Here is a 113,019-nt window from a genome sequence, read left to right as displayed (position 1 = left end):
GGAGCGGGCCATCGAGGTCGAGGACATTGGCGGCGAAGTCCCGGATCAACCGCCCCATGAGCGAAACCTTCTCGACCTGCGCCTCGAACACGGAGAGGCCGTGAACGTCGCGCTTGGCGACCAGTCCCTTTTCCGTCATGCGCGCGAGTAGCGTGCGGGTCGTGGAATAGGACCAGCCTGTCGCCGGCTCGAGTGCAGTCTGGACCTCACGCGCACTTTGCGCGCCGGCACGCCAGAGATGCTTGAGGACGGCGAGTTCGGACTGGGAGGGTGACGAGGCAGTTGTCATGACGAGACCCGTAACACTTGTGCTACACACGAAATGTTACGCTACACTTGTAGCGCGCCCTGTCAATCCCTTCCCGCCGATCGCGCTCAATGCTCGGGAGACGATGTCCCACGTCACTCCCGGCTTGGGCGGTCGCGACCGCCCAAGAACGGTTGACGCTCGGCACCGCCCGGCTTCTAACTCCTGTCATGTCCGTTCCGGCCGCCACATCCACCGCCCTGACCTGCTGGGTCGTCTCCGACGGCCGCCGCGGGATCGAGAACCAGGCACTCGGGCTCGCCGAGGCCGTCAGGGGTCGTCTAGACGCACCACTCGTCACAGAGCGTATCACCGTACGCAAGGACGGCTTCATCACACTGCCCGCGGCAAGCCGGCCGGACCTCTGGATCGGATGCGGCCGCGCCGCGATACCGCTCGCACGCAAACACCGCGGCATCTTTCCGAAGGGTTATTTCGTCTACGTCCAGGATCCGCGCGGGCATTACGATGATTTCGACCTGATCGCCGCCCCCAGGCACGACCGGCTGGTCCGCGCCAATGCCCTTCCCATGATCGGTTCGCCCAATCGCGTCACCGACGCCCAGCTGGATGCGGGCGCAAAGGCGTTCAAGGCGAAACTGGATACCCTCCCCGGACCGCGTGCCGCCGTCCTGATCGGCGGTCATTCAAAGCGTTTCCGTCTGACGCCGCGGATCGCGGACTATCTGGAAGCCCGCATGCAGGGCTGGCTGGAGCAGGATATCAGCCTGATGGTCACGGTGTCCCGGCGCACGCCGGACCCGATCCGAAACCGCCTGAAAGCCCGCTTCGCCGATACGGAGCGCGTCTGGTTCTTCGACGGTGAAGGCGAGAATCCCTATTTCGCCTTCCTAGCGGCCGCCGACTGGATTTTCGTCACCGAGGAATCGACCAACATGCTGGTGGAAGCCTGCGTGACCGGGAGTCCGGTCTATGCCCTGCCGATGGAAGGCACGCCCGGGAAGTTCTCGCGTCTGCACGCCGAACTGGAAGGCGCCGGTGCGGTACGCCCCTATCTGGGCGAGCTGGAGCGCTGGACCTATCCGCCTTTGCGCGAGACGGCGCGGATCGCCGAGGCGCTTGTCGAGCGCTGGCAGGCAGCGCAAACCGGAAACCGCGAGGGTAATGCCGCATGAAATCGATATTGATCAGCCTCTTGAGTGCATTGGGACTTTCCATGACAGCCGACGACAACGCCTCCATCGTGACCCGCCATGACAATGTCTGGCTCGCCTCCCAGCCGAGCGAAGCCGATCTCGATGCCTGGGCCGAGGCCGGCGCCCGGATCGTGATCAATTCACGCACGCCGGAAGAGACGGCCTCCCTGCCCTTCGACATGGCCGCCGCCGTCGAAGCTCGCGGCATGCGCTATGTCGAGATGCCGATCGGTGGTCCCTACGGCGCCGACCCGCGACATACCGAAGCGCTGGCCGGGCTGCTGGCCGACGCAGACGGACCGGTTGTCATGCATTGCCGGTCCGGGACGCGTTCGGCCCATCTTTATGCGGCGTACCTGATGATCCGGGACCCGTCCGAAGCCGCGCCGTTCGACGCCATGTCATGGCCAGGAGGTCGCGATATGGGCATGGTCCAGGCCCTCACCCCCGCCACGTCCGACTAGGGCTGCAACACAGGTCGTGCAGTCCGCGCCGAAGTCTCTATATAAGGGCGAAACGACTCGGGGGCTGCAGGCCCCGCCCGCCGATCCAAGAGGTCCATCATGTCCGAGACGCGTCATTCGCGCCTGATCATCATCGGTTCCGGTGCCGCCGGCTATACCGCCGCCATCTATGCCGCGCGCGCCATGCTGGACCCGGTCATCATCGCCGGCCTGGAACCGGGCGGACAGCTCACCATCACCACGGATGTCGAGAACTATCCCGGCTTTGCAGACGTCATCCAGGGCCCCTGGCTTATGGAACAGATGCGCGAGCAGGCCGAAAAGGTCGGCACGGAAATGATCTCCGACGTGATCGTCGAGGCGGATCTGAATGTGCGTCCCTTCGTCCTCAAGGGCGATAGCGGAACGACCTACACCGCTGACAGCGTCATCATCGCGACCGGCGCGAAGGCGAAATGGCTCGGCATCCCGTCGGAAGAGAAATTCCAGGGCTTCGGCGTATCGGCGTGTGCGACCTGCGACGGTTTCTTCTACCGCGGCAAGGAAGTCGTGGTCGTGGGCGGCGGCAATACGGCCGTCGAGGAAGCCCTCTTCCTCACCAATTTCGCCTCCAAGGTCACGCTGGTGCACCGCCGCGACAGCCTGCGCGCCGAAAAGGTCCTGCAGGAGCGCCTGCTGGCTCACGAGAAGGTCGAAATGGTCTGGGACAGCGTCGTCGAGGAAGTACTCGGCGACGACAATCCGCCGGGCGTCACCGCGGTTCGCGTGAAGAATGTGAAAACCGGCGAGACGACCGACATCCCGGCGCACGGCTTCTTCGTCGCGATCGGACACGCGCCGGCGACCGAATTGTTCAAGGACCAGCTCGAGACCAAGGACGGCGGTTATCTCGTCACCGAGCCGGGCACGCCCAAAACCTCCATCCCGGGTGTGTTCGCAGCGGGAGACGTCACCGACGACATTTACCGCCAGGCGGTGACCGCAGCTGGAATGGGCTGCCAAGCGGCACTCGACGCCGAGCGTTTCCTCGCCGCGCAGGAGTAGCCGCTCCGGCCCTGAGGCATCCGAGCATCACACTGGGACTCAACTTCAAGCAGTCCCCCTTACAGACTGCTCATGTCGGGGTAATCTGCCACCAAACAAATGCCGTATAGGCATGGTCAGGTCGATATCGATTAGGGGTCGTCATGTACGCCAGAAATACAGCAATCGCCGCAGCCTTGCTCGGCGCTGTCTTTACGCACAGCGCCGCTGCCCAGAACGCCAATCCGTTTCCGGCGTTCTCGCATGCAAGCGAAGCCTCGCGCATGCACATCGACTACTCCGTCTGGAGCGACCTGCTGCACGACATGGTCCTCAACGTCCCGCAGATGGACCGCGAGCCCGAGCGCATGCGCACGGTGAACACCGGCACGCGGATTTCGACGGCCAATGAGTCGCGCTATCGTTTCGAAGCCAACCGCGTCGCCTATCATCTCATGTCAGACGAGTACCGGAATGCGGTGACGACCTATCGCGCCGAGCTCGAAGCCCTGCCCTCCCAGATCGATTTCAGCCGCCTGAACCGGAACGAGCAGCTGGCCTACTGGATGAACCTGCACAATGTGGCGATCGTCGAGCAGGTCATGTTGAACTACCCGGTGACCTATATTCACCGCATGAACGCGCACGGCACGCGCGAGAATGTGTTCGAAGCCAAGATCCTGAACGTTGCCGGCCAGCCGCTGAGCCTCAACGACATCCGGCTGCGGATCGTCTTCCAGCAATGGGATGACCCGCGCGTGATGTACGGCTTCTTCAACGGTGCCATCGGCGGGCCGGAACTGCCCCGCAACGCCTTTGACGCGACCCGTATCTGGTCGCAGCTCGACGACAATGCCGAGGAGTTCGTCAACTCCCTGCGTGGCGTCGAGGTCGCCCGCCGCGAGCTTCGGGTTTCGCACCTCTACCGGGATGCCGCACCGCTGTTCCCGGACTTCGAGTCCGATCTCCGCGCGCATCTGCGCCAGTACGCCAATGAAGAAACGCAGGCGCAGCTGAGCGGCAACCGCCCGCTCGCCCCGAGCGTCGAGGACTGGCACGTCGCCGACCTGATCAACGGCTCGACCCGCTGCACCGGACCGGCCGGTCCGGCCACCATGTATTCGTCACGCCCCGAGACGGCCGGCCGTGGGGAGCCCATGCCGGTCGCGACGAGCTGTGCAAGCCTTCCCCCCAATGCGCTCGTCCTTCTCGACGCCGTGTTCGATCGCCGCATCGAGCTGATCGGAGAAGGCCGCTACGGCAATGTCCGCACGATCGATCTGCCGACGGTCGATCCCGATGCCCAAAACGAAGGCTCCGCGGACGAGGATAGCGGCGCTTCGCCGGAATAAGCCGCATTTTACAATCAAGACAATGGAGCCCGGACCGGCAACGGTCCGGGCTTCGCGTATCGCGCTTTCAATTCCGTACTCGCGATTTGTGCGTATCCAGATAGACTGCCCGCGAGTCGACTCAGATCGGGGGAGCGCCTGCGCCGATGGATTGGGACAAGCTGAAGACCTTTCATGCCGCAGCGCAGGCAGGGTCGCTGACGCGCGCTGCCGACTTGCTCGGCCTCTCGCAATCGGCGGTCAGCCGTCAGATTGCAGCGCTGGAGGACGATCTCGGCGTCACGCTCTTCCATCGCCATGCGCGCGGCCTCATCCCGACCGAACCAGGCAATCTTCTCTTCGAGGCGGCCAAGGAAATTCACGGCAAGGTCGCGATCGCTGAGGCACGTGTCCATGACGCCCGCGACGAGCCCTCCGGGGAGCTCAAGGTCACGGCCCCCACCGCACTCGGTTCGATCTGGCTGGCGCCGCGGCTCAAGGAATTCCGGGAGGAATATCCCGGCATCAATATCCGTCTCATGCTGGACGATCACGAGCTCGATCTGGCCGGGCTCGAGGCAGAGGTCGGCATTCGCCCTTGGCCCTCCACACAGAATGATCTCGTCCAGCGCAAGCTCCTCAGCGTTCACCAGCACCTCTATGCCAGTCACGCCTATGTCGAAAGTCGAGGCCGGCCCGAAAGCGCCGAGGCGCTCGACGATCACGACATCATCTATTACGGCCCTCCCCAGATGGCGCCCATCCCGGGTCTCGACTGGGCGGCCAAGGCCGGTCGTCCCGAGGGTGCTCCGCCACGTCCTGCCGTGGTCGAAGTGAATACGATCTACGGCGTCATGAAAGCGGTCGAGGCCGGCATGGGCATCGCGGCCCTGCCGGATTATGTCGCCCGCGAAAATGTGAAACTCGAGCGGATCCTTCCGGACCTCGATGGTCCGGATTTCGAGACCTATTTCGTCTATCCTAGCGAGCTGCGCGGCTCCCGCCGCATCATCGCCTTCCGGGACTTCCTGATCGAACAGGCCCGCCGCTGGGAAAGCTGATTTCGCGCCGGATCAGCGATCGAGCAGGCGATCAAGCAATTTGATGACCTGATCAGACGCGACTTCCATCCGCTCCACGGCCGCTTCGGCGCCAGCCTTGTCGCCCAGCGCGCACAGACGGGCCGCCTCACGCCCTTCATGGTGGACCTGCGCGTGCGGCGCCTCGAGATCGCGGAAGGCCGGCAGCCCCCTCATCATCTCGTCGTCGACGCTGTCATACCAGCGCCCCAGCCGGCAGGCATGGTGATCGCTGAGTTCGGCTTCGGTAAGATTGGTCCGCCCCACCAGCATTTCCGCAAGTCGCTTCTTCCAGAGGAAGTGGTCCGATTTGGCGCGATGCAGGACGTAATCGGGCAGATGAGTGCCATCGATTTCGGAGAATGCCTGCTTCACGATCACATCGCTGTCCGCGACCGCACGAATGACGGCTTCTGCCCGTTCATGGACGCGCGCAGCGGTCTGGGCAACTTCGGATACTCCGCCCGACAATTCGTGCGTCGCACGGGTCTGTTCCTCGATCAGTCGCGCGATATCGGTAACGAGCGTATCACCCTCGCCGACTTTCTCGCGCACGGCGCCGACCTGGTCGGAGGCGCGCGATGCGGCCGCCTTGCCGTCGGCAACAGCCGTCGTGGATTCACGCACCGCACCGATAATGCCGGAGACCTCCGACTGCAGATTCTCGATCCGCTCGCGAATATCGCCTGTCGCGGCCTCGGTCTGCCCGGAAAGGGCCTTGACCTCCTGGGCCACAACGGAGAATCCACGCCCGGCCTCGCCTGCCCGGGCAGCCTCGATCGTCGCATTGAGGGCAAGCAGATTGGTCTGGCCCGCGATCGCGGCGATGGTGTCGAGAATCTCGGTGATCTGACCTGATGCAGCCTCCAGTGCCGCGGCTCGCGCGACGATGCGCTCATAGGCGAGATCGATCTTGTCCATCTGACCGGCGGACTGGGCGACCTCGTCCAGACCCTTGCCGGTGGCCTCGACGCAGTCGCGCAGGACCCCGCTCGCCGAGGCCGAAACCTCGGATATTTCGCGGATCGCGGCATCAATGCCGTCGATCGATCCGGCCATGAGCTGGCTGCTGGTGTCGAGCGACGCGATGTCGCCTGTTGCTTTTGCAACGGCGGCCATCGCTTCGCTGGAACTCATCGAAAAACCGACGACCCGGTCGAGCGCCTGCTCTTCGCGACGGATCATGACGGCTTCCAGGCATTCCAGCGCTTCCTTGACCGGAGCGGGCAGATCGGCGCGGGCCTCGGCTGCGGCCTCGCCGGTGCCCAGCGTACCGATGGCCTGCGCAACGGCCTCGGCCCATTGCGGTTGCGCCTCAGCGTCGGACAGGGTCGAATCCGGCGTGCTCGCAAACGGTTCGTCCGCGCGTCGGCGCTGGAATCCAATCTTCATGAAAAATCCCCCGATTTCCGTCCCCGGATGCCGCAATTGCGGTTAACAAGAGGTTGCCGGAACGGAGATCGGTGAAATGTGTCCGAAACCGGCCCGATTGCATGGCGGGCATACGGCTTTACGGCAAATGTGCATAGCCAACATGACGCAACGTCTCTGGTGGGCCGAAGGCAAATGCATCATATACACACCCGACGCGGCGGCGACGCCGCTCCTCAGAACCCCCCTTCTGAGTTCTGCATACCCGTCTCCTCCCCATACGGTATGCACATCGCGCCGGACCCTCTCCTCCCCCTTTCGGGTCCGGCGCCGTCTTTTTCGGGCTACCCCGCCCGCTTTCACTTTCAGCCCCGGCCTTTTGGCCGGGGCTTTTTTCTGTCCGGACACAAGTCGCACGCAAAAACGCCCCGGTCGCAGGACCGGGGCGTCAATGATCGAAAATCAGTCGCGTGATCTAGGCGATCGTGGAACGCAGCATCCACGCCGTCTTTTCATGCTCGGTCAGGCGCGGAGTCAGAATATCGGCGGTCGCCTCATCGCCATGCTCGCTCGCCAGGGCCAGAGCCTTGCGGATCGTCGCCACGACCGTCTCGTGCCCCTTGAGTAGATCGAGCAGCATGTCATTGGCGTCCTTGGCGTCGCCGCCGGACTTGATCGAGGACGCATCCTGCATCTCGCCGTAGGAACGCGGGGCAACCACGTCGAGTGCACGAATCCGCTCGGCGATCACGTCCGTCGCCGCCCAGAGCTCGTTGTACTGGAGCTCGAAAAGCGCGTGGAGATCATGGAAGCGCGGTCCCGTAACGTTCCAGTGATAGACGTGCGTCTTGAAATAGAGCGCATAGGTATCCGCCAGGACAGCCGTCACCGCTTTCGCCATAGTCTCGCGTTGCACGTCGGACAGACCCATATTGATGCTCATTTCATCCTCCAGTTCGGTTCACATGCGGCCTCGCCGCGGCGTTGGCCTGTGTATGCACCGCCCAACTTCATAACACAAATCAGGAATAACTAGCCCAGCCATAGAGGATGCCAATAACTACCTGAGCGATGCGCAGAAGCGCTGGATACGGCGACCAGCTTCCTCCAGCGAGGCATCGTCGGTCGCATAGGAAATCCGGAAACCCGGCTCCAGACCGAAGGCGACGCCGGGCACAACCGCGACGGCCTCAGCCTCGAGCAGGGCAGCGCAAAAATCCGTATCATTCCGGATTTCGGTTCCGTCCGGCGCCCTCTTCCCGATACACCCGGAGCAGTCCGCGAACACATAGAACGCACCTTCCGGCTTCGGGGCCACAAGCCCCTCGGCGCCGTTCACAGCTTCAAGAACCAGATCGCGACGGCGCAGGAAGGCATCATTACGCGCTTTCAGAAAGCCGTGATCGCCATTAAGGGCGGCAACCGAAGCCCACTGGCTGACCGAGCTCGGATTGGACGTGGTCTGGCTGATGATCTTGCGCATTGCCGCGATCAATTCGACCGGCCCGCCGGCATAGCCGATCCGCCAGCCGGTCATGGAATAGGCCTTGGAAACGCCGTTCATGGTCAGCGTGCGGTCGTACAGCTTCGGTTCGACCTGGGCGATGGTGGCGAATTCGAAGCCCTCGTAGACGATGTGCTCGTACATGTCGTCGGTCATGACCCAGACATGCGGGTGCCGCAGCAGCACGTCGGCAAGCGCCTTCAGCTCGTCCGCCGTATAGCCCATACCGGTCGGATTCGAGGGCGAGTTGAGGATCAGCCAGCGCGTCTTCGGCGTAATGGCGGCTTCCAGCGCGTCCGGCGTAATCTTGTAGCCGCTCTCTATCCGGGTCGCGACACAGACAGGGCTTCCGCCGACAAGACGCACCACTTCCGGATAGGTCACCCAGTAGGGCGCCGGAATGATGACTTCGTCGCCCTCGTTGAGCGTGGCTGCAAAGGCATTGAAGATCACGGGCTTGCCGCCCGGCGCCACATGAATCTGATCGGCTGCGTAGTCGAGGCCGTTATCGCGCTTGAACTTGGCGATGATGGCGTCCTTGAGTTCCGGGATGCCGTCGACCGCCGTGTATTTGGTATGCCCCGCCCGTATGGCTGCGATACCGGCGTCGGCGATGTGCTCGGGCGTCTGGAAATCCGGTTCGCCGGCGCCCAGGGAAATCACGTCCACGCCCTTCGCCTTGAGATCGCGCGCCTTCTGGGTCACGGCGAGAGTGGCAGAGGGTTTCACGCGCTGAAGCGCGGCGGACGGCGTGAAGGTCATGGGAGCATTCCTGATTCAGGCGACTGGACGAGCGAAACCTAAACCTGACACACGAATGCTCCAATAGGGCAAAAACGCCGCTTCCACGGGGGCACACTCAGTGCACGGCGTCCGAGCCGCCCTTCAGGCCTTCGATCAAGGGCAAATCCACATTGCGGCAATACTGCTGAAGCATGGTGAGAACCCGCTCGAACTTCAGCCCGGCTCGCGCTTTGAGGACATAACCGGCGACATTACGCTCATAGGCTGCCATCTTGTCGCTCTCCGCATTCGATGTCGTCAGGACGAAAACAACGGAGCGGCTGAGGGCTTCATCCCGACGGATCTCGGAAAGGCACTCGATCCCGTTCATGCGGGGCATGTTGAGATCGAGGAGCATAACGAAGGGGCCCTCTATCCGCTTTTCGGCATGCTCGCCGCGCAGGATTTCTAGCGCTTCGACGCCATCGCGCGCGCGCACCGTCGGATTGACGATGTCCAGCGCGGCCAGACCACGCTCGATCATTTCCACGTCAACTTCGTCGTCATCCACGACGAAAAGAGTGACTTCGTCCGGACGTATCTGGGCATTGGGGATCATGGGTCTGTTTCTTTCTTCTTGTTCTCAAAAGCCTTAACCGCCTCCAGCCCCTCGGCATCCGTGTCGCCGAAGGGCCAGTTTATCACGAACCGGGTACCGCGCCCGCGCGGCGGATCCGACTGGACACGTATTTCGGCTTTCACCGAAGCCAGCGCCTTCTGCACGATAGCGAGGCCCATACCCGCCGCTTCGAGTTCGTCGCGGGGACGAAGCGTCTGGAAAACATCGAAAATCCGGTCATGAAAGCGTGGATCGATACCCTCACCATCGTCTTCAACGCTTATCTCATAACGGTTCCCACGGGCACGGACAGTGACCGTGATCACACCGCCGTCGCGGTCATGATGCTTCACCGCATTCCCGACCAGATTCACCAGAACGAGTTCGAACACCGCTTTGTCGACCCTGATTGTTTCAGGCCTGGCATCGACCCGGACACTGAAACGATCCGGCATGTCGATAATCTCAGTCAGGGCCTCCACGGCTTCGGCCACGGAAACCGGCTCGACGGCGTGGGAAAGGCGACTGATCCGGGCATAGCTGAGCATGGCATCGAGCAGTCGCTGCATCCGCTCAATGCGCTGGCTTAGCTGGCGCAGATGACGCTCCGAGCGCCCGGAGACTTCACCGCCCAGATCCTCGTGGAGCCAGTCCGTCAGCGCCGCAATGCCTCGCAGGGGGGATCGCAAGTCATGGGAGGCAGCATAGGCGAATTGGTCTAGCTCGCGGTTGAGGGCCAGCAATTCGCGATTGATTTGCTCGACGCGCAGAAGACGCTGGTTGCGGTGCATGAGATGAATCGCGAGACCGATGACGCCGGTGAGCAGCAAGCCTATCCCCAGCACGACTTCCGGAAGGGCCGAGCGCGGGACAACCGGCCCGCTCTGGGCATACGCGGCCAACCTCTCCTGCTCATAATGGTTCAGTCCGATCCAGAGCCCGATCTGGACGGAAACGAGCAGGACGATCGCCGGTGCAATATAGGTCAATGATCGCGAACGGCCCGACTGCCTTTCCATGACGAGCGTCAACGCGAACGCGCCCGCGCCGAGCAAGACGAATCCGACCGAGGTGTGGAGTGCCATACGGGTCAGCCGGCTCCAGCCGAGCAGGTCCTCAATCCCCGTGGCATAACCGAGAAGCGAAATGCCGCCGAGGCCCACGAGAACCGGCGCTAGCAGAAGGCCGGCTGTGACGTCCCTGTCCGGCCGGCGGAGCGACGCCATCATGACCCCCGCCAGACCGGCCGTAATGAAGCCGGCTGCAGTATTGGGCGCCATACGTCCCGGATGGCTCGTTTGATCGGTCAGGAAATGCTCGACGGCGAACTCGTCGATGCCGAAACTCAGCCCGGTCAGGTATTGCAGAAGGGTCAGGAAGGACAGCGCCAATACGAATGCCGCCACGCCACCCGCCGCCCGTTTGCGTCCGTACTCGAGCAGAAGAAAGGCCAGGGCCGACATAGAGAAGCACAGAGCGGTATTGAATTGCATCGGCGTGAAGCCGGGCACGAGTTGAACCAGGAAAGCGCTCTTCACCACCCAGCCGCTCATTACGAGGAGGCCGAGCACCAGCACCGTCAGAAGACAGAGCGTACTCGGCGTCGCGCGGCGAATACCTCGCGGCACCCACGACCCGGATTTCAGTGAAAAATGTGCCGTCGCACTACTGGGCATTCCGAACTCCCGTCGAGCGGAGGGACGGAGGTTAGCGTAACGCCGCACCTAACCACTAGTGAGATATTAGTTCCACATTGAAAGCGTTCAAGTTGTAAATCGGCCGGTTCCGTGCACGACCTTACAGGCCTGACGTGCCATGATTTCGCCCCACAATACCACGCAATCGCCCCAAACTCGCCCCGCCTCATCCCTGTTCCGGGTTCAGCGTCGTTTTCGGGACAGGACCGCCGGGCGCCTCGTCTTTCACCCTCGCAGGCGAGGCGTCCGGCACTCCCGGGGAGGACGATATGAAAGCCACGCAATCGACTGCCGCCGCCGGAGGCCAGGGATGGTTTGCCATCCTGCTGGCATTGATGGTCTTCAGCGCAAGCCTCGTGCTCTGGGCGGATGCCCGGGCCGATAGCGGCTTTCCTGAAATCCGGTCGTCCGAGACGGCCCCCGCCACCCCAAGCGCTCCGGGAGCAAAGCAATGACTCTCGGCCTGCTGATCATGCCGATCGCGCTGCTCTGGCTTGCTGCCAGCGGAGAACAGCGGATCTGGTAACCCGTTTGCGCCGGTCCGCCTTGCCAATACCGGGCTCGCGCAATCGACGGAGAGCGGCGTCATTTCCATGGCCCTGGGCCGCGCTAGCGGTTCGTGATGCTGCTCTCCGTCACCCTCTCCCGGCCCGGTATCATTGCGGTCCCGTAACGCGACCCTCCCTGTTCAAACCAGACCGTGTCCGGTACTCAGGTCTTGTCGGGGACGTTGTGGAGGTCTGATTGGGCGAGGAGTTCAGGACGCGCCTGAGATCCGTCGGGAGGCGCCTGGAAGCGCTCGGAGCGAAGCTTGCCGCGCACCTTCCCATGTCGGAAGACACGCGCCGCCGGCTGATCGCACTGACCGGGACAAGTATCGTCAACAGCGTGATCGTCTGGATCCTGCTGGCCCTGTCGGTACGGATCGAAATCGCACCCCCCGTCGACTATGTCAGCGTCAGCTTCGTCATGCCGGCCCCTGTCGAGACTGAACCGCTCCCCGAAGCGCCAGCCGAGATCGAACACGTCGCAGAACCGGAACCCGCTCCGCCTCCTGAGCCCGAGCCCGCCCCTGCTCCGGAGCCCGAACCTGCCCAGGAATCCCAGCCCATCCCCGAAGCCATGCCGGAACCAGCACCGGAAACAGCGCCCTTGCACGACCCCGTTGAGGTATCCCCGGAGCCGACCGAACGGGCTATTGCTTCGAGTCAGGGCGAAGATGACGATGACGAGGAAGATACCGCCGGCGACTCAGCGGAGACAGAGACCGAGGACAGCTTTCCGGCCTACGATCTCAACGCCGTACCGATTCCGCTTCCAAACGGAGGCCACGGGACGACGGAATATGCCGTGCGAGAAATCTTCTGCCTGTCCACGTCGGACGGGAATCGCGATGCCCTGAACTGCCCCCCGAGCGACGGCAGCGAGGGTCTGCCCCTGCTGCGCTATGCCAGCGAGGCCAATATTGCGGCGGGCGAAGCGGCTTTTGCCGAGATGTCCGAGGAGGAAATTCGTGCGCTCTACGAGGCGGCGGGGCTGCCGGTCAACGACCTAGATGGACAGCCTACGCTGGACAATCCGGCCGACCGACCGACCAGCGGAGCGGACCAGATGCGCGAATCGCTACCGCCCCAGCACCCCGATCCCGCATTCGGGAATTGACCTCGCCGCGGCAGCCCGCTCCATTGCGGCCATGAATTTCCTGTCCGACACCACTGCCCCCGCCCATCCCGCTCTCATCGAGGCGATTTCGACAGCCAATACCGGCTATGCGGCCAGCTACGGCGCCGACGCGATATCCGCGCGCGTGAAAGCCAAGCTGAGCGAGATTTTCGAAACCGATCTCGAAATACTGTTCGCGGTGTCCGGTACAGCTTCGAACGCGCTGGCGCTCTCGATCCTCTGTCCGAACCATGGCGCCATCCTGTGCCATGACGAGGCTCACATTCACCGCGACGAACGGGGTGCGCCTGAATTCTTCACCGGCGGCGGCAAGCTGATCCCGCTGCGCGGCAATCACGCCAAAATCGCGCTCGACGAACTCGACCGCGCGCTGACCGAAATCCCCGAGGGCTTCGTGCATACCAGCCCGGCCCGCGTCCTTTCCCTGTCCAATCTGACGGAAAGCGGTACAGCCTACTCTGTCGACGAAGTTCGCGAGCGGACCGCGCGGCTTCGCGATCGGCCGGCGCTCATCCACATGGATGGCGCGCGCTTCGCCAATGCCCTAGTGACGCTGGGCTGTTCGCCTGCGGATCTGACCTGGAAGTCCGGCGTGGACGTACTCTGCCTCGGCGCAACCAAGAACGGCGCACTCGGCGCTGAGGCTGTCATTCTCTTCCCGTCGGTCGCCGACCGGATCGAGGAGCTTCAGGCACGCCAGAAGCGAGCGGGTCACATGGCACCCAAAATGCGCTTCCTGGCTGCCCAGTTCGAAGCCTGGCTGGCCGAAGACCTCTGGCTCGAGCTTGCGCGGACCGCCAATGCCCGGGCGAAACGCCTGGCGGACGGCCTCTCCACCCTGCCTGGCGTCGAAATCCATCACGCGGTGGACGGCAATGAAGTCTTTGTGCGCCTGCCCGAGACGCTTGCTGCCGGCTTGCGCGAGGCCGGTGCCGGTTTCTATGGCTGGCCGGACGGATCGGCCCGTTTCGTGACCAGCTGGTGCACCAGTGATGCGGAAATCGACTCACTCCTCGCCGAGGCTGGATCCGGCACTGGCTGATTGCGCCTTGTGATAGTGGAACAAATCAAGTACAACCTCCGCATGCAAAACGGAGGATGAGATGCCGAGCGATTGGGGAATTCTCTTCAAACTCGATGCGGTCGGGTATGATGGGTGTGGACGGGTCGTCCTGTCGGACGCCGATGCCGCGGCACGGCTTGCAACACTGTTCAGACATGCGGACGCGCTGTCCTGCAGATCGGGATGCGGATTGCCGCTCAGTTGCGACACGGCGATGATCACGCGCGAGGAAGTGACCGGTATCGGTCCCGACCTCCTGATCAACAATCCCGACTTCGGTACGATCATGCGCAAGCGAAAAGCGGTTGGAGCACGGGAAGCCGTGATTGTCTTTTCGATCTACCGACGGCTCGACGTCCCCCTGGATGCGGAGAACGCGCAAGCGCCAGCAGCATGATCCGGTCTTGAGCCAATCGGGAAGTCGGTACCGGCATGCCCCGTCCATAAAACGAAAGCCGGCGTGTGGGCGAGGTTATTCGGCGCCGCCGCCATCATCGTCCGTCGACCGGCGCCAGGGACCGTTATAGCGCGGATCCTGACGCCGGCGGCGATCCGGACCGAAATAGGTCGGCGCCTTGATGAATCGGCGGGGCCGCTCGATCAGGGCGGAAATCCGGTGGAAGAGATCGACGGGTCGAACCGGCTTGGCCAGGTATTCGTTCACGCCCGCATTGATCGCCTCGATCACCTTGGACCGGTCGGTGTGTCCGGTGACCATGATGATGGGGAGGTATTTGTTCGCACTGTCCGAAGCCGTCCGGACGAGGCGCGTGAATTCGAGCCCGTTCAGATCGCCCAGCATGTAGTCGACGAGCGCGAAATCCGGGTTCACATCGCGCATCGTCTCGAAGGCGTCGGCCGCATCGCGCACCTCGACGATCGTCCTCACGCCGAACCCCTGGAGGATCGTACGCAGAATGGTCGACATGTGCGCATTGTCCTCGACGATCAGGACTCGAATGCGTTCGAAGCTGCCGGACATAAGCTCTCGTGGAAGCCGGAATGAATCAGTTGAGGGGCCACTCTGCCCCGGCTGACCTTAACCAAGTCTTGATCCGGGCGACAGGTCTGCATTGTCCGCGCCGCCATGTCGCACCCCCGGATATTGGTCACTTACCCGCTTCCCTATGCTAGAGTGCTATTTGTCACGCGTCCGCTGCATCGAGCTTGAAAGGACGATGCCATGAACATCTCGGAACAAACCGTCCGGAAGCTGATCCTTCGGGCTCGGGCCTACGACAGCAAGGAACAGATCGAGGACTTCGAGCGCGATCCCGACAGCGAGGAGACCGATGCGGTCGAAACGCTGCAGACCGGCGATACGGATCCGATACGCACGGAAATCGAGGACTGGGTCGATTCCCTCGACGAGGAAGCCCAGTCGGAACTCGTTGCGCTCTACTGGATCGGCCGCGGCGATTATGATGGCCCGGACTTCGCGAGCGCCGTGAAAGCCGCCGACGACCGTCACAGCGGCTCGACATCGACCTATCTGCTCGGCGTTCCCATGCTGGGCGACTATCTCGAGCTCGGCCTCGACGCGGTGATCGAAGCGGAGGTGTTCGACGACGCCTGAACCATTCACGTCCCACAATAACCGGACGTAAAACCTTAGTTGTACAAAAAAACTTTTCTTGCTGAGCCCCAGCCCCTCTTATAAGGTGTTGGTTAACGGCGGGGCAATTTTTGCTCCCCGTCAGTAATGGGGACAGTCATGAAAACATTTGTAATGGGTGCCGCTGCGACATTGCTTGCAGCACCACTGGCGCTCGCCCAATCAGGCGACATCTATATCGAAGGCGCCGCGGGATACGCCTTCGAAGGCGATTACGGTTATAACGGGCTCGATTTCACGGTCGAAGGCGACTGGAGCGGCGGCGTTGCTCTGGGCATCACCGACCTGATCGGCGATTTCGACGTCGAGCTCGACATCTACTCGACCAGCCGCGGCTATGAAGGCTATTCGACAAGCCTCGACTCGCTGAGCGTGATGGTAAATGGCCTCTATGATTTCGATATGGGTGACAGCCCGATCACGCCCTATGTCGGCCTCGGCATCGGTCAGGTGAAAGTCGAATATGATGGTGCCAACCAGTTTCCGGCTTTTTCAGACGAAGAATGGGTCTTCGGATGGCAGGCCATGGCTGGTGGCCGCTGGCAGGCTAATGAGCAGTTCAGCCTGTTCGCCGAGTGGCGCTACCAGTCGGCCGAAGATGCTGACCTCGCCGGCCTTCCCGTCGAATATGGAAGCCACAACCTTCTGCTTGGCGGTCGTCTGACTTTCGGACAGTAACCCTGCGGAGCCCTTGCCATAAGCGCCCGCCCTGCGCCCGCAGGGCGGGCGTTTGCGTAACTTGTTCCAACGCAAAGCCAGTGAAAAATCAGAAGCCCTGGGCCGGGCGCTGACTGTCCAGCCAGACGACGTCGCCGACATTCTTTCCGGCATGCGCACGGGTATCGAGTACAGCAATAATCCGTTCGGCCATGACGTCCGGGGGAACCGGCTTGACGAGATAGCCGTCACATCCGGCGCGAACCGCATCCGTCACGATCAACATTTCATTGCTGGCAGTCAGCAGGATGATCGGAACGTCCTGATTGATACAGGCGTCCGAGGCACGAACCATGTGGATGAGGTCGATACCCGTCCGCCGGCAGCGCAGATCGTGGTCGAGCAGGACGATATCGTAGACATCCGCATTCAGCGCTTCCCAGGCGGAGGCAATATCGGCGGCCATGGACACATTTTCGCAGCCGCAAGTGTTCAGCAGCCGGCAGACGAGGCTGCGGATGGACGGCATGTCCTCGACGACGAGAATGCTGAGGCCTTGGAGACAATCACTCGGCATAGCCTGCTCCGAACAGGAAGTTCGAATCCGTTATATTTCATGAATGCATTGCCGCCGGGTTAACAGGCTTGGCTAACTCGCACGAGCGGTGACAGTGGAAAGACCGCTTTCGGCCGTCGGGCCGAGGGCGGCCAGAGCCGCGATGCGCTCGCCCAGCATGCGGGCGGTCACCGGTTTGGGCAGGACCGCATCCGCACCGGCTTCGCGCGCGCCTTCGGCAAGATGCGGCTGCCAGGTCGGCGCCAGCAGGATGAGCGGCATGGACGGAGCCGGACCGGACTTCTGGGTGCGGAAGTCCTGAATCAACTCGACCCCGGTCATGCAACCGAGGTCGTAATCGATCAGGGCGATGTCGGGGCGGACCGTGAACGCCATGGCGCGGGCCGATTCCGGATCGGCCGCCTCGTAGATCCGCGTCACGCCAAGCCCCTTGAGGAGCGTCTTGAGCACCGTTCGCACCGGACGGCTGTCGTCGACGAGGAGGACGGTAATCGCATCAAGACGGGCGGCGGACATCGGGCTTCTCCCTGTTTTCAGGCCTTTAGTCTGCCCCCGCTTCCTTAACACCGCCCTACGTGTGGTTAATCTCATATGAGCGCTGCTGACACCGCGCTGTCACGAGGCGCAACAGCGCGGGACTCGCTCCGCTCGCTTGTGCCGCCTATATCTGGCGACATGACCAGACTGACCGTCGACGACACGCTTACCGCTCCGGAAGACTTCGTGCTGGACCAGCTCCCGCGCCAGGCGCCGGAGGGCTGGACCCCGCACCGTCCGGACCGACCGGAGAAGTCCGAGGGCGGCGAACGCTTCAAATGCGTCTCCGAATACACCCCGATGGGCGACCAGCCCGCGGCGATCAAGGAGCTCGTCGAGGGGCTCGAAACCGAGGAGCGCGACCAGGTCCTTTTGGGCGCGACCGGTACCGGCAAGACCTTCACCATGGCCAAGATCATCGAGGCGGTGCAGCGCCCGGCCCTGATCCTGGCCCCCAACAAGACCCTCGCCGCCCAGCTCTATGGCGAGTTCAAGTCGTTTTTTCCTGAGAATTCTGTCGAGTATTTCGTCTCCTACTACGACTACTACATGCCCGAGGCCTATGTGCCGCGGACGGATACCTATATCGAGAAGGAATCCTCCATCAACGAGGCCATCGACCGGATGCGCCACGCGGCCACGCGGGCCATTCTCGAGCGCGACGATGTTATCATTGTCGCCTCGGTGTCGTGTATCTACGGCATCGGCTCGGTCGAGACCTATACCGCGATGACCTTCGAGCTGAAGCCCGGCGACGAGGTCGATCCGCGTGCGGTGATGCGGCAACTCGTCGATCTGCAATACACGCGAAACGACGCCGCCTTCATCCGCGGAACCTTCCGCCTGCGCGGGGACAGCCTGGAGGTTTTCCCGGCCCACTATGACGACCGCGCCTGGCGCATCGCCTTCTTCGGCGACGAGGTCGAGGCCATCACCGAATTCGACCCGCTCACCGGCAAGACCATCGCCGACCTCAAGAGCGTGAAATTCTACGCCAACTCCCACTACGTCACGCCGCGCCCGACGCTCAACCAGGCCATCGTGCAGATCAAGCGCGAGCTCAAACAGCGCCTCGCCTGGATGGAGGAGAACGGCCAGCTCCTTGAGGCCCAGCGGCTGCAGCAGCGCACCGAGTTCGATCTGGAAATGCTCGAGGCCACCGGCTCCTGCGCCGGCATCGAGAATTATTCCCGCTACCTCACCGGCCGCAAGCCGGGCGAGCCGCCCCCCACACTGTTCGAATACCTGCCCGAGGACGCCCTCGTCTTCGCGGACGAGAGCCATGTCTCCATCCCGCAGCTCGGCGCGATGTACAAGGGCGACTATAACCGCAAGAAAACCCTGGCGGATCACGGCTTCCGCCTGCCCTCCTGCCTCGACAACCGCCCGCTCAAATTCGAGGAATGGGACGCCATGCGCCCGCAGACGGTCTGCGTCTCGGCCACGCCCGGCCCCTGGGAGCTCAACCAGACGGGCGGCGTGTTCACCGAGCAGGTCATCCGCCCCACCGGCCTGATCGACCCGCCGGTCGAGGTCCGCCCCGTCGCCGCCGACGGCGCCTCACAGGTCGACGACGTCATCGCCGAGGCCCGCGCTACCGCCGAGGCCGGCTATCGCACCCTGGTCACCACGCTCACCAAGCGCATGGCCGAGGACCTCACCGAGTACATGCACGAGCAGGGCCTGCGCGTGCGCTACATGCACTCCGACGTCGACACGGTGGAGCGCATCGAACTGATCCGCGATCTGCGCCTGGGCGAGTACGACATCCTCGTAGGCATCAACCTCCTGCGCGAAGGCCTCGACATTCCGGAGTGCGGCCTCGTCGCCATTCTCGACGCCGACAAGGAAGGCTTCCTGCGCTCGGAAACGAGCCTCATCCAGACCATCGGCCGCGCCGCGCGCAATGCGGACAGCAAGGTCATCCTCTATGCCGACCGCGTCACCGGCTCCATGCAACGCGCCATGGACGAAACCAGCCGCCGCCGCACCAAGCAGATCGCCTATAACGAAGAACACGGCATCACCCCGACCACCATCACCCGCGGCATCAGCGACATCCTCGAAGAGGTGATGGAGTCCCAGGCCAAAGGCCGCGGCGTCGCCGCCAAGGGCCGCAAGAAGGGCGACGGCAAGCCGAAAGGGCTGTCGGATCGCGGCCAGGCTGGTTTTGCCGGCGGGGAGAATATCACCGCGGTGGTGGCCGATCTGGAGAAGCGCATGCGCGAGGCTGCTGCGGATCTGGAGTTTGAAGAGGCGGCGCGGTTGCGGGACGAGATTATGAAGCTCAAAGCCGACTGAGCGGCTGGACGGTCCGGTCAGGGCGATGCACGCGCCACAACCTTAACAAACATGATTGATTTCACCCGTTTTACGTGTATATTGTCTCGCAACACTGCCCATTGACGACCCAATCCATCGGGGCCTATACACCGGTTAACTCCCCCGGCGTGCTTCGTCCGTCGGGCGCAAGGCTCCTTCGGGAGCCTTTGCTTTATGCGCACCCATGTCTATGTCGACGGCTTCAACCTGTATTACGGCGCCCTGAAGGGCACGCCGCATAAATGGCTGGACTTGGAACGCCTGATGACCGGCCTCCTGCCGCGGAACGACGTACAAGCCATCAAGCTGTTCACCGCACGGATCAAATCGCGGCCGGACGATCCGACCGTGGCCCAGAGGCAGAACGCCTATCTGCGGGCTTTGACCGCACATTGCCCCCGCGTCGAACTCGTCTTCGGTCACTTCCTCTCGCACACGACGCGGATGCCCCTCGCGTCGCCCGCCGCAAACGGCGCACGCACCGTGGACGTGATCAAGACCGAAGAAAAAGGCTCCGACGTCAATCTGGCCGTCCACATGGTCGACGACGCCTGGCGCGACCTCTATGACGCCGCGGTCATCGTCTCGAATGACAGCGATCTGGCCGAGGCCATGAAACGCGTCCGGGCTCTGGGCAAGACGACCGGCCTCGTCACTCCGGCCGCGCGCCGCGCGTCGCAACAGCTTGCACGCCACGCCAATTTCAGAAAGCAATTGCGCTCCAGGCACCTCGCCAAGGCGCAATTACCGGAACAAATTCCGGGGACCAATATTTCCAGACCGGACGAATGGTAAGGCCATTCAAGAATGGCCGTTACACCCCCTCCATCGCACCAGCATAATGCGCCACCACATCCTTAATCCGCGCCTTGTGCCGATAGAGATCATCCGGCCCATCAACATAGACGCGATCCTCGTTCTTCCCAGCATCGAAGAAGATCACCGACTTGGTCTTGCCTTCGAGGAAGAGCCGGCAGATCGGTTTGCGGTTATTGTCGTCGAACAGGATGGCGCAATACGCCTTGGCATCACGGATCGCGATGTTTGAAGCGTCGGTCACTTCAGCGGCGATCGCCTGGATGATGTAGAAGGCGCGCCATTCCTCCTCAGTCGTATGAATATCGCTCTTGGGGGCCACCGGCGTCACGGCCGAGGCCTCTTCCGAAGGATCATTCCCATCATCATCCCCCAGCGCGACTTCCAGGCGCTGACGAACGCGTTGGCGGATGATGTCATCAAAAGCGCGACGGATATTCGGCTTCAGACCTTCCACGACTTTGGCGGTCAAATTGCCCTCGTAAAAGCTGCGCCCGACCAGCTTCACGAACTCGTCGTCCGGGCTCTGAATCTGCTCGGTGATATAGGCGGCGGCCAGGCGAGAGTATTTCAGGCCGGCAGCGGTCTCCTGAACGAGATCGATGTTGAAGGCCGACTTGGAGAACTTCTCCAGCTCGCGCAGGTCGGCGTCATCATAAGCCTCCAGCGAGAATTTGAAGAAGGGTCGCTCATCCATCCTGTTGGGCGCGTCGATATCGGTGAAGAACCAATAGTCCGCGCCATTGGTGAGGATAGCAATCCGCCCTTCGGTCACGCCGAAATAGCGATAGAGCTGACTGTACTGGACATTGCCGAGATTGGCATTGAGCGGTTTGGCCTCGATAATGAATTCGATCCTGTCGCCGATTGCGACCGCATAATCGACCTTTTCGCCTTTCTTGATGCCAACGTCCGCCGTGTATTCGGGGATGACTTCTGTCGTATCGAAGACGTCGAAGCCGAGCTCCTTGAGGAAGGGCAGGACAACTGCCTGCTTGGTCGCCTCCTCGGAAATATCCGCCTGAGACTTTGCCTTCGCCAGTCGGGTGGCAAGTCCACCCACAGCTTCCTTAAAGCTCATTATCGCCTCCCCTGAAGATCGATCAGTAACCCAGCTATAGATTATGCTAGAATTGCCGGCAACTTTGGCGCGAGATCGTGCGCGTCGATACAGGGAGCGGAAAAACGGGAACACGGAAAACAGGGACACACACCATTTCCCCCACCCCACCTTGTTATCCCGGACGGATATCCGGCCGCGGAGCGATCCGGGTGTAGATCCGGGACCTATACGCGTGGAGCCGGCCGGAAGCCGGCTCGAAACCGACATCGCACTCGCTATCGACAAACTCCAGTGTTTATGGGTCCCGGCTCTACGCCCCGCTTTCGCGGGGCATTCGGCCGGGATGACAAGTAGGGTGATGGCATGAGGTGGTGAAAGCGCCCCACCCCACTAACCACTTGATCTCCCGCCCCTACCAACCAAGAGTGCCGATATGAGAGACGCACTCCTAAGTTGGCTCACCACCTACCCCGCCGACCGCGCTGCAAAGCCGCGCCTAAAGCGGGGAACAGCATCACATCAGGCAGTTATTTATGATGTTCCGGAAGCGCTGACGGCACACATCGTTCATCGCGACCGGTTCCAGCCGAAGGGAAGTACGGGGCCATCCTCTTGGGCGGAAATATCGTGGGTTGCCGTGGTGGATCAATTGATTAGCACGACGACACAAGATGGATTTTATGTCACCTATCTACTCAGCGCAGACGGAGAGAGACTCGCTCTTTCCATTCAGCAGGGCTGTGCGCTCCTTGAGAAGAAGGTGGGAAGAGAGAATGCCCTCGCCGAATTGAAGCGGCGCGCCCAGCTTATGAGGACTCGAGGACCAGACACTCCCAGTCGGCTCAATACGGACGACATCGATTTAGGAGCATATTCGAAAGGTCATAAGTTTGGCCCACTCTATGAAGCCGGCCATGTGCTCGGCCGGACCTATCAGGCGGATGCGCTGCCGTCCGACGAAGAACTGATCGGAGATTTCAAAGCCATCCTCCACGCCCATATCACCATTGCAGCGAATGGCGGCCCGACATCCTTGGAGAGCATGGTCGAAGCCGCCAAGGCTGATGGGCTGGGCAAAGCGGACCTTTCCTATGTGAAGCGCTATAATCTTCACCGCGTCGCCGAGCGGAATGCCGCCCACGCCAAAGCCGTCAAAGCGCACTATCCCGATATCTGTATGGGCTGTTTCACCGATATGACAGCCGTCTATGGCGAGACTGGCGCAGAGATGCTGGACGCCCACCACCTCACCGCGATTGGTCACCTCGCCGAAAACGAGATGGCCCGCTTCACCGTTGAAGACTTCGCCGTCCTCTGCCCCAATTGCCACCGCATCATCCACCGCCTGGTGGACTCGTCGGACTTGGAGAAGTTGCAGGCGATCGTTCGGCGCGAATGGGCGGAGTGAGGCTTAAATCTCTTGCCAGCCAGTGCGCCGGATAGGCTTCGGGTGGTCAAGGGCGGCCCGGCGGGCCGCCGCTGCGCGGTTTCACCCTTGAGCACCCGAAGTCTATCCGGCCTTGTCCCGGCATGGGATTTAAGAACGGGTGCGCCCGGGCGGGCGGCCTCCGCAACTACCACCTTCGCCTTGTCATCCCGGGCGAAGATCCGGGACCTCCCCACCCCGCATTTCCTTGCCGCACTCCCCCGTAACGCGTAGCGTCGGGCAGGTTTAAACCCTGGGGGGGAAATATCATGAGAACGGTTTTTGTGGCGCTGGGTGCGCTGATGCTGGCGTCCTGTTCCGGCGGCGGCGACGATCTGGCGGAGACGCAGGCTGAGAATGTGGCGACGGTCGAGGCGCTCTATGCGTCCTTTGCGGCGGGCGATGTGCCGGCCTTCGTGGGGATTCTGTCGGAAGACATCGTCTGGAACGAAGCGGAGAATTTCCCCTATGCCGACGGCAATCCTTATATCGGCCCGGATGCGGTGCTCGAGGGCGTCATCGGCCCCGTCGTGGCGGAGTGGGACTACTGGAATGTCGTGGTCGAGGACATCATGCCGAGCGGTGATGACCGCGTGATCGCCACCGGCCGCTACGAGGCGCGCAATACGGCCAATGGTGCCGAGATCAGCGCCCAGGTCGCCCATTTCTTCACCGTGGAAGACGGCCGGATCACCGAATTCCAGCAATATGCGGACACTTACCAGGTGCGCATGGCGGTCGGGGCCGAGGCCGAAGCCGAAGAGCCGGAAGCGTTGATGTCTGACGACCCGACCGAATAAACTTATCCCCACCCTCCAGACGTCCCGCATAATCACCCCCGTTCTCGCACCGCTCGAGGCCCGGACCGGTTATCCGGGGGTGTGGGAAGAACGGAGCTTGCCCGCTCCGGTCGGGTTGACCACGACCGGATCCGGTGAGGCCATCGGCTCGGAACGGCAGCAAAAGCGCTGACTGTCTGTCCAGGCCGGTTTCGAGAGGGCACCCGTGAGGGGGCCAGCAAATCTCCGTGTGCGGGATGTCCCTGATGTCACTCACACCTACACACAATCCGGCATCAGCCGGCATTCCGCACCCCTCATATCGCCAAGCCGTCAGGTCGTGGCGCTATCGGTGCTGAGCAGCCGGGCATTCATCAATCGTGATCGGCCTCGCCCCTGACTTTCTGGCGGGAAAGGCGCATGCTGCCGCCAGCCGGTACGGAGACCTTTACGCGTACGCAGTCCGGCTCCGTCCCGGTCCATTTACGTCCCCACCACACCCCATTTCCGGGAGGAAACCGACATGTCCGACATTCGGGCCCATGCACATTTCAGTATTCACGACGGCAAGCTGGAGGCCTTTCGCAAGGCTGTGGACGAATGCATCCGCATCGTCGACCAGCTCGACACCGGCACGCTCCTGTATGACTGGTTCATCAATGAGGCCGGCCATGAGGCCGTGCTGATCGAGCAATTCCGCGACAGCGAGGCGGTGATCGAGCATATCGATCATCTCGGCAATCGCCCTGACGCCGTGCTCGCCGTGTCCGATATGAGCGTCCAGGGCTTTGGCGAACCGACCCCCGAGCTCCGCGAGCGTCTGGCGAAGTATGATGTGACGATCTTCACGCCGCTGGCGAAGGCGAAGCTCGGCCAGACGGGCAAGACGAAAGCCAAGGCGACCGTCTGACCCAAAGGTCCGGCCGGGCGCGGGGTGCCGTCCGGCGACCGGACATACGGGGGATGTTCGCTTACCATATTATTTCGCTAATACGTAGAAACCGGGGAGCTACCCGCTCATTCATATCCGGTTTTCAACGAATATTGCGACTTTGTCATATTCTCGGCACTTTTCGCGCCATAAAGCGCTCACTTCCTGGAGGCACTGCCGGAGACCGGCGGCAAGGGGCATGGATTGAGGCGAGCTTTTTCGATCGATGGCGTCGATATTTGCATCGACGGACGGATTCTCGAGCTGAGGACCGAGGGGACCCGTACGCCGGAGACGGCGGCGCAAGTCCAGCGTTCCTTTCTGCCCCTGCTCGACAGCTATCCGATCGACGGCATCCTGGTCGATCTGCGCAATGCCCATTACGATATCGAGGGCGTGGCCTGGCAGGAGGTGCTTCACCGCCTGACCCGTCTGGCGAGCGAGAAACATGTCGCCGTCGTCGGCCGACGCGAACAGGCGAACACTGTGCGGAGCCTGGTCGACACCCATGCCGCGAATGGCGGGCGGAACCGTTGCTTCCAGTCCGTGAACGCGGCACGGCATTGGCTGGCAGAGCACCTGCCCGGCTAGAGCACAGGCTTACTGGAGCGGGCCGTCGGCACTGCCGGCGAGGCGCTCGGCCAGGGTCTCTTCCATCACAAGCAGACGCGTCTCGGCGTCCTCGGCCTCCAGCATGGCCTGACGCTCGGATGCCGAGAACGGTGCACCGACGGCGAGCTGATCGACGATGTCGGCCAGCGGCGCCCGGGTCAGGGCAGCCCAGTCGGTGGAAATATGCTCAGCGCTGAACCAGGCCTGGAGCAGGGCGACGAGCCGTTTGCGATCGCCCCCCAACTCGGCCGGCGGCTGGAGATCGGCACGGTAGGGCGCATAGTCCGGCCGCGCGATGCGATAGGGCGCGGCGCTGTCCTCCTCGGCGGCGAGGCGGAAGCGGCTCACTCCGACGAGATTGATCAGATAGCGCCCGTCGCGGGTTTCCTCGAACTGTTCGAGACGACCGGCGCAGCCGACCGGTGCGAGATGCGGACGCTCGGGCGTGCCTCCGTCGCGGATCTGGATGATGCCGATATGCCCGCCCTCGCGGCGGACATCGTCGACCATGTTGAGATAGCGCGGTTCGAAGACATTCAGCGGCAATTGCGCGCCGGGCAGGAGTATCGCACCGCCCAGCGGGAAGAGCGGCAGGGTTTCGGGAAGAAGTCGGGTCTCACGCATGGGTTTGAAATAGGGCCTGGCCAGCCGGTCGCCAAGGGCCGCCTATTCCGCCTCTCCGCTCGCCGTCTCGAATGCCGCACACGGCGCCTCGGGCTCTAGATGGCAACCGCCCTCGACCCAGGGCTTCAGCCGAGCTCCGATGAAATGCACCCAGACCGAGCGCACCACGCCCGCCATTTCGGCATCGATGTCGCCGGCCATGTTGAGATCGACGCGGAAGCTGGTCGCGCCGTTGGACGTTCCGTCCGCGCTCTCTGCGGGCTCCAGCGTCCAGCTGGTGACGAGGTCGAAGGCCCGCCCGGACAGACCCAGCGGGCCGTGCAGGCGTAACTGATGCGGCGCGCGCACGAAAATCACCTCGGCATGCAGGGCACCGTCATCGCTGCCCGCCGCAGGCCGCTCGTAGAAGCGTCCACCCATACGCGGTTCGATGACGAGTTCGCCGGGATCGGGCCAGAAACTGTGGTCCCACCAGCCGCCGACCTCGCCGGTGGCCGCGCCGAATACGGTCTCCACAGGCGCATCGATGAGGACTTCGATCGTGGTCCGGAAACCCTGGACTTCGAAAGCCTCGACAACGGGAGTGTCGAGAGCGGGTGAGGACGCCTCGCCGGGTTCGCCTGCGGGCAGCTGCAGATGGGCTGCGGCCAGGATGATAAGGGCCGGTATCGTCGTCATCGCAATGTCCTCCCGCCTGCTTTGGCAAGGAGGAAAGCACTGCGGTCAGGACTCTTCAAGCCGTGAGGGGACGAAACTGACGCCGGGCTCGAAGGGCTCGCCCTGCCCCGCCGCCTCGCCCTCTGCAATGATGATCTCGGCTTGCAGGATGCAGACGCCGTCCGGACCATGAAAGGGCGTGAACCCGATCACGACCGGAAGGGCCTTGCCGTCGCGCTCGGCGATGACCTGCATCTTCGCCGAAGCCAGTCGCCCCTCGAACAAGCCCGCCTTCAGCAGCTCCGAGGCGTATTGATCGACTTCGGAGCCGAAACGGCCGCGCACCGATTCGCCCACATCGTCGACCTTGACCAGCTGACCGTTGTTGCGCGTGCCTTCACTGATCAGGTCAATCACGACACCGGAATCCTGATAACGCAGGAGAACAAATAAATTCGGGCTGTTGCGAACGCTGGTACGCAGGGACTCAAGGAAGCGTTCAAGCGGCGAGTCGCGAAGACGCGCATCGATATACGCCCGAATGGTCTCGGGCGGCTCGGTGACACCGCGCTCCCACTGGCTCACGCTCGCCTGGCTGACACCGAGCTGCTTGGCCAATGCATCCTGTTTCAGATCCTCAAGGAACCTGAGTTCCTTGATTTTTCTTGCCCAACACATCGATACGAACACTTACTTTTTTTGCGGCTTTTAACGGTCGTATTTGCCCTGATATGCAAGTTATTGCCAGCTATAATTTACTAGGATGCAGCTCAGAGCGGACCCAGGGTCTGGAACAGGGAATTGCCGGACAGCATGCGCTCGGCATTCACCTGAAACGCCTTGAAGGGCGTCACTTCAGGACTGCGGAGCCAGGGCGCGCATTTGGGACGTCCCGGCCAGCGCCGGACCACGACATTCCAGTCATCATACCGGCGCGCGGAAATTTCAGCCATGCCAGCCAGTACGATATCGGTATGCCGGGGGTCGTTGGCGATCCGCCGGAAGGTCGCGGTCAGCGTGGATCGGGGCCCTTCCATGACCTGTACCAGGAGGGCGTCGTCGACAATCAGGACGCCCGTCAGCCCGTCACGCGGATTGTTCCGTTGCCCCGCCTCCAGGATAGCGGACAGAACGCGATCGTCCGCTTCCCCCTGCCCCGCCTTCCAGCTGCGCGTGCTGTAGAAAACCAACCGCGAAAGGATCATCAGGCAGCACCGGTTTTCCGCGTCCGTTCCAGAAATTCGCCGACCCGTGCCCGCAACAGATCCACTTCACCGCGAACGGCCTTGGCCTCGTCACGTACCGAGCCGGAGGATGCCTCGCAGTCGCGGACGCTTCCCTCGAGCGTCGAGGTCGCCTTGACGCTGCTCTCATTGCCGCTGGCCGCCTCGTTGGCGTTTCGAACGATCTCCCGGATAGCGCTCGACTGCTCTTCGATCGCCGCATTGATGCTCACGGAAGCCTCGTTCACCGCATCGATCGTGGACTGGATCCCTCCGATCGCGTCATTGGCAGTCTGCGTCGCCGCCTGGACTTCCGCTATCTGCTGCGCGATGCGGTCCGTGGCCGTGGCGGTCTGGTCCGCAAGCGCCTTCACCTCGCCGGCCACGACCGCGAAGCCGCTTCCGGCCTCGCCAGCCCTGGCCGCCTCGATCGTGGCATTGAGCGCGAGGAGATTCGTCTGCTTCGCAATATTCTGGATCAGACCGATGATATTTCCGATCTCCTGCGCCGCGCCGTCGAGCGTGCCCATGACGACACCGGCTTCGGCGACCTGTTCGACTGCGGTTCCGGCCTGAGTGGAGGTCCGGCTTACCTGACCGGAAATCTCGTCGACGGCGCCCTGCATCTGCTCTGCTGCGACAGCGACCGACTGGACATTGCCAGCCACCGTCCTTGCTTCGGTCGCAGCGACAGAGGCCTCGCCCAGCGTCGACTCCACCGACCTGGCCACTTCGGCGGCCACTGTGTCGAGACGGTCCGACGAATGGACGAGATTGTCGACGATGGCGGCCACGCCTTCCTCCAGATCGAGCGCCATGGCCTGACGCATGTCTTCCTCCCGGGCCTCATTGGCGGAAAGATAGGTAGACAAAGCCCGTTCCATGTCGAGGAAGATGGCACGCAGCAGCGCGTCAATTCGCGCATCGGGATTGCCCTTGCCCTCGCGGACGGCGGCCTTCACCAGCGATGACGCGATACCGGCATAGCCGGCAATATAGAAGCGCGGTTCCAGTCCGATGTCGCAATGCACCTCTCCGATGCGCTGCACATTGTTGAAATAGGTGCTCGAATACTCCGCGTCGAAAATGGTCTCCCAGTGAATCATCTGGTGCTTGCGGGCATGTTCGCGATGCTGGTCGTCGCGGAAGTAGACCGCAATGTCCGGGTCCCGCGACATGGTGGCGTAGAATTCGCGCAGCGCCCGGTCGATAGCTGGCACCATCCCCTGTTTCATGCCCGACAGCGTTTTTCGCGCGTCGGGCGTCAGGCCGAACAGGTCCAGACAGGCATTGTGTTCGTCGGAAGTCATGGCGTCCCCTCATAACGTCAAGTTCGCCATGACCCTCAACGCGAAGTGGTTAATCGGGTCCTAATGAGGTCTATTTCTTTTTATTTATCAGTTAGTTGCTTATTATATACTATTAGCCTTATTATTTTTGTGAAATTGGACGACCCGGTTGAGCCGCCCCGGTTTCCCGCGGATATCTACAGGCGCACGCCCATCATGTCGGCCTTGCCGAGCGGCACGCCGACACTGCGAAGGATGTTGTAGGTCGTCGCGGCGTGGAACAGCACATTCGCAAAGACGAAATTCTGGAGATAGGACTGGCGCGGCAGGGTCAGCTCACGATCCGGGCCGGCAGGAAACGTAATCATCGCCTCAGGCTGGTCGTCGATCCTGTCCGCGTCGAAAGCCTGGACCACATCCCGGGCTTTCGCGAGCCGGTCGCGAAGCGCCTGGAAATCGGCTTCGTCATCGGCCATGGCAGGCGGCTCCTCACCGGCGAGGCGGGCCATTCCCCTAACCGAAAAATCGCTGACCAGCTGGACCTGACGGGACAGGGGAAGCATGTCGGGTGCGAGACGCCAGCCGAGATAGACGCTTTCATCGGCACCGGTCTGCGAGGCATGGGCCGCGCCTTTCTCGAGGATGCCGTCGAGGGCCCGGTAGACCTGGTCGAGTTGAGTCTGTGCTATGGAAGAGAGCGTGAGTGACATGGAATTCCCCTTTGCATGTACCGCTCGCAAGTGGGGAGCCGGCTCCAGGAACGCAAGCGGGGACCGGAAAACGGTCCCCGCTGGCATTGCGTCCATAGCGTGAAAGTCAGGCCTGGCCGCCGAAATCGCATATAACAGCACCGCCCGCGGCGCGTGTCGTCAGCCGGGCGGAGAAGTCCGTTCCCGGGTTCATGAGGATATCCGAGACGATCACGACCGGCTCGCCGTCCGAATAGATGTCGCCTTCCTGGACGATATCGAACCCGCCGCCACCCGTACGCTGCGTGACCACCATGCGCCAGTTTTCGGCCTCGGTCTCCGGCAGGCTCCAGGCCGTCAGGAGCAGGCCGTCCGCGGTGGAATCGACATCGATTCCGCAGGTTTCCGGAGCGAGTCCGGAAGCGGATTCCGCTCCGCTCTCAAACGTATCCGCGGCTGCTGTAACCGCTGCGCCGCCCAGAGCGAGCAAAGCGGCAAGACTGACAAGCTTCATACCCATGACAACCTCCTTCGGTTCGGAATGAAAGCGTGCGCCCGGGGTCCGGAGGCCAAGCGGCAACTCCGGACCCGCACGCATGTCCGGGGCTAGTGCTCGCCCTGGATAACCAGCGTCACATTGCCGTTTCCGGTCTGCTTGACGTCCGCATATTGGCCATTGCCGACCTGGATGACGCCGACGCCATTGTTCGAGCCGTACTGGTCGGTATACGCCGTGTTGTTGCGGCCGATCTGGGCGATACCCGAAAGATTGCGGCTGCCCGTCTGGACGCTCGAGCCGTAATTATTGTAGCCCTGCTGACCGATCACCGCGTCATTGCGGCGACCATACTGATCGACATGGGCCTCGTTGTAGCGGCCGCGCTGACCGACAGTCGTACCGTTACGGGCACCGTCCTGGATGACGGTGACATACTGACGGTCGCCACGCTGGTTGATCACCATACGCTGACGATAGCCGTTCTGACGGCCCGCGATCTCGTTGTGGTAGCCCTGCTGGTTGACGCTGACGCGGTTACGCGATTGGGCGTCGGCGGCACCGACCGTACCGACGACCGAAACAGCTGCGAGCACGCCGGCGGCGAGAAGACGAAGTTTCATGAAACACTCCATTTGCTGACGGCTTGACGCCCTGTGCATCGAAGCCTGTCCTCTTTCTAACGGGTGCCTGATGAGCCCATTCTGAGGCGTGTATTCATAATCGGATCAGTTAGATGAACAGGCTGGCAGCCAGCATGAAAAAGCCCGGACCGAATGGTCCGGGCTCTCTCTCAACGATCACGGGGTGCTTAGTCATCATAGCGGCACTGTGCCGGACGGGCGGCGCGCAAGCGCTCGCACTGCGCGCGGGTGAGCCTGTAATTGCGCGCAGGCTGGGCTTGCCGTTGCGCGAGACGCTCTTGCGCGAGGCGGGCCTGTTCGGGCTGGCGCGCCCGCATGCCCGGACGCGTCGGCTGGGCCGGACGAGCCCGCCCGACCGTCAGAAGCGCGTGCGGCATGATGTGAACCTGGTCTGTCGAGCAGATGAGACGCCCGCGTCGGTCATAAACCTGGAGGGAACCGACGAGATGGGCGTCCTGTCCGATTTCCGCATCCCGAAGCTCGTCCATGCCCCGGAATGCGCCCGGCGCGACAAAGCCCAGTTGAAACAGATTGCGGGCCAGTATGGTGGAATCGCCCGGCGCGCCGCTGCCGGAGAACCGGCCGCCGAGACGGATATCGACATCGCTGCTGGGGATCGCCTGATAGAGATGGAAACGGTACGAGCCGGAAAGGTTTCCAGCAGCCTTGGGCATGACGACGCCCGCGGAGTTCGACAGATAAACCTGGATTCCGCAATCAGTGCCCGGCCGCAGCGGTATTCCGGCCGGCCCACTGGCGCTGGCCGCCGGGGCCGCGACACTGAGGACAGCGGCGGCGATCGCGAGTGCAGAACCGGCGGATTTGATTTTACCGTAAAGGCGACGCATGACGGGCTCCCTGGCTCCATGACGGACATATGGTCACGGGTCTAGCTGGAGCTGGATGAGCCTGTACTGACGATGCGGTTCAGACCGGGTTCATGCTGGAGCTCAGACAGCGACCTGGCGCGCGCCTTCCGGTTCGGCCGGTTGGGTGAGGATAATCGTCGCCTCCACCGTATTGCCGACACCCATATAGGACAGCTGGGTGAAGCCCATCGACCTGGCGAGCTTGATACCCTTGCCGCGATAGCCGGCGGCACTCGGATTGGCCATCTCGGCGGTTTCCGCGTCTATGCCCTCGCCATCGTCCTGGACGATGAGCGAGAGTGCCCGGGGGCCGCGATGGACGCTGAGACGGACGCGGCGATCACGATAGGCCGGTTCCTCCAGGCGGCGGGCGAGCTTGCGCTTCCAGTTGCCGTCGGCAAGTCCCTTGGCCTTCTCCGTCGCGTCGAAACCCAGATTGCCGTGCTCGATGGCATTGGCCAGCAAGACATAGAGGCCGACCGAGACCGGTTCGGGCCGCGGACAGGAGCGGCCGACCATCATGGCGAGATCGCGGGCCTCCTCCAGCGTGCGGACGAGGAATTCCCCGTCATGCATGCAGCGCAGCGCCTTGGCGCCGGCATCGCTTTCTTCCGGATTGCCCAGCTCGTAATCGCGCAGGGCGCGCAGGCCCTCGATCGCATTGCACAGCGTGCCGGCATCGCAATCATGGTCGAGATAGATATCCGCGCCGGAGCGCTTCGCATTACCCGTGACGAAGAGCGATTTCTGGTTCTCCGCCGCATTGGTGCGCGCTTCGGCTATCCGCTTGACATGGGCATCATCGGCGACGACGAGCGCGACCGGCCCCTCATCATCCATGGTGGGGCCCATATAGACCGTCATGCCCAATCCCTTGGCGAGCGCACGCGAGACCACCCGCGTGCGGTTGCTGTCGGTCATGCAGAGCCAGAGGCGCTCGGGCGTTTGGTCTGTCGTCGCAGACGCCATGATGTCTCCGCGAAGGCGAATTCCGGTCGGTTCAAGTCAAAGCATTTTCTACGCAAGACCTTAACAATGATTGTGCGCGCGCACCACGTTGCAGATTGCGACGCGATGCTGGTCAAGTTCTTGCGGGAGAAAATCGGACGCCAGGCCCTAGGCGTCGCGCTGGCGCACAATGCCTGCGGCGCGCTCGCGGCGCGTCGGGAAACGGTAGAAGATATGCGTGCCGATGCGGCGCGTGCGGACCAGGCCGTCATTCCAGTGCGGATCGACCGCCACCGTGTGGTAGTGCGTGGCCCGGCGGGTCACGTCACGGCCGAAGCCCATGAAGGCGTGCTGGGCGACCAGCTGGGAGCGGCGCCAGGAGCGGCCGCGCGGTTCGCGCACCGTGGACCCGTCGCAGGTGAAGGTGAACTGGCAGCCCGTCGTGCGCTCCGAGCCCTGATAGACCACGCCGCAGATCGAGTCCGGATAGAGCGAGCTGTCGACCCGGTTCAGGATGACCTGGGCCACGGCCAGCTGACCGACGAAGCTTTCGCTGCGCGCCTCGTAATAGATCGCCTGGGACAGGCAATCGACTTCCGAATTGATGTCGGCGGCATTCTGGAAATGGCTGCTGTCGAAAGTCCGCAGATCGTCCAGCGAACGCGCCGACAGGATGGCGCCGACCTCGCGGTCGGACTCAAGCATGATCGAGGCAATGCGCACGCTTTCCGGCGCCTGCCAGCGATCGTCGACATCGCCGCGCTGGAGATAGTGCAGGGCCAGCGAGGTGTAGACGAGGTTTTCGTCCTGCTCGCGGGCGCGGGCAGACGCCAGATTGAGGACGGCCAGCGTGACAGCGCACAGCAGCAGGGTCGCCAGCATGTGCAATGCCGTCGCCACCTGTTTTTGCTGGCTGCGTGCCGCGTCCAGATCCATCAACCGACTTCTTTCGTCCATGCGCGTAACCGAATCGCTCCCGCTTTCTGCGAAGAGCTTACCATGGGGGCCAACACTGAATCCCTCATGAAAAAGTAGCGCGCCTCTCTATTGAAACAGACCCACCGGGTCAAGCGCGCGACCCGATTACAAATAAGACATGACTCCCGTTACGCAAGAACGGGGCCATTTCGTCTTGTGATTTCAGGACTCTGCTACTGACGACGCAAACGGGCCTGGGCCGCCGCCAGGCGCGCGATCGGCACGCGGTATGGCGAACAGGACACATAATCGAGCCCGGTTTCCTCGCAGAAATCGATAGATGCCGGGTCCCCGCCATGCTCGCCGCAAATCCCCAGCTTGAGGGTTTCGCGGGCCGCACGACCACGCTCGGCGGCGATGGAGACGAGGTCGCCCACGCCCTCCTTGTCGAGCGAAACGAAGGGATCCTTCTCGAAGATTCCCGCTTCGAGATAATCGCCGAGGAATTTGCCTGCATCATCGCGGGACAGGCCGAACGTGGTCTGGGTCAGATCGTTCGTGCCGAAGGAGAAGAATTGCGCATCGCGGGCGATATCGCCGGCGCGCAGGGCGGCGCGCGGCAATTCGATCATGGTGCCGATGAGATATTTCGGCCTGGCGCCGCTTTCCTCGGCGACGGCCTTGGCCACGCCGGCGACGCGCGCCTTGAGGATGGAGAGCTCGGCCGCCGTAGCGACGAGCGGGATCATGACCTCGGCGAGCGGCTGGAAGCCGGTCTCCTTCTCGACCGCCACCTGGGCCTCGAAAATGGCCCGGGCCTGCATCTCGTAGATTTCCGGATAGGTGATGCCCAGACGGCAGCCGCGATGGCCCAGCATCGGGTTGGTCTCGGCCAGGTCGCGGGCGCGCGCCATGAGCTGGTCGGCCGGCAGGCCGGTGGCGCGGGCGACGTCCTCGACGTCCTCTTCCGTGTGCGGCAGGAATTCGTGCAGCGGCGGATCGAGCAGGCGGATCGTGCAGGGGCGCTCGCCCATGATGCGGAAGATCTGCGCGAAGTCGTCGCGCTGCATGGGGAGGATCTTGTCGAGCGCGGTGACGCGGCCGTCCTGGTCGTTGGACAGGATCATCTCGCGCACGGCGGCGATCCGGTCGGCTTCGAAGAACATGTGCTCGGTGCGGCAAAGCCCGATGCCCTCGGCGCCGAACTCGACCGCCGTCTGGCAGTCGGCCGGCGTCTCGGCATTGGTCCGCACCTTCATGCGACGCGCCTTGTCGGCCCATTCCATGAGATTGGCGAAATCGCCGGTCAGTTCCGGCTTGATCATCTTGGCTTCGCCGAACAGGACCTGGCCGGACGCGCCGTCAATGGTCAGCATCTCGCCGTCCTTGATGATGCGCTTGCCGACCGCGAACTGCTTCCTGGCATAGTCGATCTTGATCGAGCCGGCGCCGGAGACGCAGGGACGGCCCATGCCGCGCGCGACGACGGCGGCGTGCGAGGTCATGCCGCCGCGGGCGGTGATGATGCCCTCGGCCGCGTGCATGCCGTGAATATCCTCCGGCGAGGTCTCGACGCGGACCAGGATGACCTTCTCGCCGGCCTTGCGGCGTTCCTCGGCTTCGTCCGAGTCGAAGACGACCTTGCCCGAGGCCGCGCCCGGAGAGGCCGGCAGGCCCGTCGCGATCACGTCGCGCTCGGCTTCCGGATCGAGGGTCGGGTGCAGCAGCTGGTCGAGCTGGGCCGGATCGACGCGCATCACGGCCTCGTCGGTCGTGATCAGGCCTTCATTGGCCATGTCGACAGCGATCTTCAGCGCCGCCTTGGCGGTACGCTTGCCGTTCCGGGTCTGCAGCATCCAGAGCCGGCCGCGTTCGACCGTGAACTCGATGTCCTGCATGTCGCGATAATGGCGCTCCAGCTTGTCGAAGACGGCGGCGAGCTCGGCGAAGCTCTCCGGCATGGCGGCTTCCATGGACGGGGCCTCGTCGCCCATCTTCTCGCGCATGGCCTCGGTCAGGCATTGCGGCGTGCGGATGCCGGCCACCACGTCCTCGCCCTGGGCATTGACCAGGAATTCGCCGTAATAGCCCGTATCGCCGGTCGAAGGGTCGCGCGTAAAGGCAACGCCCGTCGCGGAGGTCTCGCCCATATTGCCGAACACCATGGCCTGGACGTTCACGGCCGTGCCCCAGCTGGCCGGGATGTCGTGCAGGCGGCGATAGGTCTTGGCCCGCTCGGTCATCCAGGAGCCGAAGACGGCGCCGATCGCGCCCCAGAGCTGTTCCCGCGGATCGGACGGGAAGTCCCGGCCGAGTTCCTGCGCGGCGGCGGCCTTGTACTCGCCGACAATGCTTTCCCAGTCGTCCGCCGAAAGCTCGGTATCGAGCTGGTAGTCGTTATCGTCCTTGAAGGCGTCCAGGATGTCCTCGAAGATCGCGTGGTCCACGCCCAGCACGACGTCCGAATACATCTGGATGAAGCGGCGATAGCTGTCATAGGCGAAACGGCGGTCGCCGGAGAGCTTGGCGAGGCCCTCGGCGGTCTCGTCATTGAGACCCAGATTGAGCACCGTATCCATCATGCCCGGCATGGATGCACGGGCGCCGGACCGTACGGACACCAGGAGCGGGTTTGACGGATCGCCGAACGACTTGCCGACGGCGGCTTCCAGCTTGGCCAGCGCGTCCTCGACCTGCGGGGTCAGGCTGTCCGGATATTGCTGGGCGTTCTCGTAGAAGGCCGTGCAGACCTCGGTCGTGATGGTGAAACCGGGCGGTACGGGCAGGCCGAGCTTGGCCATCTCGGCCAGATTGGCGCCCTTGCCGCCGAGCAGTTCGCGCATGCCGGCTTCGCCTTCGCTGTCGCCGCCGCCAAACGCATAGACCCACTTGGTTCCGGTCATCCCATCAGCGCTCATGGTCATTCGTCCCTAACCTGAAATCCGGTCGAAGTCCGCAACGGCGCCCACGGCCGTGCGGATCGAAGACAATAGAAGAAGCCGGTTGCGGCGCAACGCGGCGTCGTCTGCATTCACAGTCACATCGTCGAAGAAGCTGTCGATCGGCAGGCGCAGGCGCGCCAGGGCCGACATGGCGGCGGTGAAGTCCTCGCGCTCCAGCGCGGCTTTCGCCTCCGGTCCCACCTGGTCGAGCGCGCCGATCAGCGCCTTCTCGGCCGCATGCGGCGCATCGTCGAGATAAGCCGCGTCCGGAGACCCGGCATAGGCGCCCTCGCCGTCCTTCTTCTCTTCTGCCTTGAGGATATTCGCCGCCCGCTTGAACCCGGCCAAGAGCGCCGCGCCGTCCTCGGTATTCAGGAAGGCCTGCAGGGCACGCGCCTTGGCGGTCACACGGACGAGGTCGTCATCACCCAGCGCGAAGACGGCGTCGATCACGTCGTGGCGGATACCCTCATCGCGGAGGTGGACTTTGAGGCGGTCGGCGAAGAAGGCGAGGAGGTCCCGAATGGTACGCTCTTGTGCTTCCCAGATCTTCTTCAGCTCAACCTGTTCGGTGGGCTCAACCGTGACGTGATCGAACGAGCCCGTCTCTAGCAGTCTATCGATCGAGGCCATCTCCAACTTCCAGCGGGCCTCTCCCATCGCTTCCATGATTTCACCATGATGGGATAGCAAGTTGGGCAACAAGCGAAGCCGAGCCTCACCCTCCAACAAAACCCGGATCACCCCCAGCGCCGCGCGTCTCAGGGCGAACGGATCCTTCGAGCCTGTCGGTTTTTCGTCGATCGCCCAGAAGCCGACCAGCGTGTCCAGCTTGTCGGCCAGCGCGACAGCGGCGGAGACCGGCGCGGTCGGCACTTCGTCGGACGGGCCCTGCGGCTTGTAGTGATCCCGGCAAGCGTCGGCGATTGCGTTGGCTTCCGCCTCGCTCAGCGTAGCCCAGTCGAAGTCCCCCTTCGAGCCGGGCTCTGCCCGGCCCACTTCCCCCTCGGGGGGAAGACGAAGCGCAGCCTCATTTCGTCCTCCCCCATCGGGGGAGGTGCCGCCGGAGGCGGCGGAGGGGGTCTGCGCGGCAAGCCACTGGTCGAGGGCATAATAGCGGCCCATCGCGCCCTGGAGCTCGGGGAATTCATAGACCATCTCGGAGACGAGATCGGCCTTGGCCAGACGCGCGGCCTTTTCGGCAAGGTCCGCATCGGCGCCGACCACCGGCGCCAGTTCGCGGGCCAGCGCGGCGACGCGCTCGACCTTGTCGGCCACCGTGCCCAGCTTTTCGTGGAAGGTGACCTTTGACAGCTGGGCTGCCATCTCGGACAGCGGCGTCTTGCGGTCATTGTCCCAGAAGTGGCGGGCGTCGGAGAGACGGGCCGAGAGCACGCGGGCATTGCCCGCGGCAATCGCTTTGCCGCCATCGGGGGCGACCTGATTGGCCACGACGACGAATTTCGACGTCACGCCGTCCTCGCCCGGCTTTCGCACGGCGAAGTATTTCTGGTGGGTCTTCATGGTCAGCGTGATGACTTCCGGCGGCAGGTCCAGGAAGTCCGGGTCCATATCGCCCAGAAGCGGCACCGGCCATTCGACCAGTCCCGCGACCTCGCTGAGAAGTCCCTTGTCCTCGACCAGCTCCAGACCGGCATCGCTGCAGACCTTGCGCGCGCCTTCCAGAATGATCGCCTCGCGCTCGGCGCGCGACTGGATCACACGCCCCTCTTCGCGCAGCACCTTCGTGTATTGCGCGTAATCGCTGATCTCGAACGGCCCGCGGCCCATGCGGCGATGGCCTTCGGTGAGATTGCCGGACTTGATGCCGAACACTTCGAAATCCACGACCTGGCCGTCGAACAGGCAGAGCAGGCGCTGGATCGGACGCACCCAGCGCTGGGCTTTCTCGCCCTCGCCGATCTTCATCGATTTGGCCCAGGGGAAAGAGTGCATCACCTCCGGAATCACCTCGGCGATAACATCCGTCATCAATCGGCCCGGCTTTTCGATGATGGCGACCCAGTATTCGCCCTTCTTGTCTTCGCGCGTCTCGCACTGGCCGAGACTGTCCAGGCCAGCACCGCGGAGGAAGCCGGCCACGGCCTGTTCCGGCGCGCCGACACGGGGGCCCTTGCGCTCTTCGCGCACATCTTCGGTCCGAACCGGGAGACCATTGATCATAATTCCGAGGCGCCTCGGACCAGCAAAGGTCACCCACTCCTCAGCATCGGCCCAGGTGACGCCTCTTTTCTTGAGAGCCCCCTCAAGAAGAGTCGTCAAATCCTGCTCGGCGCGCGGCTGCATGCCGGCCGGGATTTCCTCGCAGAAGATTTCAAACAGCAGTTCGGACATCACACATGTTCCTGGGCGGCCCAGCGCTCCATGAGCGCGAAATAGCCGTCATCGGGCGCTTCTTCGTAGATCAGCGCGTCTTCGTCGAAAATCATCCAGTCGAGGGCCGACTTGACCCAGATATGACCGACCGGGTTCAGCTTGGCCCTGTCGTCCAGCGACCCCGCCTTGAGCGAAAGGGAGGGCTTGCCCTCGGTATCGTTGGCGATGCGTGTTCCGCATTTCGAGCAGAACATGCCCAGCTTCCTGTTCTTGCCCTCGGTCTTGATCTCGAAAGCCGCGACCGCGCCCTTGAGAAAGCGGAACCCGTCCCGCTCGACCAGCATGGACAGGCCGAAAGCCGAGGAAGATTGCTGCTGGCAGGCCGGACAATGGCAGGCATAGAGCGTCAGCGGCTGCTTCGTCACCTCATAGCGGACCTCGCCGCACTGACATCCACCGCGCAGGGGAAGTTTCATGAGGAGGCCTCCCAGCTTTCACAATCCACCTGATCAGCCAGGCGGCTGGCATCGCCCACCGTAGCGTTCGCCGTCACCATGACTCGCCAGACTTGGCCATCGTCGCAAAGGTCGCCAATGACGAATTCTCCGCGCGCCATATTGATGGCTTCCTTGCCATAAATCATCGCTGCGGCAGTAGGCGGCGGGACCAGACGAAGACGCCCGGCGAGTGACTGCCCGTCATTTCCGGACAACTCGAACGCGACAAAGTTCACCCTGCCGTCCGCGTCCCTACCCGATCGCTGGATGACCGCACTGTCCGGGAGAAACTCGGGTTGAGCGGCATTGCCCGCGGCCTGAGACCAAACTGCAGGAGAGAGAAACGCAGCGACTGCGATACCCGCCATGATGTGGCCGCTTCCCATCACGCTTCGGTCTCCAGCGCCTTGCGTTCGCACTCGACCCAGGCTTCCGCGCAGCCCCTGGCCAGTTCGCGGACGCGGGCGATCCAGCTGGCGCGCTCCGCCACGGAAATGGCGCCGCGGGCATCGACCAGGTTGAAGAGGTGTGAGGCCTTCAGGGCGAAATCATAGGCCGGCAGGGGCAGCGGCTTTTCCAGCGCCAGCAGCGCCTTGCACTGCTCGGCGGCTTCCTCGAACCAGCGCGTCAGGATGTCGACATTGGCGTGTTCGAAATTGAAGGCGGAGAATTGCCGCTCGGCTTCCTGAAAGACCTCGCCGTATTTCAGGCCGGCGCCGTTGAAGTCGAGGTCGTAGACGTTCTCGACGCCCTGCACATACATCGCCAGGCGTTCCAGCCCGTAGGTCAGCTCGCCGGAGACGAGGTCCACATCGAGACCGCCGACCTGCTGGAAATAGGTGAACTGGGAAACTTCCATCCCGTCGCACCAGACTTCCCAGCCCAGCCCCCAGGCGCCCACGGTCGGGTTTTCCCAGTCGTCCTCGACGAAGCGGATATCGTGCAGGTCGCGATCAATGCCGATGGCGTCCAGCGAGCCCAAGTAGAGGTCCTGGATGTCGGCCGGGCACGGCTTCAAGAGGACCTGGAACTGGTAATAGTGCTGCAGCCGGTTCGGGTTCTCGCCATAGCGCCCGTCGCCCGGACGGCGCGAGGGCTGGACATAGGCGGCATTCCAGGGACGCGGCCCCAGCGAGCGCAGCGTGGTTGCCGGGTTCAGCGTGCCGGCGCCGACCTCGACGTCGTAGGGCTGGAGAATGGCACAGCCCTTCGACGCCCAGTAAGCCTGCAGACGGAGGATCAGGTCCTGGAAGGACGGCGCTTTGTCGACAGCCATGTCACGGATTCCCGGCGAAAACTCAGAAGGGCCCAAAAGTGGGCGGACACTAGGCAAGCGCGCCCGCGTAATCAAGCACGCGAGTCCTCGCCTTTGTGCGACGCAGCATCGCGGTCGGGACCGGTATCGGACCGGTCTTCCGGCGGCGCTTCGAACTGCGCCTCCACCGCCCGACGCGCCGCTTCCACAGCCCCGTCCCGCTTATCCCGCCGCTTGCCGCGCAGCGCGAAGAAGAGAATGAGCGCGAGGAGGAGTATGAGAATGGTGGGGATCATGGGTGAGGTTTAGCGCGGTTTCAGCATGAAGCGCCAGCTACCCCATCTCCACCAGCGCATCACCCTTGAGGATCGCATCCGCCTCCGCCGAATGCCCCTCCCCCTCATGCAGCACCAGGGGCGCGAGCAGGACCAGCGGGGCGCGGCCGCCGATGGTGGCGCGGACGATGATGCGCTTGGCCGGCTCGCCCGCGCGTGGCTGGACGGGCTTGACGACGAGCGAACCGAAGGAGCGGTCGAGCGCCTTGATGATGTCGGCCAGCCGGTCGGCGCGGTGGATCAGGGTGAGCCGGCCCTTGGCTTTCAGCGACCGCGCCGCACAGCGCACCCAGTCCTCGAGCGGGACGTCGCCGGACAACCAGGCCTCGCGCTTCGTTTCCTTCGGTGCGCGCAGGCTGGACGGGTCGTCGAAAAAGGGCGGATTGAAGAAGACCTGGTCGACTTTCAGCGTATTGCCCAGCTGGGTGATATCCGCATGGCGCACGGTCACGCGCCGGCCCATGCCGTTGGTCTCGGCATTGTCCTTGGCGAGGAAGGCCGCTTTCGGGTCGCGCTCGACGCCGACCAGCATGGTGTCGGTCAGGCGCTGGGCAACGGAGAGCAGAGCCGCGCCCGGCCCGCATCCGAACTCGGCCAGCGTTTCGCCCGGCTTTGCCGAGATCGCAGCGGCGAGCAGGACGGCGTCCATGCCCGCGCGATAGCCGTTGGCGGACTGCTTGATCGTGACCCGGCCGCCAAGCAGCTTGTCGGTCGTGACATTGCTCACGCGCCGGCCTCTCTGAAGGCCTCTTCGAGCAGGGATGCAGCCCGGCTCGCGTCTTCGTCGACCACCATCAGGCGGCGCTTGATAAAGGGCAGTCCGCCGCCATAAAGGCTCGACATACCCTCATCCAGCGTGACGGACTCGATACCGGCATCGCCCAGAACCGATTCCGCGAAGGACAGCTTCACCGGATCGTTGGTTCTCAAAACCTCTTTCACGCCGCACCCTCCGACCGGCATGACGTGCCCCGCCCCGCCGGATCACGTCCCTGTGCTGTTTCGTCACCGCCTAGACTGCTTGCCGGGGGGTGTCGGGATTTCTATTGTCCGGGGGATTGGCACTGGCATCAAGAGGACCGCTGGCGTGGACAGCATGGTGAACGTCGAAGCGGCGACGGCGCAAACTCGCACGGAGAATGCAGCCGAACGTCTGGCCTCCCTGGCCTATGACGACATGCGCCGGGTCGATGCCCTCATCCTCGAGCGCCTGGACAGCCATGTCGAGCTGATCCCGGAACTTGCCCGCTATCTCATCGAGGCCGGCGGCAAGCGCGTGCGCCCGATGATCACCGTCGCCGCCGCCAACATGCTGAACTATCGCGAGGATGCGCCGATCCGGCTCGCCGCAGCCGTCGAATTCATCCACACCGCAACCCTGCTGCACGACGACGTGGTCGACGAAAGCGGCATGCGGCGCGGGAAGATCGCGGCCAATCTGGTCTGGGGCAATGCCTCTTCCGTCCTGGTCGGCGATTTCCTGTTCGCACGCTCCTTCTCATTGATGGTGGAAGCCGGGTCGATGAAGGCGCTGGGCGTGCTCTCGGCTGCCGCCTCGACGATCGCCGAGGGCGAGGTCCGCCAGCTCTCCGCGGTGAAGGATACCGGCATCACCGTCGATACCTACATGCAGATCATCGACGCCAAGACGGCCGCGCTCTTCGCGGCGGCCTCGGAAGTCGCAGGCATCGTGGCTGGCCGCCCGGACGCCGAGCAGCGTGCGCTGGAGACCTATGGCCGCGAACTCGGCCTCGCCTTCCAGCTGGTCGACGACGCGCTCGACTATGACGGCGCCGCCGCCAAGCTGGGCAAGTCCACGGGCGACGACTTCCGCGAAGGCAAGGTCACCCTGCCCGTCGCCCTGTCGATCCAGGCCGGACGGGCCAACGGCTCGACCGACGAGCAGGACTTCTGGCAGCGTGTGATCGGCGAGACCGACCAGCGCGAGGGCGATTTCGAGCGGGCGCTGGACTATATGCGCACTCATGGCGCGCTCGCCGCCACGGTCGATGCCGCGCGCGACCATGCACGCCGCGCCCGAGAGGCGCTCTCCGTCTTCGAGGACAATCAGTGGCGCCGCGCCCTGGAAGACCTCGCCGACTTCGTGGTCGAACGCGCCTACTAGTCCAGGATATTGAGGCCCGCCTGCCCGGCCCGGCGGCGGATCTGCCGGTGCAGCCAGGTGAAGGCCGATGCGCCGACCGCCAGCATGAGCAGCTTGAACAAGGCCGGTCCCGCCGCGCCGATCAGCGCCAGCACCCCGCTCACCAGCGCAAGCCCGCCCCAGAACACCGCGACTTCGCGATGCGTGTATCCCATGCGCAGCATGAGCTGGTAGGCGTGCGCCCTGTGAGCCACGAAAAGCGGCCGCCGCGCCTTGGCACGAGCCGCCAGGGTCAGCAGGACATCGCCCAGCAGCGGCATGACCAGAAGCGGTGCGAGGAAGACCGTCCCCGGGGCGGCGCCGGACGCCCAGGCGAGCGCCAGACCGGCGAAAATGGTTGCCGTGCCCAGCGAACCGGTATCGCCCGCGAAAAGATGGCCACGGCGCGAAAGAAGCGGCGCGTTCCAGACCGCGAAACCGGCCAGGGCTGCCGCCAGCGCGATGGCGGCGATCGCGACAGGCCCCTCGCCCATCACGCCGATCGCCAACGCTGCCGGGATCAGCGTCGCGGCCATGAAGCCGTCTGCGCCATCCATGAAGTTCACCGCATTGACGAGCGTGAAGACCCAGAGCGCCGAGCCCAGAAGCCCGATCAGCCAGGGCAGCGGCAGGCCGAGATCCGTCACCGGCCCCGCCATGCCGGCGAGCAGGAGCGAAATCGCGCTGAGGGCGGCAAATTTCAGCTTCTCCGACAAGGTGAAAAGGTCGTCGAACAGGCCCAGCACGCCGGCAAGACCGGCCGAGAGCGCGATGCCCGCCAGCACCGCCATGTCGGAGGGGCGCTCCATTTCGATCAGAAAGAATGCCGCCAGGAAACCGGCGAGAATACCCACCCCGCCCGCACGCGGCGTCGGTTTCTTGTGACTGGAGCGCAGATTGGGGTGATCCATGATGCCGACGCGGATCATCAGCCAGGACACGAGCATGGCAGCGCCGAAGGCGGGCAGGATCACGCGCATCAGTGTGGGCAGGAGGTCGGCGGCATCAAACGGCATTCTATCGGCATCCTCTGGCGCTTTGGTATGGACGCTTCAGGAGACGCCCGTCAGGCCGCCTCCCCGGCGCTGCTGCGCAGGGTCACCGCACGCGCGAAACCGGGGTAGGCCCTCGCCACCGTTTCGGCCAGTTCGGCGCTGTCTGCAAGACCGAAGCAGCTGGCACCGGAACCCGACATGCGCGCAAGCGATATGCCGGGCTGGGCATCCAGCCAGGTCAGCGCTTCGCCGACCTCCGGCGCGATCTCGCGTGCGGACGGTTCGAGATCATTGGGCTCGCCGCGCAGCCAGTCGAGAACGGCTTCGCCGGGCGGCCCGGACAGCTCCAGCGGCGGCGGTCCCGACTCATCAAAGCGCCGAAAGACTGGTCCCGTCGGCACGGCGACGCCCGGATTGAGAATGATGGCGTGAAAGGCCGGCCAGTCCGGCAGCATTTCGATCCACTCGCCGATCCCGCGCATCCGCAAGGGCCTGGAATAGATGCAAGCCGGCACGTCGGCACCGAGATCGAGCCCCAGTTCGGCCAGCCGGTCGAGCGGCCAGCCGAGCCCCCAGAGCCTGTTCAGTGCGCGCAGCGTGGCCGCCGCATCGGCCGATCCCCCGCCGAGCCCGGCCTCGACCGGTATCTCCTTGTGCAAGTGGATCATCGCGCCCTGTTCGATACCGGCCGCCGACTGCAGCGCCATGGCAGCCCGCAGGACGAGATTGTCGCCGCCGGGCGAGAGCTGGCGCGAGGGGTCGCCGGACATGGACAGGAGAAAGGCCGGCGAAGGACGCACGCGGACCTCGTCGCCCCAGTCTGCGAAGACGACCAGGCTGTCGAGCGGGTGATAGCCGTCGGCACGGGGAGCACCGACGCGGAGCGTCAGATTGACCTTGGCCGGTGCAGTTTCGCGTAACTCGTTCGCGCTCACGGCTGGCCCGCTCCGTCCTCCCCGCCTCCGCTCGCGGTCGCCGCTTCATAGCGCTCGGAGGCTTCCGGACGGCGCTGGAACAGGGAGAGATCCTCGGCCGGCGGGTGGCCGTGCTCCAGCCGGTATTCCAGGCCTTCGCGCTGGTCCGGGCGCGGATCGAGATCGAGCGCCCGGCGCCACTGGAAACCGGCTTCCAGCTGGCGGCCGACCTGCCAGTAGGCATCGCCAAGATGGTAGTTCGCCGTCACATTTCCGGGATCGAGCTCGGCTGCGCGCTCAAGCTCGATCACCGCCGCCTCGTAATTGCCGAGCTGGTAATGCGCCCAACCGAGACTGTCGATGACATTCCCGTCCTCCGGCTGGAGTTCCGCAGCGCGGACGACCATATCGAAGGCCTCGTCGACATTTTCGTCGCGCTCGATCCAGAGATAGCCGAGATCGTTGAGCAGGGTCGGCTGGTCCGGCGCGATCTCCAGTGCAGCAAGAAAAGCCGCTTCGGCCTCATCCCAGCGATCCAGTTCGACCAGGCAGCTCGCGCGGAAATATTCATAGGCCCAGTTCGGCGCAACGCCGCGCGCTCGGCTGGTCTCGATCAGCTCGCCATAGAGCGGCAGCGCTCCGGCGCAATCACCCCGGATGCGCGACATTTCAGCATGGACCAGGGTCGCTTCCAGCGCATCCGAACGCGCATCGAGCGCCACGGCCTCCTCATAAGCGCGCTGCGTTTCCCCGAGCGAGGAGAGCAGCGCGATACGGTCGAGTTCCGCCGGCGCCTTGAACAGCCCCTCCGGCACGCGCGCATATTCCTCCAGAGCAAGCTCGGGCAGGCCGATGCGCTGAAGACTGCCGCCCAGCTGAAGACGGACCGGCGCAAAGCGCGGATCGAGCCGCTGGACCATGCGCAGATAGGCAATGGAAAGGTCGAAATCGGCCTGGGACGCCAGGTCTGCCGTCGGGCCATAGAGCGCTCGCGCCGTCAGCTCTGCCACATTGAGCCGGCCCGGGGCACGCTGCCCGGCCTCCACCGCATCGAGCGCGCTGGTGACGAGACGGTATTCCGGCACGCCGCCAACGGAACCCTGGCTTTCATTGAGATAATGTCCGTACAGTTCCAGCGCGTCCTCCCGGCGGCCCTGACGGCGCAGGAATTCGCCATAGCGGTCGACGGCGAGGCCGCGATGCGTGGATGTGTAGACGGCAGTCCGGTAGGCCGTGTCCGCGCGTTCGTATTCGCCCGCGAATTCGGCCAGCATGCCCCTGTGGAGATTGAGATGACCGGCAAGGAAGCCCGGTGCCGAGGTTTCGTCGGCCAGCGCCAGCGCTTCGTTGGCGCGCCCCGACCCGGCCAGGGCCCATTGCTCCAGCAGATCGCTCATGAAGGCGTTGTAGGGTCCGAAAGCCGGCGCCTGCTCGATGAGGGTACGGGTTTCACGATAATCGCGGGCGGCGATACGGTCGGCCGCGCTGTAGAGCGTGGCAAGCCGGCTGGGATCGCCGGCGGCCAGCGTCTGCCGCGCCAGACCGGCGGCCTCGTCGAGATCGCCGGCGATGACGGCGGTGATGAAGGCCCGGTCGGTGAGAACCGCATTGCCCGGTTCAAGATCGAGGGCACGGGCGTAGTAATCCGCAGCGCCGTGAGCGTCGCGGTTCACGCCGGCATAACGGGCCGCCAGGAAGGCGCCGTAGGCGGAGGGTTCGTCCTCCGCCGTTACCGACACGCAGGAGGCAAGGCCGGTCACGGCCGCAAGCACGAACAGGGTACGGGTCACGGATGTCATACAGCCATGCTCGCGCCGCCGATGCCGCGTTGCAAGTGCGAAGCGCGGCACCGGGGAGAAATTCGCGCTACATATTGGCGTACATCGGACCGCCGCCGCCTTCCGGCGTCGTCCAGTTGATGTTCTGGTTCGGGTCCTTGATGTCGCAGGTCTTGCAGTGGACGCAGTTCTGGGCGTTGATCTGGAAACGCTGCTCGCCCGTCTCCTCGTCCTCGACCCATTCATAGACGCCCGCGGGGCAGTACCGGGTCGACGGACCGGCGAACTCGCCCAGCTCGGACGCCTTCTGCAGCGCCTCGTCTGAGAGTTTGAGGTGTACCGGCTGGTCTTCCTCGTGATTGGTGTTGGAGATGAACACCGAGGACAGGCGGTCGAAGGTCAGGACGCCATCGGGCTTGGGATAGTCGATCGGCTTGTGCTTCGCGGCCGGCTCGAGGCTTTCCGCATCGCTCTTGCCGTGCCCCATCGTGCCGAAGGGCGACCAGCCGCCGGTCAGCGTGTTGATCCACATGTCGAGACCGCCCAGGGCAATACCGAGCACGGTGCCGAATTTCGACCAGAGCGGTTTGGCATTGCGGACGCGCTTGAGGTCCTTGGCGACCCAGGAGCTATCATAGGCTTTCTGGTATTCGCTCAGCGTGTCGTGCGCACGGCCGTCGGCGAGCGCTGCGAACACGCTTTCCGCCGCCAGCATGCCCGTCTTCATGGCGTTATGGCTGCCCTTGATGCGCGGCACGTTCACGAAGCCCGCGGAACAGCCGATCAGCGCACCGCCCGGGAAGGCAAGGTCCGGAACGGACTGGTATCCACCCTCGGTAATGGCGCGCGCGCCGTAGGAAATACGCTCGCCGCCTTCCAGGACCGAAGCGATCGCCGGATGGGTCTTGAGACGCTGGAATTCCTCGAAGGGCGAGAGATACGGATTCTTGTAGTTCAGGTGAACGACGAACCCGATCGAGACCAGATTGTCGCCGAAATGGTACATGAAGGAACCGCCGCCGGTGGAATTGTCGAGCGGCCAGCCCATGGTGTGCTTGACCATGCCCGGCTTGTGGTTCTCCGGCTTTACGCGCCACAGCTCCTTCAGGCCGATGCCGAATTTCTGCGGCTCCTTGCCCTCTGACAGCTCGAACCGGCTGATCAGCTTCTTGGCCAGCGAGCCGCGGGCACCCTCGGCGATCAGCGTGTACTTGCCGCGCAGCTCCATGCCCGGCTGATAGCCGTCCTTGTGACCGCCATCGCGGGCCAGACCGAAATCTCCGGTGATCACCCCCTTGATGACGCCGTCTTCCTCGATCAGCTCGGCTGCCGGGAAGCCCGGATAAACCTCGACGCCCAGCGCTTCGGCCTGCTCGCCCAGCCAGCGGCAGACATTGGCCAGCGAGACGATATAGCAGCCGTGATTGCTCATCAGCGGCGGGAAGAAGATGGTCGGAAGGCTGATCGAACCGGCTTCGCCGAGCACCTCGAAAATATCGCTCTTGACCGGATCCTCGAGCGGCGCGCCCTTTTCCTTCCAGTCCGGGATCAGTTCGTTGAGGGCTTTCGGATCCACGACGGCGCCAGAAAGAATATGCGCCCCGACTTCCGCGCCCTTCTCGAGGACGGCAATGGACAGGTCATTGCCCGCATCCGCCGCCAGTTGCTTGAGCCGGATCGCCGCGGAAAGGCCGGCCGGGCCGCCTCCCACGATGACGACGTCATACTCCATGGACTCGCGTTCGATTGCGGCGTCGGTCATGCGGAAGCCCCTCCTTCTCGTGTCGCATCCGGCCCCGGGCCCTGATAGAGGACTGGCCGGCTTGTTCGGCGTCGGTCATACCTTAGGATCGAAACTCCATCTAGCGTGACCCGCCGCCCGGATCAAAGATTTTACGTTAACGTACACGTCAAGAAGCACTCCATCGCCCGATGACCCAGCCTTCCCGGACCCTTTCGCAACAGGACGAACGTGCGCTCAAAGCCCTGATCGCGTGGTGGGAAGAGGCCGGAATTCCGCTGGACGAGCCGATCATCCGGCCCCGGCAGGCGGCGGCGCGGCCAGCGTCGGAGGTTCGTGAGGCGGCACCGCGGGTCCAGCCTGGCCCGGCTGGCATGGCGGCCCATTCCCGGCCGCCCGTTCCCGAAGCGCCGGCTCCGCGTACCGCGACCGCCGCGGCTGCGCGTGCAGCCGGGTTCGGAGAGGCAGGCGATGACGGCCCCGGCGCGGCAGAACTCGCCGCCGGCGCCGACACACTGGACGCGCTGCACCAGGCGATCGCGCGCTTCGAGGGCTGCCCGCTCAAACGGACGGCCCGCAACACCGTCTTCGCGCGCGGCAATCCCGAGGCCCGGATCATGCTGGTCGGCGAAGCGCCCGGCCGCGAGGAAGACGAACAAGGCAAGCCTTTCGTCGGACGCGCCGGGCAGCTGCTCGATCGCATGCTGGCGGCAGCCGGCCTCGGCCCCGAGGACGTCTATATCTCCAACATCCTGAACTGGCGCCCGCCGGGCAATCGCGCCCCGACCCAGGAGGAGATCGCGCTCTGCCTGCCCTTTATCGAGCGCCATATCGCACTGAAAAAGCCGGACCTGCTGATCCTCGCCGGCGGCATATCGGCGCAGACCCTGCTTCGGGAATCCGCCGGTATTACCCGGATCCGGGGCCGCTGGACGGATTATGCCGTCCGCGATGCAGCAGGCGAACCGACCGGCAGCACGATTCCGGCACTGCCGCTCTTCCACCCGGCCTATTTGCTGCGTCGGCCGCCGGAGAAACGTCTGGCCTGGGCGGACCTGCTCTCCCTGAGCGCGCGAATTCGGGATTTGGGGTAGCGTCCAGGAATGCAATCCAGAGCTGTAATAGTTTATTATTAGTGCCGCTGCGGCAAGGAAGGATTAACCGCCTGAAGCGAGATGATTTCGGCCTCCCCGCGCGCTCGAAAACAGCGCGTCAAGAAGCCGCTCATGGAGATGGCCGATGGCCCGGCCCGACACTTATCTCACCGGTGTGGAACGCACCTTCAATGAAGGCGAAGTGATCGTCACCAAAACCAATCTCAAGGGACAGATCACCTACGCCAATGACGTATTCCAGCGCGCGTCCAATGTGACCGAGCGACAGGCACTCGGCCAGCCGCACAATTTCATCCGTCACCCGGACATGCCGCGCAGCATCTTCAAACTGCTCTGGGATACGATCCGGGACGGGCGGGAAATCTTCGCCTATGTGGTCAACCGCGCCACCAATGGCGACCATTACTGGGTCTATGCCCACGTCACGCCGAGCTTCGACGGGAAGGGCGACATCGTCGGCTTCCACTCCAACCGTCGCGAGCCAGACAGGCGCATCCTCCAGCAGCATGTCGAGCCCTTCTACAAGGCGCTTCGCGACGCGGAATCCGCTGCAGGCAGTCCGAAACAGGGTTTGGCCGCCGGTGAAGCCCTGATCAGCAAGACCCTCGCCGATGCCGGCAAGGAGTACGATGAATTCATTTGCACGCTGGGTCAGCAGGACCGGCACGGCTATCGTTGAGGACGCCGATCATGTTCAGAAACAAGCATCGCGATGCGGTCCGCCGCGCAGCCCGTATCGTCTCCGCCGTTGCCGAGGGTGACTTCGAGCAACGCATTATCGGCGTCTCCGGCGACCCCGAGATCGCCGAGATGGAACTGGCCATAAACCGCCTCATCGACCGGACGGATTCCTATCTCCGGGAATCCCAGACCTGCGTGGAATACGTGCAGAAGAACAAGCACTTCCGCATGATCCCGGAAACCGGAATGGTTGGCGCCTACCAGCAGGCTGCCCGCTCGATGAACGAAACGCTCGGCGGCATCAGGCGGCGCCATGAAAGCGTCCTCGACCTCGCCAGCAATCTGGAACGCCAGCTCGCCTCCGTGGTCGGCAAGATCAGCCAGACGATCGGCGTGCTGCAGACCAATGCCGAAAGTCTCGACTCGCGCTGCACCGAGGCCTCGGAACAGTGCACGGGCGCTGCCGCCGGCGCCGAGGAGGCCTCGGCGAACATGCAGAGCGTCGCGGCGTCCGCGGAAGAGCTCACTTCCTCGATCGAGGAGATCAACCGCCAGGTCGTGCAGTCGGCATCCCTGGCCGAGGGCGCGGTCGACAAGTCGCGAGCGATGAACGACACGATTTCGGGCCTGGACACGATCACCACGCAGATAGGCGACGTCGTCACGCTGATCCGCTCCATCGCGGAACAGACCAACCTGCTCGCCCTGAACGCCACGATCGAGGCCGCCCGCGCCGGTGAAGCCGGCAAGGGCTTCGCCATCGTCGCCCAGGAAGTGAAGGCCCTCGCCTCCCAGACCGGGACGGCGACGGAATCGATCAGCGAGCAGATCGCCGATCTCCAGCAGAGCATGTCGGGCGCGGTGGAAGCGAACGGCTCGATCAGCGAGGCGATCGAACAGATCAACGCCACCTTCAACGCCATTGCCACGGCTGTCACCGAACAGAGCGCGGCCACCGGCGAGATCGCCCGCAATGTCAACGAAGCCGCGACCGGTACCGGCGACGTGTCGATCGGGATCGGCGCGGTACAGGCCTCGACGGCCGACACCAAGCACATGGTCGACAATGTGCTCGGTTCGGCGGTCGGTCTCGGCGAGCAGGAAAAGAACCTGCTGGACCTGCGCGAAAACATCGAGACCTTCCTCGAGGACCTGCGCAGGGTCGGCTGACGGGACGGGGCGCGGCCGAAAAAGCGCCCCACCCTGTCACCCATGAGGACAAACGGAATTTTGTTCTTGCTTTGTTCTTTTTCTGAGTCATTATCTGGGCATGACCGAGCGCCCCGGTGGCTACGCCCTTAACGCCCCTCAGGAACCCTCGCACCCGCCTCACCCCTCCGCCCGGGGCTCGCGGGTCCGGGGGCGGGGCGCTCGGTCAAACTCTTCGGGCCGGTTCGAGACGGAGCAGCGCGAAGCTTTCGACGATGGCTGGAATGACGGCTGGCAAGCGGACGACCCGCCGGCCCCGCAACTGGGCACGACCGTTCTGCGCGACGCGTCGCGCTCCATCGTGGCGACCAACCGGTCGCCGGACATTTCCTTCGACCAGTCGATCAATCCCTATCGCGGTTGCGAGCATGGCTGCATCTATTGCTACGCCCGGCCCAGCCACGCCTATTGGGGCTATTCGCCCGGTCTGGACTTCGAGAGCGTGCTGTTCTCCAAGCCCGACGCCCCGGCCCTGCTCGAGCAATTCTTCAACCGCCCCGCCTACACACCGAAGCCGATCGTGATCGGCGCCAATACCGATGCCTGGCAGCCGATCGAGCGGCGGCTGGAAATCACGCGTGAATTGCTCAAGGTCTTCGCCCGCTACCGGCATCCTGTGAGCTTCATCACCAAATCCGCCCTCGTCCTGCGCGATCTGGACATTCTCGGCCCGATGGCGCGCGACGGCCTGGCCAAGGGCGCCATTTCCGTCACCACGCTCGATCGCGGCCTGTCGCGGGACATGGAACCGCGGGCTGCCGCACCGCATCGCCGCCTCGAAACGATCCGGCAACTCACCGAGGCCGGCCTGCCGGTTTCGGTGATGATGGCGCCGATCATCCCGGCGCTGAACGATCACGAGATCGAGCCCCTGCTGGAGGCCGCGGCTGCGGCTGGTGCGCGCGGGGCCGGCTATGTGCTGTTGCGCCTGCCGCTGGAGATCAAGGATCTCTTTCGCGAATGGCTGGCGGAAAAGCGTCCGGACGCCGCCTCGCGCGTGATGTCGCTGATCCGCCAGATGCGCGACGGCCGCGATTACGACCCCGACTGGGCCACGCGCGGACGCGGCAAGGGGCCGCTGGCCGAACTCGTCGCCAACCGATTTCGCGCCGCGATGAAGCGCCACGGCCTGGACGGACCGCTGGCGCAGCTCGATTTCAGCCGGTTCGAACGCCCGCTCGGCTCGCAGGGACAGCCCTCCCTGTTCTGAACAGGCGACATCGCGATCCGGCGGTCAGGCCTGCCGGCGCGAGTTATTGCCGGCGTCGCCGGTCGCCCGGACCCGACGGGAGATTTCCTGCCGCAGCGCCTCGGACTCCGATGCGAAGGCGCGAACATGGCCGCGCGTGATCGGGCGGGAGAGCAGATAGCCCTGGAGGATGAGATCCGGCTGATGCCCCAGCGCGCCGAGTTCCTCGAAAGTCTCCACACCCTCGATGACGACGGCGATATCCAGCGCACGGGCGAGCTGGGTCGTGGCCTGAACGATGATCTGCGCCTCACGATCGTCCTGGATACCGGTGATGAAGGCCCGGTCGATCTTGATCTTGTCAAAGGGGAAGGTCCGCAAATAGGCGAGCGAGGAATAGCCGGTCCCGAAATCGTCGATCGAAAGCCGCACGCCCAGCGCCTTGAGCCCCTGCAGGACTTCCAGCGCGCGTTCCTCGTCGTCGATCAGCACGCCTTCGGTGATCTCGATATCGAGTCGCTCGGGCGCTAGGCCGGAGGCACGCAGGGCCTGCTCCACGGACAGAACGAAATTGCCCTGGCGGAACTGGGCGGGACTCACATTGACCGAGATGATCTGATCGTCCGGCCAGGTCATTGCCTCCCGGCAGGCCGTCCCCAACACCCACTCGCCCATTTTCAGGATCATACCGGTCTCTTCGGCGATCTGGACGAATTCCGCCGGCGAGACGAAGCCACGGCGCGCATCCTCCCAACGGACCAGCGCCTCGTAGCCGACGATCTTTCCGTCACCGATCCGCGCCTGAGGCTGGAAATGCAGATCCAGCAACTCGTCCTCGAGGGCCATCGAAAGATCCGCCTCGAGCATGCGGCGCTCCTGCATCATCTGCCCCAGCTTGGGATCGAAATCGCGCACCTGATTCCGGCCCTGCCCCTTGGCGCGATAGAGGGCCAGATCGGCCTGGTTCATCAAACGGTCCGGATCCTCGCCGTCGATCGGGAAGAGCGTCACGCCGCCCGAGGCGCTGACATTGATGTGCAGCTTTCCGAGTGTCAGCGGCGTGCCGACATTGTTCACCACCCGCTGGGCGATGGTGATGGCATCGAGCCGACGCGTCACGTGCGGCAGGACAACCGCGAATTCATCCCCGCTCAGGCGTGCTGCCGTGGCGTGCTTCGGCAGCGCGTCCAGAATGCGCTCGGAGACCGTTTTCAGCAGGTCGTCGCCGACGCCGTGGCCGTGGACGTCATTGACCTCCTTGAACCGGTCGAGGTCGAAGAACATCAGGGCGACCTGGGTATCATTCGCCCAGGCCCGCTCGATCGCACTTTCGAACTCGGTGCGGAATTTCAGCCGGTTCGGCAAGCCGGTCAGCGTGTCGTGGTGCGCCAGATGCGCCATCCTGGCACGCGCATGCTCTTCCGAGGACACGTCGTGGAAGGCGAAGACCTGCACGTCGGATCCGTTGAAATTCATGGTCCGGCTGCGCGTCAGCACGCTGAGCGGCAAACCGTCCCGGCATTTCAGGCGAACGGTCACGGCTTCGCCGTCACCGGCCCGGCCAAGCCCTTCGAGTGCGGCCACGTCCAGCGCCACCTTGTTCAGGGGCGTGCCCAGCAGATCCGCTCTGCCGAGTTTCAGCATGTCGCAGAGCCGGTCGTTCATGTCGACCAGCAGGCCCTCTTGCACCACGGCGATGCCTTCGAAGGTCGCATTCGCGAAGGCCCGGACCCGGCGCGTTTCCTCGCGCCGCCGAGCGCCGATATGCAGATCGAAAGCGGCCGCGACAAGACCGCCCGAGACGACGAGCACGACCCCCAGAGCGACCGTGATGGCGAGAAGTTTTGGCGAAATCCCCGCCGCCGGGGCGACGATGAACGGGTCGGGCACCACCCGCATCGCCCCCATTGACAGGAAATGCAGTACCAGCACGCCGAGCGCGAGTGAGCCGGCCGCTGCGAAAAGGCCGCGGCGACTGTTCATGCGGATCGTAAGCAGTGTGGTCAGGACCGCGGTCTGTGCCCCGACAAGGATGGCGGCGACGACCAGGCCTGCATCCCATTCGATCCGGCCGCCGATATTCATGGCCTGGATGCCCATGAAATGCATGGACGCGATACCCGCACCGATCAGCACGCCGCCGACGACCTCGCTGTAGCGATGGCCGGCGCGCACGGCATAGGTCCAGCCACAGATGCATACCGTTACGATGAAAAGCAGCGAGCTAACCGTTCCGACCGGTCCGTAGCTGACGGGGACGGGCGGGTCATAGGCCAGCATGGACACGAAATGCGTGCCCCAAATGCCTACGCCCGTAACGATGCCCGACATCAGCAGCCAGACCAGACGCTGCCGGGCGCTGGCCAGTGCGGAGCGCCGCGCCGTCGCGGTTGCCGCGACCGCGGACACCAGACAGAGTACGGCCGCGATCGCGACCAGCCTGAGATCGTGTTCGACCGTCAGGCAGTAATAGACGCTGTACACTCGCTTGCCCCAAGGGAACTGCTTTGACCGCCATCTACTCAGATAAAAGCGAGGAATCACTTAACGGCGATCTCTTCACTGCATCCGGTATGGTGGCCGGCGTGGACGAGGCCGGGCGCGGCCCGCTGGCCGGCCCGGTGGTGGCCGCTGCCGTCATCCTCGATCCTTCACGACCGATCGAGGGGCTGGCTGACTCAAAGGCACTCACCGAGAAACGCCGGGAGGCTCTGGCTCCGTTGATCAGGAAGCGCGCCTGGGTCGGGATCGGCATTGCCGAACCGGCAGAGATCGACCGGCTCAACATTCTGCATGCCACCATGGCGGCGATGGCCCGTGCAGTTTCCCTCCTGCCGTGCAGTCCCGAGCATATCCTGGTCGACGGAAACCGCCTGCCCGACGGCCTGCCCTGTCCGGCCGAAGCCATCGTGAAAGGCGATGCGAAAGTGGCGGCGATTGGTGCCGCCTCGATCATCGCGAAGACGACGCGCGATGCGTTGATGAAGGCCGCGGCGACACGCTTTCCCGCCTACGCATTCGAAGGCCACAAGGGCTATCCCAGCGCGGCTCACCGTTCGTGCCTCGCCGAGACCGGCGCCTCGCCGATCCACCGGCGCAGCTTCGGCCCGGTTCGCGCTGCCCTCGAATCCCGGTTTTCCACAGATGCGAATCACTGTGGATAAGTATTTTCAGGGTTAACGCCCCGTTAGCCCTCCACGGCCCAGGATTCACGTCGTGCTAACGAGTGGAGTGGCGTGTCATGGTGGACTCTCGGATCGACCAGATCCTGGAAGGCGAATGCGTGGAGGTGATGAAATCGCTTCCCGAGGCGAGCGTTGATCTCGTCTTCGCGGATCCGCCCTACAATCTCCAGCTCGGTGGCGATCTGCACCGCCCGGACAATTCCAAGGTGTCCGCGGTCGACAATGACTGGGACCAGATCGGCGGGTTCGACGAATACGACCTGTTCACCTGGGGCTGGATGGAAGAAGCACGCCGCGTGCTCAAGCCGAACGGCGCGATCTGGGTGATCGGCAGCTATCACAACATCTTCCGCGTCGGCGGCATTCTCCAGGATGCCGGCTTCTGGGTGCTCAACGATATCATCTGGCGCAAGTCCAACCCGATGCCGAACTTCAAGGGCACGCGTTTTACCAATGCGCATGAGACCCTGATCTGGGCCGCCAAGACAAAGGATGCCCGCCCCACCTTCAATTATGCCGCCATGAAGGCCCTCAATGACGGCGTGCAGATGCGCTCCGACTGGACCCTGCCGATCTGCTCGGGCGGCGAACGCCTGAAGGGCGCGGACGGCAAGAAGGCGCATCCGACACAGAAGCCGGAAGCCCTGCTGCACCGCGTGCTGCTGTCGACAACCAATCCGGGCGATGTGGTGCTCGACCCCTTTTTCGGAACAGGAACGACCGGCGCCGCCGCCAAACGGCTCGGCCGCCATTACATCGGCATCGAGCGCGACCCCGATTATCTGGCGGTCGCCCGCGAGCGCCTCGACGCGATCCAGCCGGCCTCCCGCGAGGCGCTGAGCGTCACGCAGTCCAAGCGCGCACAGCCACGCATCCCGTTCGGAGCTCTCGTCGAGCGCGGCCTCGTGAAACCCGGCGACACGCTCTATTGCCCGAAAGGCCGCCACACGGCCCGGGTCCGGGCCGATGGCACGTTGATCGCCGGCGAACGGGCCGGCTCCATCCACCAGGTCGGCGCCCAGATCCAGAGCGCGCCTTCCTGTAACGGCTGGACCTACTGGCATGTCCGCACAAAACAGGGGCTCGCCCCGATCGATGTCCTGCGCGCCGAGATCCGCGCCACGCTTGAGAACTGACGCAAAAGGCCGGAGGCCCGATGGCACAGCCGAAAACGGCCTCCAGTTCGGATGCCGCTGTGAATGACAACGCCCCTCGCGTCCAGCGGACCTCCCTGGCCTGGCTGATCCTGGCCATCGTCCTGCTCGGCTCCGTACTTGTATCGGGGTCGACGGTTCTCTTTTCCTCGATCTCTTTCTGGAACCGGTTGCAGAGCGAGCATCTGGCGCAACTCGAAGATTATGTCGTCGAGCGCGGCGAGCGGAATGCCGTCCTCTTCGAGACGGTTCAGTCTGCTCACGCATCGGCGCAACGCGCGCTTGAGCTCCGCTTGTCCTCGCTTGAGGTAGCGGACATCGACATCGATGCCGAATTCGACGCCCTCTTTCCGCTGCAGCCGGACGGGACCCGGCGCAGCCGGGACGAGCTGTTCGACGGCTATACAGACGATCGCGGCGATTATCATTTCGGAACGGCGGCCTTTCTCAACGCAGAAGCCACGCTCGACACCCGGCACAAGCGCCGGCTGCTCGCGGCCTATTACGTGGTCGATGCCTTCGGGGAGAGCCTCAACGGCCTGCTCGACAATATCTATTACTTCAGCGAGGCGGACGAACTCATCATCTCCGCGGCGAGCCGGCCGGACCGGCTGATGTTCTATCGCCGCGACGCCACCCCGGATTTCAGCCTGCAGGACACGTCGCTCTACCGGCTCGTCAACCCGGCCAACAATCCGGAGGGCGAATTCGTCTGCGACGAGCTTTCCCCGATCCTCTATGCCGGAGCCGGACAGCCGCTGACCACGGGGTGTTTCTCGCCCTACCGTCCGGGCGGCGAGCACCAGGGCGCCTTCGGAACGACGATACGCGTCGACGCCTACTTCACGAGCGCCATGGAAAATCCGCCAAACTTCGGCACGAACATGCTGCTGGACTATAACGCCAATCTGATCGCCCATCCCGAATTGCTCGGCGGGCCGATCCATGCCGCCAGCGTCGATGCGCTGACCGGCTGGCTGGCACCGACACAGGTCTTCGACATTATTGCCGGTCTGCCCGGGGCTGCCACGCACGGCATTGAAGAAAGCTCCGACGGGCGCTGGCTGATCGCGTGGTCGCGTCTGGAGGGACCCGACTGGTACACGGTCTCGCTGATCGACCGCCATCAATTGCTGAACACGGCAAGCCGCCAGATCATGCGGGTCGCCGGCATCGGCCTGCTGGGTATCGGTCTCCAGGCGCTGATCGCCTGTTTCATTCTCAACTTCCGCCTGGTCCGCCCGATTGCAGCACTGACCGATCATTTCAGCCGGTCCGGGCCGGACACGCCACAACGCAATCGCGAGCTTGAACGTGCGCTCGTCGCCCGTAACGAAATCGGCACGCTGGCCCGCACGCTCGAAACCCACCGCCGTCAGCGCGAGCGGACGCTGGAAGAGCTGGAGGAGCGCGTCGCGGAACGCACCACCGAGCTGCGCCAGGCCATCGCCTCGAAATCCGCCTTCCTCGCGATGATGAGCCATGAGCTGAGAACGCCACTGAACGGGATTCTGGGCTTTGCGGAAATCCTCGAACACGAACTCGAGGACGAGACGCAGCGTCAGCGCGCGCGTATCATTCATTCCAGCGGCGATACGCTGACGCGCCTTCTGAATGACATACTCGACATGTCGAAAATCGAGGCCGGCAAACTCGAACTCTCGGTCGACCTCAACGATCTGCATGCCATGACGAAGGACACGCACAGCCTCTTCGCCGAGACCGCGGAACGCAAATCGCTGGACTATTCGCTCGAGATCGGCGCCGACGTGCCGCGAATGGCGCGCTTCGACGCGATGCGCGTGCGCCAGTGCATCACCAATCTTCTTTCCAATGCCGTGAAATTCACCTCTTCCGGCTCGGTCGCGACCCGGGTCCAGGCCGAACCGGCGGGCGCGCGGACCCGCATCACGGTCAGCGTGCGCGATAGCGGGATCGGTATCGAACCGAACAGGCTGGACAGTCTGTTCGCGCCCTTCACCCAGGCCGACACATCCATCACGAGACGTTTCGGCGGGACCGGGCTGGGCCTGTCCATCGCCCGGGACCTTGCCCACATGATGGGCGGCGACGTTACGGTCGAATCCGAACCGGGCGCTGGATCGACCTTCAACTTCACTTTCCTGGTCACGCCGGTCGAGGCGGAGGTGGACCGGATCGAAGACTGGTCCGCCACAGCGCTGTCGACAGAATCCGCCTATCGCAGACTGCGCGGTATTCGCATCCTCCTGGTCGAGGACAACATGATCAATCGCGAGGTCGCGCGGGCCTTCCTCAAGCCGCTCGACCCGGTCATCACCGAAGCCGAGAACGGCAAGGCCGCGCTCGATTTCCTCGCCGAGGACGAGTTCGATCTGGTGCTGATGGATGTGCGCATGCCGGTCATGGACGGTCTGGAGACAACGGGCCGGATCCGCGAGGCTGACGCCGACTGGTCGGACCTGCCCGTCGTGGCGCTGACGGCCAACGCCTCGGACCAGGATGCCAATGAATGCCTGCGGGCGGGGATGGACAGTTTCGCGATCAAGCCGCTCAAGCCCCACGCCCTGTTCGAGGCCATGATCCAGGCCATCAACGCGCGCACCCCCTAGGCGGCACTGTCGCCTAAGCGCCCCGGACCGAACGCACCGCGACCACCTTGCGCATCACGCTCGGCAGCGCTTCCTGCCCGAGCGCGTCTTCAGAAACCCAGCCTCCGGCATCCGGTTCCCAGTCCGCGGGCGCCTGCGCCTCCCGGACGACGAGCCTCAGCTCGAAATGCGTGAAGACATGCCGGATCTCTCCGCATTCCTGCCAGTCGGCCGCAGCCAACGGCGCCTCGGCCTCGCCGGGAGGGCTGTCCGCCTCGACCCATTGGGTAGAGGGCACTTCCATCATGCCGCCGAGCAGGCCCTTGTCCGCCCGGCGCCTCAGCCAGACATGACCGTCGCGCCGGACCAGCCAGGCAGTCCCACGCCGCACAGGCTTGGCCTTTTTCGGCGCCTTTCGCGGATAGCGCTCCGCATCGCCGGAAGCGCAGGCCTCGCAACCGGAACGCCAGGGACACCCGCCGCAATCGGGTGAGCGGGGAGTGCACACGGTCGCGCCCAGATCCATGATCGCCTGGGCGTAGTCGCACGGCCGGTCCGGGTCGGCGATGGCTGCGGCGAGGCGCCGTATCTCCGGCTTCGCCTTAGGCATTTCCGTCTCGACACGGTGAAGCCGTGTGATCACCCGCTCGACATTGCCGTCGACGACGCTGGCCGGCTTGTCGAAGGCGGCAGCGAGTATGGCGTTGGCCGTGTACTCACCGATGCCGGGCAGCGCCCTCAGCCCTTCCAGCGTGTCCGGAAAACGCCCGCCAAGCTCCTCGCTCACCGCGATCGCGCAGGCGTGGAGATTGCGGGCTCTCGCGTAATATCCGAGCCCCGCCCATTCGCGCATCACATGCTCGCGCGGCGCGGCGGCCAGATCCCCGACCTCCGGCCAGAGTTCGAGAAAGCGGAACCAGTAAGGCGTGGCATGGGGAATGGTGGTCTGCTGCAGCATGATCTCGGACAACCAGATCGCATAGGGGCTGACCAGCCGGCCTGCCGTGCGGTCCTCGGGCCGTATGCGCCAGGGAAGGCGCCGGCCTTCCGCGTCGTACCAGGCGAGCAGAGTGCGGCGCAGGGAGGCGATATCGGGAGCGTCGGACATGGTGATCGGACCTTGCAGAGACCGCCCTTCGCGGCGATTGTGCACACCATGGTTCGCAAACCGTCCCCGTCAACACTGGACGCCGCCGCGTCGCAGTTCCTCGCCACGCATCGCGGGCGCCCTGCCATCCGGCCGGCGCCTTCCGCTGGCGTGGCGGCAGAGCGGGTTCTCAAGCCGCTGGCCCGACGCTTCGGCGTCGGCGTCGACCAGCTCCGCGAGCACTGGGGCGACATCGTCGGCGACCGTCTGGCGCAATGGTCCGAACCGGAAACGGTTCGCCGCTCGGGCGGCATCAACACACTGGTGATCCGCGCACGCGGTCCGGCCGGGGCCATCCTGCAGGCGGAATCGCGGCGTATTCTCGAGCGTATCCGCACCTATTCCGGCAATCAGGCGCCGACGCGTATCCGCATCGTCCAGGGAAGCGCCGCAAGGAAGACCCGCCCGCAGCCCGGCGACGTCCCGCAGATGAAAGTGCGGCAATCCCCTTCACAAATGAGCGAGAAGGTGGAGACTTCGGCCGAGGCGCGGCTATTGTCCGCTCTGAAGCGTTTCGGCGACGGCGTGAAGTCCCGAAATGAAAACTGATACAGGCATGGGGAGCCCATCCATGAGTCTTTCGCGTCGCATCTTTTCCGCAGTCGCCCTCTCCGCGACCCTCGCCCTGGCCGCCTGCGGCGGCGGTGGCGATACCGGATCCGGTTCCACGGCCCAGGGCAGTTTCGAGCGCGAAGGCGATCGCGGTCTCGGCGATCCGAACGCCCCGGTCACCATGATCGAATACGCCTCGGTGGCCTGCGGCCATTGCGCGACCTTCCACAATGAAGTCTGGTCGATGCTCGAGGACGACTATATCGAGACCGGCAAGGTCCGTTTCGTGATGCGCGAGATGATCACGGGCAATGCCCAGTTCGCCATTGCCGGCTTCGCCCTGGCCCATTGCGTTCCGGAAGACCGCTATTACGACATGGTCGACCTGCTCTTCCAGCAGCAGAACGTGATCTTCCGCGCCGCCCAGACCCAGGGCAATGCGCGCAATCAATATCTCGCCATCGCCCGTTCCCTCGGCCTGAGCGAAGCGGACTTCACCCGCTGCCTCAACGACCAGGACATCAACCAGGCGATCGTGGAAGCCCATGAGCGCGCGCTCGACGAAGGCATCGATTCCACGCCGCGCTTCCTGTTCAACGGCCAGTTGCTGGAATCCCGCCGCGCTCCGGGCGCCACGGAATACACCTATTATCTCGGCGGCGAGCAGCTGATCATCGACGGCGAACCGGTGCCGGGTATCGTCGATGCCGACACCTTCCGCCTCATTCTCGACCATCTGGTCGCCGAGGCTGGTGGCGTCGAGGCGTCCGACGAAGCCACGACCGAGACGGCCGAGTAAGGCCTCGCCACATACAGGACCAGTCATGCGTATTCTCCGCACCATGCGTACCGCGATCGGCGCCGCCGGCCTCGCCGCCTCCCTGGCGGCCGGGCTGACGGCCACCGCTCTGAGCCAGCAAAGCGCTGCTCCGGCGCCGGAACTGCCGCCGCTTTCGGACATTCCGGCGGCCCAGGAACGGCCGGACGATCACGTCATGGGTGCGGAGGACGCGCCGGTCCTGATGATCGAATACGCCTCCTTTGCCTGTCCGCACTGCGCGCATTTCCAGGAAGACGTGTGGCCGGTCATTCGCGACGAATTCGTCGAGACCGGTCAGGTCCGCTACGTGCTGCGGCCGATGCTGACCGCTCCGCCGCAACTCGCTGCGGCGGGCGTGATTCTCGCGGAATGCGCCGCGGAGGATCGCTATTTCGACGCCGCCGACCTGCTCTTCGCCGAACAGGCCGCGATCTTTCAGGCGGCGCAGTCCGGCGGCGACGTCCTGGGCGTCTATAACCGTGTCGCAGCTGCCGTCGGCGTCTCGCCGGAGCAGCTGATGGCCTGTTTCAACGACCCGGCGACGAATGCAGCTGTGAATAACGCAGCCCGGCAGGCACAGGCCGACGGGGTCCAGTCCACGCCGAGCTTCTTTATCAGTGGCAAGCACTTGACCATCGCCGCGGCCGATGGCGGGACCTGGTACATGTGGGGTGGAGACCCCCTGATCATTAACGGAGAAAGGGTCCCCGGCCAGATCGACGAAGACTCTTTCCGCCGAATCATCCTTCACTTCCTGGACGCTGCCGAATAGCGGGAGCGATTCGCGTCAGGAAAGCGCCGCATTCGGGTGCCAACACGGCGCCCGGACGGGTCTGATCCCCGTCACCCAGCGGCGCAATGGAGGTCGGGTGAAGTTTACGCAGCTAAGGCTGGCCGGTTTCAAATCATTCGTCGATCCGATGGAACTTCGGATCGACCCGGGCCTTACTGGCGTGATCGGACCCAACGGTTGCGGCAAGTCCAACCTGCTTGAAGCCCTGCGCTGGGTCATGGGCGCAACCTCCGCCAAATCGCTGCGCGGCGGCGGGATGGAAGACGTCATCTTCTCCGGCACCGACGCACGCCCCTCGCGCAACCATGCCGAGGTCGTGCTTACGGTCGACAATTCCGAAAAGCTCGCCCCGGCCCGTTTCAACGACGCCCAGATGCTCGAGGTCACACGGCGCATCACGCGCGGTGCCGGCTCCGCCTACAAGATCAATGGCGAGGAAGTCCGCGCCAAGGACGTACAGCTTCTCTTCGCGGACGCCGGCACGGGCGCCAATTCGCCTGCTCTCGTCCGCCAGGGCCAGATTTCCGAACTCATCGCCGCCAAGCCGGAAAACCGCCGCCGTGTGCTGGAGGAAGCCGCCGGCGTGGCCGGCCTGCGCGCCCGGCGTCATGAGGCCGAGCTGCGCCTGAAGGGTACGGAAGCCAATCTCGACCGGCTGCAGGAGATCATCGACGAGACCGGCTCGCGCCACGGCTCGCTGCAGCGGCAGGCCCGGCAGGCGGCACGATATCGCAAGCTCTCCGCCTCCATCCGCACACTCGAAGCCGCCGTCTGGCTCAATCGCTGGCGAGCGGCTGCGACCGCCGTGGAGGAGGCCGAGGCCGAACTGAACGAGCGTCGCGACGCGGCCGAGACTGCCACGCGCGCCGCAGCCGAGGCACGCACCCAGGCCGAAATCCAGGCGGCGGCACGCGAACCGGCCCGCCAGGCCGAAGCCGAGGCCGCCGCAGCTCATCGCCTGCTTGAACGCGAGCGGGACAAGCTGGAGCACACGGCAACGGAAGTCCGCCGCACGATTTCCGGTCTCGAACACCGGCTCGAGGAATTGGCCCGGGGCGCCGATCGCGAGACCCATATCATCGAGGACGCACAGGCCAGCCGCGAGGAAGCGGCTGCCGCGCTGGAAAAGCTCGACGCCGAAACCGAGCGCGAAAGCGCCGCGCTCGCCGAAGCGGAGACCGCTGCCAGCGGGGCGGAGGCCGAGCGACTCGATAAGGAAGCCGTGCTCGACCGCTGCTCCCGCGAAGCGGCCGACAAACGCGCGGCCATCGAGGCCGCCCGCCGGGATCTGGGACGTTTCGAGGCCCGCATCGCGCAGATCGACCGCGAGATCGAGACCGCCACCGCCGAACGTGACCGGTTGAAATCCTCCTCCGCCATGACCGATCTCGCCGAAGCCGAGAGCGCGGCGGAAGCGGCCGAGACCGCCCTCGCCGAGGCCAAGACCGCGCTTGAGGCCGCCGAGACCGATCGCCAGACCAAGGCGGCGGCCCTGGAAGCAGCCTCGGAAACCTGGCGCGCGCTCTCGACCGAGCGCGAGACGCTGGAACGCGAGACCCAGGCACTCGAACGCCTCCTCGCCGGCTCGCAATCGGAAAGCCAGCCTGCGCTCGACGCGATACGCGCCCGTCCTGGCTATGAAAAAGCCCTCGCCGCCGCTCTGGGCGACGATCTGGAAGCCTCGCTCGACGATGAGGCGGCCCGCCACTGGCAGGAGGCCGGCATCAAGGCCGACATGCTGCCCGGCGGCTGCGTGCCCTTGTCCGATCATGTCGAGGCGCCGGTCGCCCTGAAGGCCCGCCTCGATGCGGTCGGCGTGATCAAGCCGGAAAAGGCCGCGGAAGCCTTTGCCAAGCTGAAGCCGGGCCAGCGCCTGGTCACGCGCGACGGGGATCTGTGGCGCTGGGACGGGCTGGTCGCCCGGGCCGACGCGCCCTCCGCCGCCGTGGCGCGTCTGGAACAGCGCAATCGTCTCGATGCGATCCGTCAGGAACTCGCCGAGGGCGAAGCCGATTTCGAACAGGCCCGCACCGCCGAACAGACGGCACGCGAAGCCGCGGAAGCTGCGCGTCAGGCCGAACAGGCTGCCCGCAGCGTCGTGCCGCCCGCCGAGCGCGCAGCCCGCGACAGCTTCAGCCGGATTTCCGATCTGCGCGAGCGCACGGCCAAGGATGCCGCCCGCGCGACGGCGCTGGACGAGCGCCTCGAACGCCTCGACGCGGAGAAGACTGAAACCGCGACCGCGCTCGAGGCCGCACAATCTCTTTTGTCCGAAGCCGAAGCCGCCGAAGGCGATACCGAAGCCCTCGATGCGGCCCGCGAGGCTGCCGAGACCGCCCGTGCCACAGCAGCCGATGCCCGCGCCGCGCTGGAAAGCCTGCGCCGGGAATCGGATATGCGCCGTCAGCGCCGGGCCGGCCTCAAGCGTGATCACGGCGCCTGGGCCGATCGCTGCAAGGCCGCAGAGGCCCGCCTCGCCGAAATCGCCCATCAACGCGAGGAGGCCGAAGCTTCGCTCGCCCGGGCGCGCACGCGCCCGGACGAAATCCAGGAACAGCTGCACGCCCTGACCGACAAGCTGGACGCCGCTGCCCACAAGGCGAACGAAGCGCGCGAAGCGGCCAGCTCGACCGAAGGCCTGGTCAAGGACGCCGACAGCGCCGCCCGCTCCGCGGAGGCTGCCGCCTCTGCCGCCCGGGAGGGCCGTGCCGCCGCCGAAGCCCGTCTGTCCGGCGCACGCGAACGGTTGAACGAGACGACGGAACGCCTCCAGGACGCGACCGGCGAGGCCCCGGGCACGCTGGCCGCGCGAATCGACGAGGACGAGATCGCCGAATTGTCCGCGGACGAGCTGGAGCGCCGGCTGGACGATGCGCGTCAGAGCCGGGAACGGCTGGGCGCCGTCAATCTGCGTGCCGACGAGGAGGCCGAGGAACTCGCCGCCAAGATGGAAGAGATGACCCGCGAGCGCGACGATCTCGTCGAGGCCATCGCCCGCCTGCGCAAGGCCGTGGACGAGCTCTCCCGCGAAGGCCGGGCGCGGCTCCTGGAAGCCTTCGACATCGTCAACGAGCATTTCCAGAATCTCTTCGCCACCCTGTTCGAAGGCGGTCATGCCGAGCTTCGCCTGACGGAGAGCGACGATCCGCTCGAGGCCGGGCTGGAGATCATGGCCTGCCCGCCGGGCAAGAAGCTCGACACCATGTCGCTCATGTCCGGCGGCGAGCAGGCGCTCACGGCCTCCGCTCTGATCTTCGCGGTCTTCCTGTCCAATCCGGCACCGGTCTGCGTGCTGGACGAGGTCGACGCCCCGCTCGACGACGCCAATGTGGACCGCTATTGCCGCATGCTCGACAAGATGCGCGGCCTGACCGAGACGCGTTTCCTCGTCATCACACACAATCCGCTCACCATGTCGCGCATGGACCGGCTCTACGGTGTGACCATGGCCGAGCGCGGCGTTTCCCAGCTGGTCTCGGTCGACCTTGTCGGTGCCGAACAGCTGGTCGCCGCCGAATAGCAATTTTCCATTTTTATTTCTGGCACTTACCGCAGGTGCGGGCTTGCTTGACTTGGGAGGGGGCCATGGATAGTGTGCGCGCGCCTGTGGGGGGCTGTTCCTCCGTGGGCGAACCGGTCAATCATGTCAGGCAAAGACAACACCCCGCGCGACCCATCGAAAGGCGATCTGGACGATTTGCAGCAGCGCATCGAGGCGCGGCGCGAAAAGTACAGGCCGCAGGACGATACGCCGAGATCGGCATGGTCCCTCGGCATGCGCTACGGGTCGGAATTCTTCGCCGGCGTGCTCGCGGGTGGCGGTCTGGGTCTGATGCTGGACTTTGCCCTCAAGATCATGCCCTGGGGCCTGATTGTCGGGACGTTATTGGGTTTTGCGGCCGGGACGATGAATGTGGTCCGCGCCGCGCGCGAAATGAGTTCGGAGTCGCAAGGACAATAGTCCCTTTGACTTCGCGGGATGAATTTGCGGCCTGGCCGCAGCAGATTTGAAAGAGGCCGGGCGTGGCAGACACCAACCCGATCAAGCAGTTCGAAATCCACGAAGTCTTTCCCTTCGAGGCATTCGGCCTGAATCTCGCCTTCACCAATTCCAGCTTCTTCATGGTGCTGACGACGGTGCTGACGGTAGCGCTGTTCATGATGGCGATGTCGAGCCGCGCCCTGGTGCCGAACCGGGCCCAGTCGGTGGCCGAGATCATCTACGGCTTCGTGGCCGATATGCTGCGATCGACGGCGGGTGCTGACGCGCTGCGCTTCTTCCCCTTCGTCTTCACGCTCTTCATCTTCATCCTGGTCGCCAACATGCTCGGCATGTTCCCCTATTTCCCGGCGCCGGGTGCCCACTCCTTCACCATCACCAGCCACATCGTCGTGACCGCCGCGCTGGCGCTGATGGTCTGGCTGACCGTGATCATCTACGGCATCTACAAGAACGGCCTGAAGTTCCTGCTTCTGTTCTGGCCGGCCGGCGTTCCGATCGCGATCAAACCGTTTGTGGCCCTGATCGAGGTAATCTCCTTCATTTCGCGGCCGCTCAGCCATTCGGTCCGTCTGTTCGCGAACATGCTGGCAGGCCACATCCTGCTGAAAGTGTTCGCCGGCTTCATCGTCATGCTTGGCGGCGCGATGGGCGCGGCCGGTTATCTCGCGGGTATCTTCCCATTCGCGATGACGCTGGCCCTGACGGCTCTCGAATTCCTGGTCGCTTTCCTGCAGGCCTATGTGTTCGCCATTCTCACCTGCATCTATCTTTCCGACGCCCTGCACCCAGGACACTAGGCAGAGCGTTTAATCCCAAACCTGCAATTCGATCTTCCAGAGGAGTATCAAAATGGACGCTCAAGCAGCTCAATTCGTCGGTGCCGGTCTCGCCTGCCTCGGCATGCTCGGTGCCGCCATCGGCGTGGGCAATATCTTCGGTTCCTTCCTTCAGGGCGCCATGCGCAACCCGTCTGCGGCTCAGTCGCAGTTCGGCAACCTGATCTTCGGCTTCGCCGTGACCGAAGCCCTGGGCATCTTCTCTCTCCTGATCGCCTTCATGTGCCTGTTCGGCATCGGTGGCTAAGCGAGACGCGCGCGGCGATGCAATGATCGCTGCGCGCCCTGCCCCTTTCAGCAGGGGCTCAAGACTAGAAGGAGCAGGCGTCCCATGACGCACGCACCGCATACCGAAGCGGCCCACGCGGCCGAGACGGCGGAACACGCCGCCTCCGGCGTCTTCCCGCCCTTCGACCCGACCTATTTCCCGTCGCAGCTCTTCTGGCTGGCGATCAGCTTCGTCGTTCTCTACGTCGCGCTGGACCGCTTCATCCTGCCGAAGATCAAGACGACGATCGAGGATCGCCGCGACCGTATCGCCGACGATCTCGACGCCGCGGCCCAGGCCAAGGCGGACGCGGATGCCGCAGGCGAGGCTTATGAAAAGTCTCTCGCCGAGGCGCGCTCGAAAGCCCATGTGATCGCGGCGGAAACCCGCGAAGCGCTGGACGCCGAGATCGCCCAGGAAACCGCCGATGTCGAAGCCGAGCTGAACGCCAAGCAGGAAGCCGCCGAAACGGCGATCCGCTCGGCCAAGGAAAAGGCTTTCGCCGAAGTGCGCGGCATCGCGTCCGACGCAACCGTGGCCGCCGTGGCTGCCCTGGCGAATGTCGAGATTTCCGACGCCGAAGCCGGCAAGGCCGTTGACGGCGTGTCCAAGGCGAAGGAGTCGTAATCATGACGCTTGCCGAAGAAACCGCCCACGGCGCCGCTGACGCGGCCGGTGCGGCCGGCCTGCTGGCCGACCCGTCCTTCTGGGCCACTGCAGCCCTCGTCGTCTTCTTCCTGATCCTCCTGCGCATGGGCATCCACAAGACGCTCGCCAAGACGCTGGACGACCGGGCCGACGCCATCCGTTCGGAACTGGACGAAGCCAAGCGCCTGCGCGAGGAAGCCCAGGAAATGCTGGCCAGCTATCAGCGCCGCCAGCGTGAGGCGGAGAAGGAAGCCGAAGCGATCATCGCCCAGGCCAAAACCGAGGCGAAGGTGCTCAAGGAAGAGGCCCGCAAGGAACTCTCCGAACGCCTTGAGCGCCGCACGGCCATGGCCGAGCAGCGCATCGCCCAGGCCGAAGCCCAGGCCGCTGCCGAGGTGAAAGCCGCCGCTGCCGATATGGCTGCCGCTGCGGCCGAGGAAATCCTCAAGACTAAGCTGAAAAAGACCGATCTCAACAAGATCGTCGATGCCGACATCAAGATGGCCGGCGAACAGCTGAACTGATCCATCCGGTCGGACCGGACATGAAAAGGCCCGCGGTTTTCGCCGCGGGCCTTTTTTCATGTCTGCAAGACGGGACGGTTTATTCGGCCGGATCCGCTTCCTTCTCGCCGAAGGCGAAACGGATGCGCTTCCAGAGCCAGGGCACGCGGCGCAGCTGATCGGTGATCAGGCGGTGCAGCGTCTTCGAGGCTGCGGCGACCAGAACCAGACCGAAGAGACCGATGGGAAAGCCGATGGGCAGGAGCGGGGTGAGCATGCCGATCGGCACGGAGATCACCATCAGCACGAGACCGAACGCCACCACGACAGCACGGATCATCAGCGCAACGAATGCGCCGATCGCGTTCTTCCGTGCCAATCCATTAAGCGCTTCGTTCATCGCCTGACCGTCTCTACCGCTGGCGAGTGAACCGTCCAACGGTTCCCCCGATGCCGGGCCTGCTCCCTAAATGGGACTCTATCCCCTGCAGACAACACTAAACTCGTAAACATCACTGCAATGCGAGACAAAAACGCCGAAATAAGGGCGAGCGCCCCAGTTCGCTGTGCATTGTTGCATTCGCGCACTGGCACGGAAGCGCTTCCGGCTTTGTCAGGCCTGACTGGATGATCCGGGTCCAACCGCGGTACAGGCCTTCGCAAGCAGAGTCGAGGCTGCGACCTGACTCATAAATTAATTGTCATCTGGATGGCAGCGTCCGCGGTTTCAGATATTAGCCACGCACAGAATGTAAGTGTTATGCTACCGGACGGAATTGCGGGGTGGTGCGAAAGACGCATCGTCCAGCGCGAGCAAGATGCTACCGATCCAGGATCGCCCAAGCAGTGGTTGATGCGCAGTCCGCTTTGTCTCTCACAAGCAAAGCAGGAGTCGTGCATCCATGACCGAAAAGACAACCCGAATTCGCCAAAAGAAAATGAAGCAGCAAGGGGGGCGCTGCTTCTATTGCAGCCGCATGATGTGGACCAGCACCGGGGAGTCGGATTCCCGAAAGCGCAAGCCGCATCCCCTGATGCAATGCACGACCGAGCACTTGAAACCACGCTCGGAGGGCGGGGCAGACTCGGAGCGCAACATCGTCGCAGCCTGTCTGTACTGCAATCAGACGCGCCATAAGGGTAAGCGGCCGCTGGACGCCGCAGCCTATAAATCGAAAGTGCAAAAGCGATTGTCCGCTGGACGCTGGCTCAGGCTTTAAGAAGCACCGCCGTCACCGCGCAATGAGTTCGAGGGCGGCTTCCGCGATAACGACTCCCACGCCGGCCATGATCACGCCCACAAGGACGGCGAGGACGGCAGTCAGGATCAATCGGCCGCCGCCGCCGCCCTGGCGGGGCTTGCGGCGAAAACTCAGACGGGAAGCGCGTGACGTCGACATGGCCTCGATCCTATCAGGGAAAGTGGCGGCGATGGGGCATGGACTGCAATGTCATGAAAAAGGGCGCAGACCCAGCGGCCCGCGCCCTCTTCATGCCGTCAGCGGACGCCTATTCTGCCGCTTCGGGTGTGTTTTCCGGCGGCGTCCAGCGCAGCACGGGCTGACGGGCTGCCCGCGTCTCGTCGAGACGCTTGGTCGGGGCATGAACCGGGGCCGCCACGAAGCGGTCCGTCTCGCCTGCCTTGGCGGCGAGGGCGAGAGCTTCGAGCACTTCGATGAAGCGGTCGAGGCCGGACATGGACTCGGTCTCGGTCGGTTCGATCAACATGGCGCCGTGGACGACCAGCGGGAAATACATGGTCATCGGGTGATAGCCCTCATCGATCATCGCCTTGGCGAAGTCGAGCGTGGTAACGCCGGTACCCTTGAGGAAGCGGTCGTCGAACAGGGCTTCGTGCATGCAGCTGCCCTCGAAGGCCGGCGTCATGACATGCTTGAGACGGGCGAGGATGTAATTGGCGTTGAGCACCGCATCTTCGGCGACCTGGCGCAGGCCGTCCGAACCATGGCTCATCATGTAGGTGAGCGCACGGGTGAACATGCCCATCTGGCCGTGGAAGGCCGCCATGCGGCCGAAGGGATCGCCTTCGGCTTCCGCGGCGTGCTCGACCAGATCCCAGCCGCCCTTCTCCGTCTTCACAACGTAGGGAACAGGCGCATAGGGCGCGAGCGCGTCGGAAAGGACGGTCGGACCGGAACCGGGACCACCGCCGCCATGCGGGGTGGAGAAGGTCTTGTGCAGATTGATGTGCATGGCGTCGACGCCGAGATCGCCCGGACGCACGCGGCCGACGATGGCGTTGAAATTGGCGCCGTCGCAGTAGAAATAGCCGCCCGCCTCGTGGATCAGGTCGGCGATCTCGCGGATATCCCGCTCGAACAGCCCGCACGTGTTGGGGTTGGTCAGCATGATGCCGGCGACGTCGTCGCCCAGCTTGGCCTTGAAGGCCTCCATGTCGACGCGGCCCGTCTTGTCGGCCGGGATCTCGTCGACGGTGAAGCCGCACTGGACCGCGGTCGCGGGATTGGTGCCGTGAGCGGATTCCGGAACGAGAATCCGGCGGCGATGGGTTTGCCCGTCCGCGTCGAGGCGGGCGCGGATCGCCATCATGCCGCAGAACTCGCCATGGGCACCGGCTTTCGGCGACATGGCCACGGCGGGCATGTTCGTGAGCGTCATCAGCCAGCGGGCCAGCTCGCCCATCAGCGCGTATGCGCCCTGCACGGTCGAGCCCGGCTGCAGCGGGTGCACATCGGCAAAGCCCGGCAGGCGCGCGATCTTCTCGTTGAGACGCGGATTGTGCTTCATCGTGCACGAACCGAGCGGGTAGAGACCCAGATCGATGGCGTAATTCTTCCGCGACAGGCGCACATAATGGCGCATGGCTTCCGGCTCGGCGAGCCCGGCCAGGCCGATCGTCTCCAGGCGCTCGAGACCGCCGAGGCGCGTCTTCGTGCCCTTCGGCTCGGGAAGGTCGACGCCGCAATGCTCAAGATTGCCGCGCTCGAAGATGAGCGGTTCGGCCTGGTCGAGGCCGCGGCTGCCGGAGATGGTGTCGGCATAGCCACCCGTGGCCACATTCTCGGCCATACGGGTGGGACGTCCCTGCGTGTTCATTCCCATCTTACAGCACTCCATTGAGCGCCTTGACGAAGACGGCGATGTCTTCCGGCGTGTTGGTTTCGGTGGCGGCGACGATGAGGCGATCCTCGAACTGCCCCGGGAAGAGGCGGCTGGCGGGTACGCCGCCCAGCACGCCGAACCTGGCCAGGTCCTCGACGACCTCTGCAGCCGGCCGGGGCAGTTTCACCGTGAACTCGTTGAAGAAGGCGTCATTGAGTACCTCGACGCCGTCGATGGCATCGAGCGCATCGGCGAGCTCGCAGGCGGTCTCGTGATTGATCCGCGCCAGACGCTTGATGCCGGCCTCGCCGAGCAGCGTCATGTGGATCGTCCAGGCCAGCGAGCACAGGCCGGAATTGGTGCAGATGTTCGAGGTCGCCTTGTCGCGGCGGATGTGCTGCTCGCGCGTGGAGAGCGTCAGCACATAGCCCCGGCGGCCGTCGGCATCGACGGTCTCGCCGGCGAGGCGGCCGGGCATCTGGCGGATGAAGCGGCGATCGTCCTTGCAGGCGAAGAGGCCCACATAGGGACCGCCGAAATTGAGGCCGACGCCGATCGACTGGCCCTCGCCCACGGCGATGTCCGCGCCCATATGGCCCGGCGCCTCGACGAGGCCGAGCGAGACGGCTTCGGTGAAGACGGCGATCACCAGCGCGCCCTTGGCGTGGGCGGCTTCGGAGATGGCGCGCAGATCGTGCAGACGGCCGAAAATGTCCGGCGTCTGGACGACGACGCAGGCCGTCGTGTCGTCGATCGCGGCGATGACATCGTCCAGCGTCTCGGCGGCCGGATCGGTGACCGAGATCTCGACGTCGGAATACTTGGCCAGCGTCCTGGACGCCTCGACATAGTGCGGGTGCACGCTGCCGGCCATGATCGCCCTGTTCCGGCGGGTCACGCGTGCGGCCATCATCACGGCCTCGGCGCAGGCGGTCGAGCCGTCATACATGGAGGCATTGGCCACATCCATGCCGGTCAGGAGCGCGACCTGGGTCTGGAATTCGAACAGGGTCTGCAGTGTGCCCTGGGAGATTTCCGGCTGGTAGGGCGTGTAGGCCGTCAGGAATTCGGACCGCTGGATCAGGTGATCGACCAGCGCCGGCACATGGTGCTTGTACGCCCCTGCCCCCACAAAGAACGGCGCCTGTCCGGCGGACGTATTCTTGCCCGCCATGGCGGTGAGCGCCCGCTCGACCTGGAGCTCGCCTTGCTTCTTCGGTAGGTCGATCAGTCCGTCCAGGCGCGCCGCTTCCGGCACGTCGGTAAAGAGCTCGTCGATGGAGGCGACGCCGATCGCATCGAGCATCGCCTTCCGGTCGCTGTCTGTGTGGGGGAGGTAACGCATGGGGTTTGCCCTTTAAGCGGTGTGAGCCTTGTAGGCGGCTTCGTCCATCAGGCCGTCGAGCTGGGAGGCGTCGGACAGCTTGATCTTCACGAACCAGCCTTCGCCGGACGGATCTTCATTGACCTTGGCCGGCTCGCCTTCGAGGTCGTCATTGATCGCGGTGATCTCGCCATCGACCGGGGCATAGACCTCGGAAGCGGCTTTCACGGATTCCACGACGGCGAACTCGTCGCCCTTGGAGAGCGTCTTGCCGACTTCCGGCAGTTCGACGAAAACGACATCGCCAAGCTGGCCGGCGGCGTAGGCGGTGATGCCGACGGTGGCGATGTCGCCGTCGACGGTGATCCATTCATGATCTTCGGTGTAACGCGTGGTCATAGTCTGTCTCCTGCCCCTGTTGAGAGATTGGGCGATCAGCCCCGATAGAAATTGGCCGGCACGAACGGCATTTTCGCCACTGCCGCCGGGCGCGGCTTGCCGCGCACGATGAGGTCGACCTCGGTGCCCGGCTGCATGAAGTCGCGATCGACATAACCCATGGCGACCGGACCGCCGACGGTCGGGCCGAAACCGCCCGAGGTCACGATGCCGATGATGTTTCCGTCCTTGTCCGCGATCTCGGCGCCCTCGCGCGCCGGCGCGCCGGAAAGCGTCAGGCCGATGCGCTTCTGGCAGGACTTTTCCTCGATCTGCTGAGCGATCACGTCCGCGCCCGGGAAGTCGCCGCGCTCGCGGCGCGTCTTGGCCATGGCCCAGATCAGCGAGGCTTCGACCGGCGTGCGGTTCTCGTCCATGTCATGACCGTAGAGGCAAAGCCCGGCTTCCAGACGCAGGCTGTCGCGCGCGCCCAGGCCGATCGCCTCGACCTCGTCCTCGTTCAGCAGAAGGCGCGCGATACGCTCGGCATCGCCGGCCGGAATGGAAATCTCGAACCCGTCCTCGCCGGTATAGCCGGAACGGGAAATATAGACCTCGGCGCCGTCCAGCTCGAACGTGCCGCACTGCATGAAGACCATTTCGCAGGCCTTCGGGCAGAGCCGCTCCATCACGTCGCGTGCGGCCGGGCCCTGCAGCGCCAGCAGCGCGCGGTCCTCGATGCGGGTCAGATTGCCCTTGCCCGCCGTATTGGCGTCGATATGGGCGAAATCATTATCCTTGGTCGCCGCATTGACGACCAGGAAGAGGCCCAGATCGCTGTCGGCGCCGAAGGGGCGGGAAACCATCAGGTCGTCGCGGATACCGCCCTTTTCGTTCAGGAGGAGGGTGTATTTCTGCTCGCCTTCGCCCAGCGAGGCGAGATCGGCTGTGATCAGCGCCTCGAGCGCGGCTTCGTCGCCGGTATAGCGCGCCTGGCCCATATGGGAGACGTCGAACAGGCCGGCCTTGGCGCGGCAGTGATTGTGCTCGCCCATGATGCCGAGCGGATACTGCACGGGCATGGCATAGCCCGCGAAGGGCACCATCTTGCCGCCAAGCTCGACATGGAGATCGTGAAGCGGCGTCTTGAGAAGGGTTTCGGTCATCAGGTCGGTCCTTGCAAAGAGGCGGTCCTGCATGCCTCCTGGCCTGCAAGTTCTCGCCCCCGCTGTCCCGTAACCTGAGAGATTCCGCGTGAGCCCTGATGCCTCCGATCAGGCGGGCCGCGCTTGCTCCGTCGGTGGGGTGGCCGGCATGCCGTCACCCGCTTTCCAGCGTTTCACTCTCCCGCGGTCCCTTGGCCTGAGCGTTTCCGGGGCGGTTGCGCCTTCGGCGCCGGCATATTCGCCGGTCTCTCCCGCGGGGAGCTTGGTCTCGCGACGCACGCCCTGGAGCGATCATCCCGATTGCGCGCCAATCTATGATTCCCGAGGGCTGAGTCAATCGCGCGGGGCGGTTAATCCGGCTGGTTTCATGCGCGATCTCGCGCAATCAAGGACCTGGCCCGAAAGAAAACCGCTACATACGCTCCGGCGCTTCCAGGCCGAGCAGGTCGAGGCAAAGCTCCAGCTGCGTCAGCGTGGCCTGCGCCAGGCCGAGGCGCGAGGCTTTCAACGCCTCATCCTCGCCGGACAGGATCGGGCAGGCGGCGTAGAATTTCGAGAAGGCCTGGGCCAGCGTGAAGGCATGGTCGCAGATCGCATTCGGCGCCCGGTTCTCGCAGGCCTGCTCGAGCGCGGCGCCGAAGGCATCCAGCGCCAGGACGAGATCGATCTCTTCCTGCGCCTCGGCCTTGATCGGACCCGGCGCGACACCCGCCTCCCCGGCCCGGCGCATGAGCGATTTCACGCGCACTGCGGCATAGAGGAGATAGGGACCGGTCTTGCCCTCGAAGCTCGTGAAACGGTCGAGGTCGAAGACGTAATTCGTGGTGCGGTAATTCTGCAGATCGGCGAACTTGATCGCAGCCAGGCCCACCATCCGGGCGACGCGGTCATGCTCGTCCTTGCCGACATTCTCGGCGAGCCCTGCCTCGTGCAGGCGCTGGTCGGCGCGCTCGATAGCGCTGGCGATCAGATCTGCAAGGCGGAAGGTGCCGCCGTCGCGGGTGCGAAGGCGCTTCCCGTCCGGCCCGTTCACCGTGCCGAACTTCACATGCTCGAGGCTTCCCTCGGGCGCCAGGCCGGCCTTGTCGGCGGCGCGGAAGACCTGTTCGAAATGGTCCGACTGCGCCAGGTCGACGACATAGAGCGTCAGGTCCGGCCCGACCGACTGTTTGCGATCGAGAATGGTCGCCAGGTCCGTCGTGCCGTAGAGCGAGGCCCCGCCCGACGTCACCAGGATGAGCGGCGCCAGCTCCTTCTTGTCGCCCTCGCGGGCCACGCGGACGACCCAGGCGCCCTCGCTCTCCTCGGCCACACCGCGCGACCTGAAGTCCTCGACCAGGCCCGGGATGAGGTCGTTGACGTCGCTCTCGCCCTTCCACAGGTCGAAATGCACGCCGAGCGCTCCGAAATCCTTCTTCAGCGCGGCCACGGAGACGTCGATGAAATGGCGCAGCAGGACGCGATAGCCCTTGCGGCCGGCCTGCAGCTCGGCCGTCGCCTTGCGCGAGCGTTCGAGCCGTTCGGCGTCTTCCTTGGCCTTCTTCGAGGCCAGCGGATAAAGCCGCGCCAGATCCTCGATATCGACCGGCGGCTCGGACGGATACTCGCCGGCGAAGTCCGCGTCGAAATAAGGCAGGTCCGGCTGTTCCTCTGCCAGCTCGGTGATGAGATGGCCCATCTGCAGGCCCCAGTCGCCGAGATGGATGTCCGAGGTGACATCGTCGCCGCGGAAGCGGAAAAGCCGCTGCAGGCTGTCGCCCAGCACGGAAGAGCGCAGATGGCCGACATGCATCGGCTTGGCCACGTTCGGGCCGCCGAAATCGATCAGGATTTTTTTCGGGCTGACCGCCCTGGGCGCACCGGCGCGGGCATCCGAGGCGATCTCGGCGGCGCGGGCATTGATGGCGGCCGGGGCCGGACGCAGATTGATGAAGCCGGGACCGGCGATCTCGGCTTTCTCGATCAACGCATCGCCGGAAATCGCATCGAGCACCGCCTGGGCGATCTCACGCGGATTCTTCTTCGCCTGCTTGGCCGCCGGCATGGCGCCATTGCACTGATAGGGGAAGATTTCCGGGTTCTGCTTGGAGGGGCTTACACGGCCCAGTTCCCGCGGAAGCTCAAGGGAAGCAAACGCGTCGCCCAGCACGGCGCTGAGCTGTTCGGCAATTGAGGGCATATGTCTAGTCCTGGCCGGCCCCGACGCGGAAGCGCTGGCCCGAGCGGTTGAATTCGATCTGTTCAGGCGTGAGCTCGAAACCGACGATGATCTCGAAATTGACGCCCGACGTGTCCTCGGCGGCACGCGGAATGGAGATCGCGTCGATCGTTTCGGTCATGTAGACCCGGTCTTCGTCAGCATCGAAACGGATACTGATCGGGAAAACTTCTTTCCCGATGACGCCGACATCGCGGCGCGTCACGGCGACGAAATACTCGTAGGTTCGGGACTGGCCCATGGACGCAGGGCCGCGTCCGAAGCCGAAATCGATTTCCAGATTGGCCAGGATCGGGCGCTCGCCGTAATAGCTGCACAGCGAGCGGACGCCGAGAATTTCGCCGGTGAAGCCGATATTCTCGTAGACGACCTCGTCACCATTGATCTCGACCATGCGGTGGGCATCGTAGAGTGATAGCGCCGACGGGCACGGGCCGATATTCTGCTCCGGATCGTCCAGCACATTCCCGAGACTCGAGCATCCGCTCAGCACACCGGCCGCGGCAGCGAGGGCGGCAATCTTACGAACGGAAAACAACGACATGATGCACTACCTGTCCAGGGAACCGATCCGGCGACTGGATAGCCGCCGAGCAAATTGTTAGGACGGTCATACGATGGAGCTGCCGCTTCCGCAACGCCATCGCTGAAGGAGTTTTCCGAACCATGAGCGATGCAAGACCGCCCCTCACCGTCCTGCTGGCCGCACCGCGTGGCTTCTGTGCCGGTGTGGACCGGGCGATCCAGATCGTCGAACGGGCGCTCGAGCGCTTCGGCGCGCCGGTCTATGTGCGCCACGAAATCGTTCACAATCGTCATGTCGTCGAACGGCTTGAGGCGATGGGCGCGATTTTCGTCGAGGAACTCGACCAGTGCCCGGACGACCGGCCCGTCGTCTTCTCCGCCCATGGCGTGCCCAAGCGCGTGCCGGACGAAGCGCAAAGCCGCAACATGATCTATGTCGATGCCACCTGCCCGCTGGTCTCCAAAGTCCATGTCGAGGCGGAGCGTCATCACAATAACGGCGAGGAAGTCGTACTGATCGGCCATGCCGGCCACCCCGAAGTCGTCGGCACGATGGGCCAGCTGCCCGAAGGCGCGATCACGCTGATCGAGACCGTCGAGGATGCGCAGGCCTTCCAGCCGCGCGACCCGGCGAAGCTGGCCTTTGCCACCCAGACCACACTCTCGGTCGACGACACCTCGCAGATCGTCGAGGTGCTGCAGGCGCGCTTCCCGCAGATGAAGGCGCCGCACAAGGAAGACATCTGCTACGCCACCACCAACCGGCAGGCGGCGGTCAAGGCGCTGGCGCCGAAGAGCGATATCGTTTTCGTCATCGGCGCCCCCAATTCGTCCAACTCGGTTCGGCTGGTCGAAGTGGCCAGGCGCGCCGGGGCACGCGGGGCGATGCTGGTCTCCAGCGCCGCGGATGTGGACTGGGAGGCGGTCGGCGATGTTGAGACGGTCGGCATCACGGCGGGCGCTTCGGCCCCCGAGGATCTGGTCCAGGGCCTGATCGACGCCTTCCGCGAACGCTTCGAGGTCCGCGTCGAGGATGTCCGCGTGACGGACGAGAACATCACGTTCAAACTGCCTCGCGCCGTGGCCTGACGGCGATTTCGACCGGGGAGTGCGCAGATGAGCGAGAACAAGACGCAGCCGACCGATGTCCGCGCCGAGGACGTCATCGCCGCCGTCGAGCATGAGGGACGCCGCAAGGACGCGGAAACCCTGCTCGCCATGATGCGCCGGATCACCGGCGAGGAGCCCGTCATGTGGGGCCCCGCCATCATCGGCTTCGGCCGCTATCACTACAAATACGAGAGCGGCCGGGAGGGCGATTTCATGCGCACGGGATTTTCCGCGCGCAAGACCAGTCTCGTCGTCTATATCATGCCCGGCTACACCGATTTCAGCGCGATCCTCGCACGGCTGGGAAAACACAAGCTGGGCAAGTCCTGCCTTTACATCAACAAGCTGGCCGATGTGGATCTCGACGTGCTCGAGGAATTGATCCGCGCCGGCCTCGCCGACATGGCGGAAAAATATCCCGAATGACGCATATCACCATTCACACTGACGGCGCCTGTTCCGGCAATCCGGGTCCGGGCGGCTGGGGCGCCATTCTCGAATGGAACGGTCACCGCAAGGAGCTCAAGGGGGGCGAGCCGGAGACCACCAATAACCGGATGGAGCTGATGGCGGCCATCCAGGCGCTGGAAGCGCTCAAGCGGTCGGAACAGGATGTGGTGCTGATCACGGACAGCGTCTATCTGCGCGACGGGATCACCAAATGGATTCACAACTGGAAACGCCGGGGCTGGAAAACGGCCGACAAGAAACCGGTGAAGAATGTCGACCTCTGGCAGCGCCTCGAAGAACAGGCTTCGCTGCACCGGGTGCAATGGCGCTGGGTGAAGGGCCATGCCGGCGATCCGGGCAATGAACGCGCCGACGAGCTCGCCCGCGAAGGCCTGGCCGAAGCGCGCTGAGCCGCGAAACTCCGCCAGAAAGGAAAAGGGCCGCACTATCCAGCGCGGCCCTTGCCCGGTGTGCGATCAGTCCGCACGATTTCAATTTTCGGCATTTTCGAACCGCAAAACCGGTTCCCACTTTTGCTGAAAATGCGTCCTAGTTCAGGCGGAATTCCAGCTCGCGCGTGTGACCGTCGGTCTGGGCCGCGGCCGGAGCGAAGCGCCAGCTCTCGATGGCGGCCAGGGCAGCACGGTCGAAGACGCCGGACGGGTTGGCGGAGACGACTTCCGCATTGGTGACGGAACCGTCGGCCGCGATCGAGTAGGACACGGTGACAGTGCCTTCGATGCCGCGGCGCTCGGCGCCACGCGGATATTCCGGGGCGACAAGCTCGACAGCTTCGCGCGCCGTCGGCTCGGCGGATGCCGGAGCGGTCAGAACGGCCGGTGCCGCGAGGGTGGAGAGGATGACGGCGGCGGAGAAGATTTGCTTTTTCATGGCGCTCACTCAGAAAGTTGAAATGCGAATGCGAGCGAGCGTTTAGGCCCGGCTTATTGCCAGCCCCTTCCGGAACTTCCTAAAAATTTAGCGAAACCCGTCATTTCGTATGACTCTGCACATATGTGCTACTTCGCACCCGAAGCAATCGTCAGCACGACCCCCTTCACCCCCGTCACGATCCAGATATCTCCGGCCTTCGGCTCGACTTCGTCGAGCGTCTCGGCAGACCATTCGGAATCGCCGTAACGTACGCGGCCCCGCCCGGCGGAGAAGTCCGCCACGACGGTCACGCGCTGGCCGACCATGCGACCCGAGCGGTCATTGAGCCCCGCCTCGCCGCCGCCCAGATTCATGGCCGGCTTGACCCAGCGATCCCCGACCCAGAGCAGCACGAGCGAGAGAACGGCGAACACGGCCAGCTGGACCGGCCAGCCGACGCCCAGCGCTTCCAGGGCCAGAAGCCCGGTCAGGAAGGCTGCGGCGGCCGGCCAGAGCAGATAGGTCGTGCCCGTCAGAAGTTCGGCGATCAGGATCAGCCCGCACAGGGCCCACCAGGCCCAGATATTCATGCGGTCGATCAGGGCAAGCAGTGCATCCATGGTCTCTACCTCCGTGCCTGCCGCGCTCAGCTCTTGCGCGTGGCTTCGCTGACGGCGTCATGGGCAGCCTTGCCCAGTTCGCCAACGCCCGTGATCGTCCCGATAATGTTCGAGAACTCGGCGGGAATGATGACCGTGCGCTGCTGCTCGCTGGTGGCCAGCTTGCCGAAGGCCTCGACGTATTTCTGGCCGAGGAAGTAGTTGATGGCGCTGACATCGCCCTTGGCGATGGCGTCGGAGACCATCTGCGTGGCGCGCGCCTCGGCTTCGGCCTCGCGTTCGCGGGCCTCGGCGTCGAGGAAGGCGCTTTCCTTGCGGCCCTCGGCCTCGCGGATGGCCGCTTCCTTCTCGCCCTCGGCGCGCAGGATGGCCGACTGCTTGGACCCTTCCGCCTCGAGGATCTCGGCGCGCTTGAGGCGTTCCGCCTTCATCTGGCGAGCCATCGCCTCGGTGATGTCGTGCGGCGGCGACAGGTCGCGGATCTCGATCCGGGTGACCTTCACGCCCCAGGGATTGGTCGCCGCATCGATGTCGGAAAGCAGGCGGGCATTGATCTCGTCGCGCTTGGACAGGGTCTCGTCGAGATCCATGGCGCCGATCACCGTCCGCACATTGGTCAGGGCGAGATTGATGATGGCGAATTCCAGATTGTCGACCTCATAGGCCGCGCGCGGCGCGTCGAGCACCTGGATGAAGACGACGGCATCGACGGACACCGTCGCATTGTCCTTGGTGATCACGTCCTGGTTGGGCACGTCGAGCACGCGCTCGCGCATATTCATCTTGTAGCCCACCGTGTCCACGAAGGGCGTGATGAAGTGAAGCCCGGGCTTGAGAGTCCGCGTGAAGCGTCCGAACCGCTCGACGGTGAATTCTTTCCCCTGCGGGACCGTCTTGATCACCGAGACGATGATGACCAGTGCCAGCAGAAGCAGCACACCGATGACGATGATTCCAAAATCCATGCGGACTCTCCTTTATTCTTGTTTCTTGGGTCCGCCCAGGCCCCCTGCCTAGACGGAAACCGCGTCCAGCTGACCGAGAATGTGGTCTGCGGACGACACCTCGAAGGCACCCGGCTGCTCGATATTGAGCTCGGCCACGACGCCATCCTTCACGAGCATGGAGAAGCGCTGCGAGCGCGTACCCATGCCGAAACCGGAACCGTCCATTTCCAGGCCGATGGCCTTGGCGAAATCGCCATTGCCGTCCGCCAGCATCACGACGTCGTCACCGGCATTCTGGGACTTGCCCCAGGCATCCATCACGAACACGTCGTTGACCGACATGCAGGCGATCGTATCGACGCCCTTGCCCTTGATTTGCGTTGCCTTCTCGACGAAGCCCGGCAGGTGCTTGGCCGAACAGGTCGGCGTGAAGGCACCGGGTACGGCGAACAGGGCCACCGTCTTGCCGGCGAATACATCATCCGTGCTCAGCTTCGTGGGACCGTCAGCGGTCATCGTCATGAAGCTGGCTTCGGGAAGGCGATCTCCGACCGAAAGGGTCATGGCTGGTTCTCCTGATGGTTACGATAAACCGTGCAATGCACGGCAAGATAGCGGGAACACGTCTGGACGCATCCCCCTTTTGGGAGGAACATGTGTACATGTCCCGCAAGACCCCGACAGATGTGAACGAGACGACCCTCTCCGGCAAGCTCCTGATTGCGACGCCGAGCATCGGCGACCCGCGTTTCGACCGTACGGTGATCCTGCTCTGCGATCATTCTCCGGAGCATGCCATGGGCATTGTCCTCAACCAGCCGGTCGAAGGACTGAGCCTGCGCGAGCTGTTCGAGCAGCTCGACATCACCCGTCCCGAGCTTGCCCCGGACAAGTCCGTGCTGATCGGCGGGCCTGTCGATCGCGATCGCGGCTTCGTCCTGCACACAGTCGATTTCCACGCGCCGGACTCCACCCTCTCCGTCAATTCGCAGATCGCCCTGACCGCGACCAAGGACGCACTCGAGGCGATCGCCTCGCACTCGCCGCCGCGGCGCAGTCTTCTGGCACTCGGTTATGCCGGATGGGGTGCCGGGCAGCTGGAGGACGAACTGGCCGCGAATGCCTGGCTGGTCACCGATCCGGACGAAGCGCTCATCTTCGGCGAGCACGGCGAGGCGATGTGGGAGATGGCCCTGCAGCGCATGGGCGTCACGCCGGAACACCTCTCCGCCATGGCCGGTCACGCATGACCGCTATTCTGGTCCCGGGCCTGTACGCCTCCCCCGCGAACGCCTAATCACGTCTCCACGAACACACAGAAGGGAGCGGGGCATGGGACCCACAGTCGTGGAAGAAGGCGAATTCGCCGGCTGGATGATGTGGCCGCAGGACCCGTTCGAGCACGCGGCCGGTCCCTTCTATTTCCGCAAGGACGAACAGGGCCCGGTTTGCGCCTTCCGCGCCGAAGAGCGTCATATGAACGGGCTGGGCAGCCTGCATGGCGGCTGTTTCATGAGTTTTGCCGATTTCGCCCTGTTCGGCATCGCCACGGACGAGCTGCACGGCAGCGAGGAAGGCGGCGCCGCCGTCACCGTGGCCTTCAATGCCGAATTCCTCGCCGGCGCGAAGCCGGGCGACTGGATCGAGGCCCGCGGCGAGGTGCTCAAGGCGGGCCGCTCCATCCTGTTCGTGCGCGGCATCATCACCGCGAACGGTACGCCTTGCCTGAATTTTTCCGGAACGCTGAAGCGCGTCAGGCGCTAGACGATCAGGCGCTGATCGCCGCGCCGAAACGGCCGGCGACGCCTTCGCGCACGGCGCGCTCGGCCGCATCCGGCGAGAGGGCTCCGGCATAGCGGAAGCCCTGGGCGTAGTGACAGCCCATATCCGCGAGCTTCGCGGCGGCTTCGGCGCTCTCCACCCCTTCGGCGACGACCTTCATGCCGAAATGACTGGCCAGCTGAATAACCGACTGCACCACCGTGCCCGCGCTCTCGTCTCCGCTCATGGCGCGAATGAAATAGCGGTCGATCTTGACCACGTCGAAGGGCAGACGGTCGAGCCGCGCCAGCGAGGAATAGCCGGTTCCGAAATCGTCGAGGGCCAGGGCGATACCGCCCTCGGCCAGCCGGGCCATGGCCGTGGCGGCCACATCCGGATCGCGCATGATTTCGGTCTCGGCGATCTCCAGCTTGAAAGCGCCTTCGGGCAGTTTGGCCTGGGCCACGCGTTCGATCAGATGGGCAGAGAAATCCGGATCGACCAGCTCGCTGACCGTCGCGTTGGCGGACACGAAGAGACGCTCCGCCTCGGGAATGGCCTTGCGCCAGGAGGACAGGTCGGCGGCCGCGGTATTGCGGACCCGCGTGCTGATCCGGTCGAGCAGGTCGAGATCGTCGGCCATGTCGAGAAAATCGTCGGGCGCAAGGACGCCGAAGCCGGGCCGCTCCCAGCGCGCCAGTGCCTCGAACCCGGCCAGTGCGCCCGTGTCCAGCGCGATGATCGGCTGGTACCAGGCCAGAACTTCGCCGGCATCGACGCCGCGCGCCAATGCGTGCTCCTCGGAGATCCGGTCCACCGGATGGGCGTTGGGCCCTGCCGGCGTCATCAGCCCCTCGATGCGATCGGAACCCTGGCGCGCGCCCATCATGCGGACATAACTCAGCCCGCCATGATCGCCGATGAGACGAATGCGAAGATCGATGCGGTCGCCCTCGAGCGCCTTGCCGATGCGGGCCTGGTCGGCCGGTCCGAGACGGTCGAGAAATTCCGGCCAGTCGAAATCCTGTCCCGCCAGACCGAAACGGGCGCCGTCGCCGGTCAGCCGCATGCGGCCGGCCGAACCGTCATAGGCGAACGCAACCGCCCCGGCGGCGCGGACGCCGGCTTCGAAATCGGTTTCCGTCATGGCCTCGGATCGGTGCAGAGGATGGCCAGCTTGTCGTGGTCGCGCCACTCGCCGGCGATATTGAGATAGGCCCGTGCCAGCCCCTCATACTGGAATCCCACCTGTTCGAGCAGGGTGCGCGAGGCGGTGTTGGCGGGCTGGCAGGCCGCCTCGACCCGGTGCAGGCGCAGCTCGTCGAAGGCGAAGGCCAGGACCCGGCGCACGGCGGCACGGGTATGGCCCTTTCGGACGTAGGGCGAGCCGATCCAGTAGCCGATATCGGCGCTTTGCAGCACGCCGCGGCGGACATTGTTGAGATTGCAGGCGCCGAGCAGGACATTGTCCCGGCTGCGCACCACGAAGAAGGGATAGCCGACGCCGGCGCGGCGGTCGGCTTCATAACGTTCGATGCGGCGGCGGAAGGCGCCCTTGGACAGCTCGTCCGCCGTCCAGGCGGGTTCCCATGGCTCGGTATGCGCGCGGCTGGCGCTGCGCAGTTTCGCCCAGGCTTCGTAATCGTCCAGCTCGGGATGCCGAAGACGGATGCCTTCGCCGATCAGGGGTTCGTCCCAAGGCGTTTCGCGCCAAACTGCCACCACGCTATCGCTCCTGTCCGGGCGGCTCTTTCTGGCCGCCTTCTCTACTCTTTCCCGTCCTCTCTTCGGAGGCTCAGGGCTCTTCGGGCGTCCGGCCCAACCGCCCGCGGGAGGCGTGAAGGGCGAAGTATACCGCAATCAGGGCGAGAGCGAGACCATACCAGGTCAGCGCATAGCCCAGATGCTTGGCCGGCGGCGTCTGGGTAAGGCTCGCCGGCATGCCGGTATCCGAGCGCAGCCACACGCTCGCCACCTGCTCCGGCGTGGCGCCGAGCGCCTCGGCCATCGCGGCAGGATCGAAAACATACCACTGATTGGTATCCGGATCGTTGCGAGAACCGAATCCGCGTGCAGCGGGCAGCGGATCGAGGCGCCAGGCCTGCGGCGTGGTGCGCGCACCGCTGGTGAAGCTTTCGTATGCGGTCTCGACAAAGATCAGCCGGTCCGCCGCGCCGGGCTCGCAGGCCGGCACGCGCATCAGGCCGATCACCGCCCATCCCGCACCGTCGCGCAGATCGTAATAGCGCAGGGTCGGACCACTCAGGGGCACCGGTCCGCTGACACGCGGCCCGAAGGCGGCGGCCTCGTCTCTCCCGCAGAGAGCGGCCTGGATGCTGGCCACCTCGCCCCGCGCCTCCCAGGCATCGAGCAGATCGGCCTTCCAGGACATGCGCTGCATCTGCCAGCTGCCCAGCCAGATCAGCAGGACGAGGCTCGGTATCGCGAAGAGCGTCAGCAGGGGAAGCGGTCTGAACCGCATGCGCGGCCTCCGGAGTGCAGCGTGGCGTGCCGGCGCGGCCTACTCGTCGAGCCGGGCTTCCTCGGCGTCATGTGCGAATTGCAGTGCGAACAGCATGCCCTTGATAGGGCGCAGCAGCAGGATCGAGACGACGGGGATGAAAGGAACCTGGAAAATCAGGTGCACCCACCAGGGCGGGTGGAACGCGACCTCAAGGAGGAGGTAGAGCGCAACGGCGAGAAAACCGACGATGAACATGACGAAGACGGACGCCCCGTCTCCGACATCCGCCTTTTCGAAGCTCGCACCGCAGACATCGCAACGCGGCGCGATCTTCAGGACACCGTCGAACATGGCACCCTCCCCGCATTTCGGGCACCGCCCCTGGAGGCCGGCTGAAATGGGGGAGGGTTTGTCCATGCCTGTGCCTGCCTAGCCGAAGACGACGTAGACGAAGGCGAAAAGGAAGAGCCACACCACGTCGACGAAGTGCCAGTACCAGGCCGCGGCCTCGAGACCGAAATGCTTCTCCGGCGTGAAGTGACCCGCCAGCAGGCGCATCAGGCACACGGCCAGGAAGATCGTACCGATCACGACGTGCGCGCCGTGGAAGCCGGTCGCCATGAAGAAGGTGGAACCGTAGAGATTGCCGCCATCCGCCATGGAGAAGGCGAAATGGGCTTCGCTGTACTCGTAGACCTGCAGCGCGGTGAAGCAGACGCCGAGGATCACGGTCACCAGCAGGCCGAGCTTGGCGCTGCCGCGATTGCCGTGCTGCAGCGCGTGGTGCGCCCAGGTCACCGTTGTGCCGGAGAGCAGCAGGATGAGCGTGTTCATCAGCGGGATGTGCCACGGGTCGAAGGTCTCGACGCCGGCCGGCGGCCACTGGGCCAGCCCCGGATCGAGGCGTACTTCGTGGAAGATCGCGTATTCGAAGAAGGCCCAGAACCAGGCCACGAAGAACATCACTTCCGACGCGATGAACATGATCATGCCGTAGCGCAGGTGGATATCGACCACCGGCGTGTGGTCGCCCTGGCGCGATTCCTTGATCACATCGCCCCACCAGCCGATCATCGTGTAGATGATCACGGCGAAGCCGAGGAGCAATCCGCCCCAGTTTCCGTCCGCATACATGAAGGCCAGCGGATGGTCGGCCCCGACGAGGCCTTTCATATTGCCGACCGCACCCACGGCCAGCAGGAAGGCGCCCAGCGATCCCACAAACGGCCACGGGCTCGGATCAACCAGGTGATAGTCGTGCTTTACGGCATGCCCAGCCATCGCGAATCTCCTGCGATATCAAATCAGACCTTTGCGCCGGTCTTACTCGGCACGAAGGAAAGGTTCAATGTTAAGGCGCGGCGTCGCTGCTCGACGTCGCATCCCCCTCGGTTTCAAAAAACGTATAGGACAGCGTCATGGTGGTGACGTCGTCCATCCGGCGCTCCTCGTCGATCAGCGGATCGACGAAGAAAAGGACCGGCATGTCGATGCTCTCGCCCGGCTGCAGCGTCTGCTCGGTGAAGCAGAAGCATTCCAGCTTCGAGAAATAGGACGCGGCCTTGAAGGGCGCGACATTATAGGTCGCGACCCCCGTGACCGGCCGGTCGGACGTGTTGGTGGCGCGGTAATAGGCCAGCGCGCTCTCGCCGACGCGAACCGTCATGGAGCGCTGCAGCGGCTCGAAATCCCAGGGCAGGTCGCGATTGGTGTTGGCGTCGAACTGGACCGTGATCTCGCGATCGAGAATGGCCCCCGCCTCGCCCATGGCGACCGTGGTGGTGCCGCCATAACCGGTCACCTGGCAAAACAGGTTGTAGAGCGGCACGGACGCATAGGCCGCGCCGACCATGGCCACGGCACCGATCGCCGCAAAGGCGGCCACGCGGGCATTCTTGTCTTTCGGCAAACGGATCATGCGCCTGCTCCCGCCGCGATGTTCTGGCTCAGCCGGACGACCGTGACCAGGAAGACGATGACGATGAAGGCCACCAGGCTCCAGGCGATGGTGACATTGCGGCGGCCGCGGGCCTTTTCCTGCTCGGGCGTCAGCTTCACCGTCTCGGTCGAGGTGGTGTAGTCGGGCTGTCTGGAATCGATCACGCGCTCGACGAAGCTGCCGCCCTGGGCGGTATCTTCGGTCGTGGTCTTCTTGTCTTCGGTATCGCTCATCACGCACTCACTCCGGGAATCCCGATATAGGCGCCAAAGGCGTGCTCGACGATCAATGCGGCAAAAAGTACCGCCAGATAACCGATCGAATAGGCGAACAGGTCTCGCGCTGCCTTGTCGCCGGCGCGGACGGCATAGAGCGCGCCCTCTTCGGCGGACCCGGCTTCGCCGGCGCGTGAATTGAAGACGCGCCAGGCCAGCAGCAGGAAGAGCGCACCGCCGCCCAGCGAGGTCGCGGCATAAATGACGCCGCCCAGCGAGGTCAGCACGGGCGCGCCGGCGAAGACCACGAGGACGAGCGAATAGAGCAGGATCTGCAGGCGGGTGGACTTGGCGCCTTTGGCCACGGGCATCATCGGCACGCCGGCTGCGGCGTAGTCGCCGGACTTGTAGAGCGCCAGCGCCCAGGAATGGGGCGGCGTCCACAGGAAGATGATCATGAAGAGGATGACCGCGTCGAGCGAGACCTCTCCGGTCACGGCGACCCAGCCGATCATCGGCGGGAAGGCGCCGGCGGCGCCGCCGATGACGATATTCTGCGGCGTGCTGCGCTTGAGGATCATCGTGTAGATGACCGCATAGAAGAAGATGGAAAAGGCCAGCAGGCCGGCGGCGAGATAATTGCTCGCCAGCGCCATCATCAGAACCGAGAGAATGGCCGCGACCACGCCGAAGCCATAGGCATTGGCGACCGAGACCGCACCGCGCGGAACCGGGCGCTTGCGCGTCCGCTTCATGGTGGCGTCGATATCGGCGTCATAGGCCATGTTGAGCGCCCCGGCGGCTCCGGCCCCCACGGCCACGCAGAGGATCGAGATCGCTGCGAGGAAGGGATCGGCATCCACCGGCGCCGCGATCAGACCGGCGAAGGCCGTGAAGACGACAAGCGTCATCACGCGCGGCTTCATCAGGTCGAAAAAGTCGCGGGGCGAGGCCGTCGAAACGGCCTCGCCCTCTGCGCGATGAACGCTCGGGTTTGTCATGGCGTCCAAGAGCTTTCCTATTTGATCTTCGGCAGCTCGGAGAACTGGTGGAAGGGCGGCGGAGAGGACAGGGTCCACTCGAGCGTCGTTGCCCCTTCACCCCACGGGTTCGCATCCGCCTTGCGGCGCCGGACCATGGCGTCGATCAGCACCAGGAAGAAGAGCGCCATACCCACCAGCATGATGAAGTAGCCGTAGGTGGAGACCTCGTTCCAGAAGGCGTGACCGTCCGCATAGTCGACATAGCGGCGCGGCATGCCCTGCAGACCCAGGAAATGCTGCGGGAAGAAGATCACGTTCGCGCCGATGAAGAAGAAGGCGAACTGCAGACGGGCCAGGATGGAGTTGTACTTCACCCCGAAGATCTTCTCAAACCAGTAGTAGAAGCCCGCGAAGATCGCGAAGACCGCGCCCAGCGACAGCACGTAGTGGAAGTGCGCCACCACGTAATAGGTGTCGTGCAGGGACTGGTCGACGCCGGCATTGGCCAGCACCACGCCCGTCACACCGCCGACGGTGAACAGGAAGATGAAGCCGATGGCCCACATCATCGGGGTGCGGAACTCGATAGAGCCGCCCCACATCGTGGCGATCCAGGAGAAGATCTTGATGCCCGTCGGAACGGCGATGACCATCGTCGCAGCCACGAAATAGGCCTTCAGATCGACCGGCATGCCGACGGTGTACATGTGGTGCGCCCACACGATGAAGCCGATGAAGCCGATCGCCACCATGGCGTAGGCCATCCCGAGATAGCCGAAGACCGGCTTTTTCGAGAAGGTCGACACGATGTGCGAGATGATGCCGAAGCCCGGCAGGATGAGGATGTAGACTTCCGGGTGACCGAAGAACCAGAACAGGTGCTGGTACATCACCGGATCGCCGCCACCGGCCGGATCGAAGAAGGCCGTGCCGAAATTGCGGTCCGTCAGCAGCATGGTCAGCGCACCGGCGAGAACCGGCAGCGAGAGCAGCAGCAGGAAGACGGTGACGAGCACGGACCACACGAAGAGCGGCATTTTGTGGATCGTCATGCCCGGCGCGCGCATGTTGAAGATGGTGGTGATGAAGTTGATGGCACCCAGGATCGAGCTGACACCCGCGATGTGCAGGGACAGGATCAGGAGGTCCATGGCCGGCCCGTTATGCCCCGACGTCGAGAGCGGCGGATAGAGCACCCAGCCGCCGCCGAAGCCGATATCGCCGCCGGCGCCCGGCACGAACATGGACATGCCGGCGAGGATGAAGGCGAAGGGCAGAAGCCAGAACGAGATGTTGTTCATGCGCGGGAACGCCATGTCCGGCGCACCGATCATCAGCGGTACGAACCAGTTGCCGAAACCGCCGATCATGGCGGGCATGACCATGAAGAAGATCATGATCAGGCCGTGCATGGTCGTAGCCACGTTGTAATTGTGCTCATTGCCGAACCAGGCGCCCCAGCCGGTGTCTTCACCGGTGAAGAACTGGATACCCGGCTCCATGAGCTCGAGGCGCATCATGCCGGACAGGGCACCGCCGATGATCCCCGCGAAGATCGCGAAGACCAGGTACATCGTGCCGATGTCCTTGTGGTTGGTGGACAGCACCCAGCGGCGCCAGTCCCACATGCTCGGGGTGTGATCGTCGTGCGTAGCGGCGTCAGCAGACATGGTTCAGCCCATCCCTAGTCGAGTTGCGCCAGGCGCGTTTCCCGCGCGGCGGAATATTCAGCGATGATGGCGTTGGCCTCGTCCGAACCCGGACCGGCTTCCACCCAGCGATCGAAGACGTCCTGCGAAACCGCGTGGACTTCGATCGGCATGAAGGCGTGGCGAATTCCGCACAGCTCGGAGCACTGGCCGTAATACGTGCCCTCTTCCTGGACGCGGAACCAGGTCTCGTTGATGCGGCCCGGAATGGCGTCCATCTTGGTGCCGAAAGCCGGCATGGCCCAGTTGTGGATCACGTCCGCGGCCGTCACCTGGAGGCGCACCGTCGCATTCACCGGCACGACGACCGGATAGTCGACGGACAGATTGCGCAACTGGCCTTCCTCAAGCTGATCCTCGGGCACCATGGAGGAGATGTACTCGCCCACTTCATGGTCCGGATACTCGTAGCCCCAATACCACTGATAGCCCGTCGCCTTGATGGTGAAGTCGGCTTCCGGAATCTCGTCTTGGAAATACAGGAGCGGGAAGGAGAAGACCGAGATGACGATCAGGATCAGCACCGGCACGGCGGTCCAGACCACCTCGAGCACGGTGTTGTGGCTGTTCTTGCTGGCTTCCGGATTGGCTTTCCGGTTGTAGCGCAGCATCACCCAGATCAGCAGACCCATCACGAGGAGTGTGATCGGAATAATGATCCAGAGCAGCAGGTTATGAAATTCGTTCACGCGCTCCATGATCGGCGTCACCGCCGGCTGGAAACCCAGGTGGCCGTCGGTCGGCTGGCCCGGTGTCGCGTAAGCGCCGGCAATGGCGGTCGTCCAGATGAACGCAAGTGCGGTCAGGAATCGCATGGCTTCCCCATACAAGTCAGGCATTAATGCGGGAATCCCCGCCGATGGCGGCGGAATATAGAGAGGGTGTGGTGCGCTGTCAGGCCATCAACGGCATTTTTTGTAGTCCGTTTCACACAAATGATCAGAACCTCCACGAACTCGCTGTAAAATAAGGCGGTTTTTCCCGCCACGGAAAGTTGATGAATGAACTCGCTTGTTCAGTGTTAGGATAGAGTTGTCTAACGAGAGCAGAAGGAGCCCTGCGATGCGTCCAATCGTCTCACTCCTGGTTCTTGCATCGGCAGCAGCGAGTTCGCCGGCCGGCGCCCAGATGCTGGTCCTCGGCGAGACCCCTGCCGCGTCCTGCTACCAGCACGCCCTGAGCGGCCGGGCCGACCGTCAGGCACTTTCCGATTGCGACATGGCCCTGGAAACATACGGGGAACTGCGCCGCAATATCGTCGCCACCCATGTCAATCGCGGCATCGTGCTGATGCGGATGGATCGGAACGAGGAAGCCCTGGCATCATTTGACGACGCGGAAGACGGCGGCCTCCGGGACATATCGGCCCTGGCCCTGAACCGATCCAGTGCTCTGATCCGGCTTGACCGCTCGCTCGACGCGATCGCGCAGACCGATCTCGTCATCGAAGCGGGCGACGGCCATCTGGCGGCGGCCTGGTTCAATCGCGGCGTCGCTTTTGAGGCACTCGGCGATCTGGAAGCCGCCTACGATGCCTATTCCCGCGCGCTTGACGCACGCCCCGGCTGGCATATGGCCGAGCGTGAACTGGCGCGCTTCACCGTGCGCTCGGGCAGCTGACCGGCTGCATCATTGTCGCCCGGCAGCAGTCCGGCAGCGTCCCGCATGTTTCCTCCGACGGTCGGCTCGACTATGTCATAGAAACCGAGCCGTTCCGGAGAGCCGCATGTCCAACGATCCCATCGAGCAATTCGAATTCACTGCGGACGAGGTCCGTCCGGTTCTCGCCGATGCCGTATCGGGAGCGGATGATGGCGAGCTTTTCCTCGAAACAGGACTGTCGGAATCCCTCGTATTCGACGACGGACGGCTGAAGGCGGCAAATTTCGATTCCAGCCGCGGCTTCGGCCTTCGTTGCGTGGCTGGCGAAGCCTTCGGCTATGCGCACTCCTCCGACCCGACGCTCGATGCGGTCAAGCGCGCCGCCGAGACGGTCTCAGCTGCCAAGCGGGGCCATGCCGGCGTCCTGGCACCGCCCCCGGCCGGCACCAATCGCAAACTCTACGACGCCATCGACCCGGTCGCGCATCCCGGCTTCGAGACCAAGTCAGCCCTGCTGCAGGAGATCGATGCGTACTGCAGGACCCGCGATTCAGCCGTGGTCCAGGTCAGCGCCTCCATCGCGGGCTCCAAGCAATCTGTCTCGATCCTGCGGGCCGATGGCGACATCAAGACCGATGTCCGGCCGCTGGTCCGCCTCAATGTCTCCGTGACCGTCGAGCGCGACGGACGCCGCGAAACCGGCTCCGCCGGCGCCGGCGGCCGGGCGGAGTTCGACCGCTGGATTTCGCCGGATGCCTGGAAGCCGCTCGCCGACGAAGCCCTGCGCATTGCGCGGGTCAATCTGGACGCCGTCGATGCGCCGGCCGGCGTTTTCGACGTCGTGCTCGGCCCGGGCTGGCCGGCGGTATTGCTGCACGAAGCGGTCGGCCACGGTCTTGAGGGCGATTTCAACCGCAAGGGCTCGTCCGCCTTTGCCGGCCGCATGGGCCAGCAAGTCGCCGCGAAAGGCGTCACCGTCGTCGATGACGGCACCATGCCGGAACGGCGCGGCTCGCTGACCATCGACGACGAAGGCACGCCGACCGAGCGCACCGTGCTGATCGAGGATGGTATCCTCACCGGTTATATGCAGGACCGCATGAATGCGCGCCTGATGGGCCAGAAGGCGACCGGCAATGGCCGGCGGCAATCCTACGCTCACCCGCCCCTGCCACGCATGACGAATACCTACATGCTGGCCGGCGAGCACAAGCGGGCGGAAATGGTCGAAAGCCTGAAGGACGGCATCTATGCCGTGAATTTCGGCGGCGGCCAGGTCGACATCACCTCCGGCAAGTTCGTCTTCCAGTGCACCGAGGCTTACCGGGTCAGGAACGGGAAGATCGAAGCGCCGGTGAAAGGGGCCACGCTGATCGGCGACGGTCCGACGGCACTGACCCAGATCACCATGATCGGCGATGATTTCGAGATGGACCCGGGAGTCGGCGTCTGCGGCAAGGCCGGACAAGGCGTTCCGGTCGGTGTCGGCCAGCCCAGCCTGAAAATTTCGGGCCTGACGGTGGGCGGCGCTGGCGGCTGATCGCAGCCCCACCTTACCGGCCTGCAATGCAACTCACTCGCACGTGATTCACATTACTGTTTGTTACGTATGATCAAGGAATGGTCCGTACTACCCCTGCCATACGGGGGAGCGTGTCAGGCTCAAACATTGGTAGGCGTATGCGAGGGACTTTGATCAACTGGGCTGCTGGTACAGCAGCGACGGCGCTCTGGAGCGCACCTGTGCTTTTTGGAAGCGCAGCTTTTGCGCTGGAAGAGACGGCTGACGGCGAAACCGTCCAGAACGCGCTGGATACGGCATCCGGTCCGAGCGTGACCGAGAGCCGCCCTGGCGTTGCCGTCTATGTGCCGGCTTTCTTCACCGACTATTCGCCCGTGACGGCGCTGGACATGGTCCGGCGCGTTCCGGGCTTTTCGCTCTCCAACGGCAATACGGAGCGTCGCGGACTGGGAGACAGTTTCGGCAATCTGCTGATCAACGGGCGCCGCCCGTCGAACAAGTCGCTGCGCCTCGAAACCGTGCTGCAGCGCATTCCCAAGGACGATGTCGCGCATATCGAGCTGATCCGCGAGGCCCTGCCGGAATACGACATGCGCGGTCATCCGCGCCTTGTGAATGTGATCCTGCGCGAGGGCGCCGGCAGCTCCGGGTCCTGGGAAGTCCGGTCCGAACTGTCCGCCTCGAACCGCCTCGGCGGCCGCGGCGTGCTCTCCTACACCATGCCGGTCGGCGATGCGGAAATGACTTTCGGGATCAATGCAGGCTATTTCGGCAATCGTGTCCGCCGCCGCTACTCGCTGCTCGACGGGACCGGCCTGCCGCTCGAAGTCGCGCGCGAGAACGACCAACGCCGCTTCCAGGAAGCGATCCCGACCTTCTCCCTCGCCTGGCCCATTACCGACCGGACGCGGCTTCAGCTGGACACGCGGGGCAGTGCCTGGTCCTGGCATCGCACTCAGGTCCGCTTCACCGATGAGCCCGATACCGGCGCGCCGCTTCTCTATCAGCAGAATGCGACCGAGAACCACGGCTCGTCCTGGTCCGCGACCGGCAGCCTGCAACACGAGTTCTCGCCGAGCATTTCGACGGAGACCATCCTGCTGGCCAGCCGCGAACGCTGGGACGACGGTCCGGAAGCCTACGAGACCTATGATCCGGTCGCCGGCTTCCTCGGAGCTCTTATCGTCGAGCATGAGGGCGAATACGAGGAAACAGCCTTCCGCCAGACCCTGTCCTGGGATCCGAATGAAAACCACTCCTGGGAATTCGGTGCGGAGACCGCGCTCAATGCCCGCGACACCATCCTCGCCCTGACCGAGGATGACGGCGTCACCCTCACTCCGATCGACCTCCCCGTCTCCTCGACCCGCGTCGAGGAAACGCGCAGCGAACTCTTCGCCAATCATGTCTGGTCGCTGAGCGAGAATGTGAATCTGGAGACGGGACTGCGTTACGAGCGGTCGGAAATCGTCCAGACCGGCGATGCCAACCAGACGCGCACTTTCAACTATGCCAAGCCGAGCGTGACGCTCAACTGGCGCCTGGACGACCAGAACCGCCTGCGTTTCTCCGGCCGCCGCGATGTCGCCCAGCTCAATTTCGGCAAGTTCGCCAGTAATATCAATGTGACGGACAATAACTCCACGCTGGGCAATCCGGACTATGTTCCCCAGCAAACCTGGACCGTGGAAGCCGAATGGCTGCGCAGTTTCGGGGAGGAAGGTTCGCTCTCCCTTCTGGTCGGATACGACCAGGTCAAGGATCTCGATGGCTGGATTCCGGTCGTCACGCCGGACGGCGTCTTCGACGCGCCGGGCAATATCGGCGATGGCTCCAATCTGCGCGTCACCCTGAATCTCACCACGCCACTCGATGCGATCGGTCTGAACAATGCCGTTCTGGATACTTTCCTCGAGCGTTACGACACGCGGGTCGACGATCCGCTGACCGGCGAGTCCCGCGTCTGGTCGGGTCCGCGTGAGTGGGAACTGCGCCTGGACTTCCGCCAGAGCTTCCCGCAGCGCCAGCTGGCCTGGGGCTGGGATTACCACATGGTCACCGACGGTGAGGTTTTCCGCGCCCAGGAATACCGCCGCTTCAGCAAGACTCCGGGCGATCTGGATGTCTATGTCGAAACGACGCGCTGGTTCGATACGACCATCCGCCTGGCCGTGGACGGCATCTTCAATAATGGCGACGACCGGGAGCGCGTCTTTTATGACGGCTCGCGCGCGCTGGGCGTGGTCGATCTGGTCGAACACCGCAATGAAAGCCGGGGCACGACCTGGTCGCTGCAGGTCCGCGGCACGTTCTGACCGCACGCCGCCGGACTGACCGGATTTGACGGGCCCGCGCATTTTCGATCGCGCGGGCCCGTCTTTTTTTGGGAAAAATCTGGTGATTCCACCTTCGCCGCATTAGATTCATCCAACGGGGACGGGAGTCAGCTATCCGGTCACCCGCATCCTGCGCCAGTCGGGGGGCTGATGGCGTATCGATCCGAACGGTTCGACCGGTCTGTCCAGAAGGAACCGCCGGCGAACTGCGCGCAGGAGGACATCGCATGGCCAGACAATCCAGACGACACCAAGGGTCCGGGCGCCACCGCCCGCGCAGCGTGAGGGAGCTGGTCGCCGGTACGTTCTTCGCTGCGCTCATGGCTGCGCCGCCTGCGCTGGCAGCGGATGAGGCCATTCCCCTGCAGCACAATCCCAGCGGACACCTGACGCTTCCCGTCACCATCGACGGATCGGGGCCGTTCATTTTCCTCTTCGATACAGGCGCGAGCCATACCGCGATCGCGCAGCCGGTCGCCGAGAGCCTCGGCTTCCAGTCGCAATGGCGCGAACTCAACGACGTACAGTCCCTGACCACCCGCTTCGAGGCGGAGCGCTTCTATATCGAAGGTGTCGATTTTTCGGCCCAGCCGCCCATCAACCTGAACGCCGTGGTGATCCCCGTCAGCGACGAAGCCTCCAATCCGGTCGCCGGCCTTCTGGGAGCCGACGCCATTCTCTCGCCGCGCTACACTATCGATTTCACGGAAGGCGAGGTGCGCCTGCAAACCGGCCCGGTCACGCGCGCGGACGGCCAGGTCACGGATATCGGCCTGCTCACCGGCATGGCGCGAACCTATCGCGGGATCGGTGAGATCCGGGTGATGCTCGACTCCGGAAGCGCCTACTCCATCGTCAATCCGCGCTTCGGGCAACGTATCCGTCAGCGTTATGGCGGCATCCGCTTCAACATAAACGGCGTCGACAATGATGTCGAAAACGAAGGCCGGTCGGTTCAGGTCAGGGCCTTGCGGATCGGCGGTCTGTGTGTGGGAAGCATTCCCGCGCTGGAGGCGGATCTCGACATTTTCCGCGCCCTGGACTGGGGCGGCGAGCCCGCCATGATCATCGGCATGGACATTCTTCAGTTCGCGACGGTCTCGGTCGACCGGCAGAGCGGGCATTTCCAGATCGATTCCACGGCTCCGGAACTCGCCTGCAACACCTGACGGCGCTCATGCCGGCCCCGACATGAAAACGGACGCGGAGCACAAGCTCCGCGGCCGCTTCATTGCGGTGGATATCCCGCGTCAGGGCGCGTCGGACGACTTGTCCATGGACGCTCCACCCGCTTCCGTTTCGGTCGGGTGCGGGGTCAGGTCCGTGGTCCGCATCCACATTTTGATGATCGGCGAGATCAGCAACATCAGAAGCGCGATGCCGATCGCGATAATGCCGACCTGCGTGTAGACGCTGGCATAGGTTGCCTTCGCTGCGGCCACATTGGTCAGCTGACCGCCGACCGTCTCCGCCCCCGTCGAGGACGCGATCACGCCGGCGAGATAGTTGGACAGGCCCGAATAGAGGAACCAGGCCCCCATCGTCATGCCCACCACGCGAGCCGGGGCCAGCTTGGTCACCGCCGACAGACCGACCGGCGACAGCATGAGCTCGGCCATGGTGTGGATCCAGTAGATCAGGAAGATGAAGTAGACAGCTGTCAGACCGGCAGAGCCGCTGGCCTGCATACCCCCGACCAGGGCGAGGAAGCCGAGGCCGACACCGAAAACGCCGAAGGCGAATTTGACCGGCGTGGAAGGCTCGCGGTTCCGCTTTGCCAGGGCGATCCACATCCAGGCCACGATCGGCGCAAAGATGAAGATGAAGCCCGCATTGAGCGACTGGAAGACCGGGGCCGGAACCGACCATCCGAGGATATTCTTGTCGACCAGACGGTCAGTGAAAAGGTTCAGCGAAGAGCCCGCCTGTTCGAACAGTGCCCAGAACGGAATCTGCGCGAGCACGAAATAGATCGCCGCAAACATCCGGCTGCGTTCAGCACCGCGCAGTTTCACGAAGCTGTAGAGCACGAGGAACACGAAGACCGCGACGCCGAGAAGGCCGACGAAGGACTCCGGGATCAGGTGCGCATTCATCACCAGCACCATCGAGACCGCGACGATCACGAGGCCGGCAAGATAACAGGCAGTCTCGACACTGATCGGACCGAATGCCTTTTCCTTGAGCTTCTCCGGGTTCGGCGGCTCAGCCTTGCCCTCGAGATATTTCTGCCCCCAAAGGAAGACCAGCAGGCCGGCGAACATGCCGATACCGGCGAGACCGAAGCCCCAGGCCCAGCCATACACGATGCCGAGAATGCCGCAGGTGATGGAGGACAGGAAAGAACCGAGATTGATACCCATGTAGAACAGGGTGAAGCCGGAATCGCGCCGGGCGTCCTGCACGCCGTAGAGCGAGCCGACGATGGTCGAGATATTGGCCTTCAGGTAACCGACACCCGCGATGATGAGCGCAAGCGAAAGATAGAGGATATTGACGAAGAGCTGTTCCTGGACCGGCTCACCGACTTCGAACTCGCCCGCATCGGCACGCGAAATCACGATGTCGTCGTCATTATCCGCCGTGCCGAGATCATCGACGATTTCAAGGTAGTTATTGCTCGCTTCGTCAAGCGTGAAGCTGGCGCCGCCGATCATCACGGAACGCTGATCACCGTCCACGGCAACGTCGAATTCGCCTTCACCGGGCAGCTGGAGCACGGTCGGCGGCTCTTCGCCAACGCAAGACGCGATACCGAACGTGCCGCAAAGGTTCTCGATGAAGCCACGCGGTTCGGTAATCAGGACATACTCGGCCGCGCGCTCGACTTCCTGTTCGTCGGCATCGTAACGCTCACCGAGGAACGTGCGGGACGAACCGTCTTCGCCTGTCAAAGTAAGAACCGAGTCCGCACGGAACATCAGCCGGCGCATCTCGCCGTCCTGCTCGATGTAGAGCTTCTGGCGATCGCCACGCCCCTCGGCCTGGATCTCGTAGGTCGATCCGGCGACTTCGATATCCTGGCGAGACCCGCTTCCCTCGAACGCCATGCCGAAATGGCCGAGTACCAGCAGGATCGCGCCGAACGTTACCGCCTTTCGCTGTCCCAGATAACGGTCAGCCAGCGAGCCGCCGACGATCGTCATCACATAGACCAGAGCCGTATAGGCACCGTACATGACGGCCGACCGCTCGTCCGAGAACAGGAAATGCTGAGTCAGATAGATGATCAGCAGGCCGCGCATCCCGTAATAGGAAAAGCGCTCCCACATCTCGGTAAGAAACAGAATGGCCAGTCCCTTCGGATGCCCGAAGAAGGACGTGTCCTTTTGGGGTGCAGCTGCACCCGGCGTCGCGGTTGTATCCGTCACGCAAACCTCCCCAGTACCCGCCCCACGCGGGTTCACAAACTGGTCGCAATTGACCACGGGGGGCACGCCGGCTCAAGTCCGGGACGCGGCTTGGTTTCAGAGCGGACAGCACATTCGCGTGACGGACCGGCGGCCGGTCAGTAGGCGCACTCGATAAAGACCGGTTCGATCGAGCCGTTCCAGTCGCCCTCGAAATGCCCGATCAGGGCATCGGCACGGGTGCGGCCGCTGGCAACGATCTCGTCGAGATCGTCCAGGAACAGGCCCTCATGCTCGCCATGGCCATTGAGACGGGCGCGAACATTGAGCCCCTTGCGGGCGATGGCCAGGACCTCGCGGGCGATATCCTGCAGCGTGCCCGAGCGGAAAGGCGTCGCCAGCGCGGTCTTCGCCGCGCCGCGGCGCAGCGTTTCCCGTTCCTCTTCCGTCCAGTCGGCGACGAGATCCCAGGCCGCATCGAGCGAGGCCTGATCGTAGAGCAGGCCGACCCAGAAGGCCGGCAGCGCGCAGAGCGAATTCCACGGCCCCGAGTCAGCGCCGCGCATTTCGAGGAAAGTCTTCAGGCGCACCTCCGGGAAGAGCGTCGAGAGATGGTCTTCCCAGTCGCTCATCACGGGCTTCTCGCCCGGCAGGGCCGGCAGCTTGCCGTCGAGGAAATCGCGGAAGGACTGGCCCGTCGCGTCGAGATAGACGCCCTTCCGCTTGACGAAATACATCGGCGCGTCGAGCGCCCATTCCGTATAGCGGTCGAAGCCGAACCCCTCGTCGAAGGCGAAGGGCAGCATGCCGCAGCGCGCATTGTCCGTGTCGGTCCAGACATGGCTGCGATAGGAGCGGAAGCCGTTGAGGCCACCATCCTTGAACGGCGAATTGGCGAAGAGCGCCGTCGCTACCGGCTGCAGCGCCAGCGAGACGCGCAGCTTTTTCACCATGTCGGCCTCGGTCGAGAAATCGAGATTGGTCTGCACGGTGCAGGAGCGGAACATCATCTGATGGCCCATCGTGCCGACCTTCGGCATATAGGCCTTCATCAGCTGGTAGCGCGCCTTGGGCATCATCGGCGTCTCTTCCAGCGACCATTTCGGCGAAAAGCCGAGGCCCAGGAAGCCGGCACCGATCTCGTCGGCGACCTCGCGCACTTCGCGCAGATGGCCGTTCACCTCCGAACAGGTCTGGTGGATGTTTTCCAGCGGCGCCCCGGAAAGCTCGAACTGGCCACCCGGCTCCAGCGTGATCGACGCGCCGTCGCGCTTGAGCGCCACGACATAACCGTCTTCCACGACCGGCGCCCAGCCAAACCGGGTCATGCCCTCGAGCATTTTCTTCACGCTCGGGCCGTCCGCGTCGTAGGCCAGCGGGGTATGCTCGTCGAGAGCGAAGCCGAACTTCTCGTGCTCGGTCCCGATGCGGAAATCCGCCTCGGGCTTGCAACCGGCCTCGAAATAGCTGTTCAGCTGGTCCCGGCTTTCGATGGGAGCGCCTTCGCCGCCCTGGTTATACGTGCCGCTCATGAAAGCCGCCCCCGCACAGTCGAAAATGTCCGCAACAGATATGTGGGCGTATCGCCCGGAACAAGAGGAAGACCCTGCGTTTCGCGCTCACATTGACGTCAGCGCCAGTCTCCGCAGCTGGATTGCCATAGCGTCAGCGCTGAGATCGCTGCCGTCTCGGCCCGCAGGATACGCGGCCCCAGCGTTACCGGCAGCACGAAATCGAGACTGCGCAGACGGTCTCTTTCTTCCGGGGAAAACCCGCCTTCCGGTCCGATCAGGATCGCGGACGGTCCTCCGCCCGCCTCGGCGAGCGCCGCCTGCATGGGTTTGCCGCGGCCGCGGGCACCGCCCCAGGGCGCATCCGTTTCGTCGCCGGCCTCGTCGCAATAGATGAGCGTGCGGGCGGGATCCCAGCCGTCGAGGACACGATCGAGCTTTGCCAGGTCGGCGATAACGGGCAGATCGAGCCGTTCGGTCTGTTCTGCGGCTTCCTTGGCGATGGCCTGGAAGCGCTCGAACTTGATGCGGTCGGACTGGGTCCGCGCCGTGGTGACGGGATGGATTTCCGCCACGCCCAGCTCGGTCGCCTTTTCCACGATGAGATCCGTCTTCTGGCGTTTGACCGGCGCAAAGACGAGCCAGAGATCGGGCACGCCGGCCTGCGCGCGGGTCTGTTCGACCGGTTCGACGATGGCGCCCTTGCGCGACGCTTCGACGATGCGCGCCGACCATTCGCCGTCGCTGCCATTGAACAGGCGCAAGGTGTCGCCGGGCCCGCGCCGCATAACATTGACGACATAGTGGGCGTCCTCGCGGGCGAGCGGGACCGGCCTGCCGGCCGCGAGCGGCGTTTCGAGATAAAGGCGCGGATCAGTTGACATACCCCCGCTTTGGCCCACGCTGCGCGTGAAGGCAAGCATGCCTTGAATTGGCCTTCAGCCTTTGCCACACACGCGCGATGCAACTGAACTTCGACCGGCGAGTCGCTGACTCCCTTCCGAAAACCTGGGTCGACAGGGCGCCGAAGGCGCTCCGCCCTTATCTGCGCCTGGCGCGCTACGACCGGCCGATCGGGTTCTGGCTGCTTCTGCTGCCCTGCTGGCAGGGTCTGCTGCTGGCGAAAACCGGTGAAGGGCTGGGCCTGCAGGATCTGTGGTTCGCCGTCCTCTTCGCCATCGGCGCCATCGCCATGCGTGGCGCCGGCTGCACCTATAACGACATCGTCGATCGCGACCTCGACGCCCAGGTGTCGCGCACGGCCGACCGGCCCATCCCGGCCGGCACGGTGACGCTGAAACAGGCCTGGGCCTTCCTCGGTGCCCAGGCGCTCGTCGGTCTACTGGTCCTGATCCAGCTGCCCCTGCCCGCCATCGGCGTCGGCCTGCTCTCGCTCGCGCTGGTGGCCGGCTATCCCTTCATGAAGCGGATCACCTGGTGGCCGCAGGCCTGGCTGGGCCTGACCTTCAACTGGGGCATCCCCGTCGCCTATGTCGCGGCGGGCGGCGGTCTCGACCTCGCCCTGCTGGCACTCTACGGCGCCGGTATTTTCTGGACGCTCGGCTACGACACGATCTATGCGCACCAGGACAGCGAGGACGACGCCCTGGTCGGCGTGAAGTCGACCGCACGCCTTTTCGGCGAGCATTCGCAATACTGGATCGCCGGCTTTTACGGCGTCACCGCCATCCTCACCGCGCTGGCGATCTGGCTCAGTCAGGCCACGCCCTGGCTGGTACCCGTCTACGCGCTCTATACGGCCCACCTCTTCAACCAGGTCCGTGTGCTCGACATCGAGGACGGCGCGCGCTGCCTCGCCCTGTTCAAGTCCAACCGCACCAGCGGCCTCATCCTCGTGGCCGCGCTGGCCATCGGCGCCCTGATTTGACCGCACCGGACGGGAATGGCTTGATAGGCACGCTGTCCGGGGGGATCAGCTGCAGACATCGGGGAGTTGCAATGCGTTCAAGTGCCGGCGCCACGCCGTTTCTGGCGGCGCTCGTCATCGGAGTTCTGGCCGGCGTTCAGGCGCTTGTCATCGCACCGCCGGCCCATGCGGGCCATGGTCTGGACGGAATGCCGGACGAGGCCGTGGACGGGCTCGACACCGCCGCCGCGCCCGCCGGATTCGATATTGGCGATGATGGGCTGCACATCAATGTGCGCTATCACACACTCGAAAACGGGCTGCGAGTCGTCCTGTCCGAGGATCACACCGTCCCCACGGCCACCGTCGGCGTCTATTACGGTATCGGCTATCGCCGCGAACCGCGCGGCCGGACCGGCTTCGCGCACCTGTTCGAGCATCTCTTCTTCGCCGGTTCTGAAAACCTGCCGGTCGATTCCTATCATGAATTCGTCAGCGCACGCGGCGGCATGACCAATGCCTCGACGCGGCTCGACTTTACCAACTATTTCACGGTCGTTCCCTCGAACGCGCTCGATACGGTGCTCTGGGCCGAAGCCGACCGCATGGCCTCGCCGACCCTGTCCAGCCGCGTTTTCCGTCGCGAGCGCGATGTCGTGCGCAACGAGATTTTCGTCAATGTCGAGAACCAGCCCTATGGCGGAGCGAGCTGGATCGACCTGCCCATGATCGCCTTCGACAACTGGCACAATGCACATAATTTCTATGGCGATCTGAGCGATCTCGACGCGGCGACCATCACCGAGGCGCGCGACTTCTTCGAACGCTACTACACACCGACCAACGCGGTTCTGGTGGTCGCCGGCGCCTTCGACAGCGAGCATGTCCTGCCCCTGATCGAGCGCTATTTCGGCACCATCCCGGCCGGCGAAGAGCTGGAGCCGGTCGATGTCAGCGAGACGCGCCAGACCGGCGAACGCCGGGCACAGCAATACGATCGGCTCGCCCAGCAGCCCTATCTCGTCCTGGGCTATCGCATGCCCGAGCGCGGCACGCCGGAATACTACGCCATGGCCCTGATCGATCAGCTCATGCTGGCCGGCAATGGCGGCCGGCTGCAGCGGCGGCTCGTCGACGAGCGCGGCTATACGTCGGGCGTGACGGGCGGCATCAACCTGCTCGGCAATGTCCACAATTACGACGGTCCCATGCTGTGGACGGTGAGCATGGTCCACAGCGAGGATTTCGGCACTGATCCGATCCTGGCCGATTTCGATGCGGAGATCGCGCGCCTGCAGGATGCCCCGCTCAGCGAAGCCGAGCTGCAGCGGGCGCGCACCCTGCTGATGACCGAGTTCTACGGCCGGCTCGATTACTCCACCCGGCTGGGCATTATCGACCTGCTCGCCAGTTTCAGCCTGTTCGACGACGACCCGCACCGCATCAACCGGATCGAGGACGGGTTCGACCGGGTGACGCCGGACCTCATCCAGGCCACGGCCCGCGAATATCTGCGGCCGGAGAACCGGACCATTCTGGAAGTCATCCCCGGGACCGGCCCGGGCACCGAGGCCGAGCCTGCCACGCGGGAGCCCAAGCCATGATCGCCGCATTCCTGCGAAGCACCCTGCGCCTTGCCGCACCATTCCTGCTTCTGTCGACCACTCCGGTCCAGGCGGGCGACGACACCACGCCGGCCGGTCCGCCCCCGACGCCGCCGAGCTCAGGCGACCCGGTCCCCTTCGAAATGCCGGCGAGCTATTCGGTCATGCTGGAAAACGGGCTGACCGCGACCTTCATACCCTGGGGCATGACGCCGACGGTGGACATCATCGTGTCCGTGCGTGCTGGCAATATCGATGACGGCACCGATACCTGGATCGCCGATCTGACCGCCGCCATGATGGAGGAAGGTTCCGCCGGCCGGTCGAAACAGGAAACCGCCTCGCTGTTTGCGGATATGGGCGGCAATCTCAACGTCTCCGTCACGGAGTCCCACTCCACCTTCGGCACATTCGTCATGTCCGAGCATGCCGATGCCGCCATGGCGCTGCTCGCCGATGCGGTGCGCAAACCGGACTTTCCCGAAGCCCGTTTCGAGCGCGTGCGCGAGGCCATGATCCGGGACGTGTCGGTGACGGGCGCCTCGCCGCAAGTGACCGCGGGCAACGCCGCTTTCGGTCACCTCTTCGCCGAAGACCACCCCTATCATCGCGGTCTTCCGACCGAGGAACAGCTGCGCAGCTATAGCCTGTCCGATCTGCGGCAATTCTACCGCGAGAATTTCGGCGCCCGGCGCACCCATCTCTATATCGCCGGGCGTTTCGATCCGGCCGCGATGGAAGCGGCCGTACGGCGCCATTTCAGCGACTGGCCCGTGGGTCCGGAGGACAACGCTCCCGACGCAGCACCCGCAGTGACGGACGGTCCCGTCGTGCATTTCATCGACCGGCCCGGCGCACCGCAGACCACGGTCCAGCTCTACTATCCGGTCTCCGAAATCGACGCCAAGAACGCCTATGCCATCGACGTGATGGACGTCGCCGTCGGCGGCCTGATCGCCACGCGGGCCCGTATGGCCGGCTATTCCTATTCCGCCGGGAGCTTCGTGCGCTGGACCCGGGGCGGTGGATACTGGAGCTATAGCGACGACATCAACACGCCGGACACGCCCTACGCACTGGCCGATGTACTCAACATGATCGACGCCGTGCGCGGCGTGACCTGGAATCTGGACGGCACGCGCGAATGGATGGCGAGCCTCTTCGTCATGTCCGTCGGCTCCACCTCGGGCCTGATCGGCGAAATCGCCTATCGCGACAGTTTCGGCCTGCCGCACGAACACCTTTCGCGCCATGTCGACCGGCTGATGGCGGTCACGGACGAGGAAGTGACGGCCGCCGCCAACGCCTATCTGGAACCGGACAATATGGTGCTCATCGTGGTTGGCGATCTCGACCGGATCGAGGCGGATATCCGTGCCATCACACAATTGCAGGATGCCCGCTTCGTTCGCGAATAGTCGTGCCCTGCACGCGCGCCCTTCACTTACGGACTGACGGCCGGGCTTCGCGCCCGGCCGTTTTGCGTTATAGGCCGATCCCATGAAGCTCGACGATCCGCTCGCTTTCATCCGCGATCACACCGCCCTGATGGCGCCGCCCCTTGTGCCGGAAGTGCAGCTCCATCTCGCCGTGGAGACCGTGGAGATCTGGCAGCAGACCGAGGAAGCGCTCGGCGAAGACGGCCTGCCGCCGCCCTTCTGGGCCTTCGCATGGGCCGGCGGGCAGGCGCTCGCACGCTATGTGCTCGACAATCCGGACATGGTGGCGGGCAAGCGCGTGCTGGATTTCGCCGCCGGCGGTGCCGTCTCGGGGATCGCGGCAAAGCAAGCGGGCGCCGCGAGCGTGCTCGCTTGCGAACTCGACGCCTTCGCCATCGCCGCGATCGAGGCCAATGCGGCTGCCAATGAGGCAGAGCTGGAGACCGAACTCGGCGATCTGGTCGGACGCGATGACGGCTGGGACGTGGTGCTCGCCGGAGACGTCTTCTACGAAGCCGAACCGGCGCGGGTGATCGGCGGCTGGCTTGAACGCCTCAATGCCCGCGGCGCCACGGTCCTGATCGGCGATCCGGGACGCTCCTTCCTGCCCCAGGACAAGCTGGAACGCATGGCCGGCTACACCGTCCCCGTCACCCGCGATCTGGAAGACCGGGAAGTCCGCAATGCCAAGGTCTGGCGGTTTCGTTAGAGGCCTCCCCTCCCGCCGGGCAGAGAATCGTTTCACACACGAAGCATGGCTCGCGCTCGCGCCGTCGACAGGCGGCTTTTCCTTCTGCTGGAAATCGCGGCCCGGCGTATGAACCGGGATGTCGAGGCGCGTCTGAAATCCCAGGCCCGGGTGACGTCCGCCCAGGCCGCCGTGCTCTTCCTGCTTTCGCGGCGCGGCGAGCGGCGCATGAGCGATATCGGCGACATGCTCTCGCTCAACCCGCCGGCGGTGACCGGCCTCGTCAGCCGCATGGAGACGCTCGGCCTCGTGGTGAAGTCGGCCTCCTCGACGGACAAGCGCTCGGCCGTGGTCTCGCTCACCGAGAAAGGCCGCGCCATGGGCGATGCGGCGGATCATGTCCTGCGCGATTTCAACACCGAGCTGGAGGGCCGGCTGGGCGAGGATGACAGCGACATGCTGCACCGGGTCCTGACCCGGCTCGCCGTCGATCTCTGACCCGCTCCGGGCCTAGCCTGCCTGACGTTTACGTCAACTGATAAGCGGTATCCAAACGCCCCGCTTTTGCTCTAACCTCCGCTCCAAACCCCGCAAGCGGGCAAGAGAAAGATAGGGAGGCTCCCTTGAGCGAACTGGTTCTGGTCGATACCGCGGACAAGATCCGCACCATCCGTTTCAACCGTCCTGACAAGAAAAACGCCCTCACCCAGGACATGTACACCGCCGCCGCCGAAGCGCTGGAAAGCGCGGATACGGACCCGTCCGTGCGCGTCAGCGTCATCACCGGTGCGGAGGGTGTTTTCACCGCCGGGAACGACATCGTCGACTTCACCCAGCGTCCGCCGGAATTCGGCGAGAACGACGTGCCGCCCGTGCGCCGTTTCATGCTGGCCCTGCTGAATGCGGAGAAGCCGGTCATCGCGGCGGTCGACGGCCTGGCCATCGGGATCGGCGTCACCATGCTGCTCCACTGCGACCTCGTCGTGGCCTCCAGCCGCGCCGTGTTCAAGACGCCCTTCGTGGATCTCGCCCTGGCGCCTGAATTCGCCTCGAGCCAGGTTATGCCGCGCATGTTCGGCCATGCCGTCGCGGCGGAGCTCCTGCTGCTCGGCGCAAGCTGGGACGCCAACCGGGCCCGCGAGACCGGCCTGGTCAACCAGGTGACCGCGCCGGAACATATGGACGAAACCGCCCGTGCGCTCGCCGCAACGCTCGCCGCCAAGGCGCCGGCCTCGCTGAAAGCCTCCAAGGCGCTGATGAAACAGCCGCCCGAAGACATTCATGCGCGCATGGATCGCGAGAACGCGATTTTCGGCGCCCAGCTGCAATCGCCTGAATTCGCCGAAGCCGCGGCGGCTTTCCTCGAACGCCGGGCTCCCGATTTCGACAAGCTGGGCTAGAGTCCCGCCGAGACAGGAAACTCCGGGGGGAGAGACAAAATGATGAAACGCATTCTGGCCGGCACGGCCGCCATTCTGGCCATCGGCGGAACGGTCGCACTGAACAGCTCGGTCTACGGGCGCGTATACCTGCCTGCGGGCACGGGCATTACCGCCAAACAGGTTTGCTCACTGAGCTGGGTATCGGGTCTCGACAGCGAGTACGCGAAATCCATCTATCTCGACCCGCTTCTCGGTTCGGCGAACACCGTCATCTCGCTCGATATCGACGAGGAAGCCCGCGAGGTGCGCACCTCCGTGCTGGGCCTGTTCTGGCGCCAGCGGGCCGTCTGGCGCGACGGTCTCGGCTGTACGCTCGTGCATGACGGCACCGGCTTCGACGAGACCCTCGCCCTGCCCCCGGCGCAGGATTTCCAGCCCATGGAAATCGATACCGCCTGGCGCGATGCCAACTTCGACACCGCCGCCCTCGACGCAGCGGTCGCGGCCGCTTTCGACGATCCGGGGAATGATCGCCGCAACACGCTGGGCGTGGCCGTGCTGCACGACGGCCATCTCGTGGCCGAGCGCTATGCGCCGGGCGCGAGCCGGGAGACGCGGTTTCACGGCTGGTCGATGACCAAGAGCGCCATGACCACGCTCGCCGGCCGGCTGGCGCATGAAGGCCGGCTTCGTATCGCCGAACCGGGTCAGGTACCGGCTCTTTCGGCGGTCGATCCGGATTATGAGGACGTCACCATCGAGGACCTGCTGCGCATGACAGGCGGGTTCGCCATCGCCGAGGACAATACCGGCACCGATCCCAATTCCGACATGCTCTTCACCGAGAGCGACATGCCCCGCTTCGCCGCCACGCGCGAACGCCTGCACGGGCCGGGCGAGCACTGGCAATACATGAGCGGCAATACCATCCTCGCGACCCATGCCATGCAGCAGGAACTGGGCATGACGCTGGAAGATCAGGTCGAAGGTCTGCGCGAGACCCTGTTCGAACCGCTCGGCATCTACTCGGCCATTCTCGAAGCCGACGAGCGCGGCACTTTCCAGGGCTCGTCCTACATGTATGCGACCGCCCAGGACTGGGCGAGGCTGGCCGATCTGTATGCGCAGGAGGGCCTGCATGAGGGCGAGCGCCTTCTGCCGGAAGGCTGGAACGATCTGGTCTCGGCGCCCACGGAAGGCTCGAACGGGAATTACGGCATGGGCTTCTGGCTGCCGGCCGAGCACGAGGACCTGCCCGAAGGCACGTTCCGCATGAGCGGCTTCCAGTCGCAGAGCGCCTATATCATGCCGGACCAGGACCTGGTCGTGGTGCGTTTCGGGGCCACCAACTCGGTGTCTTCGCAATCCAATGACCTCGCGCGCGGCGTGGTCGCTGCCCTGACGGAGCCCGCACCCGCCGGGGACGCGGCGGACACGATGGCGGAAGACGATGGAGTGGCGGAGGAAGACGCGGGCTGATCCGAAGCCGCCCGGCACCGCACGGGGTACGCAACACTCAGGCCGCCATCACGATCGGCGGCGAGGAAGCCTTGGCGTTGCGGTCGAGCACGTCGGCGACGAATTTGCGCACGGCCGAGGCCGTCGCGCGGCCCATGGCCACGTCGCGAACGAGCTGGGCGCGCAGCCGCCGCTTGGGCGAGCCGACGCGCCAGGTTTCGTAGTCTCGCTGACGAATCGGGACGAATTCGATCAGCTCGAGGTCGGATATGCGGGAGTCACTGGAAACCAGGTCGAAGAAGCGGCGCAGCGTGTCGCGTTCGCCCTCGATCACCTCAAGAAGATAGCCGGAATGCCACACAAGCCCCCCGGTCATGCGGCCGTCCACGCTGTGCTTCATGCAGCAAGACAGGATACTGCCGAGCTCGCCTTTCAGCGCGTTCTTGCCAAGATCGATTTTCGTCTTGGCGGCCATGACCATCCGGTGGAGCATGTGTTCTGATTCCGTTTCATGTTGTTGCAGCAGCCAATCTCCGCCTGCCACCTGAAGAATTTTGAAAAAATAAGCTTCAGATTTTCGCTAAATCCGAGCCGCTTCGCGCACACTTGATTCACCTTGCCGTGCAAGCCTTTGATGGGGCGTGCTCCGCCGCCCTGTTCCACAGCCTCCGATCGCCCGAATGGCCGCTGAAAAAAATCTGTCGTGCGACAGACGACCGCATATCAGCGACCGAACTGGACTTTCCGCGGCGAAGTTGCAGTGTCTGGGACAGCCCGCCACGGGCACCGTCATCACCGCACCGGACATTCCGACATGGCCTACAAATCCCTGCGCGACTTTCTCGACCAGCTCGAAGCCGAGGGCGATCTCGTCCGCGTGACGACCCCGGTCTCGACCGAGCTGGAAATGACCGAGATCCACAAGCGCACCCTGCATGCGGGCGGACCGGCCATCCTGTTCGAGAATGTGATCAACGAGCGCGGCGAGAACAGCGAGATGCCGTGCCTGGTGAATCTCTTCGGCACGGTCAAACGCGTCGCCCAGGCCGTCACGCTCGGCGGCGAGGCCCGCACGACAGGCGCAGAGCTTCGCGAGGTCGGCGAACTGCTCGCCTTCCTGCGCCAGCCGGAGCCGCCGCGCGGCATCAAGGACGCCTTCGACATGCTGCCGCTCGCCAGGACGGTGATGTCGATGCGGCCGAAAAACGTCTCTTCGGCACCCTGCCAGGAAATCGTGCTGACGGGCGACGACATCGATCTCGACCGTCTGCCCATCCAGACCTGCTGGCCCGGCGAGCCGGCCCCGCTCATTACCTGGCCGCTCGTCGTCACCAAGGGGCCGGGCAAGGACCGCACGGACGACTTCAATCTCGGCATTTACCGCATGCAGAAGCTGGGCAGGGACAAAACGCTGATGCGCTGGCTGAAGCATCGCGGCGGCGCCCAGCATTATCAGCGCTGGAAGAAGGAAAAGCCGGAACCTCTGCCCGCCGCCGCCGTACTCGGCGCCGATCCGGGCACCATCCTGGCCGCCGTCACGCCGGTGCCGGACACGCTCTCGGAATACCAGTTCGCCGGCATATTGCGCGGCAAGAAGGCCGAGCTCGTCGACTGCAAGACCGTGCCGCTGAAAGTGCCCGCCGAAGCCGAGATCGTACTCGAAGGCCATGTCATGCTCGACGAATACGGTCCGGAAGGCCCCTATGGCGACCACACCGGTTACTACAATTCCGTCGAGCAATTCCCGGTCTTCAAAATCTCCGCCATCACCATGCGGAAGAACCCGATCTATCTGACCACCTATACCGGCCGGCCGCCGGACGAGCCCGCCGTTCTGGGAGAGGCCCTCAACGAGGTCTTCATCCCGCTCATCCAGCAGCAATTTCCGGAGATCACCGATTTCTGGCTGCCGCCGGAGGGGTGTTCCTACCGCATCGCCGTGATCTCGATGAAGAAGGCCTATGCCGGCCATGCCAAGCGCGTGATGATGGGCGCCTGGTCCTATCTCAGGCAGTTCATGTACACGAAATGGATCATCGTCGTGGACGACGATATCGATGCGCGCAACTGGAAGGACGTGATGTGGGCCGTCTCGACCCGCATGGACCCGGCCCGCGACATCGTCACCGTCGAGAACACCCCGATCGACTATCTCGACTTCGCCTCCCCGGTCTCCGGCCTCGGCTCCAAGATCGGCCTCGACGCCACCAACAAGATGGACAGCGAAACCGCCCGCGAATGGGGCGAAAAGCTGGATATGGACGAGACGACGAAGGCGCGCGTGGACGAGATCTGGGGGGAGTTGGGGATAGATGGGAAATTATGAACTCGCCAGCCCTATCAATCACAGAACAGATTAACGAGGCAAAGCAACGCATAACACTTATTAGCGAGTCACTGCCTAGCGTGGTGGACCCAGCTTCTTATTTTGAAGCGGGCAAAACCCCGTTCAAATTTATACCGTCAGGGAATGTCTGATCTACAGGTTCGAGGAACTCAGCCGGTGCGCACTCAGCGCGTTCGAGAATAAGGACATTGCCGCTGGAATGATGCTTACGCGCGGCGCACACGAATGCGGTGCAATGACCCGACACCTCGACCTTAAGGTAACTAAATATCTTGAAGATGGCGATCACAACTCTCTGGATGAGATCGCTATGAAATTGTTTTTGGGGTGGAAGTCTCAAACGGGTGCGAGTGAGGACCATTTGCCGGAAGCGATCAATGTCATGACCATGGAAATCAGGGACACACACCAATTCCCCCGGGCTCGTCCCAAGGGAATCGGAGTTTGGCTGGTCCGGTGAGGCAAGCTGACCTGGCGTTTGCGATTTGAATGAACCTGTCTTTCACACCGTCACCCTGACGCAAGTCAGGGCCCAGCTATCCAGCCTGGCGGTGACATTTCCTGTAAGCCCCACCTACCTCGATTTAGCTTTGTGAGCTGGGTCCTGACCTTCGTCAGGATGACGGTGTCGAGGGCGGAAAACGCAGATTTATCCCCACCCACAAAACCCGGCGTAGACTCCTTCCCGTTCTCGCACCGCTCGAGGCCCGGCCTGGTTCGCCGGGGGTGTGGGGAGTACGGAGCCTGCCCGTCTCTGCTGACTGACCAAAGCAGGGCCCGGTGGTGGCCATCGGTTCGGAGAGGCAGCAAAAGCGCTGACTGTC

General features: G+C 64.1%; 113 protein-coding genes and 2 riboswitches (1 of these 115 only partly in view). Of the genes, 52 read left to right on the top strand and 61 right to left on the bottom strand.

Going from position 1 to position 113,019, the window contains the following annotated elements:
- A protein-coding gene (locus AC13HB_RS04140) for a BlaI/MecI/CopY family transcriptional regulator (RefSeq protein WP_482948462.1) crosses the window boundary here: on the bottom strand, positions 1-289 show its 5' portion. The gene continues 104 nt to the left of window position 1, outside the view; only the first 289 of its 393 coding nucleotides appear in the window; it begins with the start codon at positions 287-289; its stop codon lies beyond the left edge, outside the window.
- A gap of 188 nt (positions 290-477) precedes the next feature.
- On the opposite strand from AC13HB_RS04140, the gene AC13HB_RS04135 reads away from it, so the two are divergent.
- From AC13HB_RS04135 to AC13HB_RS04115, 5 genes are all read left to right on the top strand, one after another.
- The gene (locus tag AC13HB_RS04135; RefSeq protein ID WP_482948461.1) at positions 478-1,443 is read left to right on the top strand and encodes a mitochondrial fission ELM1 family protein; all 966 of its coding nucleotides are present in this window, start codon (positions 478-480) and stop codon (positions 1,441-1,443) included.
- 41 nt (positions 1,444-1,484) lie between these two features.
- The gene (locus AC13HB_RS04130; protein WP_482948460.1) at positions 1,485-1,928 is read left to right on the top strand and encodes a protein tyrosine phosphatase family protein; all 444 of its coding nucleotides are present in this window, start codon (positions 1,485-1,487) and stop codon (positions 1,926-1,928) included.
- A gap of 99 nt (positions 1,929-2,027) precedes the next feature.
- On the top strand, positions 2,028-2,972 hold the full coding sequence (trxB, locus tag AC13HB_RS04125; RefSeq protein ID WP_482948459.1) for a thioredoxin-disulfide reductase: 945 nt from the start codon (positions 2,028-2,030) through the stop codon (positions 2,970-2,972).
- 143 nt (positions 2,973-3,115) lie between these two features.
- Positions 3,116-4,303, top strand: a complete 1,188-nt coding sequence (locus AC13HB_RS04120) for a DUF547 domain-containing protein (protein WP_482948458.1) — start codon at positions 3,116-3,118, stop codon at positions 4,301-4,303.
- 146 nt (positions 4,304-4,449) lie between these two features.
- Positions 4,450-5,343 carry a LysR family transcriptional regulator gene (locus tag AC13HB_RS04115; RefSeq protein WP_482948457.1) on the top strand — a complete coding sequence of 298 codons (894 nt, stop codon included), beginning with the start codon at positions 4,450-4,452 and terminating at the stop codon, positions 5,341-5,343.
- A 12-nt stretch (positions 5,344-5,355) separates the two neighbouring features.
- On the opposite strand, the gene AC13HB_RS04110 is transcribed toward AC13HB_RS04115, so the two are convergent.
- From AC13HB_RS04110 to AC13HB_RS04090, 5 genes are all read right to left on the bottom strand, one after another.
- A complete protein-coding gene (locus tag AC13HB_RS04110; RefSeq protein ID WP_482948456.1) occupies positions 5,356-6,753 on the bottom strand; it encodes a methyl-accepting chemotaxis protein in 1,398 nt (465 codons plus the stop codon).
- Positions 6,754-7,207: 454 nt separating this feature from the next.
- Positions 7,208-7,675: a Dps family protein gene (locus tag AC13HB_RS04105; RefSeq protein ID WP_482948455.1), complete on the bottom strand. Its 468-nt coding sequence runs from the start codon at positions 7,673-7,675 to the stop codon at positions 7,208-7,210.
- A 117-nt stretch (positions 7,676-7,792) separates the two neighbouring features.
- Positions 7,793-8,998, bottom strand: coding sequence for a pyridoxal phosphate-dependent aminotransferase (locus AC13HB_RS04100; protein ID WP_482948454.1), 1,206 nt, complete (start codon positions 8,996-8,998; stop codon positions 7,793-7,795).
- Positions 8,999-9,095: 97 nt separating this feature from the next.
- Entirely contained in the window at positions 9,096-9,578 is a 483-nt protein-coding gene (locus AC13HB_RS04095; RefSeq protein ID WP_482948453.1) for a response regulator, read from the bottom strand.
- Entirely contained in the window at positions 9,575-11,254 is a 1,680-nt protein-coding gene (locus AC13HB_RS04090; protein WP_482948452.1) for a sensor histidine kinase, read from the bottom strand. Before AC13HB_RS04090 ends, AC13HB_RS04095 begins: the two co-directional genes overlap by 4 nt.
- A 290-nt stretch (positions 11,255-11,544) precedes the next feature.
- Here AC13HB_RS04090 and AC13HB_RS04085 point away from each other — a divergent pair, with 290 nt between their 5' ends.
- From AC13HB_RS04085 to AC13HB_RS04070, 4 genes are all read left to right on the top strand, one after another.
- On the top strand, positions 11,545-11,730 hold the full coding sequence (locus tag AC13HB_RS04085) for a hypothetical protein (protein WP_482948451.1): 186 nt from the start codon (positions 11,545-11,547) through the stop codon (positions 11,728-11,730).
- A gap of 373 nt (positions 11,731-12,103) precedes the next feature.
- The gene (locus tag AC13HB_RS04080) at positions 12,104-12,937 is read left to right on the top strand and encodes a hypothetical protein (RefSeq protein WP_482948450.1); all 834 of its coding nucleotides are present in this window, start codon (positions 12,104-12,106) and stop codon (positions 12,935-12,937) included.
- Positions 12,938-12,968: 31 nt separating this feature from the next.
- Complete coding sequence (locus tag AC13HB_RS04075; protein WP_482948449.1) at positions 12,969-14,000, top strand: threonine aldolase family protein; 1,032 nt, start codon at positions 12,969-12,971, stop codon at positions 13,998-14,000.
- 61 nt (positions 14,001-14,061) lie between these two features.
- Positions 14,062-14,418 (top strand): hypothetical protein, encoded by a 357-nt coding sequence (locus tag AC13HB_RS04070; RefSeq protein WP_482948448.1) that lies wholly within the window; start codon positions 14,062-14,064, stop codon positions 14,416-14,418.
- 75 nt (positions 14,419-14,493) lie between these two features.
- Here AC13HB_RS04070 and AC13HB_RS04065 read toward each other — a convergent pair whose 3' ends face one another.
- Positions 14,494-15,003: a response regulator gene (locus AC13HB_RS04065; RefSeq protein ID WP_482948447.1), complete on the bottom strand. Its 510-nt coding sequence runs from the start codon at positions 15,001-15,003 to the stop codon at positions 14,494-14,496.
- A gap of 201 nt (positions 15,004-15,204) precedes the next feature.
- Between AC13HB_RS04065 and AC13HB_RS04060 the strand changes: the two genes are divergently transcribed.
- Positions 15,205-15,597: a DUF3775 domain-containing protein gene (locus AC13HB_RS04060; protein WP_482948446.1), complete on the top strand. Its 393-nt coding sequence runs from the start codon at positions 15,205-15,207 to the stop codon at positions 15,595-15,597.
- Positions 15,598-15,735: 138 nt separating this feature from the next.
- Entirely contained in the window at positions 15,736-16,314 is a 579-nt protein-coding gene (locus AC13HB_RS04055) for an outer membrane protein (RefSeq protein WP_482948445.1), read from the top strand.
- 88 nt (positions 16,315-16,402) lie between these two features.
- Here the strand turns inward: AC13HB_RS04055 and AC13HB_RS04050 are convergent, their stop codons facing one another.
- Entirely contained in the window at positions 16,403-16,870 is a 468-nt protein-coding gene (locus AC13HB_RS04050) for a response regulator (RefSeq protein WP_482948444.1), read from the bottom strand.
- Positions 16,871-16,942: 72 nt separating this feature from the next.
- Entirely contained in the window at positions 16,943-17,386 is a 444-nt protein-coding gene (locus AC13HB_RS04045) for a response regulator (protein WP_482948443.1), read from the bottom strand.
- A gap of 159 nt (positions 17,387-17,545) precedes the next feature.
- Here AC13HB_RS04045 and uvrB point away from each other — a divergent pair, with 159 nt between their 5' ends.
- Together uvrB and AC13HB_RS04035 are read left to right on the top strand one after the other, a co-directional pair.
- The gene (uvrB, locus tag AC13HB_RS04040) at positions 17,546-19,708 is read left to right on the top strand and encodes an excinuclease ABC subunit UvrB (RefSeq protein WP_482948442.1); all 2,163 of its coding nucleotides are present in this window, start codon (positions 17,546-17,548) and stop codon (positions 19,706-19,708) included.
- Between the two features lie 195 nt (positions 19,709-19,903).
- Positions 19,904-20,524: an NYN domain-containing protein gene (locus AC13HB_RS04035; RefSeq protein WP_482948441.1), complete on the top strand. Its 621-nt coding sequence runs from the start codon at positions 19,904-19,906 to the stop codon at positions 20,522-20,524.
- A 19-nt stretch (positions 20,525-20,543) separates the two neighbouring features.
- On the opposite strand, the gene AC13HB_RS04030 is transcribed toward AC13HB_RS04035, so the two are convergent.
- Positions 20,544-21,755 (bottom strand): restriction endonuclease, encoded by a 1,212-nt coding sequence (locus AC13HB_RS04030; protein WP_482948440.1) that lies wholly within the window; start codon positions 21,753-21,755, stop codon positions 20,544-20,546.
- A 286-nt stretch (positions 21,756-22,041) separates the two neighbouring features.
- On the opposite strand from AC13HB_RS04030, the gene AC13HB_RS04025 reads away from it, so the two are divergent.
- The 4 genes from AC13HB_RS04025 to AC13HB_RS04010 all read left to right on the top strand — a co-directional run bounded on the left by AC13HB_RS04025 (position 22,042) and on the right by AC13HB_RS04010 (position 25,335).
- Positions 22,042-23,016 carry an MrcB family domain-containing protein gene (locus tag AC13HB_RS04025; protein WP_482948439.1) on the top strand — a complete coding sequence of 325 codons (975 nt, stop codon included), beginning with the start codon at positions 22,042-22,044 and terminating at the stop codon, positions 23,014-23,016.
- Between the two features lie 287 nt (positions 23,017-23,303).
- Positions 23,304-23,834, top strand: coding sequence for a nuclear transport factor 2 family protein (locus AC13HB_RS04020; RefSeq protein WP_482948438.1), 531 nt, complete (start codon positions 23,304-23,306; stop codon positions 23,832-23,834).
- 502 nt (positions 23,835-24,336) lie between these two features.
- On the top strand, positions 24,337-24,723 hold the full coding sequence (locus AC13HB_RS04015; protein ID WP_482948437.1) for an antibiotic biosynthesis monooxygenase family protein: 387 nt from the start codon (positions 24,337-24,339) through the stop codon (positions 24,721-24,723).
- A gap of 225 nt (positions 24,724-24,948) precedes the next feature.
- Positions 24,949-25,335 (top strand): hypothetical protein, encoded by a 387-nt coding sequence (locus tag AC13HB_RS04010; RefSeq protein ID WP_482948436.1) that lies wholly within the window; start codon positions 24,949-24,951, stop codon positions 25,333-25,335.
- A gap of 9 nt (positions 25,336-25,344) precedes the next feature.
- Here the strand turns inward: AC13HB_RS04010 and AC13HB_RS04005 are convergent, their stop codons facing one another.
- The 19 genes from AC13HB_RS04005 to AC13HB_RS03915 all read right to left on the bottom strand — a co-directional run bounded on the left by AC13HB_RS04005 (position 25,345) and on the right by AC13HB_RS03915 (position 42,021).
- Complete coding sequence (locus tag AC13HB_RS04005) at positions 25,345-25,980, bottom strand: LON peptidase substrate-binding domain-containing protein (RefSeq protein ID WP_482948435.1); 636 nt, start codon at positions 25,978-25,980, stop codon at positions 25,345-25,347.
- Between the two features lie 42 nt (positions 25,981-26,022).
- Entirely contained in the window at positions 26,023-26,658 is a 636-nt protein-coding gene (locus AC13HB_RS04000; protein ID WP_482948434.1) for an SRPBCC family protein, read from the bottom strand.
- A 45-nt stretch (positions 26,659-26,703) separates the two neighbouring features.
- Positions 26,704-27,327 (bottom strand): helix-turn-helix domain-containing protein, encoded by a 624-nt coding sequence (locus tag AC13HB_RS03995; protein ID WP_482948433.1) that lies wholly within the window; start codon positions 27,325-27,327, stop codon positions 26,704-26,706.
- An 80-nt stretch (positions 27,328-27,407) separates the two neighbouring features.
- The gene (locus AC13HB_RS03990; protein ID WP_482948432.1) at positions 27,408-27,842 is read right to left on the bottom strand and encodes a BLUF domain-containing protein; all 435 of its coding nucleotides are present in this window, start codon (positions 27,840-27,842) and stop codon (positions 27,408-27,410) included.
- Complete coding sequence (locus AC13HB_RS03985) at positions 27,842-29,170, bottom strand: protoglobin domain-containing protein (RefSeq protein WP_482948431.1); 1,329 nt, start codon at positions 29,168-29,170, stop codon at positions 27,842-27,844. Before AC13HB_RS03985 ends, AC13HB_RS03990 begins: the two co-directional genes overlap by 1 nt.
- A gap of 176 nt (positions 29,171-29,346) precedes the next feature.
- On the bottom strand, positions 29,347-29,859 hold the full coding sequence (locus AC13HB_RS03980) for a DUF1993 domain-containing protein (RefSeq protein WP_482948430.1): 513 nt from the start codon (positions 29,857-29,859) through the stop codon (positions 29,347-29,349).
- Positions 29,860-29,965: 106 nt separating this feature from the next.
- Positions 29,966-30,358 carry a curli-like amyloid fiber formation chaperone CsgH gene (gene csgH, locus AC13HB_RS03975; protein ID WP_482948429.1) on the bottom strand — a complete coding sequence of 131 codons (393 nt, stop codon included), beginning with the start codon at positions 30,356-30,358 and terminating at the stop codon, positions 29,966-29,968.
- A gap of 86 nt (positions 30,359-30,444) precedes the next feature.
- Positions 30,445-30,957 carry a curlin-associated protein gene (locus tag AC13HB_RS03970; RefSeq protein WP_482948428.1) on the bottom strand — a complete coding sequence of 171 codons (513 nt, stop codon included), beginning with the start codon at positions 30,955-30,957 and terminating at the stop codon, positions 30,445-30,447.
- A 188-nt stretch (positions 30,958-31,145) separates the two neighbouring features.
- Positions 31,146-31,652: a hypothetical protein gene (locus tag AC13HB_RS03965; protein ID WP_482948427.1), complete on the bottom strand. Its 507-nt coding sequence runs from the start codon at positions 31,650-31,652 to the stop codon at positions 31,146-31,148.
- Between the two features lie 276 nt (positions 31,653-31,928).
- Complete coding sequence (locus tag AC13HB_RS03960) at positions 31,929-32,816, bottom strand: hypothetical protein (protein WP_482948426.1); 888 nt, start codon at positions 32,814-32,816, stop codon at positions 31,929-31,931.
- A gap of 147 nt (positions 32,817-32,963) precedes the next feature.
- Positions 32,964-33,752 (bottom strand): cell wall hydrolase, encoded by a 789-nt coding sequence (locus AC13HB_RS03955; protein WP_482948425.1) that lies wholly within the window; start codon positions 33,750-33,752, stop codon positions 32,964-32,966.
- A gap of 194 nt (positions 33,753-33,946) precedes the next feature.
- Positions 33,947-36,616: a pyruvate, phosphate dikinase gene (gene ppdK / locus AC13HB_RS03950; RefSeq protein ID WP_482948424.1), complete on the bottom strand. Its 2,670-nt coding sequence runs from the start codon at positions 36,614-36,616 to the stop codon at positions 33,947-33,949.
- A 27-nt stretch (positions 36,617-36,643) separates the two neighbouring features.
- A complete protein-coding gene (gene glyS, locus AC13HB_RS03945; RefSeq protein ID WP_482948423.1) occupies positions 36,644-39,010 on the bottom strand; it encodes a glycine--tRNA ligase subunit beta in 2,367 nt (788 codons plus the stop codon).
- Positions 39,010-39,468: a GFA family protein gene (locus tag AC13HB_RS03940; RefSeq protein ID WP_482948422.1), complete on the bottom strand. Its 459-nt coding sequence runs from the start codon at positions 39,466-39,468 to the stop codon at positions 39,010-39,012. The genes glyS and AC13HB_RS03940 overlap by 1 nt, the downstream gene beginning before the upstream one ends.
- Positions 39,465-39,857 (bottom strand): hypothetical protein, encoded by a 393-nt coding sequence (locus AC13HB_RS03935; protein ID WP_482948421.1) that lies wholly within the window; start codon positions 39,855-39,857, stop codon positions 39,465-39,467. Before AC13HB_RS03935 ends, AC13HB_RS03940 begins: the two co-directional genes overlap by 4 nt.
- A 17-nt stretch (positions 39,858-39,874) precedes the next feature.
- Entirely contained in the window at positions 39,875-40,765 is an 891-nt protein-coding gene (locus tag AC13HB_RS03930) for a glycine--tRNA ligase subunit alpha (RefSeq protein WP_482948420.1), read from the bottom strand.
- Positions 40,766-40,836: 71 nt separating this feature from the next.
- On the bottom strand, positions 40,837-41,040 hold the full coding sequence (locus AC13HB_RS03925; RefSeq protein WP_482948419.1) for a hypothetical protein: 204 nt from the start codon (positions 41,038-41,040) through the stop codon (positions 40,837-40,839).
- A 37-nt stretch (positions 41,041-41,077) separates the two neighbouring features.
- Positions 41,078-41,806, bottom strand: coding sequence for a tRNA1(Val) (adenine(37)-N6)-methyltransferase (locus AC13HB_RS03920; protein WP_482948418.1), 729 nt, complete (start codon positions 41,804-41,806; stop codon positions 41,078-41,080).
- Positions 41,803-42,021, bottom strand: a complete 219-nt coding sequence (locus AC13HB_RS03915; RefSeq protein WP_482948417.1) for a putative signal transducing protein — start codon at positions 42,019-42,021, stop codon at positions 41,803-41,805. Before AC13HB_RS03915 ends, AC13HB_RS03920 begins: the two co-directional genes overlap by 4 nt.
- Before the next feature lie 154 nt (positions 42,022-42,175).
- Between AC13HB_RS03915 and AC13HB_RS03910 the strand changes: the two genes are divergently transcribed.
- Positions 42,176-43,204, top strand: a complete 1,029-nt coding sequence (locus tag AC13HB_RS03910) for a polyprenyl synthetase family protein (RefSeq protein WP_482948416.1) — start codon at positions 42,176-42,178, stop codon at positions 43,202-43,204.
- Here the strand turns inward: AC13HB_RS03910 and AC13HB_RS03905 are convergent.
- The 4 genes from AC13HB_RS03905 to AC13HB_RS03890 form a co-directional block, all read right to left on the bottom strand.
- Positions 43,201-44,238: a glycosyltransferase family 4 protein gene (locus tag AC13HB_RS03905; RefSeq protein WP_482948415.1), complete on the bottom strand. Its 1,038-nt coding sequence runs from the start codon at positions 44,236-44,238 to the stop codon at positions 43,201-43,203. The genes AC13HB_RS03910 and AC13HB_RS03905 overlap by 4 nt on opposite strands.
- 50 nt (positions 44,239-44,288) lie before the next feature.
- A complete protein-coding gene (locus AC13HB_RS03900; RefSeq protein WP_482948414.1) occupies positions 44,289-45,152 on the bottom strand; it encodes a 4-(cytidine 5'-diphospho)-2-C-methyl-D-erythritol kinase in 864 nt (287 codons plus the stop codon).
- A complete protein-coding gene (locus AC13HB_RS03895) occupies positions 45,149-46,921 on the bottom strand; it encodes a tetratricopeptide repeat protein (RefSeq protein WP_482948413.1) in 1,773 nt (590 codons plus the stop codon). The genes AC13HB_RS03900 and AC13HB_RS03895 overlap by 4 nt, the downstream gene beginning before the upstream one ends.
- Before the next feature lie 76 nt (positions 46,922-46,997).
- Complete coding sequence (locus AC13HB_RS03890; protein ID WP_482948412.1) at positions 46,998-48,671, bottom strand: electron transfer flavoprotein-ubiquinone oxidoreductase; 1,674 nt, start codon at positions 48,669-48,671, stop codon at positions 46,998-47,000.
- Positions 48,672-48,841: 170 nt separating this feature from the next.
- On the opposite strand from AC13HB_RS03890, the gene AC13HB_RS03885 reads away from it, so the two are divergent.
- From AC13HB_RS03885 to AC13HB_RS03870, 4 genes are all read left to right on the top strand, one after another.
- On the top strand, positions 48,842-49,744 hold the full coding sequence (locus AC13HB_RS03885) for a uracil-DNA glycosylase (protein WP_482948411.1): 903 nt from the start codon (positions 48,842-48,844) through the stop codon (positions 49,742-49,744).
- A 145-nt stretch (positions 49,745-49,889) separates the two neighbouring features.
- The gene (locus AC13HB_RS03880; RefSeq protein ID WP_482948410.1) at positions 49,890-50,444 is read left to right on the top strand and encodes a PAS domain-containing protein; all 555 of its coding nucleotides are present in this window, start codon (positions 49,890-49,892) and stop codon (positions 50,442-50,444) included.
- A gap of 11 nt (positions 50,445-50,455) precedes the next feature.
- The gene (locus AC13HB_RS03875; RefSeq protein ID WP_482948409.1) at positions 50,456-51,616 is read left to right on the top strand and encodes a methyl-accepting chemotaxis protein; all 1,161 of its coding nucleotides are present in this window, start codon (positions 50,456-50,458) and stop codon (positions 51,614-51,616) included.
- A 100-nt stretch (positions 51,617-51,716) separates the two neighbouring features.
- Positions 51,717-52,865, top strand: a complete 1,149-nt coding sequence (locus tag AC13HB_RS03870) for a PA0069 family radical SAM protein (RefSeq protein ID WP_482948408.1) — start codon at positions 51,717-51,719, stop codon at positions 52,863-52,865.
- A 24-nt stretch (positions 52,866-52,889) separates the two neighbouring features.
- Here the strand turns inward: AC13HB_RS03870 and AC13HB_RS03865 are convergent, their stop codons facing one another.
- The gene (locus AC13HB_RS03865) at positions 52,890-55,328 is read right to left on the bottom strand and encodes an EAL domain-containing protein (RefSeq protein ID WP_482948407.1); all 2,439 of its coding nucleotides are present in this window, start codon (positions 55,326-55,328) and stop codon (positions 52,890-52,892) included.
- 89 nt (positions 55,329-55,417) lie between these two features.
- Here AC13HB_RS03865 and rnhB point away from each other — a divergent pair, with 89 nt between their 5' ends.
- From rnhB to AC13HB_RS03850, 3 genes are all read left to right on the top strand, one after another.
- Positions 55,418-56,008 (top strand): ribonuclease HII, encoded by a 591-nt coding sequence (gene rnhB / locus AC13HB_RS03860; RefSeq protein WP_482948499.1) that lies wholly within the window; start codon positions 55,418-55,420, stop codon positions 56,006-56,008.
- Positions 56,009-56,085: 77 nt separating this feature from the next.
- The gene (locus tag AC13HB_RS03855; RefSeq protein WP_482948406.1) at positions 56,086-57,165 is read left to right on the top strand and encodes a DNA methyltransferase; all 1,080 of its coding nucleotides are present in this window, start codon (positions 56,086-56,088) and stop codon (positions 57,163-57,165) included.
- 20 nt (positions 57,166-57,185) lie between these two features.
- The gene (locus tag AC13HB_RS03850; RefSeq protein ID WP_482948405.1) at positions 57,186-59,774 is read left to right on the top strand and encodes an ATP-binding protein; all 2,589 of its coding nucleotides are present in this window, start codon (positions 57,186-57,188) and stop codon (positions 59,772-59,774) included.
- Between the two features lie 13 nt (positions 59,775-59,787).
- Here the strand turns inward: AC13HB_RS03850 and mutY are convergent, their stop codons facing one another.
- Entirely contained in the window at positions 59,788-60,861 is a 1,074-nt protein-coding gene (mutY, locus tag AC13HB_RS03845; RefSeq protein ID WP_482948404.1) for an A/G-specific adenine glycosylase, read from the bottom strand.
- Between the two features lie 48 nt (positions 60,862-60,909).
- On the opposite strand from mutY, the gene AC13HB_RS03840 reads away from it, so the two are divergent.
- From AC13HB_RS03840 to AC13HB_RS03800, 9 genes are all read left to right on the top strand, one after another.
- The gene (locus tag AC13HB_RS03840; protein ID WP_482948403.1) at positions 60,910-61,449 is read left to right on the top strand and encodes a DUF721 domain-containing protein; all 540 of its coding nucleotides are present in this window, start codon (positions 60,910-60,912) and stop codon (positions 61,447-61,449) included.
- A gap of 22 nt (positions 61,450-61,471) precedes the next feature.
- A complete protein-coding gene (locus AC13HB_RS03835; RefSeq protein WP_482948402.1) occupies positions 61,472-62,251 on the top strand; it encodes a thioredoxin domain-containing protein in 780 nt (259 codons plus the stop codon).
- 25 nt (positions 62,252-62,276) lie between these two features.
- Complete coding sequence (locus tag AC13HB_RS03830) at positions 62,277-63,044, top strand: thioredoxin domain-containing protein (protein WP_482948401.1); 768 nt, start codon at positions 62,277-62,279, stop codon at positions 63,042-63,044.
- A gap of 97 nt (positions 63,045-63,141) precedes the next feature.
- Positions 63,142-66,585, top strand: coding sequence for a chromosome segregation protein SMC (gene smc, locus AC13HB_RS03825; protein ID WP_482948400.1), 3,444 nt, complete (start codon positions 63,142-63,144; stop codon positions 66,583-66,585).
- Positions 66,586-66,708: 123 nt separating this feature from the next.
- On the top strand, positions 66,709-67,026 hold the full coding sequence (locus AC13HB_RS03820; protein WP_482948399.1) for an AtpZ/AtpI family protein: 318 nt from the start codon (positions 66,709-66,711) through the stop codon (positions 67,024-67,026).
- Between the two features lie 62 nt (positions 67,027-67,088).
- Positions 67,089-67,865 carry a F0F1 ATP synthase subunit A gene (locus tag AC13HB_RS03815; RefSeq protein WP_482948398.1) on the top strand — a complete coding sequence of 259 codons (777 nt, stop codon included), beginning with the start codon at positions 67,089-67,091 and terminating at the stop codon, positions 67,863-67,865.
- 52 nt (positions 67,866-67,917) lie between these two features.
- A complete protein-coding gene (locus tag AC13HB_RS03810) occupies positions 67,918-68,151 on the top strand; it encodes a F0F1 ATP synthase subunit C (RefSeq protein ID WP_482948397.1) in 234 nt (77 codons plus the stop codon).
- 84 nt (positions 68,152-68,235) lie between these two features.
- Positions 68,236-68,799 (top strand): F0F1 ATP synthase subunit B family protein, encoded by a 564-nt coding sequence (locus AC13HB_RS03805; protein WP_482948396.1) that lies wholly within the window; start codon positions 68,236-68,238, stop codon positions 68,797-68,799.
- Positions 68,800-68,801: 2 nt separating this feature from the next.
- A complete protein-coding gene (locus AC13HB_RS03800) occupies positions 68,802-69,344 on the top strand; it encodes a F0F1 ATP synthase subunit B family protein (RefSeq protein WP_482948395.1) in 543 nt (180 codons plus the stop codon).
- A gap of 79 nt (positions 69,345-69,423) precedes the next feature.
- On the opposite strand, the gene AC13HB_RS03795 is transcribed toward AC13HB_RS03800, so the two are convergent.
- Complete coding sequence (locus AC13HB_RS03795; RefSeq protein WP_482948394.1) at positions 69,424-69,723, bottom strand: hypothetical protein; 300 nt, start codon at positions 69,721-69,723, stop codon at positions 69,424-69,426.
- Positions 69,724-70,225: 502 nt separating this feature from the next.
- On the opposite strand from AC13HB_RS03795, the gene AC13HB_RS03790 reads away from it, so the two are divergent.
- Positions 70,226-70,543 carry an HNH endonuclease gene (locus AC13HB_RS03790; RefSeq protein ID WP_482948393.1) on the top strand — a complete coding sequence of 106 codons (318 nt, stop codon included), beginning with the start codon at positions 70,226-70,228 and terminating at the stop codon, positions 70,541-70,543.
- A 12-nt stretch (positions 70,544-70,555) separates the two neighbouring features.
- Here the strand turns inward: AC13HB_RS03790 and AC13HB_RS03785 are convergent, their stop codons facing one another.
- The 7 genes from AC13HB_RS03785 to AC13HB_RS03755 all read right to left on the bottom strand — a co-directional run bounded on the left by AC13HB_RS03785 (position 70,556) and on the right by AC13HB_RS03755 (position 78,037).
- Positions 70,556-70,723 carry a hypothetical protein gene (locus tag AC13HB_RS03785; RefSeq protein ID WP_482948391.1) on the bottom strand — a complete coding sequence of 56 codons (168 nt, stop codon included), beginning with the start codon at positions 70,721-70,723 and terminating at the stop codon, positions 70,556-70,558.
- 109 nt (positions 70,724-70,832) lie between these two features.
- On the bottom strand, positions 70,833-72,407 hold the full coding sequence (gene gcvPB, locus AC13HB_RS03780) for an aminomethyl-transferring glycine dehydrogenase subunit GcvPB (protein ID WP_482948390.1): 1,575 nt from the start codon (positions 72,405-72,407) through the stop codon (positions 70,833-70,835).
- A gap of 1 nt (position 72,408) precedes the next feature.
- Entirely contained in the window at positions 72,409-73,752 is a 1,344-nt protein-coding gene (gcvPA, locus tag AC13HB_RS03775) for an aminomethyl-transferring glycine dehydrogenase subunit GcvPA (RefSeq protein WP_482948389.1), read from the bottom strand.
- Between the two features lie 12 nt (positions 73,753-73,764).
- Positions 73,765-74,130, bottom strand: coding sequence for a glycine cleavage system protein GcvH (gcvH, locus tag AC13HB_RS03770; RefSeq protein ID WP_482948388.1), 366 nt, complete (start codon positions 74,128-74,130; stop codon positions 73,765-73,767).
- Positions 74,131-74,165: 35 nt separating this feature from the next.
- Positions 74,166-75,278, bottom strand: a complete 1,113-nt coding sequence (gcvT, locus tag AC13HB_RS03765; protein WP_482948498.1) for a glycine cleavage system aminomethyltransferase GcvT — start codon at positions 75,276-75,278, stop codon at positions 74,166-74,168.
- 57 nt (positions 75,279-75,335) lie between these two features.
- Positions 75,336-75,446: riboswitch (glycine riboswitch) on the bottom strand.
- Between the two features lie 3 nt (positions 75,447-75,449).
- Positions 75,450-75,539, bottom strand: a riboswitch (glycine riboswitch).
- Between the two features lie 148 nt (positions 75,540-75,687).
- On the bottom strand, positions 75,688-77,454 hold the full coding sequence (gene argS / locus AC13HB_RS03760) for an arginine--tRNA ligase (RefSeq protein ID WP_482948387.1): 1,767 nt from the start codon (positions 77,452-77,454) through the stop codon (positions 75,688-75,690).
- 4 nt (positions 77,455-77,458) lie between these two features.
- Complete coding sequence (locus AC13HB_RS03755; protein ID WP_482948386.1) at positions 77,459-78,037, bottom strand: hypothetical protein; 579 nt, start codon at positions 78,035-78,037, stop codon at positions 77,459-77,461.
- A 122-nt stretch (positions 78,038-78,159) separates the two neighbouring features.
- Here AC13HB_RS03755 and ispH point away from each other — a divergent pair, with 122 nt between their 5' ends.
- Genes ispH through rnhA form a run of 3 tightly spaced genes read left to right on the top strand, consistent with a single transcriptional unit; the run spans position 78,160 to position 79,988 of the window.
- A complete protein-coding gene (ispH, locus tag AC13HB_RS03750; protein ID WP_482948385.1) occupies positions 78,160-79,107 on the top strand; it encodes a 4-hydroxy-3-methylbut-2-enyl diphosphate reductase in 948 nt (315 codons plus the stop codon).
- A gap of 27 nt (positions 79,108-79,134) precedes the next feature.
- A complete protein-coding gene (locus AC13HB_RS03745) occupies positions 79,135-79,554 on the top strand; it encodes a DUF1801 domain-containing protein (protein WP_482948384.1) in 420 nt (139 codons plus the stop codon).
- Positions 79,551-79,988 carry a ribonuclease HI gene (gene rnhA / locus AC13HB_RS03740; protein WP_482948383.1) on the top strand — a complete coding sequence of 146 codons (438 nt, stop codon included), beginning with the start codon at positions 79,551-79,553 and terminating at the stop codon, positions 79,986-79,988. The genes AC13HB_RS03745 and rnhA overlap by 4 nt, the downstream gene beginning before the upstream one ends.
- A 139-nt stretch (positions 79,989-80,127) precedes the next feature.
- On the opposite strand, the gene AC13HB_RS03735 is transcribed toward rnhA, so the two are convergent.
- The 4 genes from AC13HB_RS03735 to AC13HB_RS03720 form a co-directional block, all read right to left on the bottom strand.
- On the bottom strand, positions 80,128-80,469 hold the full coding sequence (locus tag AC13HB_RS03735; RefSeq protein WP_482948382.1) for an energy transducer TonB: 342 nt from the start codon (positions 80,467-80,469) through the stop codon (positions 80,128-80,130).
- A 128-nt stretch (positions 80,470-80,597) separates the two neighbouring features.
- Positions 80,598-81,071, bottom strand: coding sequence for an NfeD family protein (locus AC13HB_RS03730; RefSeq protein WP_482948381.1), 474 nt, complete (start codon positions 81,069-81,071; stop codon positions 80,598-80,600).
- 26 nt (positions 81,072-81,097) lie between these two features.
- On the bottom strand, positions 81,098-82,036 hold the full coding sequence (locus AC13HB_RS03725) for an SPFH domain-containing protein (RefSeq protein WP_482948380.1): 939 nt from the start codon (positions 82,034-82,036) through the stop codon (positions 81,098-81,100).
- Between the two features lie 48 nt (positions 82,037-82,084).
- Entirely contained in the window at positions 82,085-82,582 is a 498-nt protein-coding gene (locus AC13HB_RS03720; protein WP_482948379.1) for a redoxin family protein, read from the bottom strand.
- Positions 82,583-82,680: 98 nt separating this feature from the next.
- Here AC13HB_RS03720 and AC13HB_RS03715 point away from each other — a divergent pair, with 98 nt between their 5' ends.
- Both AC13HB_RS03715 and AC13HB_RS03710 read left to right on the top strand, forming a co-directional pair.
- Complete coding sequence (locus AC13HB_RS03715; RefSeq protein WP_482948378.1) at positions 82,681-83,268, top strand: YqgE/AlgH family protein; 588 nt, start codon at positions 82,681-82,683, stop codon at positions 83,266-83,268.
- An 82-nt stretch (positions 83,269-83,350) separates the two neighbouring features.
- The gene (locus tag AC13HB_RS03710; protein WP_482948377.1) at positions 83,351-83,782 is read left to right on the top strand and encodes a PaaI family thioesterase; all 432 of its coding nucleotides are present in this window, start codon (positions 83,351-83,353) and stop codon (positions 83,780-83,782) included.
- 4 nt (positions 83,783-83,786) lie between these two features.
- Here the strand turns inward: AC13HB_RS03710 and AC13HB_RS03705 are convergent, their stop codons facing one another.
- From AC13HB_RS03705 to coxB, 10 genes are all read right to left on the bottom strand, one after another.
- The gene (locus tag AC13HB_RS03705) at positions 83,787-84,926 is read right to left on the bottom strand and encodes an EAL domain-containing protein (RefSeq protein WP_482948376.1); all 1,140 of its coding nucleotides are present in this window, start codon (positions 84,924-84,926) and stop codon (positions 83,787-83,789) included.
- Complete coding sequence (locus AC13HB_RS03700; protein WP_482948497.1) at positions 84,923-85,501, bottom strand: GNAT family N-acetyltransferase; 579 nt, start codon at positions 85,499-85,501, stop codon at positions 84,923-84,925. Before AC13HB_RS03700 ends, AC13HB_RS03705 begins: the two co-directional genes overlap by 4 nt.
- A gap of 73 nt (positions 85,502-85,574) precedes the next feature.
- Entirely contained in the window at positions 85,575-86,261 is a 687-nt protein-coding gene (locus AC13HB_RS03695) for an SURF1 family protein (RefSeq protein WP_482948375.1), read from the bottom strand.
- 39 nt (positions 86,262-86,300) lie between these two features.
- Complete coding sequence (locus AC13HB_RS03690) at positions 86,301-86,594, bottom strand: DUF983 domain-containing protein (protein ID WP_482948374.1); 294 nt, start codon at positions 86,592-86,594, stop codon at positions 86,301-86,303.
- Positions 86,595-86,672: 78 nt separating this feature from the next.
- Complete coding sequence (locus tag AC13HB_RS03685; RefSeq protein ID WP_482948373.1) at positions 86,673-87,524, bottom strand: cytochrome c oxidase subunit 3; 852 nt, start codon at positions 87,522-87,524, stop codon at positions 86,673-86,675.
- A gap of 70 nt (positions 87,525-87,594) precedes the next feature.
- Positions 87,595-88,161 carry a cytochrome c oxidase assembly protein gene (locus AC13HB_RS03680; RefSeq protein ID WP_482948372.1) on the bottom strand — a complete coding sequence of 189 codons (567 nt, stop codon included), beginning with the start codon at positions 88,159-88,161 and terminating at the stop codon, positions 87,595-87,597.
- A complete protein-coding gene (locus tag AC13HB_RS03675; protein ID WP_482948371.1) occupies positions 88,158-88,415 on the bottom strand; it encodes a hypothetical protein in 258 nt (85 codons plus the stop codon). The genes AC13HB_RS03680 and AC13HB_RS03675 overlap by 4 nt, the downstream gene beginning before the upstream one ends.
- Positions 88,415-89,398 (bottom strand): heme o synthase, encoded by a 984-nt coding sequence (locus tag AC13HB_RS03670; RefSeq protein WP_482948496.1) that lies wholly within the window; start codon positions 89,396-89,398, stop codon positions 88,415-88,417. Before AC13HB_RS03670 ends, AC13HB_RS03675 begins: the two co-directional genes overlap by 1 nt.
- 17 nt (positions 89,399-89,415) lie before the next feature.
- Complete coding sequence (gene ctaD / locus AC13HB_RS03665; protein WP_482948370.1) at positions 89,416-91,050, bottom strand: cytochrome c oxidase subunit I; 1,635 nt, start codon at positions 91,048-91,050, stop codon at positions 89,416-89,418.
- 14 nt (positions 91,051-91,064) lie between these two features.
- Positions 91,065-91,904: a cytochrome c oxidase subunit II gene (gene coxB / locus AC13HB_RS03660; protein ID WP_482948369.1), complete on the bottom strand. Its 840-nt coding sequence runs from the start codon at positions 91,902-91,904 to the stop codon at positions 91,065-91,067.
- 247 nt (positions 91,905-92,151) lie between these two features.
- Between coxB and AC13HB_RS03655 the strand changes: the two genes are divergently transcribed.
- The 4 genes from AC13HB_RS03655 to AC13HB_RS03640 all read left to right on the top strand — a co-directional run bounded on the left by AC13HB_RS03655 (position 92,152) and on the right by AC13HB_RS03640 (position 97,718).
- Complete coding sequence (locus AC13HB_RS03655; protein ID WP_482948368.1) at positions 92,152-92,709, top strand: tetratricopeptide repeat protein; 558 nt, start codon at positions 92,152-92,154, stop codon at positions 92,707-92,709.
- A gap of 106 nt (positions 92,710-92,815) precedes the next feature.
- Positions 92,816-94,231: a metalloprotease TldD gene (tldD, locus tag AC13HB_RS03650; RefSeq protein ID WP_482948367.1), complete on the top strand. Its 1,416-nt coding sequence runs from the start codon at positions 92,816-92,818 to the stop codon at positions 94,229-94,231.
- A 203-nt stretch (positions 94,232-94,434) separates the two neighbouring features.
- On the top strand, positions 94,435-96,528 hold the full coding sequence (locus AC13HB_RS03645) for a TonB-dependent receptor plug domain-containing protein (RefSeq protein ID WP_482948366.1): 2,094 nt from the start codon (positions 94,435-94,437) through the stop codon (positions 96,526-96,528).
- Positions 96,529-96,776: 248 nt separating this feature from the next.
- Positions 96,777-97,718 carry a retroviral-like aspartic protease family protein gene (locus tag AC13HB_RS03640; RefSeq protein ID WP_482948365.1) on the top strand — a complete coding sequence of 314 codons (942 nt, stop codon included), beginning with the start codon at positions 96,777-96,779 and terminating at the stop codon, positions 97,716-97,718.
- Positions 97,719-97,799: 81 nt separating this feature from the next.
- On the opposite strand, the gene AC13HB_RS03635 is transcribed toward AC13HB_RS03640, so the two are convergent.
- The 3 genes from AC13HB_RS03635 to AC13HB_RS03625 all read right to left on the bottom strand — a co-directional run bounded on the left by AC13HB_RS03635 (position 97,800) and on the right by AC13HB_RS03625 (position 102,294).
- Positions 97,800-99,920: a peptide MFS transporter gene (locus AC13HB_RS03635; protein ID WP_482948364.1), complete on the bottom strand. Its 2,121-nt coding sequence runs from the start codon at positions 99,918-99,920 to the stop codon at positions 97,800-97,802.
- Positions 99,921-100,057: 137 nt separating this feature from the next.
- Entirely contained in the window at positions 100,058-101,431 is a 1,374-nt protein-coding gene (locus AC13HB_RS03630) for a glutamate--cysteine ligase (protein ID WP_482948363.1), read from the bottom strand.
- 98 nt (positions 101,432-101,529) lie between these two features.
- Entirely contained in the window at positions 101,530-102,294 is a 765-nt protein-coding gene (locus AC13HB_RS03625; RefSeq protein WP_482948362.1) for a 16S rRNA (uracil(1498)-N(3))-methyltransferase, read from the bottom strand.
- A gap of 77 nt (positions 102,295-102,371) precedes the next feature.
- On the opposite strand from AC13HB_RS03625, the gene ubiA reads away from it, so the two are divergent.
- From ubiA to AC13HB_RS03590, 7 genes are all read left to right on the top strand, one after another.
- Positions 102,372-103,298, top strand: coding sequence for a 4-hydroxybenzoate octaprenyltransferase (ubiA, locus tag AC13HB_RS03620; protein ID WP_482948361.1), 927 nt, complete (start codon positions 102,372-102,374; stop codon positions 103,296-103,298).
- Between the two features lie 71 nt (positions 103,299-103,369).
- Positions 103,370-104,881: a M16 family metallopeptidase gene (locus tag AC13HB_RS03615; RefSeq protein WP_482948360.1), complete on the top strand. Its 1,512-nt coding sequence runs from the start codon at positions 103,370-103,372 to the stop codon at positions 104,879-104,881.
- Positions 104,878-106,299 carry a M16 family metallopeptidase gene (locus tag AC13HB_RS03610; protein ID WP_482948359.1) on the top strand — a complete coding sequence of 474 codons (1,422 nt, stop codon included), beginning with the start codon at positions 104,878-104,880 and terminating at the stop codon, positions 106,297-106,299. Before AC13HB_RS03615 ends, AC13HB_RS03610 begins: the two co-directional genes overlap by 4 nt.
- Positions 106,300-106,381: 82 nt before the next feature.
- Positions 106,382-107,029: a class I SAM-dependent methyltransferase gene (locus AC13HB_RS03605; protein ID WP_482948358.1), complete on the top strand. Its 648-nt coding sequence runs from the start codon at positions 106,382-106,384 to the stop codon at positions 107,027-107,029.
- 45 nt (positions 107,030-107,074) lie between these two features.
- Positions 107,075-107,506, top strand: a complete 432-nt coding sequence (locus tag AC13HB_RS03600) for a MarR family winged helix-turn-helix transcriptional regulator (protein WP_482948357.1) — start codon at positions 107,075-107,077, stop codon at positions 107,504-107,506.
- A 125-nt stretch (positions 107,507-107,631) separates the two neighbouring features.
- A complete protein-coding gene (locus AC13HB_RS03595; protein ID WP_482948356.1) occupies positions 107,632-108,408 on the top strand; it encodes an enoyl-CoA hydratase-related protein in 777 nt (258 codons plus the stop codon).
- Between the two features lie 39 nt (positions 108,409-108,447).
- A complete protein-coding gene (locus AC13HB_RS03590) occupies positions 108,448-109,869 on the top strand; it encodes a serine hydrolase domain-containing protein (protein WP_482948355.1) in 1,422 nt (473 codons plus the stop codon).
- A gap of 37 nt (positions 109,870-109,906) precedes the next feature.
- On the opposite strand, the gene AC13HB_RS03585 is transcribed toward AC13HB_RS03590, so the two are convergent.
- Positions 109,907-110,341 (bottom strand): BLUF domain-containing protein, encoded by a 435-nt coding sequence (locus AC13HB_RS03585; protein ID WP_482948354.1) that lies wholly within the window; start codon positions 110,339-110,341, stop codon positions 109,907-109,909.
- Positions 110,342-110,662: 321 nt separating this feature from the next.
- Between AC13HB_RS03585 and AC13HB_RS03580 the strand changes: the two genes are divergently transcribed.
- Positions 110,663-112,174 (top strand): UbiD family decarboxylase, encoded by a 1,512-nt coding sequence (locus AC13HB_RS03580; RefSeq protein ID WP_482948353.1) that lies wholly within the window; start codon positions 110,663-110,665, stop codon positions 112,172-112,174.
- Positions 112,175-113,019 lie beyond the last annotated feature (845 nt).

The organism is Maricaulis sp. B-26 (assembly GCF_056857855.1).
This window is presented reverse-complemented; position numbering and strand designations above follow the sequence as displayed.

Bases quoted from the DNA above. Each gene is read 5' to 3' on its own strand.
- AC13HB_RS04135 (WP_482948461.1), top strand. From the start codon at position 478: ATGTCCGTTCCGGCCGCCACATCCACCGCCCTGACCTGCTGGGTCGTC.
- AC13HB_RS04130 (WP_482948460.1), top strand. From the start codon at position 1,485: ATGACAGCCGACGACAACGCCTCCATCGTGACCCGCCATGACAATGTC.
- trxB (WP_482948459.1), top strand. From the start codon at position 2,028: ATGTCCGAGACGCGTCATTCGCGCCTGATCATCATCGGTTCCGGTGCC.
- AC13HB_RS04120 (WP_482948458.1), top strand. From the start codon at position 3,116: ATGTACGCCAGAAATACAGCAATCGCCGCAGCCTTGCTCGGCGCTGTC.
- AC13HB_RS04115 (WP_482948457.1), top strand. From the start codon at position 4,450: ATGGATTGGGACAAGCTGAAGACCTTTCATGCCGCAGCGCAGGCAGGG.
- AC13HB_RS04110 (WP_482948456.1), bottom strand. From the start codon at position 6,753: ATGAAGATTGGATTCCAGCGCCGACGCGCGGACGAACCGTTTGCGAGC.
- AC13HB_RS04105 (WP_482948455.1), bottom strand. From the start codon at position 7,675: ATGAGCATCAATATGGGTCTGTCCGACGTGCAACGCGAGACTATGGCG.
- AC13HB_RS04100 (WP_482948454.1), bottom strand. From the start codon at position 8,998: ATGACCTTCACGCCGTCCGCCGCGCTTCAGCGCGTGAAACCCTCTGCC.
- AC13HB_RS04095 (WP_482948453.1), bottom strand. From the start codon at position 9,578: ATGATCCCCAATGCCCAGATACGTCCGGACGAAGTCACTCTTTTCGTC.
- AC13HB_RS04090 (WP_482948452.1), bottom strand. From the start codon at position 11,254: ATGCCCAGTAGTGCGACGGCACATTTTTCACTGAAATCCGGGTCGTGG.
- AC13HB_RS04085 (WP_482948451.1), top strand. From the start codon at position 11,545: ATGAAAGCCACGCAATCGACTGCCGCCGCCGGAGGCCAGGGATGGTTT.
- AC13HB_RS04080 (WP_482948450.1), top strand. From the start codon at position 12,104: ATGTCGGAAGACACGCGCCGCCGGCTGATCGCACTGACCGGGACAAGT.
- AC13HB_RS04075 (WP_482948449.1), top strand. From the start codon at position 12,969: ATGAATTTCCTGTCCGACACCACTGCCCCCGCCCATCCCGCTCTCATC.
- AC13HB_RS04070 (WP_482948448.1), top strand. From the start codon at position 14,062: ATGCCGAGCGATTGGGGAATTCTCTTCAAACTCGATGCGGTCGGGTAT.
- AC13HB_RS04065 (WP_482948447.1), bottom strand. From the start codon at position 15,003: ATGTCCGGCAGCTTCGAACGCATTCGAGTCCTGATCGTCGAGGACAAT.
- AC13HB_RS04060 (WP_482948446.1), top strand. From the start codon at position 15,205: ATGAACATCTCGGAACAAACCGTCCGGAAGCTGATCCTTCGGGCTCGG.
- AC13HB_RS04055 (WP_482948445.1), top strand. From the start codon at position 15,736: ATGAAAACATTTGTAATGGGTGCCGCTGCGACATTGCTTGCAGCACCA.
- AC13HB_RS04050 (WP_482948444.1), bottom strand. From the start codon at position 16,870: ATGCCGAGTGATTGTCTCCAAGGCCTCAGCATTCTCGTCGTCGAGGAC.
- AC13HB_RS04045 (WP_482948443.1), bottom strand. From the start codon at position 17,386: ATGTCCGCCGCCCGTCTTGATGCGATTACCGTCCTCCTCGTCGACGAC.
- uvrB (WP_482948442.1), top strand. From the start codon at position 17,546: ATGACCAGACTGACCGTCGACGACACGCTTACCGCTCCGGAAGACTTC.
- AC13HB_RS04035 (WP_482948441.1), top strand. From the start codon at position 19,904: ATGCGCACCCATGTCTATGTCGACGGCTTCAACCTGTATTACGGCGCC.
- AC13HB_RS04025 (WP_482948439.1), top strand. From the start codon at position 22,042: ATGAGAGACGCACTCCTAAGTTGGCTCACCACCTACCCCGCCGACCGC.
- AC13HB_RS04020 (WP_482948438.1), top strand. From the start codon at position 23,304: ATGAGAACGGTTTTTGTGGCGCTGGGTGCGCTGATGCTGGCGTCCTGT.
- AC13HB_RS04015 (WP_482948437.1), top strand. From the start codon at position 24,337: ATGTCCGACATTCGGGCCCATGCACATTTCAGTATTCACGACGGCAAG.
- AC13HB_RS04005 (WP_482948435.1), bottom strand. From the start codon at position 25,980: ATGCGTGAGACCCGACTTCTTCCCGAAACCCTGCCGCTCTTCCCGCTG.
- AC13HB_RS04000 (WP_482948434.1), bottom strand. From the start codon at position 26,658: ATGACGACGATACCGGCCCTTATCATCCTGGCCGCAGCCCATCTGCAG.
- AC13HB_RS03990 (WP_482948432.1), bottom strand. From the start codon at position 27,842: ATGATCCTTTCGCGGTTGGTTTTCTACAGCACGCGCAGCTGGAAGGCG.
- AC13HB_RS03985 (WP_482948431.1), bottom strand. From the start codon at position 29,170: ATGACTTCCGACGAACACAATGCCTGTCTGGACCTGTTCGGCCTGACG.
- AC13HB_RS03980 (WP_482948430.1), bottom strand. From the start codon at position 29,859: ATGTCACTCACGCTCTCTTCCATAGCACAGACTCAACTCGACCAGGTC.
- csgH (WP_482948429.1), bottom strand. From the start codon at position 30,358: ATGGGTATGAAGCTTGTCAGTCTTGCCGCTTTGCTCGCTCTGGGCGGC.
- AC13HB_RS03970 (WP_482948428.1), bottom strand. From the start codon at position 30,957: ATGAAACTTCGTCTTCTCGCCGCCGGCGTGCTCGCAGCTGTTTCGGTC.
- AC13HB_RS03965 (WP_482948427.1), bottom strand. From the start codon at position 31,652: ATGCCCAAGGCTGCTGGAAACCTTTCCGGCTCGTACCGTTTCCATCTC.
- AC13HB_RS03960 (WP_482948426.1), bottom strand. From the start codon at position 32,816: ATGGCGTCTGCGACGACAGACCAAACGCCCGAGCGCCTCTGGCTCTGC.
- AC13HB_RS03955 (WP_482948425.1), bottom strand. From the start codon at position 33,752: ATGGACGAAAGAAGTCGGTTGATGGATCTGGACGCGGCACGCAGCCAG.
- ppdK (WP_482948424.1), bottom strand. From the start codon at position 36,616: ATGACCGGAACCAAGTGGGTCTATGCGTTTGGCGGCGGCGACAGCGAA.
- glyS (WP_482948423.1), bottom strand. From the start codon at position 39,010: ATGTCCGAACTGCTGTTTGAAATCTTCTGCGAGGAAATCCCGGCCGGC.
- AC13HB_RS03940 (WP_482948422.1), bottom strand. From the start codon at position 39,468: ATGAAACTTCCCCTGCGCGGTGGATGTCAGTGCGGCGAGGTCCGCTAT.
- AC13HB_RS03935 (WP_482948421.1), bottom strand. From the start codon at position 39,857: ATGGCGGGTATCGCAGTCGCTGCGTTTCTCTCTCCTGCAGTTTGGTCT.
- AC13HB_RS03930 (WP_482948420.1), bottom strand. From the start codon at position 40,765: ATGGCTGTCGACAAAGCGCCGTCCTTCCAGGACCTGATCCTCCGTCTG.
- AC13HB_RS03925 (WP_482948419.1), bottom strand. From the start codon at position 41,040: ATGATCCCCACCATTCTCATACTCCTCCTCGCGCTCATTCTCTTCTTC.
- AC13HB_RS03910 (WP_482948416.1), top strand. From the start codon at position 42,176: ATGGTGAACGTCGAAGCGGCGACGGCGCAAACTCGCACGGAGAATGCA.
- AC13HB_RS03905 (WP_482948415.1), bottom strand. From the start codon at position 44,238: ATGCCGTTTGATGCCGCCGACCTCCTGCCCACACTGATGCGCGTGATC.
- AC13HB_RS03890 (WP_482948412.1), bottom strand. From the start codon at position 48,671: ATGACCGACGCCGCAATCGAACGCGAGTCCATGGAGTATGACGTCGTC.
- AC13HB_RS03885 (WP_482948411.1), top strand. From the start codon at position 48,842: ATGACCCAGCCTTCCCGGACCCTTTCGCAACAGGACGAACGTGCGCTC.
- AC13HB_RS03880 (WP_482948410.1), top strand. From the start codon at position 49,890: ATGGCCCGGCCCGACACTTATCTCACCGGTGTGGAACGCACCTTCAAT.
- AC13HB_RS03875 (WP_482948409.1), top strand. From the start codon at position 50,456: ATGTTCAGAAACAAGCATCGCGATGCGGTCCGCCGCGCAGCCCGTATC.
- AC13HB_RS03870 (WP_482948408.1), top strand. From the start codon at position 51,717: ATGACCGAGCGCCCCGGTGGCTACGCCCTTAACGCCCCTCAGGAACCC.
- rnhB (WP_482948499.1), top strand. From the start codon at position 55,418: ATGGTGGCCGGCGTGGACGAGGCCGGGCGCGGCCCGCTGGCCGGCCCG.
- AC13HB_RS03855 (WP_482948406.1), top strand. From the start codon at position 56,086: ATGGTGGACTCTCGGATCGACCAGATCCTGGAAGGCGAATGCGTGGAG.
- AC13HB_RS03850 (WP_482948405.1), top strand. From the start codon at position 57,186: ATGGCACAGCCGAAAACGGCCTCCAGTTCGGATGCCGCTGTGAATGAC.
- mutY (WP_482948404.1), bottom strand. From the start codon at position 60,861: ATGTCCGACGCTCCCGATATCGCCTCCCTGCGCCGCACTCTGCTCGCC.
- AC13HB_RS03840 (WP_482948403.1), top strand. From the start codon at position 60,910: ATGGTTCGCAAACCGTCCCCGTCAACACTGGACGCCGCCGCGTCGCAG.
- AC13HB_RS03835 (WP_482948402.1), top strand. From the start codon at position 61,472: ATGAGTCTTTCGCGTCGCATCTTTTCCGCAGTCGCCCTCTCCGCGACC.
- AC13HB_RS03830 (WP_482948401.1), top strand. From the start codon at position 62,277: ATGCGTATTCTCCGCACCATGCGTACCGCGATCGGCGCCGCCGGCCTC.
- AC13HB_RS03820 (WP_482948399.1), top strand. From the start codon at position 66,709: ATGTCAGGCAAAGACAACACCCCGCGCGACCCATCGAAAGGCGATCTG.
- AC13HB_RS03810 (WP_482948397.1), top strand. From the start codon at position 67,918: ATGGACGCTCAAGCAGCTCAATTCGTCGGTGCCGGTCTCGCCTGCCTC.
- AC13HB_RS03805 (WP_482948396.1), top strand. From the start codon at position 68,236: ATGACGCACGCACCGCATACCGAAGCGGCCCACGCGGCCGAGACGGCG.
- AC13HB_RS03800 (WP_482948395.1), top strand. From the start codon at position 68,802: ATGACGCTTGCCGAAGAAACCGCCCACGGCGCCGCTGACGCGGCCGGT.
- AC13HB_RS03795 (WP_482948394.1), bottom strand. From the start codon at position 69,723: ATGAACGAAGCGCTTAATGGATTGGCACGGAAGAACGCGATCGGCGCA.
- AC13HB_RS03790 (WP_482948393.1), top strand. From the start codon at position 70,226: ATGACCGAAAAGACAACCCGAATTCGCCAAAAGAAAATGAAGCAGCAA.
- AC13HB_RS03785 (WP_482948391.1), bottom strand. From the start codon at position 70,723: ATGTCGACGTCACGCGCTTCCCGTCTGAGTTTTCGCCGCAAGCCCCGC.
- gcvPB (WP_482948390.1), bottom strand. From the start codon at position 72,407: ATGGGAATGAACACGCAGGGACGTCCCACCCGTATGGCCGAGAATGTG.
- gcvPA (WP_482948389.1), bottom strand. From the start codon at position 73,752: ATGCGTTACCTCCCCCACACAGACAGCGACCGGAAGGCGATGCTCGAT.
- gcvH (WP_482948388.1), bottom strand. From the start codon at position 74,130: ATGACCACGCGTTACACCGAAGATCATGAATGGATCACCGTCGACGGC.
- argS (WP_482948387.1), bottom strand. From the start codon at position 77,454: ATGCCCTCAATTGCCGAACAGCTCAGCGCCGTGCTGGGCGACGCGTTT.
- AC13HB_RS03755 (WP_482948386.1), bottom strand. From the start codon at position 78,037: ATGTCGTTGTTTTCCGTTCGTAAGATTGCCGCCCTCGCTGCCGCGGCC.
- ispH (WP_482948385.1), top strand. From the start codon at position 78,160: ATGAGCGATGCAAGACCGCCCCTCACCGTCCTGCTGGCCGCACCGCGT.
- AC13HB_RS03745 (WP_482948384.1), top strand. From the start codon at position 79,135: ATGAGCGAGAACAAGACGCAGCCGACCGATGTCCGCGCCGAGGACGTC.
- rnhA (WP_482948383.1), top strand. From the start codon at position 79,551: ATGACGCATATCACCATTCACACTGACGGCGCCTGTTCCGGCAATCCG.
- AC13HB_RS03735 (WP_482948382.1), bottom strand. From the start codon at position 80,469: ATGAAAAAGCAAATCTTCTCCGCCGCCGTCATCCTCTCCACCCTCGCG.
- AC13HB_RS03730 (WP_482948381.1), bottom strand. From the start codon at position 81,071: ATGGATGCACTGCTTGCCCTGATCGACCGCATGAATATCTGGGCCTGG.
- AC13HB_RS03725 (WP_482948380.1), bottom strand. From the start codon at position 82,036: ATGGATTTTGGAATCATCGTCATCGGTGTGCTGCTTCTGCTGGCACTG.
- AC13HB_RS03720 (WP_482948379.1), bottom strand. From the start codon at position 82,582: ATGACCCTTTCGGTCGGAGATCGCCTTCCCGAAGCCAGCTTCATGACG.
- AC13HB_RS03715 (WP_482948378.1), top strand. From the start codon at position 82,681: ATGTCCCGCAAGACCCCGACAGATGTGAACGAGACGACCCTCTCCGGC.
- AC13HB_RS03710 (WP_482948377.1), top strand. From the start codon at position 83,351: ATGGGACCCACAGTCGTGGAAGAAGGCGAATTCGCCGGCTGGATGATG.
- AC13HB_RS03705 (WP_482948376.1), bottom strand. From the start codon at position 84,926: ATGACGGAAACCGATTTCGAAGCCGGCGTCCGCGCCGCCGGGGCGGTT.
- AC13HB_RS03695 (WP_482948375.1), bottom strand. From the start codon at position 86,261: ATGCGGTTCAGACCGCTTCCCCTGCTGACGCTCTTCGCGATACCGAGC.
- AC13HB_RS03690 (WP_482948374.1), bottom strand. From the start codon at position 86,594: ATGTTCGACGGTGTCCTGAAGATCGCGCCGCGTTGCGATGTCTGCGGT.
- AC13HB_RS03685 (WP_482948373.1), bottom strand. From the start codon at position 87,524: ATGGCTGGGCATGCCGTAAAGCACGACTATCACCTGGTTGATCCGAGC.
- AC13HB_RS03680 (WP_482948372.1), bottom strand. From the start codon at position 88,161: ATGATCCGTTTGCCGAAAGACAAGAATGCCCGCGTGGCCGCCTTTGCG.
- AC13HB_RS03675 (WP_482948371.1), bottom strand. From the start codon at position 88,415: ATGAGCGATACCGAAGACAAGAAGACCACGACCGAAGATACCGCCCAG.
- AC13HB_RS03670 (WP_482948496.1), bottom strand. From the start codon at position 89,398: ATGACAAACCCGAGCGTTCATCGCGCAGAGGGCGAGGCCGTTTCGACG.
- ctaD (WP_482948370.1), bottom strand. From the start codon at position 91,050: ATGTCTGCTGACGCCGCTACGCACGACGATCACACCCCGAGCATGTGG.
- coxB (WP_482948369.1), bottom strand. From the start codon at position 91,904: ATGCGATTCCTGACCGCACTTGCGTTCATCTGGACGACCGCCATTGCC.
- AC13HB_RS03655 (WP_482948368.1), top strand. From the start codon at position 92,152: ATGCGTCCAATCGTCTCACTCCTGGTTCTTGCATCGGCAGCAGCGAGT.
- tldD (WP_482948367.1), top strand. From the start codon at position 92,816: ATGTCCAACGATCCCATCGAGCAATTCGAATTCACTGCGGACGAGGTC.
- AC13HB_RS03640 (WP_482948365.1), top strand. From the start codon at position 96,777: ATGGCCAGACAATCCAGACGACACCAAGGGTCCGGGCGCCACCGCCCG.
- AC13HB_RS03630 (WP_482948363.1), bottom strand. From the start codon at position 101,431: ATGAGCGGCACGTATAACCAGGGCGGCGAAGGCGCTCCCATCGAAAGC.
- AC13HB_RS03625 (WP_482948362.1), bottom strand. From the start codon at position 102,294: ATGTCAACTGATCCGCGCCTTTATCTCGAAACGCCGCTCGCGGCCGGC.
- ubiA (WP_482948361.1), top strand. From the start codon at position 102,372: ATGCAACTGAACTTCGACCGGCGAGTCGCTGACTCCCTTCCGAAAACC.
- AC13HB_RS03615 (WP_482948360.1), top strand. From the start codon at position 103,370: ATGCGTTCAAGTGCCGGCGCCACGCCGTTTCTGGCGGCGCTCGTCATC.
- AC13HB_RS03610 (WP_482948359.1), top strand. From the start codon at position 104,878: ATGATCGCCGCATTCCTGCGAAGCACCCTGCGCCTTGCCGCACCATTC.
- AC13HB_RS03605 (WP_482948358.1), top strand. From the start codon at position 106,382: ATGAAGCTCGACGATCCGCTCGCTTTCATCCGCGATCACACCGCCCTG.
- AC13HB_RS03600 (WP_482948357.1), top strand. From the start codon at position 107,075: ATGGCTCGCGCTCGCGCCGTCGACAGGCGGCTTTTCCTTCTGCTGGAA.
- AC13HB_RS03590 (WP_482948355.1), top strand. From the start codon at position 108,448: ATGATGAAACGCATTCTGGCCGGCACGGCCGCCATTCTGGCCATCGGC.
- AC13HB_RS03585 (WP_482948354.1), bottom strand. From the start codon at position 110,341: ATGCTCCACCGGATGGTCATGGCCGCCAAGACGAAAATCGATCTTGGC.
- AC13HB_RS03580 (WP_482948353.1), top strand. From the start codon at position 110,663: ATGGCCTACAAATCCCTGCGCGACTTTCTCGACCAGCTCGAAGCCGAG.